Below are 115,343 nucleotides of genomic sequence, written 5' to 3' on the forward strand. Positions count from 1 at the left end.
GGGACGGGACTGTCCTGGACGCTCTGCGTGATCAGCTCTGCGAAGCGCAAACCGACCAGGGCGCTGCACGCCTTCATGGACCTGCTCCCACGGCACATCCATCACGAGCGCGCCTTCTGACAGGAGATCGATCGACGATGGCGACGGAAACGGTCAGCCGTCGCATGCGAGGACCAGCCGGAGCACTACGCCACGGTCATGACGGCCTCGGACAAGGGGCGGAGTACTGGCAGAGACCGTTGATCGAGTGATCTGTATTCACCTGTGCGGGAAGAGCGGCGGTCACCTTGAGCGGTCGCCGGCGGCATAGCGGCTCCAAGGGCTTCCGACTGCCGCATTCTGGCGTGTCGTCGACAGCTTCCTGTGCCGCTCGAATGTCGGGTCACGTCATCTGAGCTGCGGTTGAGCGGCGTGATGGTCTTCGTTGGTCGTCAAGGTCGTCGTTCACGTGCGCGGCAGGCCGTGTCGCGGCATCCGGGGCGTCGGTTCCGGGATCGGCGTTCGCGGCCGAGTGGTGACGATCCGCAACCCTCCACCTTGAAGAACTCTCGGAAGGCGGAGGTGAAAGGCGCGCCTCATCAGCAGGCCCCCAGTTCAGAGCACGTGGGGGCACGTCAGGGTTGCGCTCAGTTCTGCAGCGGCATGAGGTGGTCGGCGAACTCGTCGAGCCAGCGCTCGACCGAGGACACAGGCGTGGCGGGCCGTACGACGAACTTGGTGATCCCGGCCTCGACGAAGCGCCCGATCAGATCACGGGCGGCGGCCCAGCCGACCGGGACGATCTCGGCGGGGTCGGCGCCCGGGTTGCGCCTGGCGATGGCGTCGATCGCGGTGGCAGGGATCTCGGTCGCGGCCACCGCGAGGCTGGTGCCGTAGTGGTCGGCCTCGATCTCGCGGCCCGCCTCGGCCGCGTGCGCCGCGATCGCCATACGGCCGGCGGCGGCCTGGTCAGGAGTGAGGAAGCTGGCCAGCCAGCCGTCGGCGAGCCGACCGGCGCGGCGCAGGGCGCGCTCCCCGCTGCCGCCGACCCAGATGTCGAGCGGCCTGGCCGGCAGCGGGCCGACCCCGGCGTTCTCCACCGCGAAGAACTCGCCGTGGAAGGTCACCTTCTCCTGCCGCAGGAGCAACCTGAGCAGCTCGAGCGACTCGTCGAACACCGCACCGCGCGGCCCGGGAACGGGGAACGCCTCCCGCTCGGCGGGCCTGGCCGGGGTCAGCCCGAAGGCCGGCAGCACGCGCTTGGGGGCGAGCGCAGCCAGCGAGGCGAGTTGCTTGGCCACCCGCACCGGGTGACGGCCCGGCAGGATCGCCACCCCCGTGCCGGCCTTCAGCCTGCGGGTGGCGGCCAGCGTGTAGGCCATGCCGACGATGGGCTCGACGGACGGCCCGTGGACGATCTCCGACAACCACAGCGAATCGATCCCGAGAGCCTCGGCCCGCTCCGCGAGTCCGGCCAAGCGGCCAGGGTGGTCTCCAGGTGGCGGAGCTATCCCGATCCGTACCTTCATCGGGCCATTATCGGCCGGACCGGCGCGGGCCTGCTGATGCGGGGGCTGGGAAGCGGGAATCAGAACCGCCGCGGCGTCCTGAGATCGGCGCTGCTCCCGGCGCTGTCCACGTGCTTTGTCCCACGTGGCGGTGCAGGGGGTCACAGTTGGAATCCTCGACGGCCTCGATCCGAACGGGCAGCTCGCGCTGCGGGGTTTTTGAGTTGCGTCCAGGGTGGAGCAAAACGCACTGAGATGGCACGAACCATCATCCAGTGGCACAGTGCGACACTTAAAGATCTTGCTTCTGATCTGGCGGTGCAGGTTCGAATCCTGCAGGGCGCGCAATCGAGACCAGCTAAAACCTCGTCTGAGCTGGTCTTTTGCTTGGGTGCGGCTCTCGCGTGATGTGCAGCAGTAGGCCGCCGAGAGCCCCTGTCTGTCGGTGGTCACGGGATATACGCGGGATGAAAGGGGCCACGTTTTCGTACGTCGAGGCCAGGTTTCTGGACGTCTGCGGGATGAACCCGACGTGAGCCGAAGAGCCCCGGAGCGATCCGAGACCCATGGCTGGCGATGGACTCCCATGTTCTACGGTTCCTGATCTGCCTTCGCGTCGGGCCACCCTGGTGCGGCATCGACGATTTTGCGTGCCTGCTCTCGAAGCTCGTCGTCGGTCGGCGGAGTCCCACGTAGGACTTCCCAGCCGTCGATGAGGAGGATCAGTTCCCAAATCTCGTGGGGGGTGGTCCATCTATCGCTGAGCTCCATGATCAGGAAGTCGGCGCCCTTGCCTATGGGTAGCGTGCCCTCCGCTATCCCCTGCACCACGTCCTGAGCGACCGCCCACGGCTCGCGCTGGAGGTCGATGGACGGGAAGCCGCTCTCCGCCAGCACCTGGCGGACCAGCGGCTCAACTTCCTTCATAGGTCCGATGGACAACGCGTAACCCGCAAGCTCCCACACCGCCGGCGTATCCAGACCGGCCTCGATGAGCTCACAGGCCAGCCATCCAGCATCCGCCGCCCTCCCCGGGAGCCGACCCCAGAGGAGATCACCTCTGAGGTCGGCCAGACGATCTTTGAGCTCAGCCGGGAGATCCACCGGGCCAGTATCCCCGGATCGATCAGTCACGAGCCAGCGCACCCTCTATCTGCTGGTTGGCCACATTGCGTTGTCCGTCAATGCACTTGGCGTAGATCCGGAGCATGACGTCCGGTCCGTGGCCGGCCCGTTGCGCCGTTTCGGGTGCGTGGACGCCAGCCTCCAGCGACAGGGAGACGGCGGCGTGCCGCAGGTCGTACGGTCGGCCCGCGAGGGGAGAGGCGACCTGATCGGGAGTGAGGGCGTAGGTTCGGGCCTCTTTCCAGATCTTGGCGTAGGCCGAGCCGGAGATCACGCCGTCCGTCCTGGTCCGGAAGAGCCGTCCGTCCTTGGCCGTGCCGTGCGTGTCGAGGTGCGCCCGGAGGATGGCCACCAGTTCGGGCGGGATCGGCACCGGCCGCGTGGTCTTCGCGTTCCGATGCTTCAGTGCGTTCGTCGTGGGCCTTGCCGGAGTCGGTGAATCGCTTGTTGCTCTGGGGTGCGGTCTTCTCCAGAGTGAGCAGGCCCCAGCCGGATGCGGGAAGGTCGACTGTGGCGAAGTACTGCATGTCAGAGACGGCCACCCGGCGCAGGTTCTGCACGAACCGATCCACCAGTTTGGAGAAGTGAAGCGCATCGCGGGCACGAGTTGCCGGTTGACGGTCAGCGTGCTGCCGTCGAGATTCATCTGAACCTCGTTCCCCGCTCGCTGCAGGTCGCCCAGCAGGCGGGCCACCGCCTTGAGGTTGTCCAGGGGGACGTGTGCGGCGGCTGCCTGGCCGGAGCGGGCGATCAGTTCGACCACGTTCACCAGCGGGTCCTGCCAGCTGAGCTTGCGCCTTTGCAACGCCTGCGCAAGCGGTGCTCACGTGGCTGCTCTTCGGCTTCACCGAGTGGTCGCCGCCGCGACGACCGCTCGGTGAGCGCGCGAATGGCCTGAGGCTGGGCAAGGGTAAGCGGAGACGGTTCTGCTCTGCGCGAAGCCGGCAGAGCTCGAACGCGCCATCGATCTATGGTGAGGCATGGCCTCATCCATGCCGTCGCGTCCAGCGATCAATCGGACCGCCCCCGAGCCGTCTCCGGCTCGCGAGCCGCTGTGGCGGCAGGTGCTCGGTGAGTGCTTGAGAGGGCTTCGCCATGAGCGGGGCGAGAAGTTGAGCGAGACGGCAAGCCGCGCCGGAGTCTCGCCGCAATATCTCTCCGAGATCGAACGAGGCGTCAAGGAGCCATCGAGCGAAATGATCGCCGCGGTCGCCGGAGCGCTGGATGTGACCCTGGTCGATCTGACCCTCGCCGTTGCCGAGAGTTTGCGGCCTGCTCAGCAGAGCGCGTCGAGAGGTGTCACCTGCTCGGCGGCGTATGCTCTGGCCGCGTAGCGCGGCTCGCCGGGGTTGTCCACGGGCCTATGAACGCTCCTCGATGATCTGATCGAGGAGCCCGTACTCCAAGGCCGCAGTAGCGGTGAACACGCGATCGTGATCGGTGTCGGCGCGCAGGGTCTCGACCGACTGGCCGGTGTGCCGTGAAAGTATGCGCTCGATGTCCGCCCGGACACGTACGACCTCGTCGGCCTGCAAGATGAGATCGGGGATCGTTCCGCGCCCCTGGGCTGCCGGCTGGTGCAGGATGATCCGTGCGTGGGGGAGAGCGGCACGTTTGCCTTCGGCGCCCGCGGCGAGAAGTACGGCACCCACCGCGACGGCCTGTCCCACACAGGTCGTCGAAACCCGCGGGCGGATATGGCGCATGGTGTCGTAGATCGCGAGCATCGCGCTCGGGTCTCCGCCTTCGCAGTTGATATAGAACTGGATCTCCGCCTCGGGGTTGTCTGATTCCAGAAAAATCAGCTGCGCGATGAGAGCATTCGCGACGCCCGCGTCGATTGCGGTGCCCAGGTAGACGATCCGCTCGGTGAGCAGGTGCGAGTAGACATCCATGATCCGCTCGCCACGAGGGTTCGAGGCGATGACGTTCGGGATCGTATATGTGGTCACTGGCCGACTCCTTGGGTGATGCCGAATCCGAGCCGCGGGCGGTTTTGTGGCGCGATTTCGTCGAAGTTCTGCACGATGGCGTCGATGAAGCCGTAGTCCAGTGCTTCCTGTGCCGTGTACCAACGATCGTGCAGAGAATCCTCGAATATGCGCTCGACAGGCTGACCTGTGTCCTCGGCAATCAGACCGAGCACTGTGTCGCGCGTATGCCGGAGGTCGCCGGCCTGCAGTTCGATGTCGACCGCGGTGCCACCGATTCCCGCTGAGCCTTGGTGCATCAGGACTCGTGAGTGCGGTAGAGCGCGGCGCTTCCCACGGGCCCCCGACGACAGCAAGAACTGCCCGGCACTGTAAGCGATACCCAGGACGAGGGTCGATACGTCACAGGGAATGAGGCGCATGATGTCGCGGATCGCAAGCATCGACGGGACCGAGCCACCTGGGGAATGGATCCACAAGGCGATATCGGACGACGCATCCTCCGTGGCGAGCGCCATCAGCTGGGTGGCCAGCAGTGTCCCGTTGTCGTCGTCGAGAGGGCCGTCGAGAACGAGAACACGCTGCTCAAAGAGTTCGCGTCTCATTCGTGGGTTGAACAGCGGAAGTTTCGATTCTTCGCTCATGCGTCCATCTTGTGAGGCGATCCGGACCGGCGTCGACACGATCTGCCTGGGGCAGATCTGCTCTGAGCAGCGAGAGCTCCTGCGCAGGGACAGCGCGATTACCGGCCGGTTCGGGGAGCGCGGTCCGGCTGCCGGGCCGGCTTCGATATTCGTATGGGTATGGGTACGCATGGCCAGAACGGCTTACGGCTCCACCTGTCGAGCCGAACTTGTGGATCGTCTGGGCACTGATGTCCGTGCGCAGATCACGCACCTGACCGAGCGCGGCCTCGGCGGCGTCTTGGGGGAGGCGAACCCGCCGCGGCGCAGCGGCCCGCGCCGCTTGCCGTCCGCGGTGGGCGGGAGTTGCTTCGCGCAGGGGTCAGCGTTGCATGTCGATGATGAGCTTCCCACGGACTCCGCCGGTCTCGAGTCGTCGGTGGGCCTCTGCGACGTCGTCGATCGGGTAGACGGTGTCGATCACAGGGCGGATGCTGCCGGCCTCGGCGGAGGCGGTGAGCTCGGCGATCCGCGCGGGGGAGGGGTTGTTGCTGAAGAGTTTCACGCGCCGGGGGGAGAGGGCGGCTCGCAGCCCCGTGGTGATCATCGAGGTCAGGATGTGGTTCTGGTCGAAGGCGAGGGCGACCATGCGGCCACGCCGGCTGAGCCGGGCCTGGTAGGCGCCGAGGTCGGTGCCCACGACGTCGAGGATCACATCGTAATGACCGAGGTCCTGCGGCCGGGTCGTGCGGTAGTCCAGGGCCGCGTCGGCGCCGAGTTCGGTGACCCAGCCGAGATTGCGGGTGCCGGCGAGCGCGGTGACGTGGGCGCCGAGCGCCTTGCCCAGTTGCACGGCGATGTTGCCGACGCCGCCTGTGGCGCCGCGGACCAGGAGCCGTTCACCGCCGGCCAGCCGAGCCTTGTCGGTCAGGGCGGTCAGGGCGGTGGTGCCCGACGAGGGCAGGGCGGCGGCGTCGAGCAGGCTCAGGTTCTCGGGTGCTCGGGCGAGTCGCTGTTCGGGGACGGCCACGTAGTCGGCGATGGCGCCGAAGGTGAAGTGCGGCATCAGCCCCCACACCTCCTGCCCCGTGCTCCAGGCGTGTACGCCGGGGCCCAGGGCCGCGATGCGGCCGGTGAAGTCGCCTCCCAGGCCGCGGGGGAATCGGGCTCGGGCGATGCCGCGGAGTCTGCCTGTGCGGAAGGCGAGTTCTCCGGCGTCAACGCTCGCGGCGCGGACCTCGACGAGTACTTCTCCCGGCCCGGGCTCCGGCGTGGGCACGTCGTTGACGTGCAGCACCTCGGGAGGGCCGAAACGGGTGTATTGGACGGCGCGCATGATCTCTCCCAGTCGCTCCGAGCGTAAGTGGGCTGGCGGCCCACTTAGGGTTCGGCTACTCTAACCGGAGCGCCAGCCCACTTGTCAAAGCCTGGAGGAGGCCATGCCCCACACCGCCCGGCGACGGCCCTTGCGTGCGGACGCCCAGCGCAACTACGACCGCATCGTCAGCGCGGCCCGGGACGTCTTCGCGCGTGACGGCGCCGGCGCGGCCCTGAAGGAGATCGCCCGCCAGGCCGGGACGGGATCGGCGACGCTGCACCGACTGTTCCCCTCCCGTCGAGCTCTGCTCGAAGCCGTCTTCCACGATCGTGTCGAGGAGTTGTGCGCCATGGCGGCGCAACGGGCCGAGGAGAGCGAGCCGGGCCCCGCGCTCCTGGCCTGGCTGAGGGACCTCAACACCTACGCGGGCACCAGCCGCGGCCTGGCCGCCTCGCTGCTGCACGACGGCCGGGATGCCGACCTGCTGGAACAGAACGAGGGCTGTCAGGCGATGATCACCGACGCGGCGCGTGAACTCCTGCGACGGGCACAACAGGCAGGCGCCGTACGTCCCGGGCTCCGCGCCGAGGATCTGCTCGCGCTCGTCAACGCCATCTCGCTGGCCACCGAGCGCGACGACGACACCGAGCGGGCGGACCGGCTGCTGGACATCGCGATCAAGGGCATCCGAGGCCAGGCCGCATGACAGATCAGCTGGATCCGTACATGATCGGCATGGCCCTGCCGGGGCGCGCTCGCGGTGCCGCACCGATCACGGCCGGCCGGAGCGCAAGGGGATGTCAGTGCCGCCCGGCACTGTGACGTCGATGAACGTGCGCGTGCGCGAAGCCGTCCTCGACGCTGAGCTGCCGGAAGAGCTGAAGAAGGATGCCCTGCACTCAGCCATCGGACACGTCCGCCCGACGGGTTCGAGGCCATCCACTACGCTCAGCACCACGAATCCGCACGACACGACTCGGCCGTCTGCTGTCAGCCGGAGGCGCGGACGATCAAGGCGGGCTCGAAGATGACGGACCTGGGCGTACGGCCCGGCTCGTCGATGTGGTCGAGGAGGAGGCGAGCCATCTCGGCGGCCATGTCCTCGACCGGGTGCCGGATGGTCGTGAGCGGTGGGCGGCAGGCGGTCGCGGCGCTGCTGTCGTCGAAGCCGATCACCGCCACGTCATCGGGGACGGAGCGTCCGTGGTGGCGCAACGCGTGCAGCGCGCCTTGGGCCATCAGGTCGTTGGCGACGAACACGCCGTCGAGGTCGGGTCGCTCGGCCAGGAGCCGTTCCATGGCCCTTTCGCCGCTGTCGTAAGTGAATCCGCCCTCGCTGTAGGGGACGTAGGCGTGTCCGTGCCTGGCCATCGCGTCCTGGAATCCCGCCAGGCGTGCCTGGGCGGCGGGCACGTCGAGCGGACCGCAGACGCTGGCGACGCGGCGGCGCCCCAACTCCACGAGCCGGTCGGCGGCCAGGGCGGCGCCGGCCCGGTGGTCGAGGTCGACGTAGCTGATCGGGACACTGCCCGCCGGCCGGGCGAACAGCACCGCGGGCACCTCCGCCTCTACCAGCTCCACCGGCAGCGGGTCGGCCGCGTGCGTGGAAACCAGCAGCGCGCCGTCGGCATCGCCCTGCCGCAGGTACGACACGACCTCCGCGCGGCTCTGCGCGGTGTCGGCGAACATCAGCACCGGGTGGATGCCACGCGGCCGCAGAAAGCTGATGATCCCGGCGACGACGCGGCCGAAGAACGGGTCGGTGAGGATGGGGCTGGGTGACGGGTCATCGTCGCCCCCCGCCCCGGACAGCACCAGGGCGACCGCGCCGGTGCGCCTGGTGACGAGGGAACGGGCGGCGCGGTTGGGGACGTAGCCGATGGTGTCGATCGCCTGCAGCACCGTCGCCTGGATGACAGGGTCGACGTTGCGGATGCCGTTGATCACCCGGGAGACGGTGGCGCGGGAGACACCGGCGACCCGTGCCACGTCTTCCAGGGTAGGAGAGCCCCCTTGTTTCACCCGCTCTTTATAACATGCGATTGGAGAGCGCTCTCCTTGCTGTGTGAGACCGTTATGACAGCCTCCAGCGGGAGATCGGCGGCCGAGCGCCCGGCGAGCACCGACACTTCGCCCTCGGCTGTACGCCAGGCGCCCGCCCAGTGCTGGAAGGCCCTGGCCGGCACCTCCACCACCGCCTCCACCTGCTCGCCGGGCACGGCCGTCACGGCGGCGAACCCCGCCAGCCACCGAACCGGCCGCTCGTGATCCTGCGGCCTGGCCAGGTACACCTGGACCACCTCGCGGCCCGCCCGCCGGCCGGTGTTGCGCAGCGTGACGCACACCCGCGCCGGCCAGCCGGGCGCGACCCGCTCCGGTGCGCACAACCCCTCGTACGCCCAGGTCGTGTAGCCCAGCCCGTGCCCGAACCAGTACGCGGGCGAGTCCTGCTCCCGCAGCCAGCCCCGGTACCCGATGTGCGGGCCTTCGGCGTACTCGAGCACGCCCCGCTCCGGCACAGTCGGAGCCAGGGCCCGGTCCGCCCAGGTGGTGGGCAGCCGCCCGCCCGGCTCGGCCCGGCCGAGCAGCACGTCCGCCAGGCCGTTGCCGCCCTCCTCGCCGGGGAACCAGCTGACCAGGACGGCCGCCGCCTCCTCCCGCCACGGCATCGCCACGGGACCGCCGGAGTTGACCACCACGACAGTCGCCGGGTTGGCCGCGGCGACGGCCCGCACCAGCTCGTCCTGGCCCTCGGGCAGCGCGAGCGTCTCCCGGTCGACGCCTTCGCTCTCGGCCTGCTCGGTGGTGCCCACCACGACGACGGCCACATCGCACGAGCCGGCCAGCTCGACCGCGGCGGCCAGCTCTGCCGCCGCGCCCGCGGGAGCCGGGGCGGCGGCCAGCACGCAGGCCCGCCCGCCGCCGGGGACGAGCTCGCGGCGCATGACGATCTCGACCTGGCGGCCCGCTTCGAAGGTGACGCGTCCCGTGCGGTACGGCGGAGCCAGGTGCACGGTGGCGGGGTCGTCGGTGTGCCGGGGGACCGTCTCGTCGATCACGACGCGGCCGTCCACGGTCAGCTCCAAGCGGCCCCATCCGGCGGCGGCCACGTCCCAGGGGCCCGCGCGGTCCGGCCGTACGAGGGCTCTGACCTCGACGGCGGCGGCCCGGTGGATCGGTCCTTCCGGTTCGGGAAGTCGGCCGGTGAGGCGATGCTCGGCGTGGATCTCGGCGCCCGCGGCGTCGAGGAGGCGGACCAGGAGCCCGGGCTCGCCGGTGCGCGGATTCCGGGCGATGGCGACGTCGAGGGGGGCGGGCAAACCGCCAAGGGCGACGCCGGTGGCATGGTGCACCTCGGCGTGACCGTTCAGCGCGGTGCGGAGGCCGGCGAGCGGAGTGACGAGGGATTCAGGGTAGACGCCCGCGCTCCCGCCGCCCTGGATGCGGGGCCTGGCGGCGTTCGGTCCGATGACGGCGACGCGGGTCAGCCGGACCGGGTCGAGGGGGAGGAGGTCGCCCTCGTTGCGCAGCAGTACGGTCGAAGCGGCGACCGTACGGCGCAGGAGAGCGCGATCCGGACGCTCGGCGCGATCCAGATGCTCGGCGCGATCCGGACGCTCACCGACGCTCCCGGTGGTGGGGCCGCCGGCGGAAGGGCTCAGGGCGGAGGGGGCGGTGAGGTTTCCGGCGGTGGGGTCGGCGGGGGAGGAGGCGGTGAGGTTTCCGGCGGTGGGGTCGGCGGGGGAGGAGGCGGTGAGGTCACCGGCGGTGGGGTCGGCGGGGGAGCCGGGCAGTGCGCCGACGCGGGCGGCCAGCCGCAGCAGGCGGCGCGCCTTGTCGTCGATCGCCGCCTCCGGCACCTCGCCGGCGCGGACGGCCGCCACCAGCGCCTCGCCCCACGGCCCGTCTGGGCCCGGCATGACCAGGTCCTGGGCGGCACGCGCGGAGGCGACGGCGGACCGCACCGCTCCCCAGTCCGACACCACCACCCCGTCGAACCCCCACTCACCCTTCAGCGGCTCGGCCAGCAGGTCGTTCTCGGACATGGTGACGCCGTTGACCCCGTTGTACGCCGACATCACCACCCAGACCCCCGCCTGGACGGCTGCTTCGAAGGGCGCCAGGTACACCTCGCGCAGGGTGCGCTCGTCGACGCGGGCATCGAGGGTGAGCCGGTCGGTCTCGGAGTCGTTGGCCACATAGTGCTTGGCCGTGGCCGCGACCCCGCGCGACTGGATGCCGCGGATCACCGCCGCGCCGATGCGACCGGTCAGCAGCGGGTCCTCGGAGTAGCACTCGAAGTGTCGTCCGGCCAGGGGGGAACGGTGCAGGTTCAGGGTGGGGGCCAGGACGACGTGCACCCCCTTGCGCCGCGCCTCGACGGCCAGCAGTTCGCCCATGGACTGGGCCAGGCTCTCGTCCCAGGTGGCCGCGAGCGCGGTGGCGGAGGGGAGCGACAGGGAGGTCCGGCGCTCGTCCCATCCTTCCCCGCGTACGCCTGCGGGGCCGTCGGAGGTCACCATGGGTTCCAGCCCGATGGCGGGCTCGGCGGGCGTGCGCCACACGGTCGCTCCGGTGAGCAGCCGCACCTTGCTCTCCAGGTCCAGCTTGTCCACCAGGCGGTCGAGGTCGTCCGGGATCACACGCGTGTCCTTTCAGGAGGGAGAGCGCTCTACCGCGCCGAGGGCGGAGAGCTGGGTCGTACGGGTGCGTTCGATGGCGGCGGCCAGCGCCTTGATGCCGGGATCGGCGCCCGAGACCTGTTCCGAGCGGGTCACGGACCGCGACTGGCGTAGGTGGGCGCGGAGATGGCCGGTGAAGAGCGTGTCGAAGGCCGGGCCTTCGGCGGTGCGCAGGCGAGCGAGTTCGGCGGCGGTGATCATCCCGGGCATGTCGTGCCCGGCGTGCGGGTTGGTGGCGGGCAGTCCGGTGGCGGGCAGATCGGTGGTGTGGAGGGCGGTGGGCGGTCCGGTGGTGTGGAGGGCGGTGGTGTGGAGGGCTGCGCGCAGGCGGGCGAGTTCGGCGACGTGCGCGGCGCGCAGCCGAGCGGCCAGCTGGCCCACGGCAGGTGCGTGGCTCCGGGAGGCGCCGAGGTCGAGCAGCGGCAGGACTCGCTCGTCCATCGGGATCATGAGCTGCAGCCAGGCGACATCGGTGGGGTTGACGCTCGCGCTCGTGACGGGGTGCGTGATCTGTGGGTCGTCCGCTTGTGTGGACGCCGGTATGGGGTGCGTGATCTGTGGGTCGTCCGCTTGCGTGGGTGCCGGTACGGGGTGCGCGATCCGCGATCCGCCCGCTTGCGTGGACGCCGGTACGTGGTGCGCGTGCCGTGCCGCGGAGCCGCCGCGGGCCAGGCAGCCGCCCATCAGCACCGCCGCCAGCGCGAGCAGCACCAGCGCCGCCGGCGCGGTCCGAGCCGACGACGTGCGCTTGTCAGCCGCGCGTGGTGCTGTCGACGTGCGCTTGTCAGCCGCGCGTGGTGCTGTCGACGTGCGCTTGTCAGCCGCGCGTGGTGCTGTCGACGTGCGCTTGTCAGCCGCGCGTGGTGCTGTCGACGTGCGCTTGTCAGCCGCGCGTGGTGCCGTCGACAAGCGCTCGTCGGCCGCGCGTGGTGCCGACGACGTACGCTTGTCGGCCGCGCCCGGTGCCGTTGACAAGCGTTCCCCGGCCGCGCGTGGTGCCGTCGGCGTGCGCTTGTCGGCCGTGCGCGGTGCCGTCCGCCCGTCCCGGTGGCCGGGGCGGGCGGACGGGCCGGGTGTTCCCGCAGAGGACATCAAGGAAGTTCGAAGTCCTCGGTGAGCGCCGCTCCCCGGTGCGGCTTGTAGAGGTCGTAGCCGCGCGGATTGCACTGCAGTCCGCCGTTGATGCAGTGGGTGACCAGCGCGTCGAGGATGCGCGGGTCGTCCCAGGCGTTGAAGAAGTCGTAGTGCCAGGTGTAGCCGCGCCCGCTGGCCAGGCGCGCCTGTGACAGGTCGCCGCTCGCCGGGAATGCGATCTTGAATTCCAGCATGGGCACCGCGACCGGGTGGCTCGACGGGCAGTAGCCGCCGACGGGGTAGGCCATGTGGCTCTTGTGGTCGGCGCTGTCGAGGTTGACCCCGTTCCAGCAGCTGGGAGCCTGGAAGCGTACGTTGACCTGGCTGCCGGGCACGCAGTACTGCGGGATGTCCCAGCTCTTGGACAGGTCGCCGCACTCGAAGCCCTCGACCGCGCCCGGGTGGGTGCGGAACTCCTCCTGGGTGGAGGTCGGGCTGCCGACGACGAAGCGCAGGCCCTGCGGGAAGGGCTGCACCCGCCAGTACTCCAGAATGCCGGACTTGTAGTAGATCACCTGGTTGCCTACGGGCTCGATGAGCTGGTTGCCCTTGTAGAAGCTGGGGAACCAGTAGGCGGACTTGTCGTGGTGGTTGGTGCAGGAGGTGTTGCCGCCCAGCAGCGAGGAGGACGTGCTGTGGGCGTTGGTGGTGGTGTTGCCGACGAAGGTGTGCATGTGCGACGCACCCGGCAGTCCGGGGTAGACGATCGGGTCGTCGGGCCGGTTGGCGGTCAGCGAGCAGTTGGCCTGGAACTCGTGGTGGGTGACCTCGTCGGTGAAGGTCGGCTTGGGCCGGGGCGTGGTTCCGGCGCCGCCGGTGCCGTGCACCTCGAACTCCAGCAGGGAGTAGCCGTAGCCGGTGGCGCGGGCGGTGCCGTACATGCGTACGTAGCGGCCGGTGCCGCTGACGCTCCAGGTGTCGGTGCCGCCGTCGCCGCCGGTCACGGTCTTCAGGTCGGTCCACGAGTTGCCGTCGGGGGAGGACTGGACCTTGTAGTCGCGCGCGTAGGCGGCCTCCCATGACAGCACGACCTTGCTGATGGTGGCCGGGGCGCCCAGATCCACCTGGATCCACTGCGGGTCGGTCCAGGCGCTCGACCAGCGGGTGGTGAGGTCGCCGTCGAAGGCGGCGCCGGCCGCGTACGCGCCGCCCTCCGACGATGACGCCGAGGCGGCCCTGCCCAGGGACAGCACCGTGTCGGCGGCGGCGGGCAGCACGAAGGCCAGGCTGGTGGCCGCCACCGCGGAGACGACGGCGGCGGCTGACGCGAGGGCGGTCTTTCTTCGGAGCACGGACATGGTCTCTCCTCGGGGGCGGGGGGTGGGAGAGCGCTCTCCTGAGAGAGTGAACGCCGGACCGACGGCTTGTCAAGGCGGCGAGAAACCGCACTTCTCGATTACGTGGCGGTGACCTGCGCATTTCGGCCCAGCAACGTTTTGGGCCTTGACGGGGGTTGCGCCAGGATGCAGTGTCACGGCACGGAGAGCGCTCTCCTCCTTCTCTCGGCACCGCCCACCCCTAGGAGAGAGTGAACGTGTTTCCCGTCCGACATCCCGGCCGGTTCCGGTTCGGCCTGGTCGTCGCCCTGGTGGCGGGCCTGGCCGGCCTCGGCCCCGCCCCGGCGGCCCCCGCATTTGCCCTTGCCGCCCCCGTATCCGCCCTGGCCGTACCGGCCCCCGCGGCCGCGCCGGCCCGCACGGCGGCATCGGCCCCCGCGGCCGGCACAGCAGCACCGGCTCGCACAGCGCTCGCGGCGGCACCGGCCGTAGCGGCACCCGCGGCGGCACCGGCACGCACGGCATCGGCCCCCGCGGCCGGCACGGCAGCACCGGCCCTCGCGGCTGCACCGGCCGTAGCGGCGCCCGCGGCCGCCCTGGCCCCATCGGCCGCCGTCGCCATGGCCGAGGTCCTGCTGTCGCAGGGCAAGGCCGCCACCGCGTCCTCCGCCGAAGGCGGCGACACCGCCGCCGCGATGGCGGTGGACGGCAACGCCGGCACCCGCTGGTCAAGCGCCTTCAGCGACGCCCAATGGCTCCAGGTGGACCTGGGCGCCCCGGCCGTACTGAGCAGGATCGTCCTCACCTGGGAAGCCGCCTACGGCCGGGGCTACAAGCTGCAGGGTTCCGCCGACGGCAGCTCCTGGACCGACCTGAAGACCATCACCGACGGCGACGGCGGCACCGACGCGCACACCGTGACGGGCACCGCCCGCTACGTCCGGATGCTCGGCACCCAGCGCGGCACCGGCTACGGTTACTCCCTCTGGGAGTTCCAGGTGTACGGCGAAGGCGGTCAGACCTCCGGCTGTGGCACCGCCAACGCCGCCCAGGGCAAGCCCGCCACCGCCTCCTCGACCGAGGGCGCCGCCTACGCGGCCGGCGCCGCCGTGGACGGCGACAACGGCACCCGCTGGTCCAGCGCGGCATCCGACCCGCAGTGGATCCAGGTCGACCTCGGCTCCAGCCAGAACATCTGCAAGGTCACTCTCCTCTGGGAGGCCGCCTACGGCACCGCCTACAAGATCCAGTCCTCGCCCGACGGTTCAGCGTGGACCGACCTGAAGACCGTGACCGGCGGCGACGGCGGCACCGACGCCCTCGACGTGTCCGGCACCGGCCGCTATGTCCGCATGCTCGGCACTCAGCGCGGCACCGGCTACGGCTACTCCCTCTGGGAACTGCAGATCAACACCGGCGACCAGCCCGAGGAGCCCGGCGACTGGACCGAGGTGTGGCGCGAGGACTTCACCGGCCCAGCCGGCACCTCGCCGTCGGCCGCCAACTGGATCAGGCGCACCGGCACCTCCTATCCCGGCGGCGCCGCGAACTGGGGGACCGGCGAGGTCGAGACGATGAGCGACTCCACCGCCAACGTCAGCCTCGACGGCGACGGCCACCTCAGCATCAAGGCCGTCAAGGACCGCGACGGCAACTGGACCTCCGGCCGCGTCGAGACGCAGCGCACCGACTTCGAGGCCAGGCCCGGCGAGATGGTCCGCTTCAGCGCCCGGCTGAAGCTGCCCGACGTCGCGAAGGCCCTTGGCTACTGGCCAGGCTTCCGCGCCACCGGCGCCGCCTACCGCGGCGACTACACCAACTGGCCGGGCGTCGGCGAGACCGACATCATGACGGCCGTCAACGGGGCCGACGAGTTCTCCAACACGCTGCACTGCGGCACCGCGCCCGACGGCGTCTGCAACGAGTACAACGGGCGTACCAGCGGCTTCGCCACCTGTGGTGGCTGCGCGACCGGCTACCACGAGTTCTCGCAGGTGATCGACCGCACCAAGAGCGACGAGGAGATCCGCTTCTACCTCGACGGCAGGCAGACCTGGGTCGTACGGCAGAGCCAGGTCGGCGTCGCCGCCTGGCGGGCGGCCGTTCATCACGGCTTCTACCTCCGCCTGGACCTGGCCATCGGCGGCTCGCTGCCGAACGCCGTCGCCGGAGTCACCACACCGTCGCCGGAGACCGTCTCGGGCGGCGTGCTGAGCGCCGACTGGGTGTCGGTCGCCCGCCGGTCGGGCGCCACGCCGGCCCCGATGACCGACGGACCGGTCCCCGCCGGGCCGAGCGTCGTCCGACTGACCGGCGGCAACGGCAACTGGCAACTGTCGGTCAACGGCCAGCCGTACCTGATCAAGGGCGTGACCTACGGCCCGCCGCAGGCCGCGGCCGACGGGTACATGCGGGACCTGAAGGCGATGGGCGTCAACACCATCCGCACCTGGGGGGTGGACGACGCCGCCACGCCTTCTCTGCTCGACGCCGCGGCCCGGAACGGGATCAAGGTGATCGTCGGGCACTGGCTGAACCAGGGCGCCGACTACGTCAACGACACGGCCTACAAGACCACCGTGAAGAACGAGATCGTGGCCCGGGTCAACGCGCTGAAGAACCGCCAGGGCGTGCTGATGTGGGACGTCGGCAACGAGGTCATCCTCACCATGCAGGATCACGGGCTGCCGGCCGACGTGGTGGAGCAGCGGCGGGTGGCGTACGCGAAGTTCGTCAACGAGATCGCCGTGGCCGTCCATGCCGCGGACCCCGACCACCCGGTCACCTCGACCGACGCCTACACCCACGCCTGGACCTACTACAAGGCCCACTCGCCCGCGCTCGACCTGCTCGCCGTCAACTCCTACGGCGCCATTCACACCGTGAAGAACGACTGGATCGCCGGCGGATACGACAAGCCGTACATCGTCACGGAGGCTGGGCCGGACGGCGAGTGGGAGGTCCCGAACGACGTCAACGGCGTCCCTGACGAGCCGACCGATCTGGAGAAGGGCCAGATGTACACGGCCGGCTGGAACGCCATCAGCGGCCACACCGGGGTGGCGCTCGGCGCGACCATGTTCCACTACGGCCTGGAGAACGACTTCGGCGGCGTCTGGCTGAACATCACCCCGGGCGGCTGGCGCCGTCACGGCTTCCACGCCCTCCAGCAGGCCTACACCGGCCGGCCGACCGGTAACACCCCGCCGCGCATCACCTCGATGACGGTCGGTTCGCAGACCGCGGTCCCCGCCGGCGGCACGTTCACCGTCGACACCCAGACCACCGATCCCGACGGGGACCTGATCCGCTACCACGTGATGGTCAGCGACAAGCACATCACCGGCAACCGCGGCTTCCGGCACGCCCGCTTCACCCAGACCGCCCCTGGCAGGCTCACCGTGACCGCGCCCGAGCAGCTCGGCGTCTGGAAGGTCTACGTCTACGCCTTCGACGGTCACGGCAACGCCGGCATCGAGCAGCGTTCGTTCCGGGTGGTGCCGCCGGTCGTCGACGGCACCAACGTGGCGCGCGGCAAGCCGACCACGGCATCGTCGTACCAGGCGACCGGCGACGGCGGCCCGTTCACCCCGGATCGGGCCACCGACGGCAGCTTCGGCTCGCGGTGGGCCAGTGAGTGGGCCGATCCGCAATGGATCCGGGTCGACCTCGGCGCGCTCACCCCGATCAAGCACGTCCAGCTCGGCTGGGAGGGCGCCTACGCCAAGGCGTACCAGCTCCAGACCTCCGTCAACGGCACCGACTGGACCACCGTGCACGCCACCACCACCGGGGACGGCGGGTTCGACGGCATCGACCTGAACACCTCCGCCCGGTACGTCCGGCTCAACCTGACCGAACGCGGCACGACCTACGGCTACTCCCTCTGGGAGTTCGGCGTCTACCGCTAGCGAACCCCTCCACCTGAAAGCGGATGCCATGCACCTCAGACCGACAAAGGCCGCGATCGCGGTCCTGGCCGGCCTCCTCGCCGTGCCCCTGATCACCGCCCCCGCGTACGCCGACGACCCCCTGCTCTCCCAGGGCAGGACCGCGACCGCCTCCTCCGTCGAGCACAACGGCACCGCACCGGCCCTGGCGGTGGACGGCGACGACGCCACCCGCTGGTCCAGCGTCGCCGGCGCCGACCCGCAATGGCTCAGCGTGGACCTGGGCGCCTCGGCCCACATCAGCAAGGTCGTGCTGAACTGGGAGGCGGCCTACGCCACCGGCTACCGGATCCAGACCTCGCAGGACGGGACGAACTGGACCGACCTGAAGACCGTGACCGGCGGCGACGGCGGCGTCGACTCGCTGGACGTGACGGGCGACGGCCGCTACGTCCGGATGCTCGGCACCGCTCGCGCCACCGGCTACGGCTACTCGCTGTGGGAGTTCAAGGTCTACGGCACGACCGGCGGCGGCAGCGGCGGCGCGTGCGGCGCGGCCAACGCCGCCCTGAACAGGCCCGCCACCGCGTCCTCGACGGAGAACGCCGGCACCCCGGCCAAGAACGCCTTCGACGGCGACACCGCGACCCGCTGGTCCAGCGCCGCCGCGGACCCGCAGTGGCTGCGGGTCGATCTCGGTTCTGTGCGGGAGATCTGCGAGGTCGGCCTGAACTGGGAGGCCGCCTACGGCAGGGACTTCACGATCCAGGCCTCCGCCGACGGCACGAACTGGACCACACTGAAGACGGTGACCGGCGGCACCGGAGGCGCCGCTTCGTACCAGGTGACCGGCTCCGGCCGGTACGTACGCGTCCACGGGACGACCCGAGGCACCGGCTACGGCTACTCGCTGTGGGAGGTCGCCGTGCGCGTCAAGGGCGACGGCGGAGGGGAGGACCTGCCCGGCGGCGGCGACCTGGGCCCGAACGTGAAGGTCTTCGACCCGTCCATGCCGGCGGCCACGATCCAGGCGCAGATCGACCAGATCTACAAGCAGCAGGAGGCCGCGCAGTTCGGCCTCGGCCGCTACGCGCTGATGTTCAGGCCCGGCAGCTACGACGTCAACGTCAACACGGGTTTCTACACCTCGATCCATGGCCTGGGCCGTAACCCCGACGACGTCACCGTCAAGGGCGTGAGCGTCGACGCGGGCTGGTTCAACGGCAACGCCACCCAGAACTTCTGGCGCTCCACCGAGAACCTGTCCGTCGCCCCCTACGACGGGACCAACAGGTGGGCGGTCTCCCAGGCGGCGCCGTTCCGGCGGATGCACATCAAGGGCGCGCTCAACCTGGCGCCGTCCGGGTACGGGTGGGCGTCCGGCGGTTACATCGCCGACAGCAAGATCGACGGCCAGGTCGGGCCGTACTCCCAGCAGCAGTGGTACACCCGCGACAGCACCATCGGCGGCTGGACCAACAGCGTGTGGAACATGACCTTCTCCGGCGTCCAGGGAGCGCCCGCGGGCAGCTTCCCGGAGCCGCGCTACACGACCCTGGACACCACCCCGGTCAGCCGGGAGAAGCCGTACCTCTACCTGGACGGCGACGGCTACCGGGTGTTCGTGCCGGGCAAGCGCACCGACGCGCGCGGCATCAGCTGGGCGAACGCCCCCACCCCGGGCACGTCCGTCCCGCTCGCCGCCTTCTACGTCGCGAAGCCCGGCGTCACGGCCGCGACCCTGAACCGGGCGCTCGCCCAAGGTCTGCACCTGCTGTTCACGCCCGGCATCTACCAGCTCGACCAGACGATCGAGGTGAACCGGGCGAACACCATCGTCATGGGCCTCGGCCTGGCGACGCTGGTCCCCCAAGGCGGGATCACCGCGATGAGGGTCGCGGACGTGGACGGGGTGAAGCTCGCCGGCTTCCTCATCGACGCCGGTCCGGTCAACTCGCCGACCCTGATCGAGATCGGCAGGCAGGGCGCGCACACCGACCACTCCGCCAACCCCGTCTCGCTGCAGGACGTGTTCGTCCGCGTCGGCGGCCAGTTCGCCGGGAAGGCGACCGCCGGCCTGGTGGTGCACAGCGATGACACGATCATCGACCACACCTGGATCTGGCGCGCCGACCACGGCGACGGCGTCGGCTGGAACGTCAACACCGCCGACTACGGCCTGCGGGTCCACGGCGACGACGTGCTGGCCACGGGCCTGTTCGTCGAGCACTTCCAGAAGTACAACGTGCAGTGGTCCGGCGAGCGCGGCCGGACGATCTTCTTCCAGAACGAGCTGGCCTACGACCCGCCGAACCAGGCCGCGTTCATGAACGGCTCCGTCAAGGGCTGGGCCGCGTACAAGGTCGACGACTCGGTCAACGTCCACGAGGGCTGGGGCATGGGCAGCTACTGCGTCTTCACCAGCGATCCGACGATCGAGGTGGACCACGGCTTCGAGGCTCCCGTGAAGCCCGGGGTGCGCTTCCACAGCCTCCTGGTGGTCTCCCTCGGCGGGAAGGGCCGCTACAACCACGTGATCAACGACACCGGCGCCCCGGCGTTCGGCACCGACACCATCCCGTCCACGGTCGTCTCCTACCCCTGACGGCAGGCCCGGCCGGTGCGGGGAACCGCACCGGCCGGGGGCTCAGACCTGCACGCCCGCCACCGCGCGCCACCCTGTCCGCTCGGGCACCAGGTCGGCCTCGGCCACGGGGGAGTCCCGGCGTCCGCCGCGGGCGAAGAACTCGGCCAGCGGCAGCGTCGCGGCGCCGACCGTGACGGCGTCGGGTCCGAGCCGTCCCGGCTCGATCACGACCTGCCCGGCGGGGTGGCGCAGCGCGTAGGCGGTCGCGTGGCGTCGTACGGCGTCCAGCAGGTACGGGGCGAGCTGCAGCCCGGCCCAGCCGCCGAGCAGGATGCGCTCGGGGTTGTAGAGGTTGATCAGGTTGGCCAGGCCGGCGCCCAGGTACTCGGCGGTCTCGTCGAGGACCGCCACCGCCACGGGGTCGGGGGCGGCGCCGTCCTGGGGGAAGGCGGCGGCGATCATCGCGGTGACCGCCGACTCCTCGTCGGCGTCAGGGGGGAGCGCCCCGCCGGCCTCGCGCCAGCGCTGGATCAGCGCCTCGGCCCCGGCGTACGCCTCCAGGCAGCCCCGCGAGCCGCAGCGGCAGCGCCGGCCGCGGACCTGGACCACGGTGTGTCCCCATTCGGCCGCGCTGCTGTGGGTCCCTTCCATGATCGTGCCGCCGGTGACGACGCACGCGCCCACTCCCGACCCGAACAGGACGATGGCCGCGTCGCTCGCGCCCCGCCCGCCGCCGAACCACATCTCGGCCCGGCCGAGCGTCTTGGCGCCGTTCTCGATGAAGAGCCGGGCCCCGGGCGGAAGGGCGACCGACGTACGCAGCAGGGACTCCAGGGGGACCCCGTCCCAGCCGATGGTCTGCCCGTGCACCACCGCGCCGTCGCCGGAGCCGCGCTCCACGATGCCGGGCACGCCGACGCCGGCGCCGAGAAGCAGGTCGTCGGGAACGTCCGCGCGGGCGACGACGGCGGCCACTCCGTCGGCGATGTGCCGGACGACCGACGCCACGTCGTGGCCTCTGCCCTCCAAGGGACGCTCGTAGCGGGCGAGCTCGGTGAGGCCGAGGTCGAACAGCTCGACCCGCACCCGCGTCTCCCCGACGTCGACGCCGATCAGGCAGGCGCAGCCCGGACGGACGCGCAGCAGGTGGCGGGGGCGCCCGCCGTCGGAGTCGACCGTGCCGGCATCCTCCACCAGCCCCTCGCCCGCCAGCTCGGCCACGATGGTGCTGATCGAACCCGAGCTCAACCCGGTGGCCGTGCCCAGCGCCTGACGGCTCATGGGGCCGTTGAAATACAACTGTTGCAGGACCGCCCCACGACTGTTTCTTCGCAGGTCGCGGACGGTCTGCCTACTGAGCTTGGCCATGCGGCTCCTCTCCTGGGTGCAATCTACCGTTTCGCGTCCCTTGACGGCCGCATCTCTCAGGTATTAACTCAAGCCCTGAATTAAGGTCTGAAGGAAACTCTCCGCAGGAGATCGTCCCGAACGGCACCCCCCATCCCAGGACTCCCTCGAAGGGACGACCCGTCATGCAGAAAACACGAGTCGCAGCAGCCGTCCTCGCTCTCGGCACCCTCGCCGCCTGCGGCACCGGGAGCACCGGCGCCGGCGAGGCCGGCAAGGGAACGCCGAAGACACTGACCTACTGGGCGTCCAACCAGGGCCCCAGCATCGAGGCGGACAAGGAGATCCTCACGCCCGAGCTGAAGAAGTTCGAGCAGCAGACCGGGATCAAGGTCGAGCTGGAGGTCGTCCCCTGGGCCGACCTGCTCAACCGCATCCTGGCCGCCACCACGTCCGGCCGAGGCCCCGACGTGCTCAACATCGGCAACACCTGGTCCACCTCCCTGCAGGCCACCGGCGCCCTGCTGCCCTGGGACGCGGCCGCCTTCGGCAAGATCGGCGGCAAGGACCGCTTCGTGGACTCCGCCCTCGCCTCCGCCGGCGCGGAGGGACAGGACCCGGCCGCGGTCCCGCTGTACTCCATGGCGTACGCGCTCTACTACCACAAGAAGGCGTTCGCGGACGCGGGCATCGACAAGCCCCCGGCCACCTGGGACGAGCTGGTCGCCGCCGGCAAGAAGCTCTCCACCGGCGGCAAGTGGGGCCTCGGAGTCGAGGGCTCGAACCTGTCGAACAACATCCACCAGGTCTTCGTCCTCGCCAAGCAGCACGGCGCCGACTTCTTCGACGCCTCGGGCAAGCCGACCTTCACCTCCGACGGCGCCGTCGCCGCCGTGAAGCAGTACGTCGACTTCATGGCCACCGACAAGATCGTCGCCCCGGGCAACGCGGAATACGCCCAGAACCAGTCACTGCAGGACTTCGCCAAGGGCAACACCGCCATGATCCTCTGGCAGACCGCCGCCACCACCCTGAAGTCCCACGGCATGAAGCCGGAGGAGTGGGGCGTCGCCCCGGTCCCCGTCCCCTCCGGCGCCCCCGGCACCGGCCAGAACATCAACTCCATGGTCGCCGGCATCAACCTGGCCGTCTTCAAGAACAGCGACAACCTCGACGGCGCCCTGCAGTTCGTGAAGTTCATGACCGGCGACGAGGAGCAGAAGATCCTCAACAAGACCTACGGCTCCATCCCGCCGGTCAAGGCCGCCCAGCAGGACGCGGCCTTCAACACCCCCGACCTCGCCGTCCTGCGCGACACGCTCGCCACCAGCGCCGCCCCGCTCCCGCGAGTTCCCGAGGAGTCGCAGTTCGAGACCGCGGTCGGCACCGCCGTCAAGGAACTGTTCGCCGACGCGGCCCAAGGGCGTCAGATCACCACCGAGCTGGTCAAGGAGCGCCTCACCAAGGCTCAGCAGCAGATGCCGACGCGGTGAGCGGTCGCGACATGGCCACCGTCACCCAGGATCCGGCCCTGCCGGGCCGCCGCACCGAGCGGCCCGGCAGTGCAGGCCGGACGCCCCGCAGGAAACCGCGCCTGCGCCGGGCGAGCCTGCCGTACCTGCTGCTGCTCCCCGCCGCGCTGCTGGAGCTCCTCGTGCACCTGGTGCCGATGCTCACCGGCATCCTGGCGAGCTTCAAGGAGCTCACCCAGTTCTACATCCGGGACTGGAGCGCCGCGCCCTGGCGCGGGCTGGAGAACTACCGCGTCTCGGTCGACCTCGACGCCCCCGTGGGCCAGGACCTGCTGAACTCCTTCTTCGTCACCTGCGTCTTCAGCGTCCTGGCGGTCGGCACGTGCTGGCTCGTCGGGACCGCCGCCGCGATCTTCATGCAGGAGAACTTCCGCGGCCGCGGCCTGCTGCGGGCCGTCTTCCTCACCCCGTACGCGCTGCCCGTCTACGCGGCGGCCATCACCTGGACGTTCATGTTCCAGCGGGACAACGGCATGGTCAACCACGTCCTCGTCGACCAGCTCGGCCTGATCGACGAGCGCCCCTTCTGGCTGCTCGGTGACAACAGCTTCGTCGCGCTCGCCGTCGTGGCCGTCTGGAAGACCTGGCCGTTCGCGTTCCTCATCGTCATGGCGGCCCTGCAGAACATCCCCAAGGAGCTGTACGAGGCCGCCGCGATCGACGGAGCCGGCGTCTGGCAGCAGATCCGCAAGATCACCATGCCGTCCCTGCACCCGATCAACCGGGTCCTCGTCCTGGTGCTGTTCCTGTGGACGTTCAACGACTTCAACACGCCGTACATCCTGTTCGGTGACTCCGCGCCGGCGCCCGCGAACCTGATCTCCATCCACATCTACCAGTCCTCGTTCGTCACCTGGAACTTCGGCACCGGATCGGCCATGTCGGTCCTGCTGCTCCTGTTCCTCCTCGTGGTGACGGCGGGGTACCTCCTGGTCACCTCGCGCGGAAGGAAGACCGCCGATGTCTAGCGCGCCGACCGCGCCTCCGCGGTCCTTCCTGTGGGCACGGGCCGTGTTCCTGACCCTGCTGTCCGGGTTCGTGCTCGTGCCGGTGTTCGTCATGGTCAGCAGCTCGCTCAAGCCGCTGCAGGACGTCTCGGGCCGCTTCCGCTGGCTGCCCAGCGGCCTGACGGTCAGGCCGTACTTCGACATCTGGGACACGGTCCCGCTCGCCCGCTACTTCGCGAACTCCGTCGTCGTGGCGGGGGTGGCGACCGTCCTCTCGGTGATCATCGCCATCTTCGCGGCGTACGCCGTCAGCCGCTACGAGTTCCCCGGCAAGCGGGTCTTCACCGTCACCGTGCTGTCCACCCAGATGTTCCCGGGCATCCTGTTCCTGCTGCCGCTGTTCCTGATCTACGTCAACATCGGCAACGCGACCGGAATCGCCCTGTACGGCTCGCGCGGCGGCCTCATCCTCACCTACCTGACCTTCTCCCTGCCGTTCTCGATCTGGATGCTGATCGGATACTTCGCCTCGATCCCGCGGGCCCTCGACGAGGCCGCGGCCGTCGACGGCTGCGGGCCCGTCGCCGCGCTGTTCCGCATCGTCATCCCCGCCGCGATCCCCGGGATCGTCGCCGTCGCCGTCTACGCCTTCATGACCGCCTGGGGAGAGGTGCTGTTCGCCTCGATCATGACCGACGACACCACCCGTACGCTCTCCGTCGGCCTGCAGGGCTACGCCACGCAGAACGACGTCTACTGGAACCAGGTCATGGCCGCGTCGCTGACCGTCAGCGTGCCGGTCGTCGCCGGGTTCCTGCTCCTGCAGCGCTACCTCGTCGCCGGCCTCACCGCCGGAGCCGTCAAGTGACGCCCGCGCCGCCTCTCGAAAGGACCTCTGTGACCCACCCCATCGACCTCGCCGCCCTGCCCCGGGACTTCGCCTGGGGCGTGGCCACCTCGGCCTACCAGATCGAGGGAGCCGTGGCGGAGGACGGCCGATCCCCGTCGATCTGGGACACCTTCTCCCACACCCCCGGCACGATCGACAACGGCGACACCGGCGACGTCGCCTGCGACCACTATCACCGCTGGCCCGAGGACCTCGCCCTGATGAAGGAGCTCGGCGTCACCTCCTACCGGTTCTCGCTCGCCTGGCCGCGGATCGTCCCCGGCGGCGACGGCGCCGTCAACCGGCGGGGCCTCGACTTCTACTCCCGCCTCGTCGACGCCCTGCTGGACGCCGGCATCACCCCGAACGCCACCCTCTACCACTGGGACCTGCCGCAGACCCTCCAGGACCGCGGCGGCTGGCCCGCCCGCGAGACCGCCGAGCACTTCGCCGCCTACGCGGCGGTCGTCGCGGACGCGCTCGGCGACCGGGTGCGGCAGTGGGCCACGCTCAACGAGCCGCTCTGCTCGGCCTGGATCGGCCACCTCGAAGGCAGGATGGCTCCCGGCGTCACCGACATCACCGCCGCCGTCCGCGCCTCCTACCACCTGTTGCTGGGCCACGGCCTCGCCACCCAGGCGGTGCGCGCCGCCGCGCCCGGCGCGGAGATCGGCATCGTCAACAACCTCTCCACCGTCGAACCCGCCACCGGCTCCGACGCCGACCTGGCCGCCGCCCGCCGCATGGACGGCCACACCAACCGCTGGTGGCTCGACCCCGTACACGGCCGCGGCTTTCCCGCCGACCTGCGCGAGACGTACGGCGTCGACCTCCCCGAACGTCCGGGTGACCTGGCCACGATCGCGCAGCCGCTGGACTGGTTGGGCCTGAACTACTACTTCCCCATGTCGATCGCCGACGATCCCGACGGCCCGCCCCCCTTCGCCCGCCAGGTCCCGAGGCCGGACGCGCCCCGCACCGGCATGGACTGGGAGATCGACGCCGGTGGCCTGGAGAGTCTGATCATGCGCCTGACCACCGAGTACGGGGCGCGCCGGATCCTCGTCACCGAGAACGGCTCCGCCTACCCCGACACCGTCGGCCCCGCCGGCGTCGCCGACCCGGAACGCGTCCGCTACCTGGAGGAGCACCTGGCCGCCTGCGCCCGCGCCGTCCGCCGGGGCGCCCCGCTCGCCGGTTACTACGTCTGGTCGCTGCTGGACAACTTCGAATGGGCCTACGGCTACGACAAGCGCTTCGGCCTCGTCCACGTCGACTACACCACCCAGCGCCGTACGGTCAAGAGCAGCGGCCGCCGCTACGCGGAGGTCATCCGCGACCACCGCCACGCCCTCGCCGCTCAGCCGGCGGATGCCTCCGTCGTGTAGAGGCGGTAGGTGGTGAGGACGTTGAGTCTGTGCAGGTTGCGGCACAGGTGGAGCATCGCGTCCTGGGCCTGGGGTGGTCCGAGGACGGAGGCGAGCGCCGGGTCAAGGCGGTCGGCCCACGGATCCGTGCAGGCCGCGGTGGTCTCCTCCAAGGTGCGGCCCTGCTGTGTCGCGGCGTGGACCTCCTCGTGGAGCCGCTCAAGGTAGGAGATCAGGGTGTCGATCGCCGCGTGGCCGTCCCCGGCGGGGCCGTGGCCGGGCACGATGGTCCGGAGGTCGGGCAGCGCCGCCTTCATGGCGCGCAGGGTGGCGGCGTACGGCGCGGGGCCGCCCTGCAGCAGCATGTGGGCGATGCCGGCGTGACACAGGAGGTTGCCGGTCCACGCCGTCCCGATGTCGGGCACGTGGACCACGGTGTCGCCCGGGCCGTTGCCGGGTCCGAAGTGCCACAGCTGAACCGTCCGGCCGCCCAGGTCGACCTCGGCGAAGGAGTCGAAGACCAGGTCGGGGAGCCGCCAGGTGGTCACCGCGTCGAAGAGGGCCTCGTCGCCGTACATGTTTCCCGACCTGACCTGCTTCTCGTAGCCGAGGTCGGTCATGTTGTCCCGGTTGGCGCGCGAGGAGATGATGACGGTCTCGGCGGGGAAGGCCAGGTTCCCGAAGGTGTGGTCGCCGTGGTAGGTCGTGTTGACCAGGTAGCGCAGCGGCCGGTCGGTCAGCTCGGCGGCCAGCGACTGGATGGTGCGCGAGACGTCAGGGGTGATGCCGGCGTCGACCACCAGCGCGGCGTCTCGTCCGGCGATGAGCCCGTTATTGTCCTTCGGGGCCGGGACGGCCATCAGCGCGTGGACGCCGTCGGCGAGCTGCCGCGGGACGAGCTTCAGGCCGACCGGCGACAAGTTGGGCCCGTTGTAGGCGGCGGGCCGCTCGGCGATCTCTCGCTCCGGGATGTGGTGCGTCGTCACAGCAGCGTCCCCAGTCGTTCGAAGAGTTGCGGCACCTGCTTGCCGAGCTGGGTGCGCACCAGATGCTCGGCCATCTTCGGCACCCCGTTCAGCTCCAGCCGGAACTCCACCCGGCAGCCGCCCTCGGTCTCGCGGACGCGGTACGTCTGGCTCACCCCCGGCTTGGCCTGCGGCGGGGTGCGCAGCGTGAGCGATTCGCCCGGCACGTAGTCGGCGACTGTCAGACCGATCTCGGTCCGGCGGCCCATCACCTTGCGGACCTGCTCGACGTGGGCACCCTCGCGCAGCGGACCGTTCATCCGCGACTCCAGGACGTCGGCCTGCCATTCGGGGAAGCGCGCGGGGTCGGACAGGACGGCGAAGACGGCGTCGGCGGGACGCGCGTACGACGCGGTGTGGTCGACGGTGATCACACTCGGCTCCTCAGCAGCTGGGCGGTCAGCGGGTTCAGCTCGACGGGTTCGTCCTCGCCGATGACGACGGTGCCGCCCAGGTTGGTCAGGCGGTCGCCGATGACGGCGTTGGGTTCGAAGGCGAAGGTCATGCCCGGGGCGAGGGGCAGCTCACCGCCCATCGTGGGCACCTCGAACAGCCGCCCGTAGCGGGCGGCCTCGGGCAGGCGGCGCAGCCCGGCGCCGAACCCGCACACCGGGCCCATGGGGTTGAGCGTGTGCACCAGCGGGTGCACGTTCCAGGCGCCGGCCTCCTCCAGCGGCGCGCGCATCGCCTCGACCAGGTCGCCGAAGGTGTTGCCAGGGCGGGCGGCGGCCAGCCCGGCCTCGTACGCGGCGCGGGCGACCTTGGCGCCCAGCTCGATGTCGGGGTGGACCTCGCCGACGGCGATGGCCACCTGGTGCTGGGTCTCCTTCATGCCGAACCGGCAGAACACCTCCGCCATGACCACGTCGCCGTCCTCGATGACGCGCGGGGCCTGCGGCCGGTAGGACCACGCCGGCGGCCCCCAGGAGACGAAGCCGGGCCCGGAGGAGAGCAGCATGTCAGGAGCCGCCAGCCCGCGGCGGAACGCGGCCGCCATGCCCGCCGCGTACACGTCGGCCTCACTGGCGCCGGGCCGGGCCGCCTCGACCATCGCCTCGGCCATGGCGTCGCCGGTGGCGGCGGAGTGGCGGACGACGGCCAGCTCCTCCTCCGACTGGCAGATGGTGGCGAACAGGTAGCTGAGCCCGACCGGCTTGAACTCCACGTCCGGCAGCTCGGCGAGCACCTGGTTCCACAGCCCGTGCGGCATGATCGGGTTGATGTGGAAGGGCGGGTAGGGATCCAGGCCGAGCACACCGACGGCCGCGCTCTCCAGGCGGTGCTCGCGCAGGACCTCCACCACCCCGGCGGCGTGCTTGGCCACGCGGATGCGCTCGGGCGGCATCCACAACTCCTCACCGCGACGCAGCGCCTGGATGTGGTCGGCGATGGGCAGGGTCGACCAGGTCAGCTCGATCGGGTCGGCGTCGCGGCAGAAGATGACGATCGCGCCGGGGCGGTCGTTGGTGAAGTAGACATCCGGCGCGAAGGGGGCGAGGTCCGCGCACTCGTGCTCGCCGTAGGCGATGAGTGCCTGTACGCCCTCGGCTTCCATGATCTCCCGTGCGAGCGCCCAGCGGCGGTCGCGCTCGGCAAGGGAGTAGGTGGGAACGTTCATGCGGGAAACGCTAGGGACGGCCGCCCTGCCGCCGCTTCCGTCATCCTGCTGGAGCCGCCGGGGCTCGCTTAGGTCATCAGGCCCAGTGCGGCCAGTTCACCGCGCGAGGAGACGCCCAGCTTGGGAAAGGCCTTGTACAGGTGGTAGGCGACTGTGCGCGGGCTCAGGAACAACTGCGCGCCGATCTCCCGGTTCGACGCCCCGGTGACGGCCAGCCGTACCACTTGGAGCTCCTGCGGGGTGAGCGCGGCCAGCAGGTCGCCGGCCTTCGCGCGGCGGGCCGGCGAGGCGCCGGTGGCGCGCAGTTCGGCGGCCGCGCGGGCGGACCACGGGGCGGCGTCCAACCGGTCGAACGCCTCCATCGCGGCCTCAAGCTGGATGCGGGCCTCGGTGCGCCGCTGGTGGCGGCGCAACCACTCGCCGTACACCAGGCGGGTCCTGGCCTGGTCGAAAGGCTGCTCGTGCTGCCCGTGCACGGCGAGCGCGCGCTCGTAGAGGCCCTCGGCCCGCTCGTCGGACGCCAGCAGCGCGCGGGCCCGATGCAGTACGGCGAGCGGACCGGGTTGCCCGACACCCTCGGCCCATGCCGCGTAGCGGCGCAGGACCTCGTCGGCGCGTCGCGGCGTGCCCGCCCTGACGGCCGCCTCGACGTAGTCCGGCCAGGCATACCCCCAGATGAACGCATGCCGCGAGGTGCCTTCCGTCGCCCTGTCCAGCCGGTCGAGCACCGCGTTGTGGCGGCCGAGGCCGAGGTCGAGGATCACGCGCCCGTACTCGGCCCACGTGCCGGCCGGCAGCCAGGACCTGTTGTCGGCGTGGCGCAGGGCTTCGGCGGTGCACGCCGCCCACTCCTCTTCCATGCCCGCGACCCCGTACAGCCAGGCTTGGACGCCTTCCAGATAGCCCCGCCAGAACGGCTGGCCGGCGTCGGCGGCCAGGCTCAGGCCCTCGGCCACCGTGGCGCGCGCGGACCGGTGACGCCCGTCGGTCAGCTGGGCGATGGTGAGGAGCGTCATGGCTTGAGGAAGGCGGCCCAGACGACCTTGCGCCCGGCACTCCTCGACCAGAGCGGCCGCGCCGGCGAGCATCTCTTCGCGTTCCGCGCGGACGAACGCGTGGAAGGTGATGACCATGCGGACCTCGAACGGCACGGCCACCAGCTCGCTCAAGCCGATGGGGAAGGCTGGAACGGGTGTGGTGTCCCCTTCCAGCATCGTGCGGAAGCCGCGGTTGATCGCGTGCACCGCGCCCGCGAGCCCGTCGCCGTCCGGTGTCAGCTCCTCGGTGCGGCGGGCCAGGGCGAGCTGATCGGGGTGGGGCGCGCTGGTCCAGGCGTAGAAGCCGGCCAGGCCGAGCAGCGAGAGCATCGTGGCGGGATCCGCCCTCTCGGCGCCTTCCTGCAGCAGCCGGACGGCCTCAAGCGGCCGGTCGGCCTCGAACGCGAGCTGTGCTCGCACCCGGGTGAGCTCGGCCAGGACCGACTTGTCCAGAGCGGACGAGCCCGCCTGCCGCTGCGCCGCGGCGACCAGCTCGGCGGCGCGCCGGCTCAGCCCCGCCTCGGCGGCGGCCCCGGCGGCGGCCGTCCATCGGCGTACGGCGTCGGCCGGGTCGGCGGACAGCTCGGCTGCCCGCGCGTACGCCGCCGACACCGTGGCCTGGCCGCCGCGCTGCAGAGCGCGCAGCGCCAGGCTCTCCAGCTCTCCGGCCACCCCCTCGTCCGGTTGCAGGGTCACCGCGGCCAGGTGCCAGGCGCGCCGGTCGTCGTCGACGGCTTCGGCCAGCGCCCGGTGCGCGGCCATCCGGGCGGCGATGTCGCAGGCCAGCAGCACCGCCGTACGTACCAGCGGATGACGGAAGACGACACAGGACGTGCTCACCTGGACCAGCCCCGCGCGCTCGGCCTCGGCGAAGTCGGTCACCGAGGCGTCGAGCCGGTCGAGCGCGCCGGTGAGGGCCTTGAGCTCGCCGCGATCGTCCAGGGCCGCGGCGAGCAGGCAGAAGCGGGTGGCGGCGGGGAGCTCGGCGATCCGGTTGCGGAAGCCCGCGAGCACCTTGTCCGTCACCGTCACCGGAGCGAGGGAGAAGGCCAGCGGGGTGAAGGCGCCCGCCCGTTGTTCGGGGCCGAGCATGCGGGGCAGCTCGATCAGGGCGAGCGGGTTGCCCTGCGCCTCGGTGACGAGCTGGTCGCGGGCGGCCAGCGGCAGGTCGGCCGCCTGCTCGGCCAGCAGTTGAGCCGCCGCGTCCGCGTCGAGCTTGCCCAGCCACAGCTCGGGCAGGCCGCCGCCGGGGAACGTGCCGCCGTCCTCCCGCGCCGCGAACAGAACGACGACGGGCTCGGCGTGCAGGCGGCGCGCGGCGAACACCAGCGCGTCGGCCGACTCGCTGTCCAGCCACTGCGCGTCGTCGACCAGGCATACCAGCGGCTCCTCCTTCGACAGCTCCACGAGGAGGCTGAGCGTCGCCAGGCCGACGAGGAAGCGGTCGCCCTGGGTCGCCTCGCCGAGGCCGAGCGCGCCCAGCAAGGCGTCCGCCTGCTGCGGGGGCAGCGCGGTGACGCCGTCGAGCACGGGGCGCAACAGCAGGTGCAGGGCGGCGAAGGGTAACTCGGCCTCCGACTCGACCCCGGTGACGCGCAGGACGCGACCGGACGTCCGCCTGGCGGCGTACTCCAGATGGGCCGTCTTGCCGATGCCTGCCTCGCCGCGCACCACCAGAGCACCGCCTGGCCCGTCGAGCAGCTGATCGATCCGGGCCAGTTCCGTCTGACGGCCGTGCAGCATGAGGATCCTCAGTAGTAGAGGGGCGCATCCACTCGATCGCCCAGAGGTGCACGACCTTCGCTGCGTCCAATCCGATCATATGGGCTTTCAGCGGATAATCCCGGTTATCTGGAGGGAGCGCCGAACCAGCGCGGCAGCACGCCGGCCAGCTCCGCCTGGTCCTCGCCGGCCCACGCCACGTGGCCGTCGGGGCGGAGCAGTACGGCGGGGACGTCCAGCTCGGCGCCGGGGTCGACGACGTGGTCCACGCGCTTCACCCAGCCCTCGGCCGAGAGCCGGCCGGTCCGGTCGAGCAGGAGGCCGCGGCCGGAGCGCGTCAGTTCGTAGAGGCGGCCGCGCTTCAGCCGGACGTCCCGCAACCGCCGCCCCACCAGCTCGGAGCCACCGCCGAGGTCGTAGCGGACACCGATGGCGGTGACCTGCTCGATGAGGTACGCGGTCACCTCGTCGAACTGCATCAGCCGTGCCAGCAGCCGCCCCACCGACCGGGGTCCCGGCTCGGCGGACATCAGGTGCATGCGCACCCGCGTGTCGTCCAGCACGGCGGCGGCCACCGGGCGGCGTTCGGCTTCGTAGGTGTCCAGCAGCCCGCCAGGCGCCCAGCCCGCGACCTCGGCGGCCAGTTTCCACCCGAGGTTGAACGCGTCCTGGATGCCGAGGTTGAGCCCTTGCCCGCCGGCCGGCGGATGGATGTGGGCCGCGTCGCCCGCCAGGAGCACCCGGCCGTCGCGGTAGCGTTCGGCCAGCCGGGTGGCGTCGCCGAAACGGGACAGCCAGCGCGGCGCCCGCACGCCGAAGTCCGTGCCCGCGACCGCCCTGAGCCCCTGCCGGAACTCCTCCAGCGTCGGCGGCACGGCACGGTCCTCGGCGACGCTCAGGGCGGGCACGATCACCCGGTACATCCCGTCGCCCAGCGGCAGCAGGCCGAAGCGCGGCTGGGTCTCGCGGATCCGCGCGACAGTGGCGGCGATCGTCCCGGGATCCTCGTCCGCCTCCATCTCGCCGAGCAGGGTGTCCAGTCTGCTCGGCTCGCCGGGAAAGCCGACGCCGAGCAGCTTGCGCACCGTGCTGCGCCCGCCGTCGCAGCCCGCGAGGTAGCGCGAGCGCAGCCGCGTGCCGTCGCCCAGTTCGGCGGTCACGCCGTGCTCGTCCTGGCTGAGGCCGGTCAGCTCGGCGCCGCGCCTGATCTCCGCGCCCAGCGCGGCGGCGTGCTCGGCCAGCAGGCGCTCGGTGACGGTCTGCGGGATGGCGAGGAGGTAGCCGTGCGCGGTGTCCAGCCCGGCGGGCGCGGGCCGATCGGCCCCGGCGAGGGAAGCGCGCAGCGGATGCCGCCGGCCGTGCGCGAGGAAGCGCTCCAGCAGGCCGCGCTGGTCCATCACCTCGATGCTGCGCACGTGCAGGCCCTGAGCCTTGGCGTACGGGGCCGGCTCGGCGTCCTTCTCCAGCACGAGCACCTGCGCGCCGTGCAGCCGCAACTCGGCCGCCAGCATCAGGCCGGTGGGCCCGCCACCGGCGATGATCACGTCGAACATATGCCGCCCCCCTGCGTTGTACGACTTCCGGTCCGGAAGTCTGGGGCATGACCCGGGCCTTGCCGCAAGCCCCGGGGGGCGCTATAGCTTGGAAGTGGCAGGGGGCGGCGTTCCTGCTTTCCAAGTGGACAGCCCTCCGGCGCGTTTTCTCAGGTCGGGATCCTTGTCCGACGCCGGCCTGAACATCGACCGGGTGACCGAGCATGCTCGGTGACAGGCGCCGCGGAATCATCTTGCCGTCCCGGGTGACTGGAGTTCGCGTACGTCGAGGCAAAGCCTCGCAGAGCAATGACCTGGGCGGATGTAGTCATCGGCAGGTGCGGCACCCAGCACGACCACGGCGGTCGACCGCCTGCTTGAACCACTCCACGAGGTCATCCCCGACCATCCGCCACTTCTTCAGGATTGACTTATATAAGTCGAGACTGAAATTATTGGGCCGCGCACGCGTTCGACGTGTTCGACGGCGCTCTAGGCACCTCAGGGAGGTCGGCATCTGGCTGGATCGTTTCCGCCAGTTCTGGAGCCAGCGCCTGGACGCGCTGGGCACCGAACTCGCACGCGCGCGGCGCGAGCGCCGCCACCCGCTTGACGAGACGCCGTCCCCGAAGGGACGCCCCGGCTCGAATGAAGAGGAAGAAGAAGAGTGATCGACATCGTCGACCGAATCACCGCCCCCCCACGGGCACGAAAGGAGTAGACCGATGAGGAAGAACCTCACCGCCACAGCGGCCGACGGCACGACACGGAGGCTGCTGACATGCGGCGTCGTCGCCGGCCCCCTCTACATCATCGCGGTCCTGCTGCAGATACTCACCAGGGACGGGTTCGACATCAGCCGCTACCCGGCCAGCATGCTGAGCAACGGCGACCAAGGGTGGATGCAGATCGCCAACTTCGCGGTCAGCGGCCTGCTGTTCGTGGCCGGAGCGGCCGGCCTGCACCGGGCTCGTGGTCCGGTGGGCTGGGACAGCACTTGGGGGCCGCGACTGGTCGGCGTCTTCGGCGCCGGGATGATCGCCGCTGCCTGCTTCTCCGCCGACCCTGCCGACGGCTTCCCGCCGGGGACGCCCGTCGGCCCGCCCACGAGCATGAGCACGCAGGGGATGCTGCACCTCCTCGTCTCCGGGGTCGCCTTTCTCGCGCTGATCGCCGCGTGTCTCGCGTTCGGCCGGCGGTTCGCGGCGGCCGGCCGTCGCGGCTGGGCCGCTCTCAGCATGGTGACCGGTGCGCTCTTCGTGGCGGCCTGGGTCTCGATCTTCGTCGTGCAGGGCTCCAGGGTGGCCAATGTCGCCTTCGCCCTCGCCATCGCGCTCGTCATGGCATGGGTGTCGCTCCTGGCGGAGTACCGGCTGGCTTCGATCCGGCGGGGCGGCATCGCCCTGACCGTGGTCTGAGTGGGCAGCCGGCCATTCGGAACCTCACGCTCGATCAACGCCGGCTGTGACACCTGCTCCCGCGCCTCCTTGCGTACCTGTCAATAACGTCGTCCATGTCGCGGCTTCTGACAGCCATCCTGCTGGCGCTCTCCCTGGCCGGCGTCTCCGCTCCTGCCTCCGTCGCCACAGCCGCGGCGGCCGAACCCAGCGGCGCCGGCACCTGCGAGAAACCCGGCCGGTACACGATCGAGGCGGACAACCGCGGCGACCAGATCCGCACCTCCACCGCACCGCTCGAACTCACTCTCATCATCGAACCACCTGCCGTGGACGTCGCCGCGCTCCCGCCGGCCGCCACCCCCAACGAGAGCGTCGAGCCGCTGGTGGAGGCGTCCGAGCCGACACGCGTGGTGGGCAGCGGCTCCTACGGCGACGGCCCCGTGCTCACCGACGGCCGCTACACCGACACCATGATCCCCGGTGAGGAGGCGTGCTTCCGGGTGCCGCTCACCTACGGGCAGCGGCTGACGTATCGGATCGAGGTGCCGGCGTTGGCGCAGGCACCGTGGACGTGCAAGGGGAGCCCGCGGGTGCGCCGACGTACGCCGACACGATCGGCCTGGGCTCGCCGGGCCGGCGCCGGTCCGAGAGCGCTGCCGCTGCTTCTGGCCCTGTCCACGGCCGCGCTCGGCGTCGCCACCGCCACGGCGATCTGGCTGGTACGGCGTACCCGCCGCCGCCCCGGAAACGACGTCTGAAATCATCACCCACCGGCACCGGACGCAGGCTCGCTGTCGCCGCCGGTGCCGCCGGCGTTCGATGCCGTTTTTCCCCGCCGAGGACGTGCGGGTCATCCTCACCCACGCTGCGTGGCCCAGGGCGAACACGATCCGCGAGCTGACTGGCGAACTCCCAGGTCAAGGACCCCCGACCTGATTTCGAGCGTCACAGGCCGGGGGCCGCGAGGGGGCGGCGATGTACCGCAGCGTGCTGGCCGGGCGCCGCATGCTGGTGGTGCTCGGCAACGCCGCCGCCGAGCCACAGGTGGAGCTGCTGCTGCCGGGCGGCCACGCGTGCGCGGTTCTGGTGACCAGCCGCAGGAAGCTGCCGGGGCTGGTGGGCTCGCACTTCACGGCATCGGAGGCGCTGCCCCTTGGCAGTGCCTCCGATGGCGCGAACCTACGCGGCGGTCAGGTCCCGCCAGGCCTTCACCTCCTCGGGAGTCAGCGCGCGGGCGAGTACGGCGGCCCGGTCGACGCCGCCGGTCAGCCGCTGCCCGCCGCCCTGGTCGGCGCCGAAGCGGAGCGGACGGGCGGTGCAGCCGGTGATGCCGTCGGAGGTGGCCTGGCCGGTCGCCTTGCGCTCGCCGTCCACGTACACGGTGATCGCGCCGGTGGACTCCAGGGTGACCACCAGGTCGATCCAGCGGCCGGTAGGCAGGGTCGTGTTCAGGCCGACGTTCGCGCCCGCGCCGATGAAGCGCAGCGTGTTGCCTGGGGTGACATCGATGAGGACGCCGTCGGTGCCGGGGTCGCCGGATGGCTGTGAGTCGAACAGCCGGCGGTAGCCGCTGCCGCCGATCTTGACCTCCGCCGCGAACGTCGCCTCCCGGACCAGCCCGAGCGAGGTCGCGCCGGTCGTCAGGTACGTGTTGCCGTCCAGCACCAGCCCGCTGCCGCTGGGCGCGGTCGTGTCATAGGCCGGGGCGCCGCCGGTGACGACGGCGTCGCGGCGATTGCCGGAGGAATCGTTGACCGTGCCGCCCTCCTTCGGATCCCAGGCGACCAGGACCGAGCCGGCCGGGGGCGGGGCACAGGGTTCCAGGGCTAGCACGGCACTGGCCGCGCCCGACCAGGAGTCGCCGGTGACAGTGGCGGCCAGCACGGCCTGCCGGGCGCCTTCGGCCGGTCCCGGAGTGATGGTGAAGGTCGCGGTGCGGGTCTTTCCCGGCGCCGTGCCGGGCAGGTGGCGGGTGGCCGGTACGACGGTCCAGCCCCGCGGGACGGTGAGCGTCACGTCGGCGGCCGGCACCGCACGGCGGCGGGTCGCGGTGATCGTGACCTTCGCCTCGAACGGCGTGCCCGGCGTGGCGGTGCCGGGTACGCGTAGGGCGACGGCGGCTTCGTTCTGGATCGTGTACGTCCTGCCCGCGCCGGCGTTCCAGCTCAGGGTGTCGCCGTCGCGGTGGGCGCCGATCTCGTGGCCCCGCTCGTCGTAGACGCGGTAGCGCCCGGCGATGAACGGCGACTTGACCTTGATCGGGCCGGAGTTGCCCGGGTGCAGGGTGACGGTGTCGGGCGCGCCGTCCTTCCAGGCGGCGTCCACGGTGACGCCGCCACGGGCGCGCAGGCCGCTCACCGAACCGTTCTTCCAGGCCGAGGGCAGGGCGGGCAGCACGTGCACCACGTCGTGCTGGCTCTGCACCAGCATCTCAGCCATGCCGGAGGTGGCGCCGAAGTTGCCGTCGATCTGGAACGGCGGGTGGGTGTCCCACAGGTTGTCCAGCGTGGACGCCTTCAACTGCTCGCTGAGCATCTTGTGGGCGTGGTCGCCGTCCAGCAGCCGAGCCCAGAAGTTGATCTTCCATGCCTTGGACCAGCCGGTCCCGCCGTCGCCGCGCGCGGTCAGCGAGACCTTCGCCGCCTCGGCCTCGGGGCTGCCGGTGGTGATCTGGTTGCCGGGGTGCAGGGCGTACAGGTGAGAGACGTGCCGGTGGGTGTCGGTCGCGGAGTCCCAGTCGGTCTTCCACTCCTGGAGCTGTCCCCAGGAGCCGACGCGCAGTCCGGGGTCCAGCTTGGCCAGTGCGCCGCTCACCTCCGCCTGGAAGTCCTCGTCCACGCCCAGCTTCCTGGCCGCGGCGAGGGCGTTGGTGAACACTTCCCGGACGATCTGCTGCGACATCGACGCGCCGGCCGAGAAGTCACCGTGCTCGGGCGAGTAGCTAGGGGAGACCACGAGCTTGCCGTCACGGGGGTCGGTGTGCAGGAAGTCGAGCCAGAACTCGGCGGCCCCCTTGATCACGGGGTAGGCGGTGTCGCGCAGGTACGCCGTGTCGCCGGTGAATCGGTAGCTGTCGTACAGGTGCTGGGTGGTCCAGGCCGCGGCCTCGGGGAACCAGAAGGAACTGGCGTAGTCGTGCACGCCGGTGAAACCGAACGGGTTGGTCTCGTTGTTGACCACCCAGCCGCGCGCGCCGTACATGTCCCGCGCCGTCACCCTGCCGGGCGCCACCATGGCTGAGATGTAGCGGTCGTACGGCTTGGTCGTCTCGTGGAGATTGGTCTGCTCAGCGAGCCAGTAGTTCATCTGGAGGTTGATGTTGACGTGGTAGTCGGCCGACCAGGGCGGGCTGGTGGAGTTGTTCCACACGCCCTGCAGGTTGGCCGGGAGCACGTCGTTCTCCCGGGAGGAGGAGATCAGCAGGTAGCGGCCGTAGGCGAAGAACAGCGTCTCCAACGCCCGGTCGTCGGCCGAGGCGCCGCCGGTGTAGTTCCTGCGCAGCCGGTCGGTGGGGATCGCGGGGGTCGAGCCGCCGAGGTCCAGTTTCACCCGGTCGAACAGTTTGCGGTAGTCGGCGACGTGCGCGGCCTTGAGCTGGTCGTAGCTCTTGGCGGCGGCGGCGTCCACCGCGGCGGTGACCTTGGTGTGCGGGTCATCGCCCCGGTAGGCCGGATAGGTGTCGGCGTAGTCGGTTCCGGCCGACAGCACGAAGACGGCGCTGTCGGCACCGGTGACGGTGATCTTGTCTCCGGCGTCGGTACGGGTGCCGCCCTGCGCGATCACCTGGATCTGGGCCTCGAACGTCATCTTGTTGTCGGCGAGCCGGCCCCGGATGGTGAGCCTGCCGCCGGAGGCCGCGACGGTCTTGTCCTGGCGCGGCGAGGTGTGCCGCAACGTGAAGGACACCTTGCCGCCCTGGTCGGCCGAGATCCGGCCGACGATGACGTTGCCGGGGTTGCTGGCGAAGTACTCGCGCTCGTGGCGCACGCCGCCGGTGGTGTAGCCGACGCGGGCCACGGCCTCGCGCAGACTCAGCTCGCGGCGGTACTCGGCGGGGTCCGCAGGGGCGCCGGCGAAGTCGAGGAACAGGTCGCCGAACGTCTGGTACGCGCCGAAGCCGGTTTTGGACTGGCCCAGCTTGGCAGCCACGGCGTTGGGCGCCATCTTGCCGTCCCGGTCGATCTGCTGCTGGACCTCGGCGATGGCGCCCGGCCGCGGCGTTCTCCAGTTGCCGAAGTCGTAGCCGGAGACGCCGGGGCCGCCGGTCCACAGGCTTTTCTCGTTGAACTGGAGTTGCTCGGTCGCGACGCCGCCGAACACCTTGGCGCCCAGGGGCCCGTTGCCGATGGGGAGCGCCTGAGTCTCCCAGTCGGTCGCGGGCTTGTCGTACCAGAGGGTCAAGTCATCGGGTGTCTGGGCGGCTGCGGCACCGGCCGCTGTGGGGGCGGACAGAGCGCCGACGAGCGTCAGCACGGCCATCAAGGCCGGGCCGAACCGTCGTCGTGGGGGGTGAGGCACGGATTCCTCCGATCACAGGAATTGATCCAAGGAAATATCAGTGAAATGCCCGACTAGCAAGGGTTAACATCCGATGTCTTGGGGTGCTGACGCGGTATCGCCTGGTCATCCCGGCCAAAAGGCCACTTCATGTCGGATGTCTCGGACGATGGCGGCGCCCTGCGTCGCCTACCGACGCGCGATCGAGCCGTCGCCGGACGGCGTCCCCAGACCGGTACGGGAGCAGGCCCGGCACGTCGCCACCACGTTCCACCTGCCCGCCCTCGGGACCCGCGTCCCACGATGCGGTTCGGCCCGGGCGGGCAACGGTGACAGAGGCGCCCGCGACGGTTGAGGGCCGACCTGTCTTCCTGCAGTCTTGGCATGCCGGGCACACATGATCCGGTGCCTGTGCCGCCGCCCGTCAGCGGGAGTTCAGAGCCCGATCGACGCCTGGGGACCGGCGTAGGTGCGCGGCAGGCTCGGCACGTCGGCGGCCGGGTCGAGGTGGTAGGAGTAGAAGCTCGTCGGGTTGAAGGCCGAGCCGCCGGTCTTGCCCTCGGCAGTTGGACGCCGCTGTCGGAGGAGTGGTCCGGTACGTCCACGCACTTGCCGCTGTTGGCGTTGACCAGGCCGTAGGCGCCGTTCTGGGAGACCCGGGTGATGTGACCGCGGCGTTCCAGCCGGTCCAGCACGACATCAGTACGCGGTTCTACGGTGTCGGGGCGGCGGTGGTGATTCGCCTAGTCGGCGGAGCGCAGGAGGATCGCCTCCAGCTCAGGGCCGGCGTCGGCCGCGCAGACGTACGTGAATCGTCCGGTCGCCGGCTCGACGAAGTACAGGCTCGCACGCTTGCCGCATTTTGCGCACCAGGCGTCAGGCCCGCCGCCGAGTTCGGCGAGGCCGACCTTGATCTCTGGGATAACGAAAGCCATGCGGGCAGCGTAGATCGGCATGGTCAGGACTTCCGGGGTGACAGCGCGTCTTGCGGAATCCATGCCCGTAGATTGTCCGACATGGGAGGTGACGATCCGCCCGACGCCCGGCCGCGGGCAGGGCATCGGCGGATCGCGCACCGCGCCCACGCCGTCATCTCTTCGTTCTGGTCCCGCGAGCGTCGCCGGGTTCACACGCCCGTGATGGTCCATTGGTTGTTGGTGCTGTTGTTCGGTGTCCACATGGCCACGGTGGAGCCGGACGTGGCGTTGCCCATGCCGTCGAGGGCCGTGCCGGTGCCGCGGTTGATGATCTGGTAGCGGTCGTTGCCCGTGCTGTTGAGGCGCCACTGCTGGTTGTTGCCGCCGTCCCACGCGGCCTGCCTGGCGTTGGCTCCGTTGGCGGTGTTGCCCCAGCTGTCGGCGACCATGCCGTTGGTACGGTTGACGATGCGGTACCACCCGCCGCCCAGGGCCACGAGCTGCCACTGCAGGTTGGTGCTGCCGTCCCAGTTCCACTGCTTGAGGTTCGCCCCCGAGGCGACGTTGCCGCCGCTGTCCAGCGCCAGGCCGGTGGTCGCGTTCGTGATCCGCACGTACGTCGCCGGCGGGGGGCCGGCGGATCCGGTCATGCGGTACGTACGACCGGCCTGGCCGCTCAGTCTGACGACGTCGTTCTCGGGTTTGGTGACGCTGACGGCATCGCCGGTCGTGGCGTCGACCACCTGGTAGGTCCCGGTGAAGATCCGGCCGCGCACGTTGACCGTGCCGTCGCGGTCGAACCTGACGAGGATCTCGGTGGGCCCGCCCGAGCTCCACGTCGCGTCCACGGTGTAGCCGCCGCGTCCGCGAAGACCCTGCACCTTCCCGCTCGGCCAGGCCGCCGGGAGCGCCGGCAGCACGTGCAGCTCGCCGTTGTGGCTCTGCAGCAGCATCTCGGCGATGCCGGACGTCGCGCCGAAGTTGCCGTCGATCTGGAACGGCGGGTGCAGGTCGAACATGTTGGGCGCGAGCCGGGCCGTCGTCACGAGGGCGCGGATCAGGTCGTGCGCCCGCGTGCCCTCCTCCATCCGCGCCCAGTAGTTGATCTTCCACGCCAGCGACCAGCCCGTGCCGTCGTCGCCGCGCAGTTCGAGGGTCCGCCGCGCGGCCGTGTAAAGCGCGGGTGTGCCGCGCTTGGTGATCTGGTTGCTGGGGTGCAGGCCGTAGAGGTGGGAGATGTGCCGGTGGTTCTGCTCGGTCTCGACCCAGTCGTACAGCCACTCCTGGATGTTGCCGCGTGAGCCCACCCGCATCGGCGGGAGGCGGTCGCGGGCGGCCAGGACCTGCGTACGGAAGCCGGCGTCGGTGCCCAGGAGTTCGCTCGCCCTGGCGCAGCCGTTGAACAGGTCCCGCAGGATCTGGTTGTCCATCGTGGGTCCGGCGCAGATGCTGACGCCCGCATGGTGGGTCAGCTCGGGGGAGTTCGACGGGTTCGTGACGAGGTATTTGAGGGTCGGTTCCTCCACGAGGGTCTCCAGGAAGAACTGCGCGGCCCCCTTCATGGCCGGGTAGTACTGCCGGAGGAAGTCGAGGTCGCCGGTGAAGAGATAGTGGTCCCAGATCATGGTGGCCAGCCACGCGCCGCCGGTCTGCCACATTCCCCAGGTCGCGCCGTCGACGACCGAGCTGCCCCGCCAGCCGTCGGTGTTGTGGTGGGTCACCCAGCCACCGGCGTTGTACTGCACCCGGGCCGTGCGGGCGCCGCTGACCGTGAGATCGTTGACCATCCTGAACACCGGCTCGTAGCACTCCGACAGGTTGGTCGTGTCGGCCGGCCAGTAGTTCATGGGCAGGTTGGCGTTGAGGGTGTACTTCGAGTCCCAGGACGGGGTCAGCGAGTCGTTCCAGATGCCCTGCAGGTTGGCGGGCTGGGTGCCGGGCCGCGAGGAAGAGATCAGCAGGTAGCGGCCGTACTGGAACAGCAACGCCGAGAACTGCGGGTCGTTGCCGCCGGCGTGCTGCGCGATCCGCACGTCGGTCGGCTGGTCGGCCGCCGCGGTACGGCCGAGGTCGAGCGTCGTGCGCCCGAACAGCCGCTGGTAGTCGGCGACGTGCCGGCCGCGCAGGTCGTCGTAGGTCCGGGTGACGGCGGCGTCGAGATGGCGCCGGGCGATGCCCTGATAGTCGCCGCCGACATCCTTGTAATTCACGTAGCCGGAGCCGATGGAGATCAGCACCGTCACGCTGTTGGCGGACCTCACCTGCAGGGTGCCGCCCGAGCTGCTGACACTGCCGCCTTCGGCGACGGCCCGGGCCAGCGCCAGGAACCTGACCTTGCCGGCCAGGCCCCTCTGGTCGCCGGAGACGCCGTCGAGCGCCACCGTCGTGCCGTCCGGGCTGGACCGCGTCGTCCGCTGCGGGCTGCCGAACGTCGCGGAGAACGTGATCGAGCCGGGCTTGTCGGCGGTCAGGCGGAGTGCGATCACCTGATCCGGCGCGCTCGCCAGCACCTCGCGCCGGTACCGTACGCCGTTTTGCAGGTACGTCACCGTCGTGGTGGCCGTGCTCAGGTCCAGGACCCGGTTGTACTCCGAGACCCCGGAGGCGCTGCCGAAGGTCAGTCGCAGATCGCCCACGGGCTGGTAGGCCAGCTGAGCCGAAGGGTTGCCCAGCATGTTCTGGTCGACGAGGGTCTGGGCCTGGCTCCACTGGTTCTGGAAGACCAGCTGCCGGATCTGCCCCAGCGCCGCCGCGCCCCTCGTGTTGCTCTGGTCGTACGGCCCGCCGGCCCAGATGGTGTCCTCGTTGAGCTGCAGCCGCTCGGTGTCGACGTTGCCGAACACCATGGCGCCGAGGCGGCCGTTCCCGATCGGAAGCGCGCGCAGCCACTCCGTTCCGGCGCTCTCGTCGTACCACAGGGCCAGATCGTTCGCGGCCCGCACCTCCGCGGGCGCCACCGACGCGGCCCGGGCCACGGCCGTCCACTGCAGGGGCAACAGCGCGGCACCGGCTCCCGCCGCGCCGAATCTCAGCACTTGTCTTCGCGATACATCGGCCATTTCGGTTCTCCAAGCCCGTGGGGGTGGACGTGCCTGCGTGCTCGTGGTCAGCGGTCCCGGCCTCTCAGGCGCGGGCCCACTTCTGGTTGGTGCCGCCGTGGCAGGCCCAGATCTGCACCTTGGTGCCGTTGGCGGTGCCGGACGCGGACACGTCCAGGCACTTGTTCGCGCCGACCGCGGTGATGGTGCCGTCGGTGTTGAGGCGCCATTTCTGGTTGTTCTGGCCGTTGCAGTCCCAGATGATCACGCTGGTGCCGTCGGCGGTTCCGGCGCCGTTCACGTCGAGGCACTTGCCGCCGTAGACCCGCAGCTCACCCGAGCTGGTGGAGGTCCACTGCTGGTTGGACTGGCCGTTGCAGTCCCAGATCTGCGTCTGCGCGCCGTTTGCCTGCGAGGCTCCGTTGACGTCCAGGCACCGGCCCGACGCCGCGCCCTTGAGCGCGCCTGACGTCGGCGGAGTGACCGTGACGGTCGGTGTCGGGTTCGGGTCGCTGCCTCCGAACTGCGTGAAGAAGTTCCACACCACCGGCCGGGTCCAGGAGTTCTCGCCGGGCTCGAAGTCGCCGGGCTTCCCGTCCACGGGACCGGGGGTGTGGCCGGCGTCGAACGCCGCCCAGGCGACCGGATAGCCCGCCCGGCATCCCGAGTAGTAGGTGACGACATGCGTCAGGCTGCCCTGCGCCGGCTCCGGCGGGTTCTGTGCGGTGCAGCCGTTGTTCCTGACGAACCTGTCACGCAGCGACCGGCCCGCGGAGATGTTGAGCACCGGATCCCTGAGACCGTGCAGTCCGATGTACGCGATGGGCTCGTTGCCGCCGCTGCACCCGCTGAGCTGGCCGCCGGAGTAGACCGCCACGGCGCGGAAGACCGTCGCCCTGGCGCACGCGAGCGCGTAGCTCATGCCGCCGCCGTAGCTGAAGCCCATGGCGAAGCGTTGGGAGGTGTCCACGCAGAGGTCCGCCTCGATGCGCCGGATCATGTCGTCGACGAAGGTGATGTCCTCGCCGCCCGAGTTGGCCCAGCCGTTGTTGAAGCCCTGAGGCGCGACGAAGATGGCGGTGTTGTTCGACAACGCCCTGAGCCCGTAATAGGACCAGGGGTATCCGCTGGTTCCGCCGCCGTCGACGTCGTTGGCGGTGCCGCCATTCCAGTGGAATCCGAAAATAAGCCTGTAGGGCGTGTTGTTATTGTAGTTGTCCGGAATTCTCAGGATGAAGTTACGGTTTTTCCCGCTGGTCGTTATCGACTGCGAACCGCTTCTCAGCGTCGGGGTCCTGCCGCATCCCGCGGTGCCCGCGAGGGCGCTCTCTTGCGCGGGGCGCTGGGACGCGCTGTCGCCCAGGGCCGCGTGCACCGTGGCCAGGGCGACGAGCAGGACGGCGGACGCGACAGCGGTGAAGAGGTGCCTGAGCCTCGACATCACGCGAATTCCTTTGCCGTTCTCGGGGGTGAAAAACGCAAAAGGGGAAGCAATTTCCACCGCCTTTGTTAGCGCTAACCTAACGCCGCCGTAAGAGGCTCTCCTTTCTTTCCTGTGGCTGGAGGCGATGGTGCAGCGGAGCAAATATGACCGTGACAAGACCTGTCAAGACCCGGCCTGCTCGACGTCGAGGGCCTGCGCGCGAGGCGCCCCCGTCGCTGCGGCGTCTGACCAGGAGAAGCGGCCGCGGCCAACGCTGACGGGCCGCGGTGAAACTTTCACCGCCCTCGACCGCGTCGGTTCCGAGGGCGCGGACGGGCGCTAACGCCGCAGCCGTACGGGATCGGCCGGGCCGCTGCGGCGCACGATCCAGGCCTCGGTGATGTGGTTGAACATCGCCTCGGCGGCGCCCGCGGGATCGTGGGCGGCGATGCGTTCGTAGATGCGGCGGTGGCCGAGGTTCGACGCCACGCAGAGCGCCCGCTCGGTCCGGCCCAGGTAGCGGGCGGTGCTGACGACCTGGCTTTCCAGCGCGCGTACGACGCCACGGGCGATGCGGTTCCCCGACGCCTGCATGATCGTGTCGTGGAAGGCGCGGTCGCTGTCGGCGTACGTCATCGGGTCGTCCACGAGCTCGTCCATCCGGTCCACCAGCGCCCGCAGCTGCTCCACGGTGTCCGGCCCGGCCACGCGGGCGGCGACGTTGGCCATGTCGGACTCCAGCACGCGCCGGGTGACGACGAGGTCGTCGAGAATCGCCAGGCTGTCTTCCGCGGCGATGGTCGCGGCGAGCACGAGCTCGTCGAGCATGTCCCACATCGCCGGCGGGGTCACCATGGTGCCGGCGCCCTGGCGGACCTGCACCAGCCCCTTCTCCTGGAGGATCTTCACGGCTTCCCGCACGACCGTGCGGCTCACGGAGAAGGCTTCGCAGAGCGCGGGTTCGGGGGGCAGTGAGGTCCCCGGCGGGTGCACCCCGCGGACGATGCGCTCCACCAGCTCGGCGGTCACCGCTCTGGCGAGGCTGGCAGGACGTCGTACCCAGGCCGGTGACGCCGGGACGCCGCCAGGCGCTTCCTGCGATGCCGTCATTGATCCCTCCGGTGGCCTGGCATGTGGCGACGCCACCGCGCCAGTATACGTCAGTCCCTATTGACGTTATACGTCATACGAATTATGTTTGCGCCTGGTCCAGCGGTCCTCTCGGGAAGCGGGCAGCGATGAAGCAGCGAGCATTGTGGTCGGCCTTATTGGTCATGGCGGTGGTCTCAGCCGGTTGCGGGAGCGCGGCCCGGACCCCGTCACCCTCCGGGGACTCGACGCAGAAGCAGCAGAAGCTCTTGGTCTGGGACTGGAAGTCCGGTGAACCGGCCGCGGCCGGCTACATCGAGAAGGCCAAGGCCGACTTCGCCAAGCGGCATCCAGGGGTCACCGTCGAGTTCGTCGCCCAGCCGTTCGACCAGTACTACACCCTGCTCGGCACGGCGATCCAGGCCGGCAAGGGGCCCGACGTCATGCTGTTCAACGGGGGAGGACAGATCCGCGACCGGGTCGACGCGCTCCTTCCGCTGGACTCGTACGTGGCCGAGGACAAGAGCCGGCTGGCGGGCTGGGACGCCTTCAGCAAGGACGGCAAGATCTACGCCGCGCCGGTGACCCTGCAGGGGCACCCGATCTACTACAACAAGACCCTCTACGAGAAGGCCGGCCTCGACCCGGCTGACCCGCCCAAGACCTGGGACGCGTTCGTCAACGGCTGCGCCGCCGTCAAGAAGGCGACCGGGGCCACCTGCTTCGCGCTCGGCAACAAGGAAGGCGCCGGAATCCAGTTCTTCCTGTCGGGCCTCGGGTCCGGCGTCCTGACGCCTCAGGAGTACGACGACTGGATCGCCGGGAAGCGCGACTGGACCTCTCCGAACGTGCGGCGGATCTTCGAGCTGTGGAAGGAGGCCGGCGACAAGGGGCTGAACAACGAAGGCGCCAACTCCACCGCGATGTTCACCGACATCTTCAGGGTCTTCGAGACCGGCAAGGCCGCGCACATCATCGGGCTGATGTCGGACGTCGGGCACTGGAAGGATTTCGGCGAGTTCCTGCCGCCCGACAAGATCGGCGTCATGCCGGCCCCCGTCGTCACCAGCGGAGCCACCCCGAGCCTTCCGTACGACGGCGGCATCGGCTACGCGGTCGCCAAGTGGACGAAGGACCCCGCGCTGGCCGCCGATCTGGTGCGCTCCCTGACCTCGACCGACGCCCTGACGGCGTTCTACTCGAAGGCCGGCGCGATCGCGTCCGACACGACGATCGACTTCGCGCAGGCCGGCCCGGCCGTCGCCGCGATCGCCTCCGAGATCAAGACCGGCAGGCCCGCACTGCACGTGGCGCTGTCCTCCAAGACCCTGGATCTGATGGGACGACTGTCCCAGCAGCTCCTGAGCGGTTCGACCACCGTGGACAAGGTCGTGGAGCAGCTGGCCGCCTCCGACCGGGCGGGCTGACCGCGTGCCGATCGGAAGCCCGTCGCCGTTGGTCCGCCCGGCCGGCTCCGGGCGGGCCGGCGCGGCGGCCGTCACGCACCAGGGACGCCGCCGGGACGCCCGTCGGTGGCGCGCGGAGCGGCTCGCCCCCTACGTCCTGGTGGCCCCGGCCGTACTGATCATCGTGGTGCTGCGGCTGTGGCCGCTGGTCCTCGGGGTCAACTTCTCCTTCACCGGCGACGGCGAGCTCAACGGAACGCCTGTCGGCCTGAGCAACTACCTGGAGCTGGCCGCCGACCCGTTGTTCCGCACCTCGCTGCGCAACGTCGGGCTGCTGGTGCTGCTGCTTCCCGTGGCGGTGGCGATCCCGGGTCTGCTCGCGACCTTCATCTATCTGCGCGTGCCGGGTCACCGGGTCTACCGCAGCGTCTACTTCTTCCCGGCCGTGCTCTCGCCGGTGATCGTCGGGGCGATCTTCAACCTCATGCTCGGGTACGACGGCCCGCTGAACGCCTTGCTCGGGACGGTCGGCGTCGGCCCCGTCGACTGGCTCGGCGATCCGGGCCTCGCCATGTTCACGGTCGTCGGCGTGCACATATGGGCGACGTTCGGGATGGCCCTGGTGGTGTTCCTCGCCGGATTCAGCACCCTGGACGCCTCGCTGCTGGACGCCGCCCGCGTGGACGGCGCGTCGCTCCGCCAGACGATCTGGCACGTGATCATCCCGAGCCTGACCCGCACCATTCAGTTCGTCTTCGTGACCACGATGATCGGGATGCTGACGTCCATGTTCGGCCTGCTCTTCGTCATGACCAGCGGAGGTCCGGAGGGATCGACCTACCTGCCGGAGTTCTACATCTGGCACCAGCAGGGACAAATGAACCAGCCGGCGCTCGCCTCGGCCGCCTCGACGGTTCTCTTCGTCGTCATGCTCGTGGTGGGGCTCCTGCAGATCACGCTGCTCCGCCGCGCGGGGAGGCAGGACTGATGGCCGGCAGGCGTCTGGCCAGGTGGGTGGCCGCCGTCCCCATGGCCCTCCTCGCGCTGGCGACGATCTATCCACTCGTGTTCACCGCCAACGTCGCGATGAAGACCCGCCGCGACTACGTCCTCGACCGGTTCTCCCCGGCGAGCTCCCTGAGCTGGGACAACCTCGCCGCGGCGTGGGCCGGCGCCGGAATGGCGCGCTACTTCGTCAACTCGTTCATCGTCGTGGCGTTCGCCGTGGCCCTGCTGCTGCTGTTCGGGTCGATGGCGGGTTTCGCGCTGAGCCGGCTGCGGTTCCGCGGCTCTTCGGTGATCTTCCTGGGCTGTCTCGCGGGACTGTTCGTCCCGTTCCAGGTGATCATGGTGCCGCTGACCAGGATCATGGCCGACGGCGGGCTCATCGACACCTATCCGGGACTGATCCTGGCCTACGTCGCGCAGTTCCTGCCCTTCACCGTCTTCCTGATGACCAGCCACTACAGGACCATTCCCGCGGAGATCGTCGACGCGGCCAGGATCGACGGGAACACGGTGTACGGGGTGTACCGGCGGATCATGCTTCCGCTGGGCGTTCCCGCCCTGCTGTCGGTCGGCATTCTCGACGCCTTGTTCTGCTGGAACGACGTGCTGATCTCCCTGCTCATGATGCCGTCGCCCGAGCATCGCACTCTCATGATCGGGGTCAACGCGCTGCGCGGACAGTATTCCGACGACGTCCCCGCCTTCGCCTCGGGAGTCCTGATCGCCGCCGTACCCGTACTGATGATCTATCTGTTCCTCCAGCGCCAGATCGCCGACGGCGTCACGGCCGGTTCCACGAAGGGCTGACATGCGGATCACGGGGTATCGGACCACGACGACGGTCCAGGAATGGGGCCGTCCCGTCGGCGACGCCAACGGTGTCTTCGCCGACGGCGTCGTCCCGGTGCCGCTCGTCATGGTGGAGACCGACGAGGGGATCACCGGCATCGGCCTCGGGCCGCACGTGGAGATCGACGCCGTGTTCGCCGCGATCGAGGGCGAGGACCCGCGCGGCGTGACGGCGCTCTACGACCGCATGCTGCGGCAGACCTTCAAGGCCGGCCACGCCGGCGCGGTGTTCGGCACGATCGGCGCGCTCGACACCGCCCTGTGGGACATCAAGGCCCAGGCGGCCGGTGAGCCGCTCTGGCGGCTGCTGGGCGGACGCGACCGGCGGGTGCCCGCCTACGCCTCGGGCATCGACATCGGCCTGACCGACGACGAGCTCGTCTCGGTCTACCAGGTCTACGCCCAGCACGGTCTGCGCGCGGCCAAGCTCAAGGGCGGCCTCGACATCGAACGCGACCGGCACCGCCTGACCCTGGTACGGGACGTCCTGACCGAGGCCGGGCACGGATCGCGGCCGGGCCTGATGCTCGACGTGAACGAGGCATGGACCCGCAAGCAGGCGGTCCGGCACGTCTGCGAGCTCGAACGCAGCCTCGATCTCACGTGGATCGAAGAGCCGGTCCGGCGGTGGGACGCCGAAGGTCTGGCCGTGGTCGGCCGCGGGATCCGCGCCTCCGTCGCCACGGGGGAGAACCTCACCGGACTCGAGCAGTTCCGCCCGCTGCTGGCCGCGGGGGCCGTCGACATCGTCCAGACGGCCGTGGTCTGGGGGGTGACCCACTTCCTCCGGGTGTCCGCGCTGGCGCATGCCCATGACCTGCCGGTCAGCCCGATCGGGAACATGCCGGTCGCGCTGCTGCACGCCGCGACGTCGGTGCCGAACCACCTGGCCAGCGAGTTGCAGGACCTGCACCCGCCGCTCGGACTGTCGCTCGACCTGCACATCGAGGACGGCGCGTTCATCCTCGGGGACGCGCCGGGCCTCGGCATCACGATCGACGAGTACGCGATCAACGCCTCCACCCGCCGGCCGGACGCGAGGGCCGAGCAGGGCCCCCACATCCGGCCGGAGCACGCCGGGCGACGGCTGCTGGCGGTCGCGGACGGCGTCGATCAGACCTGGCGTCAGGCGACTCAGCGGTAGCCGGCGGCGACGATGTCGGCCTGGACGGCGTTCTCGGTGGCGTCGGTGGGATAGCCGGCCACCATGGCTCCTTCGTAGAAGGTTCCGGCGCTGAGGTTGGCGCCGCCGTCGGGCTTGCAGCAGTCGCCGCCGCTGCCCAGGATGATGGCCCCTTGCTTCTTCATCGGGCTGTATCCGTTGGGGAGCGGCCCGTCGTACAGGGTGTAGAGGCTGCCGGACTGCGCGTTGCTGCCCTTGATGGCGAACCGGCTGGTGCCGTTGTTCTTCAGCGTGGCGGTGACGAACTTGTGCGGGAAGGTCCGCTGGTTGGGGTTCCAGGACTGGCTGCCGCCGGGGTAGAGCCCCCATTCGAGGTCGGCCTGGACCCAGGGGCCGCCTCCCTGGCAGCCGCCGAACCAGCACTGGACGCTGAAGTTGATGGCGTCCATGGCGCCGGCGGCGTCGGCCTTCCTGGTCGTCTCGCTGTTGCCGTAGTCGAAGCAGCAGCCGCCGTTGACGTGGGTGCCGCTGGTGACCATGTACATGCCCTCGGGCGCGCTGCCGGTGGGCACGCCGGTCAGGTGGCCGTCCCGCCAGTAGCTGTTGCCGGGATTGATGTAGAGCGAGTACGCCTTGCCGCCGCCGACGGTGAGCGACTCGCTGGTCGCGACCGCGGGCCTGCTCTGCGGGGAGCCGGGGACCATGCTGGAGCCCTGGTACCACAGGTCGTTGCCCCGCCCGGACTGGTCGTACACGACGGTCACGACGCACGTGGTACCGGCGCAGAACGAGTCCTGGGCCGCGGCGTCGGCGACGCCGCCCGCGGTCAGCACGCCGATGTTCCTGGTCGTGCTGTCGGAGGAGCGCCTGACCTGGTAGAGGTTGCCGTTGTACGAGCCGTAGAGCGCCCGGGTCGTGCTGTGCGCGGCCACGCACGGCGTGCCGCCGGAGGCGTAGATGTCGCACGGGCGCCCGCCGGGCGGCGGCGGGGTGGGCCCGGCTCCGGTGGTCCACTTCTGGTTGGCGCCGCCGTGGCAGGCCCAGATCTGCACCTTGGTGCCGTTGGCGGTGCCGGACGCGGACACGTCCAGGCACTTGTTGGCGCCGATCGCGGTGATGGTGCCGTCGGTGTTGAGGCGCCATTTCTGGTTGTTCTGGCCGTTGCAGTCCCAGATGATCACGGCGGTGCCGTCGGCCGTGCCGGCGCCGTTCACGTCGAGGCACTTGCCGCCGTAGACCCGCAGCTCACCCGAGCCGGTGGAGGTCCACTGCTGGTTGGACTGGCCGTTGCAGTCCCAGATCTGCACCTGCGCGCCGTTGGCCTGTGAGGCTCCGTTGACGTCCAGGCACCGGCCCGACCCCGCGCCCACCAGCGGCGTGGTCGCCGCCGAGGCCGGCGTCGACCAGGTCAGGGTCGTGGCCAGGAGGGTCGCCAGCGCCGCCACCACAGCCGCGAGGACGGCCGCCCGGGAGCCCGATAAGGGAACGGTTGAAGGCCGCATGTCGTACTCCTTGGAGACAGGGCGAGACGGAGACAGCCGCGGTGTCCGGCGAAGCACATATGACGGGCGGACCGGCTGTCAAGACTCCCTCCTGTCCGGCGGCCTGCCGGAAGCACGCTCATCGGTGACGCCGGTGGCCTGGCTCCATGAAACGTTCATTCGTGGGACGAGAAGAGGCGCTGCTGGATCTCTCTGCGGTAGTCGTCGAGGGTGTTGTCGATGTGCGTGGCCGCGGCCTGGGCGGCCGCTTCCGGGTCGCCGGCGTGGATGGCCTGGTAGATGGCGTCGTGCTCCTCGACGGCCTTGGCGGCGTGCCCGCCCACCGAGCCGCTCAGCCCGATGAGGTTGGACTGCGCCTGCAGCCTGCGGGCCTCCCGCACCGCCACCTGGAGGAACATGTTGTGCGAGGCCGTGGCGATGGCGTTGTGGAAGCTGTTGTCGCCCTTGTTGAACAGGTCTTCCTGCCCGGTCTCGAAGCCGTGGCGGCACACACCGGCCGCCTCCTCGATGGCCCTCAGCTCCGCGGGCGTGGCGCGGCGGGCGGCCAGTCTGCTGGTCTCCATCTCCTGTGCCCGGCGGAACTCGAAGAGCATGTAGACGTGGTCGAGGTCGGTCGGGAGGAAGAAGGAGGCCCAGCGCCCGGTGCCGAACATCCCCTCGCCGTCGGCGACGTACAGGCCGCGGCCCTTCTGGGCGCGTACCCGGCCGAGCGCGGAGAGGATCTTCACCGCCTCGCGCACCACCGTGCGGCTGGTGCCCAGTTGCCGGGCCAGCTCGTTCTCGGTCGGCATGCGGTCGCCCGGACGCAGGCCGAGCCGGACGATCAGTTCGAGTACCTGCTCGGCCGCCACCTCGTAACCCGGCCGGTATGCGCTCTCGTGGGGGGTGTCGGTCACTGTGCTTCCTCCTCGCCGTACCTACAAAGTATGGCTGATGAGGTCGCCCTCCCAGGCTCGGAGGCGGGACCGATGAGTAGGACTCATCTGAACGGTTCATGCGAGGGCGATCGGCGCCGACGTGCGCAGTGCGAGAGTTCTCGCTGGTGGATAGCCCAAATCGGCTAACCGCAGCCGACTGCTCAATGTGCAAAGGGTGAAATAAGCGGGCTTAAGGTCTTGACGGGTCTCAAGACTCACAACGTAATGGGAGGCGAAGGCCCTCGGAAGGGCGTCACCTGCCTGAGCAGGGCGTGACCCGGCCACACCCGCACCCCCCGAAGGAACCACACTGTGCAGTCATCTTCGCCCGTCACGGCGCTGAGACCGTTCCTGATCGGCATCGTCGCGGCGCTGGCCGCGGCGTTCACCCTCGTCGCCCCCGCCACCCCGGCCCTCGCGGCCACCACGACCCTCTACGCGTCACCCACCGGCGCCGGCACCGCCTGCACGTCCGCCCAGCCGTGCTCGGTCTCCGCGGCGCAGACGGCGGTACGTTCGCTGAACGGCGCCATGTCCGGGGACATCGTCGTCGAACTGGCCGACGGGGTGTACCGGCTCTCCGCGCCGCTCCGGCTGACCGCCGCCGATTCGGGGAACAACGGCTACACCGTCACCTGGCGGGCCGCGGCGGGCGCCCACCCCGTCATCAGCGGAGCCAGGGCGGTCACCGGATGGACCGTGGCCGACTCGGGGAAGAACATCTGGCGTGCCAATGTCGGCACCGGGATCGACACCCGGCAGCTGTACGTCAACGGCGCCCTCGCCACGCGGGCACGCACGACCGTGAACCGGTCCGACTTCACCGCCACCACCACCGGGCTGAGGTTCGGCAACAGCGCCCTGAGCTACCTGAACAACCTCGCCGACCAGAACCGGGTCGAGATGGAGAGCGTCGGCTCGTTCACGGACCGCTACGTGACGGTGCAGAGCATCAGCGGGAACTTCATCACGATGCAGCAGCCCGGCTGGAACAACAACACCTTCGGGTACGACACCTTCACCCAGCCGCACCGGGCGGGCCCGCTGTACCTCGAGAACGCCTACGAGTTCCTGGACGCGCCGGGGGAGTGGTACATCAACCCCCGCACCGGCGTCCTCTATTACATCCCGGCCGCCGGGCAGAACATGAGCAGCGTCAACGTCGAGCTGCCGCTTCTCCAGTCCCTGGTGAACGTCGGAGGCACCTACGACGCGCCCGCGCACCACATCACCTTCAGCGGGATCACGTTCACCGGCACGACCTGGCTCGGACCCAGCGGCAACCAGGGCTACGCGGACCAGCAGACCGGCGCCTACATCGCGGGCACCTGGAACTGGCCCGCCGACAGGCTGACCTCCTGCCAGGAGGGCTGCCAGCAGTTCGAGGCCGCCCGGCCGCACTGGCAGCAGATGCCGGCGGCCGTGCAGGTGTCCGCGGCCAACAACGTCACCTTCACCGACTCCCGGTTCGTCAACCTCGGCCAGACCGCCGTGGGCATCGGCAACGACGCCAACGCGCACGCCAGCGGCGTCGGCCTGGGCGCCGCCGACATCACGGTCACCCGATCCGAGATCGCCCAGAGCTCGGCCGGCGGCGTCGTGGTCGGCGGCGTGCGCGCCGACGCGCACCACCCCAGCGACCAGCGGATGGTCAACCGGAACATCACCATCAGCAACAACCGCATCCACGACCTCGGCCTGGACTACCGGGGCATCGTCTCGGTCCTGACCACCTATGTCACCAACACCGACGTGTCGCACAACGAGGTCTACAACCTGCCCTACACCGGCATGTCGATCGGGTACGGCTGGGGCGCCAACGAGCCGGGCGGCAGCAACCAGTACGCCAACCGCGGCCTGTACAACTACCAGCCGCGCTACACCACCCCCACCACCGCGTCCGGCAACAAGCTCGTCGGCAACTACGTGCACGACGTCATGCAGCAGATGACCGACGGCGGCTGCATCTACACGCTGTCGTGGAACCCGAACGCGGTGATCAGCGGCAACCACTGCCTGCGCACCAACGGCTGGTTCGGGATCTACTTCGACGAGGGCTCCAAGTACTACACCGTCACCGGCAACGTGCTCTCGAACACCGGGACCTGGGCCACCGCCAACTACTGGGGCGGCGAGAACATGGGGAACTTCACCGTCACCGGCAACTGGTCCACCAACGGCAGCACCAACGTGACCAACGGCGACCGCGGCAACGTGGTGAACAACAACGTCACCGTCGCCAACGGCGCCTGGCCCGCGGGAGCCCAGGCCGTGATGGCGTCCGCCGGCCCCGGGGGCCAGCCGTCGGGGAACACGGGGGCGTTCAAGGGCGCGGGGTCGGGCCGGTGCCTGGACGTCAACGGAGCCTCGCAGGCCAACGGCGCGCAGGTGCTGATCTGGGACTGCAACGGGCAGTCCAACCAGCAGTGGACGTCGACCGCCGCGACTGAGCTGCGGGTCTACGGCAACAAGTGCCTCGACGTGAACGGGGCCGGCACGGCCGACGGCACCAGCGTGATCATCTGGGACTGCAACGGCCAGAACAACCAGAAATGGCGCCTCAACACCGACGGCACCATCACCGCGATCGGCGCGAACAAGTGCCTGGACGTGTCCGGGAACGGCACCGCCAACGGCACCAGGGTGCAGATCTGGACCTGCACCGGCGGCACCAACCAGAAGTGGGCCCGTGCCTAGATCCGACAGTGGAGGAACAGTCATGTCCCGACGTCCATGGCTCACTTTGTTGACCACGGTGGCGCTGGTCACTTCCGGAACACTCGCGCTCGACGCCCCTCCTGCCAACGCCCTCGTCATCCCGGCCTCCGACTATCAGCAGGTGTCTCTCGCGTCGGGGGGCGCCGAGCTGGGCGAGGCCATGTCGCTGGCCGTGATGCCGAACCGTTCGGTGGTGCACACCGCGCGCGACGGCACGGTACGCGTCACCGATGTCAACGGCACCACGAAGGTGGCCGGCAAGCTCGACGTCTACAGTCACGACGAGGAGGGCCTGCAGGGTGTGGCGGTGGACCCCGGCTTCGCGTCCAACCGGTACTTATGGCTCTACTACTCGCCGCGCCTGAGCACCCCGAACGGTGACGCGCCGAGCACCGGCACGCAGGCGCAGTTCGACCAGTGGAAGGGCGAGCTGCACCTGTCGCGGTTCACCCTCAAGTCGGACGACACCCTCGACCTTGCCAGCGAGAAGGTGGTCCTGCGGGTCCAGAACGACCGCGGCCAGTGCTGTCACGTGGGCGGGGACATCGACTTCGACGCCGCCGGCAACCTCTACCTGACCACCGGCGACGACACCAATCCCTTCGAGTCGAGCGGCTACTCCCCGCTGGACGAGCGGACCGACCGCAACCCGCAGTTCGACGCCCAGCGCTCGGCCGGCAACACCAACGACCTGCGCGGCAAGCTCCTGCGCATCAAGCCGCAGCCCGACGGCACCTACACGATCCCCAGCGGCAACCTGTTCCCGCCGGGGACGGCGAAGACCCGGCCGGAGATCTACGCGATGGGCTTCCGCAACCCGTTCCGGATGAGCGTGGACAAGGCGACCGGCATCGTCTACCTCGGCGACTACGGGCCGGACGCCGGGGTGACCAACTCGAGCAGAGGGCCGAGCGGGCAGGTGGAGTTCAACCGCATCACCGGTCCCGGCAACTACGGATGGCCGTACTGCACGGGCACGAACACCACCAGCGAGACCTACAACGAATGGAACTTCGCCACCAACAGCACCGGTCCGAAGTACAACTGCGCGGGCGGCCCGACCAACAACTCCTTCCGTAACACCGGCCTGACCACGCTGCCCGCGGCGAAGCCGGCGTGGATCCGGTACGCGGGCGACGCCGGCAGCCCGCCGGAGTTCGGCTCCGGGTCGGAGTCGCCGATGGGCGGCCCGGTCTACCGTTACGACGCCGGCCTGAACTCGGCCGTCAAGTTCCCCCAGGTGCTCGACGGGCGCTTCTTCGCCGGCGAGTACGGCCGCCGCTGGATCAAGGCGATCGAGGTCAAGTCGGACGGCGGCTACGGGGAGATCTCGGCGTTCCCCTGGTCGGGGACGCAGGTGATGGACATGGCCTTCGGCCCTGACGGGGCCCTGTACGTCCTCGACTACGGCACCGGGAGCAACAACCAGGCGCTGTACCGGATCGAGTACATCGGCAGCGCCAACCGCAATCCGATCGCCAGGGCGTCCGCCGACAGGACGTCGGGGCCCGCCCCGCTGACGGTGGCCTTCTCCTCGGCGGGCAGCTCCGACCCGGAGGGCGGCGCGCTGACGTACTCGTGGAACTTCGGCGACGGCACCACCTCCACGGCCGCGAACCCGAGCAAGACCTACACCACCAATGGCGCCTACGCGGTGACGCTCACGGTCCGGGACCCGCAGGGTCTCACCGGCACGGCGAGCGTGATCGTGAACGTCGGCAACACCGCGCCGACGGTCACCCTCACCGCCCCTGCCGACGGTCAGCTGTTCTCCTTCGGCGACACCGTGCCCTTCCAGGTCACCGTCAGCGACCCGGAGGACGGCACGATCGACTGCGCCGGGGTCACGGTCTCCTACCTCCTCGGCCACGACAGCCACCGCCACAAGATCACCTCGCAGACCGGCTGCTCGGGCTCCATCGCGGTGCCCTTGGACGGCGAGCATGACGCCGCGGCCAACATCTACGGCGTTTTCGAGGCCTCCTACACCGACAGGGGCGGCCTGACCTCCACCAGCGACCGTACGCTCCAGCCGCGGCACCGGCAGGCCGAGCACTTCGGCGCCCAGCAGGGCGTCCAGACGGCCGACCACGCCACCGCGGAAGGCGGCAAGACGGTGGGCTTCACCGACGACGGCGACTGGATCTCCTTCCAGCCGTACCACCTGGGCAACGCGACGAGGATCACCGCCCGGGTGTCCTCGGCCGGCGCGGGCGGCCGGATCGAGGTGCGGGCCGGCTCGGCGACGGGCACGCTGCTGGGAACGGTGAACGTGGCGAGCACCGGCAGCTGGGACACCTTCGCCGACGTCTCGGCGAACCTCAGCGGCGCCCCGGCCGGCACGACGACGCTCTATCTGGTCTTCCGCGGCCCGACCGGACAGGGCTACCTGTTCGACGTGGACGCCTTCACTCTCGACACCGGCACCCCGTCGGGGAGCACGACCGCGTTCAAGGGGGTGGCGTCGGGGCGGTGCCTGGACGTCAACGGAGCCTCGCAGGCCAACGGCGCGCAGGCGCAGATCTGGGACTGCAACGGGCAGTCCAACCAGCAGTGGACGTCGACCGCCGCGACTGAGCTGCGGGTCTACGGCAACAAGTGCCTCGACGTGAACGGGGCCGGGACGGCCGACGGCACCGCCGTGATCATCTGGGACTGCAACGGCCAGAACAACCAGAAATGGCGCCTCAACACCGACGGCACCATCACCGCGGTCGGCGCGAACAAGTGCCTGGACGTCAACGGCACCGCCAACGGCACCAAGATGCGCATCTGGACCTGCACCGGAGGAACCAACCAGCGCTGGACCCGCGTCTGAAAGGACTTCCATGCCGAGCGACAGAAAGACATCCGTGCTGCGACGTCTCGCAGTGACGGCGGCGGCGATCACCGTCGCCTCGACGGTGATCCCGGCCGTGCCCGCCCAGGCCGCCGCCTTCAAGGTGCTGGTGTTCTCGAAGACGGCCGGGTTCCGGCACGACTCGATCCCCAGCGGGATCCAGGCCATCCGCGAGCTGGGGACCGCCAACGACTTCGCCGTCGACGCCACCGAGGACTCGGGCGCCTTCACCACGGCCAACCTGGCCCAGTACAAGGCGGTGGTGTTCCTCAGCACCACCGGTGACGTGCTGAACGACAACCAGCAGGCCGCCTTCCAGACGTACGTGGACGGCGGGGGCGGCTACGTCGGGGTGCACGCGGCCGCCGACACCGAGTACAACTGGCCCTACTACGGGCAGCTGATGGGGGCCTGGTTCAACAGCCATCCGGCGATCCAGCAGGCCACCGTACGCACCGAGGACCGGGCGCACGCCGCGACCGCTCACCTGGGGGCGACCTGGTCACGTACCGACGAGTGGTACAACTACCGCACCAACCCCCGCCCCAACGTCCGGGTGCTGCAGAGCCTGGACGAGGGCAGCTACAGCGGCGGCGGCATGGGCGACCACCCGATCACCTGGTGCCACCCGCAGTCCTCCGGCCGGGCGTTCTACACCGGCCTGGGGCACACCCAGGAGTCGTACGCCGATCCGAACTTCCGCGCGCTGCTGCTCGGCGGGATCAGGTACACGGCCAAGGCCACCAACGCCGACTGCCGTCCGGAGACCGGCTACACGACCTTGTACAACGGCTCGACGACGGGCTGGTCGCAGGCCGGGCCGGGATCGTTCGCCAACAGCGACGCCACGCTGACCTCCCAGGGCGGCATGGGCATGCTGTGGTACAACGCCAAGGAGTTCCGCTCCTACTCCGTCAAGCTCGACTGGAAGCTGACCGGCGACTCCAACTCCGGCGTCATCGTCGGGTTCCCGGCCACCAGCGACCCCCAAGCGGCGCTCGACACCGGATATGAGGTGCAGATCGACGCGACCGACACCCCGGACAAGACGACCGGGGCGATCTACGGGTTCAAGGCGGCCGACACCGCCGCCCGCGACGCCGCGCTCAACCCGCCGGGGCAGTGGAACACCTATGAGCTGCTGGTGGAGGGCGAGCGGCTGCAGGTGTTCCTGAACGGCACCAGGATCAACGACTTCACCAACACCGATCCGGTCCGCTCGCTCCAGCAGGGCTACCTCGGCATCCAGAACCACGGGTCCGGCGACGTGGTGTCGTTCCGCAACATCCGCGTCAAGGAGCTGACCGGCACGCCGAACGGTACAAGCGCGCTCAAAGGCGTGGGGTCGGGCCGGTGCCTGGACGTCAGCGGAGCTTCCCAGGCCAACGGCGCGCAGGCGCAGATCTGGGACTGCAACGGGCAGAACAACCAGCGGTGGACGTCGACCGCCGCGAGTGAGCTGCGGGTCTACGGCAACAAGTGCCTCGACGTGAACGGGGCCGGGACTGCGGACGGCACCGCGGTGATCATCTGGGACTGCAACGGGCAGAACAACCAGAAGTGGCGGCTCAACGCCGACGGCACCATCACGGCGGTGGGGGCCAACAAGTGCCTGGACGTCAACGGCACCGCCAACGGCACCAGGGCCCGCATCTGGACCTGCACCGGAGGGAGCAACCAGCGCTGGACCCGGGTCTGAGCCCACGGCCTTCGCGCGGCCCCCGGCCGGGGGCCGCGCGAACCACGGTCAGCGGCTCCGCCGGGCCAGGCCGGCCAGGAGATCCCTGACCTCGCTCGCCTCGTAGGAGTCACGGTCGAAGGGGCCGATGATCAGCGGCCCGTCGTCGGGGAGGTCGGGCAGCCGGCCGTGACTGCCCCGCACCGGTGCCGGGTCGAGCGGCACCACCCGCATCGCGTAGCGGAAGCCCAGCTTCTTCCTCGCCAGCGCCGCCGCCGCACGGAGCTTGACGAACGGATCGCCCGGGTCCATGAACAGCTCGGCCGGGTCGTAGCCGGGTTTGCGGTGGATGTCCACGAGCCTGGCGAAGTCCGGGGCGCGGTCGTCGGAGAGCCAGTAGTAATAGGTGAACCAGGCGTCGGGCTCCGCCACCGCGACGAGCTCGCCCGCGCGTTCGTGGTCGAGCCCGTACTTCGCCTTCCCCGCCTGGTCCAGCACCTCGTCCACGCCCGCGAGCTCGGCGACGACGGCGCGGGCGCGGTCGAGGTCGGCGGGGTCGCGCACGTACACGTGGGCCACCTGGTGGTCGGCCACCGCGAAGGCCCGGGACGTCCACGGATCGAGGTACTCCATCCCGGCCTGGGTGTAGACCTCCAGGAGACCCGCGGCGCGCAGCGCCCGGTTGATGTCCACCGGGCGGGACGCCGGAGTGATGCCGTACTCCGAGAGCACGACCACCTCGGCCTCCTCGGCCAGGAGCGGGGCCAGAGCGGCGTCGACGGCGCGGGCCGCCGCGACCGCCTCGGGACCGGCGGGGCCGTACCGCTGGAGGTCGTAGTCGAGGTGAGGCACGTAGACCAGCAGCAGATCCGGCCGTTCGCGGGCCAGGATGCGGCGGGCGGCGGCGACGATCCATGCGGAGGAGGCGATCCCCGCGTTGGGCCCCCAGTAACTGAACAGGGGGAACGGCCCCAGCGCGGCCTCGAGGTCGTCGTGGAGCGAGGGCGGGCGGGTGTAGCAGTCGGGCGACTTGCGGCCGTCGGCGTGGTAGATCGGACGCGGGGTGACGAGCAGGTCGGTCGCGGCGCCCATCGCGTACCACCAGCAGACGTTGGCGGTGCGCAGGCCGGGCACGGCGCTCCACAGCTGGTCGCCCTGGATGAGCGCGTTGTGCTGACGCCACAGCAGCACCTCGCCGAGGTCGCGAAAGTACCACCCGTTGCCGACGATGCCGTGGTCGCGGGGCATCCTGCCGGTCAGCAGGGTGGCCTGCATCGAACAGGTGACGGCCGGGAGCACGGGCCGCAGCGTGGCCGCCGCGCCCGCGTTCGCCACGTTCGGCATGTGCGCGAGCAGGCGCGGGGTGAGCCCGACGACATTGATCACGATCAGCGGCGCCATCACGTCTCCTTCAGCCCGAGGGCGGCGAGCTGCCCCCGCATCCAGTCGAGCTCGGCCGCGATGCCTTCGGCGAGGTCGGCAGGGGCGCCGGGAAGCACGTTCCAGGTGTAGGTCTCCACCTCGACGTGGCGGGTCAGCGGCCGTTCCCCGCCGAGGATCACGTTCAGCAGGTCCCGCAGGTAGGGGGCGCTGGTGGCGAGAGGAGGGGGCGGCGCGTCGTGCAGCGGGACGTGGAAGTGCACGCGCCAGCTCTCGTCCGCGGGCAGGCCGCCGGCAAGGGCCTCGCCCAGGTCGTCGGCGTATCCGGTGGCGGAGCGCGTCTGGTGGAGGAAACGGGCCTCGTCGAACGCGGCCAGCGCCCGCTGCGCCCCCGGCGGGGCCACCAGGGCGCACGACGCCTGGAGCTTCACGACGGGCAGCCCGGTGCGGGCGCCGGCGCCGGGCTCCTCGAAGCCCACGGCCATGTGGCAGGCGTCCAGGCAGAGGCCGAGGTGGTCGTGATCCACGTCGCCCAGCAGGGCGGCGGCCTGGGGCGTCGTCTCGACGACGCAGCCGGGCTCCGGCTCGAAGCCCAGCCGGATCACCTTGCCGGTACGGCCGGCCAGCGCGCGCAGCCCCTGGGCGGCCGCGTCGACATTGGCCATGACCGCGGCCGCCTTGTCTCCCGTCCACCCGGTGCGCCAGGCGAGGGGCAGGGTCGAGATCGTGCCCTCGGTGACGTCGTCAGGCAGCAGCACGGCGAGGATCTCGGCGAGTCCGAGCGTGTGGCGCAGCCGCTCCGCGTCGGCCCAGTCAGGGGTGTAGACGCGGTACTTCACGATCTCGTCCTGGAAGCCGCGGTAGGGGAACCCGTTGAGGGTCACGACCTCCAGCCCGAGCGCGGTCAGCCGCTCGCGCAGCCCGGCGAGCTCCCCGGGCCGGGCGAGGAGGTCCGCGGCGGCGTGCCGGGACAGCCACAGCCCGAGCCCGAGCCGCTCGACGCCGAGCAGCCGCCTGACCCGCGCGGCGACGCCGGACAGCTGACGGTGGATGCCGGGGAGATCCTCGGCGGCGTGGACGTTGGTGCAGTAGGACAGGTGCACCGTCGAGCCGTCCGGATGGCGTAACCGCACGGTCAGCCTCGCTTGATCGTGTTGCCGGCGTGGTCGGGCCCGACGTGCGGGTCCGGATCGAGGTCGAGGCGGCCGCTCTGCCCGTAGAAGGCGACCGGATTGCGCCACAGCACCCGATCCACCTCGTCCTCGCCGAAGCCGGTCGCGAGCATGACGTCGGCCACCTCGCGCGTCTTGAGCGGGTCGCTCCGGCCCCAGTCGGCGGCCGAGTTCACCAGCACCCTGTCCGTGCCGTACTCCTTGAGCAGGGCCACCATCCGGTCCGGGTCCATCTTGGTGTCGGGGTAGATCGAGAACCCCATCCAGCAGCCCGAGTCCGCCACCATGCCGACGGTCACCTCGTTGAGGTGGTCGATGAGCACCCGTTCGGGGGGTGTCCCGGAGTCCCGGACCACGTGGAGGGTGCGGCGGACGCCCGCCGCCTTGTCCCGGTGCGGAGTGTGCACGAGCACCGGGAGATCGGCCTCCCGCGCGAGGGCGAGCTGCGCCTCGAAGGCCCGTTCCTCCTCCGCCGTCATCGAGTCGTAGCCGACCTCGCCGACCGCGACGACGGAGTCCTTCAGCAGGTATCGCGGCAACTCGGCCAGCACCCCCGCGCACCGCGGATCGTTCGCCTCCTTCGGGTTGAGCGCGAGCGCGCAGTGGTGGTGGATGCCGTACTGCGCGGCGCGGTACGGCTCCCAGCCGAGCAGCGCGTCGAAGTAGTCGAGGAAACTGCCCACGTTGGTACGGGGCTGCCCCAGCCAGAAGGCGGGTTCGACGACGGCCCGGACCCCCGCGGCGTGCATGCGCTGATAGTCGTCGGTGGTCCGGGAGGTCATGTGGATGTGGGGGTCGAAGATGCGCATTCAGATCCTCTCCTGGACGTCGTCCGGGACGGGCCGGCCGGCCGCCCGCAGCTCCGCCGCGTAGTCCGACAGCATCCGGGCCAGCTCGGCGTCGAAGCGGCGATCCAGCTCGGCGACCGCCGCCAGGGGGATCGACATGAAGACGCACTTGAGCACCCCATGACGGAAGGAGTGGTCGTCCAGCCACGCCGCGCCGTATGGCCCGAGGGCCGCGGCGACCAGCCGGGCGTCATTGGTACGCAGCGCGTCCTCCACCAGCCCGACCGCCGTCCCTTCCGCGTCGAGCTCGTGCAGGACGGTCAGGATCGCCAGCCGTTCGCCGCTGTCGCCGGCCTCGTACAGGCTGCGGATCGTCGCGTGGTCGCCGTGCAGCGCGCCGAGCAGCGCGCGCCGCGCACCTGGGCCGCCCCGCCGTCCGGCCTGCGGGAAGAGCCGGTGGATCGCGTGGGGGTCAGCCTCGACCTGCCGGACGGCCTGTGCCAGCCACTCCTGTGCCGGCTCCTTCATGTGCCCTCCTCAGGAACTCGATCGAGCGGCGGGCGACCTGCGGGGCCGCGTGGCTGTGCCGGGCCAGCTCCACGGCCACCAGGCCCGAGTAGCCGCGCAGCGCGGCGAGCACCGGTGGGAAGTCGATCTCGCCCTCGCCGAACTCCAGGTGCTCGTGGACTCCCCGGCGCATGTCCTCGATCTGCACGTGCACGGTGTACGGCAGCGCCCGGCGCACGCAGGTGACGAGGTCGTCCGGCTCCACGCAGTGGGAGTGGCCGATGTCGAGGGTGAGACCGAACCGGGCATGGGCGCCGAGCATCGCCCGCAGCCGCTCGAAGCCGTCCAGGCCGGCGACGAGCATCTCGGGTTCGGGTTCGAATCCCAGCGTGACGCCGACCCGGTCGGCCTCGTCGAGCAGCCGTGCGCACTGGCGGGCCAGCCGCGTGTACGCCTCCGCCTCCGTGATGCCGTCGGGCCGGACCCCGCTCCACAGGTGCACCACGGGAGCGCCCAGATCGGCGGCGACTCGCATCGCGGTGGTCAGGAACTCCACTCTGCGTCCGGCGTCGTCGCTGATCAGGGTCGGATGGTGTTCGCGCAGGGGATCGAGGGTGTAACGCCCGCCCGTCTCCACGACGACGTCGAGGCCGAGGCGTGCGAGGAGCCCGGCGATCCGTGACACCTCCGCGGCCAGGCCGGGGGAGTGGGGGTCGAGATGGCCGTGGTCGAGCGTGATCGCCGCACCGGCGTACCCCAGGTCGGCCAGAACCGTGAGCGCCTCGGGAAGCCGGTGGTCGGCGAAGCCGTTGGTGCAGTAGGCCCACTTCATGAGGTCGCCATCCGGTTTGAGAGCCACTTTCCCAAGGGCAGCGAGCACAGCAGCGCGCCCGCCGTCGCGAACCGCCCGCCGCCGGCGATCGCCGCCGCCTGGAGCGGGATCAGGCCGAGGATGCCGAGGCGGACGGCCTGCCGTACGTGCTCGGGCTCGGGACGGGTCCGCAACCCGGCCTGGACCGGGAGGGTGAAGGCGAGATAGCCGGCGATGAGGACGCCCGCTCCGGCCCGGGCGGCGGCCCGGTCATGCGCGCAGGCGGCGGCCCGGTCGCGCACGCAGGCGGCCGTCCGGTCATGCGCGCAGGAAGCGGCCCGGTCACGCGCGCAGGCGGCGGCCGCGAGCCCGGCCGCCGCGGCGCTCGCCACGAGCGCGCGCTCGGCGGTGCCGCGTGCCGCCCCCGTGACCTCGGCCCGGCCCAGGACGCTGATCCCGTAGGTGTGCGCGCCTATCGCCAGGGCCGCGGGCACGGCGGCCCCGGCCTGCTCGCCCGCGCCGAGAAGCACGTCGAGCACGCGGCAGGCCGCCATCGACGCCGGTCCCGCCGCCGTGCGTTTGAGACCCAGGTCGTAGGCCCACACCGCGCCGGCCAGCAGTCCGGCGACGGTGAGACCGCGCCGGCCGCCGGCGAGGGCGGCGCTGGCGAGGCCCGCGCCGGTCAGGGCGGCCGCGAGCCCGAGCGCGGCGCCGGGGCGGACCCGGCCCGACGGGATCGGGCGCTCGGGACGTTCGGCGGCGTCCGTCTCACGGTCGGCCCAGTCGTTGAGCGCCATCCCCGACCAGTACATGAGCACGGACGCCAGGGCCAGGCCGGGCGCCGGACGCCGCCCCGCGGCGGCGGCCCCCGCCATGGTGTCCCCCGGCACCGACAGCGCGGCCGGTGCGCGGACCAGTTCGAGCAGCGCCCTCATGACAGCTCCTCGGCGAAGGCGCGCAGACGGGCGTACGGCACACGCTGCCGGGCGGCGAGTTCCGCCGGGGCGACCCCCGCTCTGCCCAGTTGCTCGGCGCGCTTGCGTAAGGAGGTCTCGGTGATGTCATGGCCGCCGAAGACCAGGCCGCCCGGCGGAGCCAGGTCACCGGGAAAGCCGGGGGCTTCGCTCACGCATCCTTGCGAGGTCGCGGCCCCCGCCCTGACGGCCGAGGCGCCCACGATGGCAGTGGTCGCCACGGATCCTCGCGCCCCGATCAGCCACACACCGAGCTTGTTCATGAAAGCTCCATCGTGTCGGGACCACCTCCGCATGCGGTAGGCATCCGGCAGGTAAGTCTCCGTGATGGTAAGAGCTATTTTCGCCGATGGTCAACTATAAGTAGGCCCATTTTCCATCGTTCCGCCGCTTATGGGCATCGATCCCTGGTCCACTTATGTCGTATTGGTCACGGCTTTTGCTTGACCATCGATATAAGCCCGCTTAGCATCCCGCAGTGTGCGGCCCTCAGGCCGCCCTCACGGCGCGACAGGCGGGGAGGTGGGCGGGATGCTGAGCATGCGCGGCATCGGCAAGGGCTTCCTTGGCGTGCGGGTGCTGTCCGGAGTAGACCTGGACGTGGCGGCCGGCGAGGTCCACGCCGTCGTCGGCGAGAACGGCGCCGGCAAGTCCACCCTCATGAAGATCATCTGCGGGGTGCACGCGCCTGACGAGGGCACGATCGAGATCGACGGCCGGCGCGTCTCCTTCGGCCATCCGGTCGACGCGCAGCGCTCCGGCATCGCGATCATCTACCAGGAGTTCAACCTGCTGCCCGAGCGCTCCGTCGCCGAGAACGTCTTCCTCGGGCGCGAGCCCGTCAGACGCGGCCTGGTCGACCGGGCGGCGATGGAGCAGGCGACCGCGCGGCTCCTCGACGAGCTCGGCGAGGACCCCTTCGGCCCCCGTGACGCCGTCAAGCGCCTGTCGGTGGCCCAGCAGCAGATCGTCGAGATCGTCAAGGCGTTGTCGGTGAGCGCCCGGCTCGTGGTCATGGACGAGCCCAGCGCGGCGCTCGCCGAGCACGAGGTCGAGCTGCTCCACCGGCTGATCGGGCGGTTGAGGGAACGCGGCGTCGCCGTCGTGTACATCTCCCACCGATTACGCGAGGTGTTCGACCTCGCCGACCGGGTCACGGTGCTCAAGGACGGCTCGCGCGTCGCCACACTCCCGATCGGCGAGGTGACCCCCGACGAGCTGATCCGCCTGATGGTGGGCCGCGACCTCGGCACCTACTTCCCGCCCCGCTCGAACGGCGCCGGCGAGGTACGGCTCAGCCTGCGCGGAGCGGGCAACCACAAGCTCCGCGACATCGATCTGGAGCTGCGGGCAGGGGAGATCGTCGGCATCGCGGGCCTGCAGGGGTCCGGCAGAACAGAGCTCGCCAAAGCCATCTTCGGCGCGGAACCCTTCACCACGGGAGAGATGACCCCCTCGCGCCCCCGCTCGGTCCGCGAAGGCGTGGCCATGGGCATCGGACTGGTGACCGAGGACCGCAAGGTCGAAGGGCTCGCCCTGCGCCAGTCCGTACGCGACAACGCCCTGCTCGCCGCCCGCGCGGCGGGCGTCCGCGAGGGCCGCGACGGCCTCCGCGCCCTGCTCGAACGGGTACGCCTCTCGCCTCCGCGTCAGGAACAGGAGGTCCGCTACCTGTCCGGAGGCAACCAGCAGAAGGTCGTGCTCGCCAAATGGATGACCATGGCGCCGCGCGTGCTGCTGTTCGACGAACCGACCCGGGGCGTCGACGTCGGGGCCAAGGCCGCCATCCACGACCTGATGCGCGAACTCGCGAACGACGGCATGGCCATCATGATGATCTCTTCGGAGCTGCCCGAGCTCATCGGCATGAGCGATCGCGTCGTCGTCCTGCGCGACGGCCGCGTCGCGGGCACGCTGCCGGCCGGGGCCTCCGAGGAGGCCGTCATGCGCCTGGCCGCCGGAGAGGTGGCCTGAGATGAACGTGCCCGTGCGCGCCCGCCGTCCCGCCCGCTCGGGCGCGGCGCACGGCGGCCTGGCGGCGCGGCTGCGCGAACCCACGCAGGTGGTGTTCCTCGCGCTGCTCGGCCTGGTCGCGGTCGGCTGCGTCCTCGTCGCGCTCGACGGCGGTCAGTTCCTCACCTTGGAGAGCGTCGTCGGGATCCAGCAGCGTTCGGCGGCCCTCGGCATCGTGGCGATCGGGCAGACGCTGGTGATCCTGGCCGGGTCGCTCGACCTGTCGGTGGCGTACCTGATCAGCCTGGCCTCACTGGTCGCGGCGGAGACCATGGCGGGCCGGGACGGGAACATCCTGCCGGCGGTCGCCGCGGTGCTGGCCGTCAGCACGCTGGTGGGGCTGGCCAACGGGCTGATCATCACCAGGCTCCGGGTCCACGCCTTCATCGCCACGCTCGGCGTCGCCCTCATCGTCAAAGGCGTCGTGGACCACCTGTACGACGGCCCTGCGGGCAAGGTGCCCGAGTCGTTCCAGCTCCTCGGCTACTCCCGGATCGGGCCGATCCCCGTCTCCGCCATGCTCTGGGCGGGCGTGGCCGTCGCGGCCTGGTTCCTGCTGAGCAGGACCCGGCTGGGCTACCGGATCTACGCGGTGGGCGGGAGCGAGGAGGTCGCCCGGCTGTCCGGGATCCGCACGGGCCGGGTCGTCGTGATCACCCACGTGCTCTGCTCCGTCTGCGCCGGCATCGCGGGCCTGCTGCTGGCCGCCAGGCTCGGGGCGGGGGCGCCCACGGTGGGCACCGACGGCGGCTACGACCTGGAGTCCATCGCCGCGGTCGTGCTCGGCGGGACCGCGCTGGCCGGAGGCAAGGGCGGCGTCGCGGGAACCGTGGGCGGGGTCCTGCTGCTGGCCGTCCTGGACACCATCTTCAACCAGCTCGAGGTCAACTCCTTCGTCAAGGACGTGGTCCGCGGCGTGGTCATCGTCATCGCGGTGGCCGTCTACGCGCGGCGTGGAACAAGGCGGCCGGCATGAAACGGGCACTCCCCATCGTCGTGGTCCTCGTGGCGCTGCTGGCCGCGATCGCGGTCGCCAACCCCTTCTTCCTGGAGCCCGCCGGGTTCCTGGGGTTCCTCAAACGGGCCGCGCCGCTGGTGATCCTCGCCGCGGGACAGTATTTCGTCATCGTCTCCGGCGAGTTCGACCTGTCGGTCGGCTCGCTGGTGACGGCCGAAGTGGTGATCGCCGCGCGGCTCATCGACGGCGACGAGTCCGCCACGTGGCCGGTCCTCGCCCTGCTGATCGTCGTCGGGCTGCTCGCCGGGCTGGTCAACGGCGTGGTCACCACCAAGCTGCGGGTGCCGTCGTTCATCGTGACGCTCGGCATGCTGCTCGTTCTCAGCGGGGCGGTCTTCCTCTGGACCGGCGGCGCGCCGCGTGGCGCGCTGTCGGAGGGCTTCCGGGTGTTCGGCCGCGGCGGCCTCGGGCCGCTGCCGTGGTCGGTGCTGATCCTGCTGGCCGTGGGCGCGGCGGCGATCTGGCTCATGCGTACGGATTTCGGCAGGACCCTCATCGCCGTCGGCGACAACGAGCGGGCCGCGGCGCTGTCCGGGGTCCGGGTCGACCGGGCCAAGATCTTCGCCTTCATGCTCTCCGGTCTGGCCGCCGCCGTCGCGGCCGTCCTGCTCGGCGGTTTCGCCGGGGTGTCGGCACAGGCGGGCCAGGGACTCGAGTTCTCGGCAATCACCGCGGTCGTCCTCGGCGGCGTGGCGCTCGGCGGCGGGCGCGGCTCGGTGCCGGCCGCCCTGGCCGGCGCCTTCACGCTGGAGGCGCTGTTCACCCTGCTCAACCTGTACGGAATTTCGGGGGCGCTGGAGTTCACCGTGCAGGGCGTCATCATCATCGCCGCGGTCGCGGCGGGAGCCGTCCGGCTTCCCTGGAAGTTCACCCCCCGAAGAGGAGACGCACATGCCGCGTCATAAGGCCGCGATCGCGGTGTTGTCCGCGCTCGTTCTCGCCGGCTGCACCACCGACAAACCGGCGTCCACGACCCAGTCCGCGGCGCCCGCCACGAGCGCTCAGGGCTCGGGCACGGGCGAGCAGTCCAAGTTCTTCGTGCAGGCGGACTTCGACGCCCAGCTGGCCATGCGCTCCGAGACCCCGCAGGGCCCCTCCGGCAAGCCGTGGGAGCAGGCCATCGCCCCGCAGATGACCGACACCGCCAAGTACAAGAAGGACGGGCCGTACCACCTGTGCTTCTCCAACGCCGCGGTCAACAACCCCTGGCGGCAGGTCGGGTGGAAGACGATGCAGGCAGAGGTCGGCCTGCACAAGGAGATCGGGAAGTTCACGGCGCTCGACGCCGAGGGCAAGGACGACAAGCAGATCTCCGACATCGCCGAGCTGCAGGCCAAGGGGTGCGACGCGCTGATCGTCTCGCCGAACACCACGGCCACGCTCACTCCCGCCGTGACGGCCGCCTGCGGGAAGGTGCCCGTCATCGTGTTCGACCGGGGGGTGGAGACGGACTGCCCGGTGACGTTCATCAAGCCGATCGGCGGCTACGCCTTCGGCGCCGATGCCGCCGAGTTCCTGGTCGAGAAGGTGCCGGCGGGCGGGAAGGTGCTGGCGCTGCGCATCCTGCCCGGCGTGGACGTGCTGGAGACCCGCTGGTCGGCGGCGAAGGTGGTCTTCGACAGGAGCCGGCTCCAGGTGGTGGGGGTGGAGTTCACCGACGGCGACGCCGCCAAGACCAAGAGCATCGTCAGTGACTACCTCCAGCGGTACGGCAAGATCGACGGCGTCTGGATGGACTCGGGCGCCACGGCGGTGGCGGCGATCGAGGCGTTCGAGGACGCGGGCGTGCCGGTGCCGCCGATCAACGGCGAGGACCAGCAGGACTTCCTGCAGAAGTGGAAGGACGCGGGCCTCACCGCCGTGGCCCCCACGTACCCGACCTATCAGTGGCGCACCCCGATCATCGCCGCGCTGAAGATCCTCAAGGGCGAGGAGGTGCCCAAGCTCTGGAACCTGCCGCAGCCCAAGGTCACCGGCGAGAACCTGTCGACCTACATCAAGCCCAACATGCCGCCGCTGCACTACGCGCTGTGCGGTTGTGAGGACCTGCCCGGATTCCCGGAGACCTGGGGCGGGAAGAAGAGCTGACCCGATCCCGCACCGGCGACGAAGAGGGACGCCATGTTCTCCATCGGAGTGAACACCTGGGTCTGGGTCTCCCCGCTGACCGACGCCGAGCTGACGCGGCTCGCCCCCCGCATCGCCGGGTGGGGCTTCGACGTCGTCGAGCTGCCCGTCGAGCGGCCCGGCGACTGGGACCCGGGCCGGGCCGCGGCGGTGCTGGCCGAGCACGGGCTGGCCGCGTCCGTGGTGCTGGTCATGCCGCCGGGGCGCGAGCTCGTGACAGCCTCCCCGCGGACCGTCCGCGACACCCAGGACTATCTGCGGCACTGCGTCGACGTGGCGGTGACCGTCGGCTCGCCGGTGATCGGGGGGCCGGCGTACGCCTCGGTCGGCCGCACCTGGCGGCTGTCGCCGGACGAGCGCCGCAGCGTCTACGCGGAGCTGCGGGAGAACCTGCGGCCCGTCCTGGACCACGCGGGCGAGCGCGGGGTGAAGCTCGCGGTCGAGCCGCTCAACCGGTATGAGACCAGCCTCGTCAACACGGTCGAGCAGGCCCTCGACGCGCTGCCCGAGGACTGCCACCTGGCGCTCGACACCTACCACATGAACATCGAGGAGAAGGACCCCGCCGAGGCGGTGCGGGTCGCGGCGGACCGGATCGCGCACGTGCAGGTGTGCGGCACCGATCGCGGCACGCCGGGGGCCGACCGCTTCGACTGGCCCGGCTTCACCGGGGCGCTGCGCGACGTCGGCTACCAAGGGCCGCTGGTCATCGAGTCGTTCACCGCCCACAACCAGACCATCGCCACGGCGGCCTCCGTCTGGCGGCCCCTCGCGCGAAGCCAGGACGGGCTCGCCGTGGACGGCCTCGCCTACCTGCGCACCCTCTGATCGAGGCTTGAAAGTTTCATACTTATCTCAATGCTTCTTCTTGTCTCGCTGGCTACCGGTGGGGGCGGCGTGGATTCGGCAATGTCGCCTTCACCTGGAGATATCTGGTGAACGAAGCGAGTTCTCGGCTCAGTGGAAGCGGAAAGGCGGTCGTCAATTCGCTCGATAAGCATGCTTGACGCCCGTATTTAGTCCGACCTATTTTCGTGGCGACTCGATTTGGGTGGGCCACTCCCAGGAGATCCTTCATGCGAACATCACGCCTGCTCCCCGCCCTCGCCGCGGTCCTGTTAGGGCTGTGGCTGTCCGCGGTGCCGCTGGTGGCGCACGCGGCCGCTCCGCAGTTCAAGGTGCTGCTGTTCACCAAGACCGCGAGCGGCGCCTACCGGCACGACTCCATCCCCGCCGGCATCGCGATGTTCCAGCAGCTGGCGGCCGACAACAACTTCCAGCTCGACCAGAGCGAGGACTCCGCCGTCTTCACGACCGCGACCCTGAACACCTACGACGCGGTGATCATGTTGCAGACCAGCGGCATGGTCTGGGACAACGACGCCCAGCGTCAGGCATTCCAGGCGTACGTGCGCAGCGGCCACGGCGTCGTCGCGATCCACAACGCCACCGACATGAACATCGAGACGCAGTTCCCCTGGTGGGACCAGGTAGCCCTGGCCGGCGCGCACATGACCGCGCACTCGTCGATCCTCCAGGGCACCGCCAAGGTGGCCGACAAGGTTCACCCCTCCACGAAGGGGCTGCCGGATCGCTGGGTGCGCACCGAGGAGTGGTACAACTTCGACAAGAACATGCGCGGCTCGGTGCACGTGCTGGTGACCGCGGACGAGACCACCTATGACGCGGGGCCGAACAAGATGGGCGCCGACCACCCGATCTCCTGGTGCCACAACCCGGAGGGCGGCCGGTTGTGGGCCACCGCGATGGGCCACCAGGCGTCCTCCTACTCGGAGTCGTCGTTCAAGCAGCACCTGCTGGGCGGGGTGCAGTGGGCGGCGGGCGCGGCCCCGGGCGACTGCGGCGGCACCGTCGCGGGCCGGTTCCAGAAGGTCACCCTCGACGCCGCGCCGGACCAGCCGATGGAGCTGGACGTGGCCGGTGACGGCAGGGTCTTCTACATCTCGCGCTCGGGCAAGGTGAACCTGATCCCCGCGGGCGGCGGGGGCACGCGCGTCATCGCCACCCTGTCGGTGTACGACGGCGGCGAGGACGGCGGCGTCGGGCTGGCGCTGGACCCGAACTTCGCCACCAACGGCTGGATCTACGTCAACTATTCGCCGTCCAACGGCGGTGAGGTGAACCGGGTGTCGAGGTTCACCTTCAACGGCACCAGCCTCGACCTGGCGAGCGAGAAGAAGATCATCGAGGTCCCGGCCTACCGCAACGTCGACGAGCCCGGCCACACCGGCGGCTACCTCGCGTTCGGGCCGGGCGGGAACCTGTACATCGGCCCGGGTGACGACACCAACCCCAACGGGTCCAGCGGCTACGCCCCGATCGACGAGCGGCCGGGCCGGGAGCACTACGACGCCCAGCGGTCCGCGGCCAACACCAACGACCTGCGCGGCAAGATCCTGCGCATCCACCCCGAGGCCGACGGCACCTACACCATCCCGTCCGGCAACCTGTTCGCGCCCGGCACCGCCAAGACGCGGCCGGAGATCTACGCGATGGGCTTCCGCAACGCGTTCCGCTTCTCGGTCGACAAGGTGACGGGCTGGATCTCCGTGGGCGACTACGGCCCCGACGCCGGCGCCGCGAACCCCAACCGCGGTCCCGAGGGCACCGTCGAGTGGAACCTGATCAAGCAGCCGGGCTTCTACGGCTGGCCGTACTGCGTCGGCAACAACATCCCGTTCAACGACTACAACTTCGCCACCAACACCTCCGGCGCGAAGTTCAACTGCTCGGCGCCCGTCAACGACTCGCCCAACAACACCGGCCTGACCAATCTGCCCGCGGCCAAGCCCGCGACCATCTGGTACAACTACCACGCCTCGGCCGAGTTCCCCGAGATCAACTGCTGCGGCGGTGCCGCCCCGATGGGCGGCCCCTTCTACCGCTACGACGCCGCCGGCGGCTCCGACCGCAAGTTCCCCGAGTATTTCGACGGCACGCCGTTCCTCTACGAGTGGAGCCGCAACTTCGTCAAGGAGCTCCGGCTGGACTCCTCGGGCAACCTCCTGAAGATCAACCCCTTCGCGGCGCAGCTCGCCCCGCACGCGCCGATCGACATGAAGTTCGGTCCGGACGGCGCGCTGTACATGGCCGACTGGGGCAACGGCTTCGGCCACGCGAACACCGATGACAGCATCTACCGGATCGACTACGTGGCGGGAAACCGCGCGCCCCTGGCCAAGGCGAGCGCCAACCCCGACTCGGGCGCGGCGCCGCTGACGGTGGCGTTCTCCTCGGCCGGCTCGTCCGACCCCGACGGCGACGCGATCACCTACGCGTGGGACTTCGGCGACGGCGGGACCTCCACCAGCGCCAACCCGTCCCACACCTACAGCGCCAACGGGACCTACACCGCCAAGCTGACCGTACGGGACTCCGGTGGGAAGACGGGCAGCGTCACGTTGTCCATCGCCGTCGGCAACACCCGTCCCAAGGTCGTCTTCTCGGCTCCGCCCGACGGCGGGTTCATCGACTTCGGCGACCAGGTGGCGTACACGGTGAGCGTCACCGACCCCGAGGACGGCGCCGTCGACTGCACCAAGGTCAACGTGATCACGGCGCTCGGCCATGACCAGCACGCCCACGACACCGGCCAGTACACCGGTTGCACCGGCACGGTCACGACCACCGCGTCCGGCCACGACGAGGCCGCCAACGTCTACTACGCCCTGTCCGCCGACTACACCGACAAGGGCGGCCTGAAGGGCAGCGCCGGCGTCACCCTGCAGCCCAAGCACAAGCAGGCCGAGCACTTCACCGGCTCGTCCGGGATCCGGATCGTCGACGAGACGGGTGCCGAGGGCGGCAGGCGCATCGGCGACATCTCCAACAACGACTGGATCTCCTTCAGCCCGGTCAACCTCTCCGGGATCGACACGGTGTCCTTCCGCCTCTCGGCGCCGTCCAGCACCGGGGCGTCCATCGAACTGCGCGCCGACTCGCCGACGGGGACCCTGATCGCCTCCAGTCCCGTCGCGGCGACCGGAGGGTGGAACACCTACGTGTCCCAGCCCGCGGTGCGGGTCACCGACCTCGGAGGCACCCACACCGTCTACGTCGTGTTCAAGGCGCCGTCCGCGAACGCGTTCGACGTGGACTCGTTCACCCTCAACGGCAAGGGCGTCGGGCAGGGTGACGGCTCGTCCTCGGGCAGCGCGCTGCGGGGTGTGGCATCGAACCGGTGCCTCAACGGCGCTTCGCAGACGAACGGCACACAGGTGCAGATCTGGGACTGCAACGGGCAGCCCGGCCAGCAGTGGACGGCGACCGCCGCGGGTGAGCTGCGGGTGTACGGCACCAAGTGCCTCGACGTGAACGGGGGCGGGACGGCGGACGGCACCGCCGTGATCATCTGGGACTGCAACGGCCAGAACAACCAGAAGTGGCGGCTCAACACCGACGGCACGATCACGGCGGTGGGAGCGAACAAGTGCCTGGACGTGTCCGGCGCCGCCACCGCCAACGGCACCAGGGTGCAGATCTGGCCGTGCAACGGCCAGAACAACCAGAAGTGGACTCGCGTCTGAACGCCCTGTGACGTCCGGACCCTGGAGCCGCCCTTCTGCGGCGGCTCCAGGGTCCGGACGACCGTGTCAGCCGCGCGGGCCGTCCCCGAGCAGGAGCGGCAGCGTGCTCCACCCGTGGGCGATGAACGACGGAACGTGCCTCAGCTCGCCCTCGCCCACGGCCAGGGACAGATCGGGGAAGCGGTCGAACAGGGCGGGCAGCGCGGTGAGCGCCTCCTGCCTGGCCAGCGGGGCGCCGATGCAGCGGTGCACGCCGATGCCGAAGGCGAGGTGCTCGTCCTGGGGCCGCGTGGCGTCGAAGCTGCCGGCGTCCTGACCGTGCTGAGCGGGGTCGTGGTTCGCCGACAGATAGGTGGTGAGGATGGCGTCGCCCGCCGCGATCCGCGCGCCGCCGATCTCGATGTCCTCGATGGCGAAGCGCAGGGGCAGGTTCGCGATGGAGGGCGCCCAGCGCAGGGTCTCCTCCACCACCGCCTCCCACGAGATCTCTCCGGCCAGCACCCGCCGGAGCTGCTCGGGATGGGTGAGCAGGGCGTGCACCGCGTTGCCGATCAGGTTGACCGTGGTCTCGTGCCCGGCGGCGATGAGCAGCAGCAGCGTGTCACGCAGCTCGTCGTCGGTGAGCCGGTCGCCCTGGTCGCGGGCCTGGATGAGCTCCGTGGTCAGGTCGTCGCCGGGATGTTCGCGCTTGTACGCGACCAGCGCGGGCAGCACGGTCATGATCCGCTGGAAGTTGGCCGCCGCCGCCTCCGGCGTGGCCGTGGTGTCCATGACCGCTTCCATGATCTGCGCCATCTCGGCCCGCATGTGGTCGGGCACGCCGAACAGCTCGCAGATCACCCGCATCGGCAGCGGATGCGCGTACGCCGCGCGCAGATCGACCGGCTCCCCGGCCGGCGCCGCCGCCATGTCGTCGAGCAGTTCGCCGATGACGCGCTCGATGGTCGGCTGCAGGGCCTTGCTGCGGCGCGCGGTGAAGCTCGGCGCGATGAGCTTGCGCAGCCGCCGGTGGTCCGCGCCGTACGTGCTCAGCATGTTCCGCACGCCGAGCCACGTGGCGATCCACATCCACTCGGGCCGGGAGCCGACCTCCTCCCACAGCCGCCAGTGGCGTTTGTCCTTGCTGACCAGCGGGTTGAGTATGAGCTCCTTGAGCAGCTCGTGCCCGTTGACCGCCCAGGCCGGGATGCCTCCGGGAAGCTCTACGAGGACCAGGGGGCCGAGGTCGCGTAGTCGGCGGGTCTCGCCTGGGAGGTCTGCTCCGAAGGGGTCGAGGACGACGGGTGGTGCGCTGACCAAGGGGATTCTCCTGGTTGGTCTGGACGGATGGGGGTGAAGCGGACGGGCAGGCCGGCCAGCGACCGGATGAAGGGCCCCGGCCGCCATTCCAGCTCCTCGCGCGGCACGGTCAGTTCGAGGTCGCTCAGGTGGGAGGTCAGCCGCTCGATGGCGGTCATCGCGATGAGCGTCGCCGGGTCCGCCGCCGGGCAGCGGTGCGCGCCCGCGCCGAAGCCCAGATAGGCGCCGCCGTCGGAGCGCAGCTCGTCCGGGACGTGCGTGGGCTCGGTGTTGGCCGCCGCGTAGGAGACCAGGACCAGCTCGGCGGGCTGGATCCAGGTGCCGTGGAAGTCCACCGCCCGCGTCGTGAAGTACGGGCCGTAGTTGGCCATCGGGGGCTCGGCGCGCAGCGCCTCCAGCAGCGCGTCGTACGTGCTCAGCGCGCCGTTGGACAGCGAGTTGTAGTAGCGGTCGTCGCTGACCATCCGCGAGATCGTGTTCGAGATGAGGCTGGCCATCGGGTCGAAGCCGGCGGCCAGGGTGACCACGAGCGCCTCCAGCACCTCCTGCCGGCTCAGCCCGACGGGATGGTCGATGAACCACGAGGTGAGGTCGTCGCCGCGGTCGGCGTACTTGGCCTCGATGAGCTCGGTGATGTAGCGGTAGTAGGCTTCGGTGCCGCGCGCCCCGGCCTCGCCGTCGGCCTCCATCATGTCGTACAGGGCCGAGATCAGGGCGGCGCTGTCGGCGTCCGGACGCCCCAGGAGCAGGTTGAAGACCCGCAGCGGGATCGGCCTGGCGAACTCGGTGGCCAGGTCGGCCGACCCGGTCGCGGCGAAGCGGCGGATGAGCGAGTCGGAGACCTCGATCACCATGTCGCGCAGCTTGTGCGGCTGGATCATGCCGTAGCAGTCGGTCATCACCTTGCGGTAGCGGGCGTGATCGGCGCCGTCCGAGTACAGGACGTTGGTGCGGTGGGCGAGCATGCCGAGCGCGGCCGCGGCCCCGGGCGTGTCTGGCAGCCTGACCTGCCACGGGCGCGAGTCCTTGCTCCAGACGCCGCCGGCGTTGGTGAGCACGTCCACCGCGGCCTGGTATCCGATCACCAGGTGGGCCTGGACGCCAGGGGCGATCTCCACGGGCGCGACGGGGCCGTGGCGCTCGCGCAGTCTCGCGTAGACCGCCTGCGGGTCCCGGGTCCACTCGGGGCCGTACAGCTTGCCCGCGTCGGGCAGATAACGCAGGGTCATGACACCATCAGTTCCTTGATGTGCTCCACCAGAGCGATCAGCGAGGCGCGGGCGGAGGCGGGGTCGCGGGCGTCGCACACCAGCAGCGGGGTGCGCGGGTCCAGGTCCAGCGCCTGCCGCAACGCCTCGGCCGGGTATTCGGGCGAGTCGGGGAAGTGGTTGACCGCGACCGCGTACCTGATGCCGGCGTTCTCCACCAGATCCAGCACGGCGAAGCTGTCGTCGATGCGCCGCGTGTCGGCCAGCACGAGCACGCCCAGCGCGCCGCGCGCCAGCTCCTCCCACAGGACCTGGAAGCGCGTCTGGCCAGGAGCCCCGAACAGGTACAGCACCACGCCGGGCAGCGTGAGCCGGCCGAAGTCGATGGCGGTCGTGGTCGTGGTCTTCTCGTTGACGCCGGTGAGGTCGTCGACCAGCGTGCCCGCCTGGGTCAGGACCTCCTCGGTGTTGAGGGGCTTGATCTCCGACAGGGCGCCGACCATGGTCGTCTTGCCCACGCCGAACGGCCCGGCGATGATCAGTTTGACCGGGATGTGGTCGACGCTGATCCGGCTTTCAGAGAGCGCGGAGGCCACTCAGAACCAACTCCAAGATTTCTAGGTCAGGACCGTCCGCGCGGGGCGGATCCCGGGTGAGCAGCGTGCCGGAGGCCGCCAGCCCCGCCACCAGCAGCCGCACCACGCAGTACGGCAGGTCCAGGTGCGCCGCGCACTCGTAGACGGACAGCGGACCCTCCCTCAGGAGGTTCACCAGGTGGACGCCCGGAGGGTCCAGCGCGTCGGCGGCCACCTCGGGAGCGACGTGGACGAGGGTCGTCCGCTCGACGTTGATCTGTTCGGGCACGGCCAGCTTGGCGGCGGCCATGAAGTCGGGGACGACACGCCGGCGCTGTCGTCCGGAGGTCATGCGGGGATTTCCGGTGTCCTGGCCGCGCTGGCGTCGTTGAGCGCCTTGATGAGCTTCTGCACCTGGAGCTGCACCTCGTAGGCGAGAGACCCGACGTTGACGGCACCGGTGGCGGCCACGACGATGGCGGCGCGGTCTCCTGCCGGGGCGATGTAGTAGTAGCCGTTGCCCGCGGAGATGACGATGTCCACCACCTCGCCGTCGGCGCCGTTGCTGAGCCCCTCGCACAGGGCGCGGGCCGCTCCCAGCACCGAGCTCGTCATCGCGGCCGTTCGCTCTCCCGCCTCGACGCTCACGTCGGCGGAACCGCCGAGGATGAGCCCGTCGCGGCTCAGCACCACGCCGCTGGCGACACCGGGCAGCGCCAGGAGCGGCGACAGAACCCAGGACACGTCGAGCGTCAGCGGCCGGCGGCTCGGGCGGGGAGTGGCGGCGGGGGTGTGGTCCATGGAGCGGTCAGTTCCCTTCGGTCGCGTCGTCCTGGTGAGACGGCATTGCTTCGCGGCGGCCCGCTTCGGCGCCCGTCTGGAAGTCACCCCACCGCTTCTGGGCCTCCTCCGGGGTGGTGAGCGGGCCGGCGGCGGCGCTGGACGGAGCGCGCCGCGGCGACTGACGGCGGCGCTGCGGCAACCCGGGAAGACCTTCGGCCCCGGCAGGGCCGGCAGCCGGGCCGGCCGGGACATCGGCCAGTGCGGTCGCGCGCGCGGGCATCGCCGCAACCGACGCGTGCGCCGGTTGCGGCGCCGTCTCGGGCTCCGGCGCACGGCGCTGGTACGGCGGCGCCGCCGCCACGACGGCCCTGACCGGCTCGGGCGCGAGCACGGAGGGGCGGGTGCCCTCGGGCATCTCCACCAGCAGGGCCGCGGGTACGCTCACCACGGCCTGGACGCCGCCGTAGGCGCTCTTCTTCACCGTCACCTGCATGCCGTACTGGGCGACCTGCCGCCCGATGGCCGCCCATCCGGTGTGGGGCGGGCTGCCCAGGTCGACCAGCCGCACGGCGTGCCGGCCGCTCAGCAGCCGGCTGGCCCGCGCGTACTGCTCCTCGTTGAGCCCCACCCCGGCGTCGTCGATGACGATGGCCGCGCCCGTGTTGGTCTCGTGCACGGCGATGGTCACCTTGAGCGTGCCGTGGGAGTGATGGACGGCGTTGGCCAGCAGCTCAGAGGTGACGAACAGGATCGGCTCCGCGGCCCTGGCGGCCACGCCGACGCGGCGGCGCAGGTGGTTGGCCGGCCCCTCGATGCGCTGATCGAAGTTCTCGACCCGCGCGATGGCTCCCACCACGAGGTCCACGAGGTAGGTGTCATCGCGGGACAGGCCCGTCGTGGCGCCGCAGGCGATGCCGGTGGCCTGGGCGCGGCGCACGATGAGCTCGTTGAACATGTCGAGCCCCAGCACCTCGCGCAGCAGCTGGGTGTGCTCGTCGCCGCTGTAGCGCCGCTGCACGGCGGCCAGCAGGTCCTGGGCGCGCAGCGCCTGGGTCTGCACGCGGGCCATCGCGCCCCGGACGACCGCCTGGGCCGCCTCGTCGATGCGGACCGCCTCCTCGCGTACGGCGTTGGAGATCGCGTCGAGCAGGGCGTGGTGCTGGCGGTCGACGTCGGTGCCGGCCAGCGCCGGATTCTGCAGCCCCGGGACGGTCACGTGCGAGGCGCGCAGGTGGGAGACCAGTGCCGGGATGCGGGTGGACAGCAGGTGCTCGGTCTCGACGCGCGTCAGGTCCTGCTGGGCGCGCAGCTCGCGGGCCTCCTCGGCGGCCTCTCTGGCCTGATGCTCGGCCTGCCGCATCCGCTGTTCCCGCTGCGCGTTCTCGCGGGACAGGTGTTCGTACGCGTCCCGGGTCTCGGTCAGCTGCGCACGGGTTCGGACGAGCTCACGGCGTACGCGGTGGCGGTAGATCAGCACGCTTGCGAGGGCGACGGCGACGACGCCTGCCACTATCGCGACGCTGGCAAAATCTGGCGGCATGACAGTCCTGAGCTAGGGGGAAAGAGCGAATCGGCGCCGTTCGATCACCCAGTATTCCGAGGACGTCTAGATAGTCAAACCATCAGGAAAGCCCCGAAAAGCAGCCTAAAGCATGAGTAAAGGGCATTAATCGGTCATATTCCTCGCGATTCAATCACACCCAGTGATCAACCCGCGACGAGAGGGGCTGATTGTGGCTCTGAACTGCGGAAACGTCTGACCGCGCACAGGGGATCGTGCGGGCCGAATCTGGGTCTTCCTGGCTCCTTCTTGATCACCCTCATGCTCGATCGTCATCCGCCGGTCACGCAAAGTAGTTGTCATGATGTGTTCGCCTACGTTCAGGAAAGAGTCTTGGGCTCGATTTGCGCGGGCGATAGAGTCGGCCCCGGAGCGCAGCCGTGCCGGGGTCGAGGAGGGGGATGTCCATCACGCCCTTACCCCTGCCGCAGCCTCCCGCGAAGGCGCCGGAGTTCGGGCGGGACGCGCTGATCGTGTGCGAGAGCCTGGTGCGGATCTACCAGTCCGGGTCGGTCGAGGTGCAGGCGCTGCAAGGGCTTGACCTGGTCGTGGACGGCGGGGAGATGGTGGCCGTCGTCGGAGCGTCCGGGTCGGGAAAGTCGACGCTGCTGTCCATCCTGGCCGGGGTCGACGCCCCCACCGCCGGGCGGGTGCGGGTCGATCGGTGGAACCTGCTGGACATGTCGCGGGCCGATCGGGTCCGGTACCGGCGGCACACCGTCGGACTCGTACGCCAGCAGACCGCCGCCAACCTCATCCCGTACCTGACCGCGCGGCAGATGGTCGACCTGCCGATGACCGCGGCCCGCGCTCCCGGCCGGGTACGCCGCAAGCGCGCCGCCGAGCTGCTGGACCTGCTCGGCGTCGCCGAGTGCGCCGAGCGGCGGCCCGCGCAGCTGTCCGGCGGGCAGCAGATGCGGGTGGCCATCGCGGTGGCCCTCGCCAACGAGCCCAGGGTGCTGCTGGCCGACGAGCCGACCGGGGAGCTGGACAGCGCCACGTCGGCCGCGGTGTTCGGGCTGTTGCGGGACGTCAACCAGCGGCTGGGCGTAACCGTCGTCGTCGTGACCCACGATCCCTCGGTCAGCGGGCAGGTGGAGCGGACGGTGGCGATCCGCGACGGGCGCACGAGCAGCGAGGTGCTGCGGCGTACCGCCACCGGGGACGACGGCGCCCAGCAGGTGATCGCCGAGGAGTACGCGGTGATGGACAGGGCCGGGCGGGTTCAGGTGCCGCGCGACTACCGGGAGGCGCTGGCGCTGACGCGACGGGTCCGGCTGGTGCTGGAGGCCGATCACGTCGCGATCCGTCCCGACGGAGGCGGGCCCGCGTGAACGGCGGCCCCCTGGTGAGCGTGCGCGGCGTCCATCGCCGGTACGGCAGCGGGGCGACCGCCGTGCACGCGTTGCGGGACGTGACGTTCGAGCTCGCGGCCGGCACCATGACCGCCCTCGTCGGGCGGTCCGGCTCCGGCAAGACCACGCTGCTCAACATCATCGGCGGCCTGGACCGCCCGGACTCCGGCACGGTCCTCGTCGACGGGACGGACGTCACCGCCCTCGACGAGGACGGCCTGTCCCTGCTGCGGCGGGAGAAGGTCTCGTACGTCTTCCAGACCTTCGGCCTGATCCCCGTGCTGTCGGCCGCGGAGAACGTGGGCGCCCCGCTGCGGCTGGCCCGCGTACCGCCGGTGGAGCGTGAGCGGCGGGTCGCGCTGCTGCTGGAACTGGTCGGGCTGGCCGCCCACGCCGAGCAGCTGCCCGCCGAGCTGTCCGGCGGGCAGCAGCAGCGGGTGGCGATCGCCCGGGCGCTGGCCGCCTCGCCCCGGCTGCTGATCGCGGACGAGCCGACCGGGCAGCTGGACGCCGAGACCGGGCTGTCGGTGATGGCGCTGCTGCGCGGGGTGGTGGAGTCCGAGGGGGTGACGGCGTTGGTCTCCACGCACGATCCGACGATGCTCGCGCTGGCGGACCGGGTGATCCGCATCAATGACGGGCATCTCGCCGAGCACTCCGCGAGCCGGGGCGATTCGTGATCGGTGAGGGTCGTCCGTGCTGAGGCTGGTCGCCCGGCGGGCCCGTGCCCAATGGCCGTTGCTGGCGGCGCTCCTGGCCGTCGCCGTGGTCGGCCCCACGCTGCTGGGCACCTGCGCCCTCCTGCTCACCCGTACCGCCGAGCGGGCGCTGGAGACCGCCGCCTCCCGCGCCACCCCCGAACAGATCGACGTCACCGCCTACGCCGTCACCATCCGCGGCGAGCACGCGAGATCCGTCGCCGACGACACCCGCGCCGTGCTGACCTCGGCCCTCGCCCCGTTCGCGACGACGACGGCCGCGCGCGCGTCGTCCGCGATGCGGTCGCTGCCCGGCTCCGGTGTCCCGGCTGTGGCGTACCTGTCGGGGGTGGAGGACCTGCCGGCCCGCACCCAGCTGGCCGCCGGACGCCTGCCGCGGGCGGGCGCCGCGCCGGCGGAGGCGGTCGTCCTGGAGAGCACCGCGCGGCAGCTCGGCCTGACCGCCGGCAGCCGGGTCCGCCTCGGCAGAGAGCTGGCCGACGATCCCGACCAGGAGGCCGAGGTGCGCGTGGTCGGGGTCGTACGCCCGCTGCCGGGCGCGGGCTGGGAGCGTGACCCCCTCGCCGCCGCCGGCTACGACCCGGCCTACCGCGACGGCCGCTCCGCCCAGCCGGTCCACGCGTACGGGCCGTTCCTCGTCGACCTCGCCGACCTGCTCGGCGGCGGCTCCACCCTCGACCGGCTGGAGATCGTGGCCCGCCCCGACCTGTCCGCGCCGGCCGTCCGCGACCTCGACACCGTCACCCAGGCCGTGCTCGGCGCGGACCGCCGCCTGGGGCGGACGCTCGGCGACCGGGTACGCATCCAGCGCGTCGCCTCCCGGCTGCCCGCGACCCTGCTGTCCGCCCACGAGCAGCAGCGGGTCACCACGGCCGCCGTGCTCGCCGTCGCCGCCATCGGACTCGTCCTGACCGCGACCGCCCTCGCCCTCGCCGGCCGGCTCAGCGCCGGTGTGCGCGGCGACGAGACCGCCCTGCTGTCCGCGCTGGGCTTCGGCCGCGGCCAACTCGCCGGCGCCGCGCTCGTCGAGGCCGGCGCGCTCGCCGTGCTCGCCGCCGCGGTCGCGATCCCGGCCTCGTCCGCCCTGCACGCCGGGCTGACCCGGCTGCCGCCCATGGCCGGGGCCGGGCTCGCCACGCCTTTCTCCGTGCACGCCGTACAGGTGCTGTCCGTCGCCGGCGGCGCGCTGGCGCTGGCGGCGGTGCTCGTCGTGCCCGCGCTGCGGACCCCCTCGGGAGGTGTGCGCGGGCGGCGGGAACTGCTCGCCCGCTCCGGCGCGGACCTGCTGCTCGTGGCGTTCGCCGCCGTCGGCTGGTGGCAGTTGCGCGACCAGCCGGCCGGTTCGGGCTCTGCCGTCGACGCCGTACGGGTGCTCGCTCCCGCGCTGCTGCTCATCGCCGGATCCGCCGTGGCGTTGCGCCTGGTGTGGCCCGCGTTGCGTCTGGTGGAACGGCTGGCCGGACGGGCTCGCGGGCTGATGGTCGCGCTGGCCGCGTTCGAGGCCGCCCGCAGGCCACAGGCGGTCGCGGCGGGGCTGCTGATCGGGCTGGGGTGCGCGGCGGCCACGTACGGGGCCGGGTTCGACGCCACGTGGCAGCGCTCCCAGCAGGACCAGGCCGATCTGTCCGTCGGCACCGATCTCGCGCTCACCCTCACCGCCCCGCCCGCCGCCGGGCAGGGCAGCGTGGTCGGCGCGGCCAGTGGGGGAGAGGTGAGCCCGGCCACCGATCGCGGCATCGCGGTCGGGCAGTGGCTCGGCGGCGCCGGTGACCCGCCCCGGCTGATCGCGATGGACACCACGCGCGCCGAGGCGCTGCTGCGCGGGCGGCTGGACGACGGCCGCACCTGGAGCGACGTGGGCGCCCTGCTCGCGCCGCAGGCGCGGGCCGCCGGTGTTCCCGTCCCGGCCGGGGCAGCGCTCTCCCTGACCGGGAAGGCGACCGGTCCGACGCCGCTCACCGTGACGCCCCGGCTGCTGCTGCAGGACGCGACCGGGCTGCGTACCCCGTGCACGGGCGCGCCCGTCCCGCTCGACGGCGCGGCGCATCCGCTGCCGGACTGCGCGACGGCCGAAGGGCTCCAGCTGGTCGCGGTGTCCCTTCCGTTCGCGATCGCGACGGGGAACGTGGGCACCGGCTACTCCGACGCCCTGGCGGAAGCCCCCGAGGGGGACAGCCGCGTCGCCGTCACGCTCACCGTCGCGGGAACAGGCTCCGGGGCGTCGCCCTGGACCGCCACCTCAGCCGGGCCGGCCCCCGGGCAGCTCGGCAGTCCGGCCGTCGCCCTGACCAGCACCTCCACGGGCACCGAGCTGCGGATGACCACGACCGTCGCGCTGAAGGGCCCCCCGGAGGCCGCCAGGAACCTCATCGCCACCGCCTTCCCGGCCCCGGGACCGGTGCCCGTGGCCGTCTCCGCCCGCTTCGCCGACGAGGTGGGCGCCCGGCGCGGCTCCCGGCTCGACCTCACCGTCGGCCTCACCCCCGTACAGGTCGACGTGGCCGAGGTGCTGCCGGCCGTGCCGTCCGCTCCGGGCGCGGCGGCCATCCTGGCCGACTTCGACGCCCTGTCCCGTGCCCTCGCCGTCAGCGGCGACTTCGACGTGCCCGTGGACGCGTGGTGGGTCGGCCGTCCCGTCAGAGGTGACGCGGCCGGTCTCCGCCTCGGCGACGTCACCACGCGCGCCTCCGAGGCCGCCCGGCTCACCGGCGGCCCGCTGCGGGCCGGGCTGCCGGCCGTGCTCCGGCTGCTCGTGCCGGCGGCGGTGCTGCTGATGATCGCCGGGATCGTCCTGCACGTGACGTTCGACCTGCGGGCCCGTGCGGTCGAGATCGCGCGGCTGCGGGGGCTCGGGATGACCCGGCGCGAGATCCGTGCCGTGCTGCTCGGCCAGCACGTCGGCATCCTGGTGCCGCTGCTCGCGGTGGGGGCCGTCGTCGGCGCGCTGGCCACCCGCGTCGTCGCGCCGCTGCTCGTCCGCTCCGACACCGGCGCCGCGCCCGTTCCCGAGGTCCTGCCCGTCTGGCCGTGGGCCGCCGAGGCCGTCCTGCTCACCGGGCTGCTGGCCGGGTGCGCGCTGGCGGTGAGCGCGGTCGTCGTCGTCCAGGCCCGGCTCGCCGACGCCGCGCATCTGCGGGTGGCGTCGTGAGGGTCCCGGGACCGCACTGGCCCAGCGTCGCCGGCCGCGCCCGCGTCGACGCCGGGCCGTTGCTCCTGGCCGCGGTCGTGGTGGCGGTGATCACGTTGCTGGCCGGCGCCGTACCGCCGCTGTTGTCGGCGACCGCCGACGCGGCCGTACGGGACGCGGTGCGCAGGGACGGCGGCGACCTCCAGGTCCACTCCCGCATGGAAGGCGACGACGGGCCGGACGGCAGCCGGGTCCGGCACCCCCGCCTCGCCGAGGACGTCGACGACTTCCGTACCAGGGCGACGGACGAGCTCGGCCCCGGCCTGCGCGCCGTCCTGCGTCCACCCGTCGCCACCGTCACCAGCCCCACCCTCAAGATCACCGATGGCAGCGTGCTGCGGACGTTCCAGCTCGCCTACGTGGCCCGCGACGGCGGGCCCGACGTGACCTGGATCGCGGGCGGCCCACCCCGGCCCACCGCCTCCGAGACGGCGGCGGTTCCCTACGGCGCGCCGCCGTGGCCGGTGCAGGTGGGCCTGTCGGAGGCGGACGCCGCCGCTCTCCAGCTCCGTCCCGGCGCCCACATCCCGCTGGCCGACGACCAGGGGAACGTCAAGAAGGTCCAGGTCAGCGGCGTCTTCCGGCCTCGGGACAGCGCCGATCCCGCCTGGCGGCTCCTCCCCCCGCTGCTCCGTCCCGTCGCCGGCGCGGACGGCACCGGATCCACCCGGCTCGCCGGGCTGCTGTCCCGCGAGTCGCTGCCCGACGCGCGGCTCGCCTTCGGGCCGGACGAGTTGCGGCGTACCGTCTCGTTCACGCCCGACCCGGCCCGGCTCACCTGGGACCTGGTCCCGTCGGTCGCCGCGAAGGTGGTCGCGCTCAAGGCGTCCTCCGGCTCCTCCGGCGCCCGGGACGGCTCACTGAAGTGGGAGACCCGGCTCGACGGGGTGTTGCGGAAGGTGAGCGCCCAGGTCGAGGCCGCGTTCGCGCAGGCGTCCGTCCTGCTCGTCACCCTGCTCGCCGTCGCGGTCCTGGTCCTGCTGCTCGCCGCCGACCTGCTGGTACGCCGCCGCGCCTCCGCCCTGACGGCCGCCCGGCAGAGGGGGATGTCGCTCCCGGTGATCGGCGGCGAGCTGCTGCTCGAATCCGCCGCGCTGGCGCTGCTGGCCGCCGCGGCCGGGCTCGGCCTGGCCCGGGCCGTCGCGCCGGGGGTGTCCTGGGAGTGGACGCTCCCCGTGGTCGTCACCGCCGTCGTCGCGGGGCCGGCGTTCGGCACGCTCGCCGCCGCCCGCGCCACCCGGGATCGCCGCGTCCCTGCCGACCGGAGTGCGCGGCGGTGGGTGCGTGACACCGTACGACTGCGGCGGGCCGCGCTTGAGCTGGGGGTGCTGGCGGTCGCGGCCGGCGCCCTCGTCGCGCTGTACCAGCGTGGGATCGGCGGCGGGGTGCTGCCCGCGAGCGCGCCCGCCCTCTGCGCGCTCGCGGGCGCGCTCGTGCCGGTGCGGGCGCTGCCCCTCGCGATGCGCCTCGTGCTCAGGCGGCTGCTGCGGTCGAGCCGGCCGCTGGCGGTGTTCGGGGCCGCGCGGGCGGCGGTGGCCTCGGCCCGGGTGCTGCCGCTGCTGGTGCTCGTGACCTCCGTGGCCTTGGCGTCGTACGCGCTCGTCTTCGCCGCCACTGTCGGCCGTGGGATCGTGGAGGGGCCGCTGGCCTCGGGACTGCTGCGCTTGGCGTGGGTCTCGGCCGTGACCCTGCCGGTCCTGGGCCTGCTGGGACTCGCTCTCGGCACGGCGGCCGGCGCGCCGGAGCGATGGCAGACCCTCACCCGGCTGCGCACCCTCGGGCTGCGGCCCCGGGAGGCCCGCTGGGTCGCCGCGGGAGAACTGCTGCCGCCGGTGCTGGTCGCCGCCGTGGGCGGTCCGCTGCTCGGGGTGCTGCTCGCCCGCCTGACGTTCGGCTCGCTCGCCCTGCGCGTGCTCACCGGCGCCGATCCGGCCCCGGCGGTGCCGTGGTGGGCGCTCGGCCTGGTGGCGGTCGTGTTCCTGGCGGCGGTCGCCGTCGTGGTGCCCGTCGAATCGGCGCTGCGCCGGCGGCGACGGCTGAGCGAGGTGCTCCGCGCGGGCGACAGCTGAGCCGGCCGGGAGGGCGGGTTTCCCGCGACAGGATCGGACTCCTGCCCCCTGGCCCGCAGCGCGCCGTGGTCCAGGAGCTGCGGACGGGGAGGCCGAGGCTTCCGTTCCTTTAGGCATCTATCGGTTCAAGTGGTTTGCAAGTGGCACAATGCAGACTCTTCTCATCAAGCACGCTGCCGTCCGCTCGGACGGTACGAAGGGAAAGACATCCATGCTGCTAGGCAAGAAGCTCACTGCGATGGCCGCTTGCGTCTTCATGGCGAGCGGGGTGCTGGCTACGGCGTTTCCCGGAGCCGCCAGTGCCGCTACATCGGCTACTGCGGGCGCAAGTCACGCACGTTACTATTACGGTGCCATCGCCGTGGCCCCGAGCGGCCGTAACGGCAGGTCCTGGAACTATGCGAGTGCGGCTGCCGCCAAACGGCGGGCGCTGAAAGAGTGCGGCCGCTCCAGCTGCAAAGTCCTTGTCACCTTCGTCAACGGGTGTGGCGCTGTCGCCTACAACGCCAGGCGAAACGTCTATTGGGGCGGCAGGGGGAGCACGCCTGCCAAGGCGAAGAGGAACGCCGTGGCCAATGCGGGCGGCGGCCGCTGGGTCGTTTATCAGTGCACCGACCGATGACGCCGGCACGGCAGACATCTTCCGGAAAACGGGGTCTGGCGCGAATCCCGTGTGAAGGGCTGGGCACAGCCGGCGAGCAGGACGCGTTCACGCAGTAGGTCAGGGTCGGCTCGCTCGTACATCTGCCGCCATAAGGCATGGCCGAGGTCACCGGCCTCGGCGGCACTGGCGCGGTCTGCGTCACGCCACCATCGGGCCGGGGGAAGGGTGCCGTGAGGTGTGGATCTCGCGGGGCTTCGTCCCGGCCCGAAGACGGCACTCGGGTGCTGCGGTGTCACGCGTGCGATGTCGGGGTGGTGGCTCGGGCCGGGCCTGATCGGGCTCGGCCGACGCCTGACGCGCGCTACTCGCTGCTCGCGCGTTCTCCGGTGTCGAGCACGTCGGCCAGGCGGTCATGGGTGAACTGGTAGTACGGGCCCGTCCGGCGAAGCAGCCGCCGCGTGTGCAGCTCCTCCAGGAACAGCACCGTCCGCCACGGGAGCTTCCTGCTCCCTGCCAACCAGAGCTGCCCGACCACGACGGCAGGCCACACCGTGTGCAGGGACGCCAGCACCACGCCCAGGGTGAGGCCGAACAGGATGCCCTGCCAGGGTTGCACGCTGAAGCCCCCGCTCTGCCCCTCGACGACCTTGATCAGGCTGTCGCCGGGGCCGCGCAGCACCATGATCCCGGCCGTGGCCACCAGGGCGACCGCGGCCACGCAGCCCAGCGCCGCCCACCGGTCGCCGCGCCGGATCGTCCTGGCCGAGGCGGCAGGCTCGCTGGGCAGCGACTGGGCGAGCCAGTTGATGGTGCCGACGACCAGCGCGATCGGCACGCCGAGCACGAGACCGAAGACGATCACTATTTGCGTCCCGTACGCCGCGCCGCGCCAGATGCCGGTCAGCCCCGCCATGACGCCGATCAGCACCACGGGTGGGATCGCCTTCAGCAGGTACGGCAGCGGCGACCTGAGAATCCCCCGGATCCGCGGGGCGAGCCTGCACGGGACGGGCGGCGCGGACAGGTCCACGGCCATCATCCGCCCGGCCATCGTGGCGATGCCGACGCCCGTGGCCATCGAGACGAAGATGGGCGGGAAGCCGCCGCCGTACTTGAACTCGGCGCCGAGCCGGCCGGCCACCTCACAAGCCAGCGCCGACCCGCAGGCCACCAGCGCCACAGCAGCCGTCCCGACGACCCGCCCGGGGACGCCCAGGCCACGGCCCCGTGGGAGGGGAAGGCGCAGGGGATGCCGGCGGATCAGCAGGGGACGGCAGGCGAGCGCCAGCGTGAAGGCCGTGCCGAGCTCGACCGCGTCCCCCGCCGCCTGCGCCGGGGACAGGTGGAACAGACCGATTCCCCAGACTCCCGCCGTGGCCGTGAGCCCGGCGATCACGACCGAGCGCGCGTCCGGTGTGACGCCTCTGAGCAGCCCCATGACCACTCCGGCCGCCAGCCCGATGGCCAGCCCGCGGGTCAGCCCGAGCGGCATGACGAGCGCGAGCTGATAGGCGGGCAACAGCACCAGCGCGGTGGCGAACATCGGCACGGCGGGCGGGATCGCGGTGTGCACCTCCCACCACGCCATGCGCCGGTCCTTGCGCCCGCGCAGCACGGCGGCCAGATTGCGCAGCCAACGGCGGGCTCCGGGCGTGTCCAGCCGTAACCGGAGGCCGGGGTTGAGTGCCGTACTGGTGGCCATGGCGACCTGCTCGTTCAGCAGGAATTCCTCGGCGGAGGTGCGTCCATGCTCGTCCACGAGGGTGACGAGCCGCCCCGGATCGCGCCCTGACCCGGGGTCGTCGCACACCTGCCGTGCCAGGCCCAGGAACAGCGGCGTGGACAGCAGCGCGGTCAGGTCGTCGTCCTGTCGCCGGTTGATCCGGTCCAGCACCGGACGCCACCTGCCATCGGCGGCGGGTTTGCCCACCAGCTGTCGCAGGTGCTTGTGCAGCAGACCCGGCTTCGGAGGCGCGAGCGTACGGACGGTGTACCCCGCCGGCAGGATGGACGGATCGATCGTGCCGCTCCTGGCGAACAGGATGAGGGGGCGGGTGTGCAGGGCACTCCGCTCCAGTTGTCCCACCGCCTCCTTCGCGTGCGCGGCCAGGGCGTCGAAGTCGTCGATGATGACCACGGTGGTCGCTTCATGGCCGAGCACGTCGTAGAGGTTGCCCTTGTGCTCGTACCCCGGGCCGAGCACGGAGGAGACCTCCTTGTCGAACCAGTCGGCGAACGAGTCGCGTACCGGGTCCCACGAGGAGCCGTCCAACAGCAGCGGCACGTAACCCTCGGACAGCAGGCCCAGAGCCATCATCAGCGCCAACGTCGACTTGCCGCTGGACGGGGGACCGTAGATGATCATCCGGCCCGGGGTGGCGCCGGTGACGAGACCGGCGGCATGCCTCTGGAACTCGCCCGCCGCCCACACGGGGCCACCGGAGTCGCGCCGGGCGTCCCTGCCGTTGCGGTCGAGCAGGCGCACGGGCAGGAGCTCGGGACGCAGCAGGCCCCGTAGCTGGGCGTCGCGGTGCAGCACGCTCTTCATCTCGGTACGAAGACGTTCGCGCAGGTCGGCCGGGGTCACGGTTTTCTGCTGCGGGTTGACGACAAGGCCCAGCAGGGTGAGGAACAAGCTGGCGATGCCGGCCAGGCCGTTCGCCATGTCGATCTTGTCCAGGGCCACCGCGACGGCTATGGCGACGGCCGCGGTCGCGAACACGAAGATCTTGGCCCAGCGGCGGGCTTTCGCGCCCAACGTACGGACCTCGCTCTCTCTCTCACGGAGCATCAGGCCGGAAGGAAGGAGGCAGCAGGTGTCGCTGTTGAGCAAGCCGATGACCCGGCGGTCGCCTGGGCTCGTGCCTACGTCGGGCGCCGCGTCGGTGGGCGGCGCCTGACGGACTGAGTGCGGTCTTGCACCTTCATCATGCCTCCGGCATCGCCTCGCCGCGCGCGCCCTGCCGGGGCACTCGTGGCTACATCGGGAAGCGGCCGCGGCGGATGCGCCAACTGCGGCCGGCCTTCAGGTGGTCGATGATCGCGCGCTGGAGCGCGGTGCGGCGCGGCAGCTGGTCGAGCGGCGTCGTCAGGGTGCGGAAGACGAACCGCAGCACCTCGACGTCGGCGTCCTGCCCTTCCGGCTCCTGGTAGGGCTCCAGCTCGAACCGCCGCTGGAACCGGACGATGTTGGAGTCTTCAGGCAGGTACTCCAGCAGTTGCGGGTCGAGCAGCCACGAGCCGCAGGCGAACTCCGTGTAGCGCTCGTCGGGGAAGTGGCGCGGGAAGAAGGCGCGGGCCTCGTCGAGCGACGCCTCGACCGCCTCCGGGGTCAGCGGCCCCGTCTCGGGGATGTGCAGGTCGATGGTGGCGCCGCCGCGGTGGTGCTGCAGCCGGCCCAGCTCGTAGATGGCGCCGCGCGCGTGCAGGGTCAGCCAGCTCTGCATGACCGGCCAGCCCTCGCCGCCCATGCGCCGGTCCACCGCGAGGTTGCGGCCCAGGTCCGCGAGCGTCGCCCACGACACGGACTCGTCGATGCCGTGGCCACGGTGGTACTTCATGACGACGTCGACCAGGGCCAGGTACGCGTACACGTAGAGGTGCCGCCAGGCGGGGCCCCGTTCGCGCGGCAGCGCCGGGCCGGGCGGCAGCCAGCCGTGGCCGCCGAGATCGGCGCTGACCAGGGCGATCGAGCGGTCGAGCAGCCAGCGCAGCTCCGGTGTCCACAGAGGGGAGCCGGGGTCGGGCCAGCCCTCCATGATCTCGGCGGCGTCGTCCGGGGGGACCGCGAGCCGGTTCAGGAGCGCGGGCGCGTCGGCCTTGGCGGGTAACGGAGCCGATGGCCGGTCGCCGGCGAGCCGGTGCACACGCTCGACGTCCTCGACGGGCACCCCGAGCCGGGCGGCGGTTTCGTCAAGATCCACGCGGCTGATCCTACGGGCCGATGGGGTCGCCCTTCCAGGTTGCGTGGGATGCGCATCGCCGGCCGATTGCGCCCCACCTGTTCCTCAATAGAAAAAGGTTTTGCGAGCGCCATTGGGCGGCTGGTGATTGCCGCAGGGGCGACGGCAGGACAAGGGCTGGCGAAAGGATGTCATAGTACTTTAGAATCCACGCTATGGGCGGATACCGGGAAAAACGCACCGCGGTCGATTGTCGGCCGCTCCTGGCGCCCGCGGCGCCGTAGTCCCGGCTGGACGAAGGTGCAGCTCAGCGCCTTCGAATGTCGCCTGACCTGATAGTCCGACAGTGGATTCCAGCGACTCCGGGAAGAGGTGCTGGGTTTCTTATTTGGCTCGGACCAGAAAGGACCGCCGTGCGGACGACGATCCTGATCACCTCCCATGTTCTGAAAGACCCCTCTGGGCAATGGACTGCTCCCGGACTGGAACTCTTCGAGTTTCCGCCGATCCTTCCCGGCGGCCCGGAATGGTTCACCAAACCTGTGCTCATCGCCCTGCTGAGCTCGGCCGTCGCCATCGCCCTGTGCTGGGCCGCGTTCGCCAACCCGAAGATCGTCCCGCGCGGCCGGCAGAGCCTCGGCGAGTACGCGTACGTGTTCGTACGCGAACAGATCGCCAAGCCCAACCTCGGCAAGGACGCCGACCGCTGGATGGGCTTCCTCTTCACGGTCTTCCTGACGGTGCTCGTCTGGAACCTGATGGGCATCATCCCGTTCATCCAGTTCCCCCTCGCCGCGCACATCGCCTTCCCTCTCGTGCTGGCGCTCACCGTGTACGGCATCAAGGTCTACCTCGGCGTCCGCCACCACGGCGTGCGTGGCTACCTCAGGGGCATCGTGCACCTGCCCGGCCTGCCCGGCTGGGCGTACGTGCTCTACGCCCCCCTGATCCTGGCCGAAGTGTTCGTCACGTCGCTGTTCACCCACTTCATGCGGCTGTTCGCCAACATGTTCGCCGGGCACGTCCTCGTGGCCTTCTTCAGCTCGGTGGGCTTCTGGTTCCTGTTCGAGCGGCTGACCCCGCTGGGCGCGGGCCTCGGCGTCCTCGGCGTGCTGATGACGATCGTGATGACGGCTTTCGAGATGTTCATCCAGTTCCTGCAGGCGTTCCTGTTCGCCATGCTGGCCGGGATGTTCATCGCCAGCGGGCTGCGCGGAGAGCACTGACGGGCATTCGTGAACGCTGCGTGCAGGTCGCTGAACGCGAGCATGATTCACGTAACGTATACCAAAACGACCGCTTGTCCCATCTGACACATCACAAGAGGGGGGAGATAGGGGGGGCGTTAGGGGTCGTGGCGTGATCTACCCACATATACTGCCGTCATGTTGTCCGACAGATCCCCTCTTCAGCCAGTCTGTTAGGAATCATGTCAGCAACAATGTGCAGCCTGTCAGGGTGGCGTCGGAAGGGGAGGACGATCCTCGGGGGTGACGGGGGACTCGTGACTACGTATAGTGACATCGCCAATTGCCGGTGAACCGGATGCTCCGGCAAATATCGCGTTCTATGCCCTTCTTCCAGCATGTGGTGGAAGAAGAGGATTGCGGGGGCACGCACGTGCGGGAGAGAGACGGGCGCGCCGACGACAGGACCGTGGCGTCGGCGGCATGCCTCGTAGCCGAGACGAAGCTCATGGCGGCAGTGCTTGAGCCGCCGCAAGGGCGGGAGGCCCGCCCCGGCCGTCAAGCACCGTCCGCGACGGTCAGGCCACGCACCAGAATCATGCATCCCGACGTCGAAATCCGGACGGCCGAATATTCACCTGTCCTCCGCGTGTCACCCTGCCCCGCAATCCCTTCTCTCGGGCCGAGAAGGCCGAGGGAACGCTGAAATTCGGTTGAAAAAGAAAGTAACTCATCGAGAACGACGACTAGGGTGGCTGGCTGGAGGCATGGGCCATGCAGCTCATCGAACGTGCAGAGGCACTGGCAAACTTCCGTGACCTTATGGAGAAGGCGGTGGGCGGGACCGGGGGAGTCATGGTGATGACCGGTTTCGGCGCCATGGGTAAGAGTGCGTTACTGCAGGCCTGCGCCAATGAGGCCGGTGCGGCCGGGTTCCTTCTGATGAAAAGTGCCGGGTCGCGTGCGGAACGAATGTTTCCTTTGGGGACCCTGGGACAGCTGTTCCGTTCTGCCGAGTTACCCCCGGAGCTGGCCGACGAGGTGGAGCAGACGCTCGCTCCGGAGCCGATCAACGGGATCTCCGGGGTGCCCGACCCGGTGATGCTCGGCAAGAACCTCACGAACGTCGCGGCGCGGCTGTGCGGGGTCCTCGTGGAGCTCACCAAACGACAGCCGATCCTGCTGTCCGTCGACGACGTGCACAACGCGGACGGCCCGAGCCTGCAGGCCCTGCTCTACATCCAGCGGCGCATGGCGAACGCGCCGCTGCTGCTGGCCGTGACCTCGCTGGCGCAGCGCCGGGCGGTGGACTCCCTGTTCAGCGCCGAGCTCACCGGGCGGCCCAACTGCGTGCAGACGCGGGTCGCCGGATTGTCGCCGGCGGGGGTGGAGGAGCTGCTCCGCGACACGGTGGGCGCCGAGCCCGCGGTCCGGCTGGCCCCGGAGTACCACCGGCTGAGCGGCGGGAACCCCCTCCTCCTGCACGCCATGGTCCAGGACTACTGGGACGTGGCGCAGGGCGGCTGGTCGCCGGAGGGCTCCCAGCCGGGCGTCGGCCGCCATCTCCACCAGGCGGTCCTGTCCTGCCTGCACCGATGGGACCCGCGGATCCTGGACGCGGCCCGCGGCGTCGCCCTGCTCGGGCGCTCGGCCAGCACCGGCTCGGTGGCGCAGCTGCTCGGCGTGAAGCCCGCCTACGTGCTCCCCGCTCTGGAGGCCCTGGACGGGGCGGGGCTGCTGCGGGGCTGCCAGTTCCGGCACCCGACGATGCGCAAGGCCGTACTCCGGGATCTGAGCCCGGACCGGCAGTCCGTCATGTACATGCGGGCGGCGCGGATCATGTACCAGCTCGGCGCCGAGCCGGGGGACATCGCCGACCACCTGCTGGCCTCCAGCCCGGCCGCGCCGGCCGAGGCGGAGCCGTGGATGGTGGCGGTGCTGCGCGAGGCCGCCCAGGTGGCGCTCGTGCAGGACGACCAGGACCGGGCGATCAGCTGCCTGGAGCTGGCCAGGCTCATCAGCGACGACGAAGGCGCGAAGGCGGCGATGCTGACCGAGCTGGCCCAGGCGAACTGGGCCCATCGGCCCGCCGGGGCGCTGCGCTTCCTCGCCCCGCTGGAGGACGCGTACGGGCGCGGCCAGCTCGCCACCGCCGACGCCCGCGCCCTCAGCCGCTATCTGCTGTGGCACGGGTGGACCCGCCGGGCGGCCGTCGTCTACGACTGGACGGCGCCCCCGTGCGACACCCCGTCCAGGGAGCACTCCCGGCTCTGCTTCACCCGGGAGTGGGTACGGCTGATCTTCCCGACCATGTTCGTCGAGGGCGAGACCGACGGGCCGGCGGGCGAGGCCGGCCCGGCCGGCCGGGAGTTCTCGCTGAGCAACCTGCTGCTGGGCAAGGCCGAGGAGGACATCGTCGGCGCCGCCCAGGAGCTGCTGGAGAGCTGCAACCTGGCCGAGGCGGAGCCGGAGGCCGTCTTCGTCGCGCTGCTCGCCCTCAGCCACACGGGCCGTTACCAGGAGGCGGTGCGGTGGTGCGAGTCGCTCGGCACGGAGGGGGCGGCGCGCGGGCTTCCCCGGTGGACGGCCGCCCTCGCCGCGATCCGGTCGTGGCTGGCGGTCCAGCACGGCGAGCTGGGCGAGGCCCGGCGGTACGCGCGGCAGGCCCTGGGCGCGATGTCGCGCACGAGCTGGGGGGTGGTCCTCGGGTTGCCGCTGATGGTGCTGCTGCGGGCCGCCGTCGCCATGGGGGACCTGGACGAGGCGGGGGAGATCATCAAGCGGGGTGTTCCCGCCGACATGGCGCGGACCACGTTGTGGCCGCTCTTCCTGCAGGCCAGAGGCGACTACTACCTCGCCACGAACCGCCCGCGGGCGGCGTTGAGCGACTTCCACGAGTGCGGTGAGCTGCTGCGCGAATGGGACCTCGACATTCCCGCGCTCGCGGACTGGCGGTGCGCGATCGCCCGTACGTACCTGCAGATCGGCGCGGTCGAGGAGGCGCGGCAGAAGATCACGGAGCAGTTGTCCATACCCGGCGGCACGCACCCGCGGGTGCACGGCCGGGCGTTGCGGCTGCTGGCGTCGGTCACCGAGCTGCGGCAGCGACCGGCGAGGCTGCAGGAGGCCATGACCCTGCTGCAACGCTCGGGCGACCTGCTGGAGCTCGGCTGGGCGTACGCGGATCTGAGCTACGCCTACCAGGAGCTCGGCGACATCACCCGGGCGCGGCTGATGGCCAGGCGGGCCAAGCAGATCGCCAAGGCGTGCGAGGCCGGCCCGCTGTCCGCGCGGCTGCAGCCGCGCGAGGAGGACGGCGGCGGGGACCTGGGCGAGTCGGCGGCGCTCAGCGACGCCGAGCGCCGCGTCGCCGCGCTGGCCGCGTTCGGCTACACCAACAGGGAGATCAGTGAGCGCCTGTTCATCACGGTCAGCACGGTCGAGCAGCACCTCACCCGGGTCTACCGCAAGCTCAACGTGAAGCGGCGCGCCGACCTGCCGACCGAGCTGTCCCTGGGCACGGGGCTGGGCGAGACGGACGTGTCCCGCATGACGGGCCGCGGCACGGGTCAGCCGAGGCGGGCGGTCGGCGGAATGGAGCGCTGATCACACGCTCATCCAGGACTTCGAGGAGTGGCCGGCGTCGCTCAGCAGCGTGTCGAACGCCAGCGGCTGCGGCTCCGGCAGAAGGGTGACCAGCAGGCTGATCTTCCTGATCATGTCCGGTGAGTATTCGCGCACCGGGGTGATCTCTGCCTCGGCCAGGTCCCAGGGGCCGAGGAGCTCTTCCGCGCGCTGCGCGGCCAGCACCGGGTCCAGCCCGTACCAGAGGATGACCGAGGTCAGCAGGTCGCGGCCGGTCCAGTGGTCCGGGATATCGGTGTTGTCGACGAGGGTGGATGGCGCAGTGACCGACGAAAGGAGCATTTGGAACACAGGAGTCCCCCAAATATCAACTCAACTGTTGTTCGCCATGGATGCGGTGCCGATTGCCTCGTGTACGGGGTGCGGATCGCTCCCGCGCCGATGGATCGGGGGCTGGCGGAGCAGCACCCGCAGCCCGTCGGTCAGGTCGGTCACGGACACCAGTCCGGGATTGATCAGCCATTGCGCCATCAGCCCTTGGAGCAGGGTGAGGTAGAGCCGGCCCACCGCGCGTGCGGACTCCTCGTCGAGCGATTCGTCCGCGCCGAGCAGCTTGGCCAGTCCTTCGGGGGCGGCGGCTGACGCGAGCGCGATGCCGAGCCTCTCCCGCAGGTCCGGCGCGTGCTCGGCGATGGTGAGCGCCTCGAAGTTGGCGGCCAGCAGCGGGCGGTTGTGCTGGAAGCTGTCGACGATCTGCTGCCAGGTCCTCTCGAAGCCCGTCAGCGGGTCGGCCGCGTCGTTGTGGACGGTGATCTGCCACAGGTCGGTCCAGTCCTGGACCATCTCGATGAGGGCTTCGCGAAGGAGTGCCTCCTTGGAGCCGAAGTGGTAGCCGATGGAGGCGAGGTTGGCCCCTGAGGCGGCGCTGATGTGCCGGGCGGTGGTGTGTGCGTAACCCCGCTCCACGATGCATCGCTTCGCGCCCTCAAGGAGCTGCTCTCGATGTCCCATGATGTCGATCATAGCACGGTTTATTCATACGTCCGTTCTGTACGCTTGTATGATTCTGGGCATGACGCAGATGAATCCCCCCATCGCGGGCCGTCGCGAATGGCTCGGTCTCGTCGTACTCACCCTTCCCGTGATCTTGCTGTCCAACTCGATCACCATCTTGTTCCTCGCGGTTCCCTGGATCACCGAAGGGCTCAGGCCCGGTGCGTCCGAACTGCTGTGGATCATGGACATCTACACGTTCGTGCTGGCTGGGCTGCTGATACCGATGGGCGCGCTGGGCGACAGGATCGGCCGGCGGCGGGTGCTGCTGGGCGGCGCGGTGCTCTTCGGCATCGGCTCGGCCGCCGCGGCGTACGCCTCCTCGCCCGAGCTGCTGATCGCCGCGCGGGCGCTGCTGGGCGTCGGCGCCGCCACGCTCATGCCGTCCACGCTGGCGCTCATCCGGACGCTGTTCCAGGACCCCGCGCAACGCAAGATGGCGGTGGGCATCTGGACCGCCGGCTCGTCGGGAGGCGTGGTGCTGGGGCCGCCGCTGGGCGGCTTCCTGCTGGAGTACTTCTGGTGGGGCTCGGTCTTCCTGCTCAACGTGCCGTTCATGCTGCTGCTGCTGGTCGCCGGGCCGATGCTGCTGCCGGAGTCCAAGGATCCCAGCAAGAAGGGCCGCTTCGACCTGCTCGGCGTGGTGCTGTCGCTGGCCGCGATGCTGCCGCTGATCTACGGGCTGAAGCAGCTGGCCCTGGAGGGGCCGTCGGTCCCGTCGATCGTCACGCTCCTCGCGGGCATCGCCTTCGGCGTGGCGCTGATGTACCAGCAGCGCCGGCGGGCCGACCCGATGATCGACATCGACCTCTTCAGGCGGCCGGTCTTCGCGACCGCGGTGGGAGGGTACGCGCTGGTCATGTTCGCCCTCACCGGCGGCACCTTCCTCGCCTCGCCGTACCTGCAGCAGGTGCTGATGCTGAGCCCGCTGCCCGCGGCGCTGTGGCAGATGCCCGCCGGGGTCGGGGTGATCGTCGCCGCGGTGGTCGCCGGCTACCTCGCGCAGCGGGCCAGGCCCGGTCTGATCTTCGCGGCCGGCCCCCTGCTCATGGCCGTCGGCCTGCTGGTCATGTCGCAGGTCCAGGTGGACTCCGGGCTGGCGGTGCTGGTGCCGGGGATGATCCTGGTGGGCGCGGGCACCGGGATCGTGGCCACGGTGGCGGTGGACATCGTGCTCGGCAGCGTGCCGCAGGAACGGTCGGCGCGGGCCTCGGCGCTCTCGGAGACCAGTCTGGAGCTGGGGACCGCGATGGGCATCGCGCTCATGGGGCTGATCAGCACCGTCGTCTACAGCCGTACGCTGCTGGACACGATGCCGCAGGGGGTGCCGGAGACGGAGAGCGCGGCGGCGTCCGAAACCCTGTCGGCGGCGCTCGCGGTCGCCGCCGACCTGCCCGGGCAGGTCGGCGCCCAGCTCGCCGACGCGGCCCGCTCCGCGTTCACCCTCGGCATGCAGGTGCCGCTCTACCTGACCGCGGCGCTCATGCTGGCGCTCGCCGCCGTCGCGCTGTTCGCGCTGCGCCGCGCCGACATCAAGCACGCGGACGAGGAGCCGTCCGAAGCGCACTGAGGCGCAGGTACGCGGGCTGCTCCGCCGGACGCCCCGGCCCCATACGTGGTTCGCCGGGCCGGGGCGAGGTCCATTAGGGGTTGATCTAGGGGGAATGTCCGCCTCTACCGTGGCGATCGTCCATACGATCGCCGGCTAGGTGGAGGCACCATGCCCGAAGGCGCCAACCCGGCAGCCGACTACGACTTGGGACTGCGCCTGCTCAACGCCCGCGCCATGCAGCGGGTCCTGGGCAGCATGGGCGACCCTTACGCCCTGGTCCTGCGCGGCGCCGACGATCCCTACCCGCTCTACGCGGCGATCCGCGAGCGCGGCCCGATCCACCGCAGCACGACAGGCAGCTGGGTGACCGCGGACCCCGGGGTGATCGCCGAGGTCCTGGCGGATCCACGGTGGCGGATGTCCGGCCCGGACGGCTCGCCGGCCGCCGAGCAGCCGCTGCCCTTCTACGGGTACGGCACGCCCGGCGCCGAGGCCGACGAGCACACGCGGCTGCGCCCCCACTGGCAGCCCCTGGTCGACCCGGAGGCGCTGGCCGCCCACCGCAAGACCGTCGAGCGGGAGTGCCTGGCCCGCCTCGACCGCATCGCCGGCGCCGACCTCATGGCCGGCTACGCCTGGCCGGTGGCGACCGCCGCCACCGGCGCGCTGCTCGGGGTTCCCGCCGAGGCGCTGCCGCGGTACGCGGAGCTCTGCGCGGACGCGGAGGCGCTGCAGGACTCCCTGCTCGCCGCCCAGCCGCTGGCCCTGGTCCGCCGGATCGAGGACGCCGTGGCCGGGCTCGACGAGCTGTTCGGCGCGGCAGGGGCGGAAGGTTCCGACCGGGCCGTGCGGGTGCTGCTGTCCGTCGCCGCCGTCCCGGCCACCGCGCACCTGGTGGGCAACGCGGTCCACGCGCTGCTGGCCGAGCCCGGAGGATGGGCGGCACTGAGCCGCGATCCCGACCTGGCTGAGGCGGCCGTCGCGGAGACGCTGCGCTACGACCCGCCGGTGCAGGCGGAGATCCGGGTGGCCGCCGCCCCGGTCGAACTGGCCGGGACGGAACTCCCGGCGGGCGGTCACCTGGTGATGATCACCGCGGCCGCCGGCCGGGACGAGACCCGGCACCCGGAGCCCGGCCGCTTCCGCCTCGACCGGCGGGCCGAGCCGGAGCCGCTCACCTTCGCCGGCGGGCTCCACCACCTCCCGGTCGCCCCGGCGGCGCGTACGCAGGCCGAGGTGGCGCTGCGGATTCTCGCCGAGGCGCGGCCGAACCTGCGGCCGTCCGGCCCGCCGGTGTACCGGCGGCGCGCTCCCGTGGTGCGCGGCCCCGTCGAGCTGCCCGTGCTCGGGCTTGGAGAGTCCTGATGCGTGTCCTGCTGACCTCGTTCGCCCTCGCCTCGCACTACAACTGCCTGGTGCCGCTCGGCTGGGCGCTGGCCGCCGCCGGACACGAGGTCCGGGTGGCCAGCCAGCCCTCGCTGACCGACGCGATCACCGCCTCCGGGCTGACCGCGGTCCCGGTCGGCACCGATCCTGAGCTGGAGGAGGTGCGGGAGCGGCCGGCCGCGGCGATGGGCCCGCCCCAGGTGCACGAGGACCGCGACGAGCCGGTCACCTGGGAGCAGGCTCTGGACTTCGACCTGGTGATCGCGCCGCTGCTGCTGGCCGCCACCAACAACACCGAGATGGTGGACGAGCTGGTCGCCTTCGCCCGGAGCTGGCAGCCCGACCTGGTGATCTGGGAGCCGTTCACGCTGGCCGGCGCGATCGCGGCCGAGGCGTGCGGGGCGGTGCACGTCCGGGCGCTGTGGGGCCTCGACGTGCTGGGCAGCGCCCGCCGTGCCCTCCTGGACCTGCGGGCCCGGCAGCCGAAGGCGCACTGGGAGGACCCGGTGGCCGAGTGGCTGACGCTGACCCTGGCGCGCTTCTCCCGCCCGTACACCGAGGAGGTGACCACCGGGCGGCTCACGATCGACACCACGATGCCGGCCAGCCTGCGGCTGCCGGTCGGGGTGCCGGTGGTGGGCATGCGGACGCTGCCGTACAACGGCCGCTCGGTGATGCCGGACTGGCTGGCCGAGCCGCCCACCCGCCCGCGCATCTGCTTCACCCTGGGCGGGACCGGCGGCGACTTCCTGCACGACTGGGCGCTCGGCCCGGCCGAGCTGGTGAGCGCGGTGGCCGAGCTGGACGTCGAGGTGGTGGCCACGCTCGACGCCGGGCAGCGCGCCCGCCTGGGCGAGGTGCCGGACAACGTACGCATCGTCGACTTCGTACCGATGAACCTGCTGATGCCGACCTGCGCGGCCGTGGTGCACCACGGAGGGGCCGGCACGTTCAGCGCCGCGCTGCTCAACGGGGTGCCCCAGCTGATGGTCGCGAACACCTGGGACACCCCGGTGAAGGCCAAGCGGCTGGCCGACCAGGGCGCCGGCATCTACATCCCGCCGCCGAAGCTCGACGCCGACGGCTTCAGGGACGCGGTGGCGTCGCTGGTGCACGACCCCGGCCCGAGGGCCGCCGCCGACCGGCTGCGTAAGGAGATGCTCGCGGAGCCCACCCCGGCGGAGCTCGTACCCCGGCTGGAGCGCCTGGTCGCGGAGCACCGCGGTGCCTGAGCCGAGCCGGCGGCCGACCGCGAAGGGCACCGTGCCGTTCGGGGAGTACCGCACCTGGTACCGGGTGAGCGGCGACCTGTCCGGCGGGCGCCCGCCCCTGGTGGTGCTGCACGGCGGGCCCGGCAGCACGCACGACTACCTGGTGCCGCTGTGCGACCTGAGCGACGCCGGCCACCCGGTGATCCTCTACGACCAGCTCGGCAACGGCGGCTCCACCCACCTGCCGGACAAGGGCGCGGACTTCTGGACCGTGCAGCTGTTCCTCGACGAGCTGGACAACCTGCTCACGCGGCTCGGCGTGGCCGGCGACTACCTGCTCTACGGCCACTCCTGGGGCGGCATGCTCGGCGCCACACACGCCGCGGCCCGCCCGCCCGGCTTGCGCGGGCTGGTCATCGCGAACTCGCCGGCCTCCATGACCACCTGGCGCGCGGAGATGGTACGGCTGCGCGCCACGCTCCCGCCCGAGGTGCAGGAGACGCTGGCCCGGCACGAGGCCGCGGGCACCACCGGCACCCGCGCCTACTTCGACGCCATGCGCGTCTTCTTCGACCGGTACGTGTGCCTGGTGAACCCGTGGCCGCGGGAGTATCAGGCGTCCTTCATGGAGATGCACAACAACCCCACCGTCTACTACACGATGAACGGGCCGACCGAGTTCCACGTCGTCGGCACGCTGCGCGACTGGTCGGTCGAGAAGCTGCTGCCGTCCATCGAGGTGCCGACCCTGATCATCTCCGGGCGGCACGACGAGGCGACCCCCGAGACCGTCCGCCCGTTCGACGACCTCATCCCGGACTCCCGCTGGGAGATCCTCGAGAACTCCAGCCACCTTCCGCACCTGGAGGAACCCGACCGGTTGCGTGAAGTGCTGCTGGCCTACCTCGCCACTGTTGACGGGACCCAACCCGGGACCCGCGCAAGCGACGCCGCGACAGGGAGTTGACATGCCCCGCGTATTACCCGACCTGAACCCGAGCCCCCGTACGGGCCGCCCACGCGCCCTGGTGAGCGGAGTGGCCTCCGACTCGCACACCTGGAACCTGGTCTTCCTGCAGCTGGTCTGCGAGGAGGAGGGCCTGGACGTGGTGAACCTGGGCCCGTGCGTCCCGGACGAGCTGCTGGTCACCGAGTGCGTGGACCAGCGCCCCGACCTCGTCGTGCTCAGCACCGTCAACGGGCACGGCTACCGGGAGGGCCTGCGGGTCCTTCCCAAGCTGCGGGCCCGGCCGGAGCTGGCCGGCGTCCCGATCGTGATGGGCGGCCGCCTCGGGGTGACCGGGCGGCGGGAGGACGACCTCGCCGACGAGCTCACCGCGGCCGGCTGTGACCGGGTCTTCGACCGCGGCGGCCCCGAGGACATCGAGGAGTTCAGGACGCTGGCCGCCGCGGTGGCCTGGAAGGCGGACGACGCCGCGGCGCGGACGCCCGTCCAGTTCGGCTGAGTCCACGGTGGCCGCGGAATTCGGCGGTTTCGTGACCGACACCGCCGCGAGCGGCGAACTGGTGGTGCAGCCCCGGATGGGGTTCGGCGACGTGGCGACCATGCGCGCCGGGTTGCTCGCCACGAAGCGCGCCCGCGCGGCCACCGCCGGCACGATCACCGTGGACAGCTACACCCGGGTGGGCGACCTCGACTCGGCGGCGGCGGCGCTGGCCTCCGGCGCCGCGCTCAACGGTTACCCCCTGGTCAGCCAGGGCGTCGCGGTCAACCGGGAGCTGCTGAGCGGGGTGCGGGACGCCACCTTCCCCGTGCAGGTGCGGCACGGCTCCGCCAACCCCGTCAAGATCTTCGAGGCGCTGCTGGACGCCGGCCTGGACGCCACCGAGGGCGGCCCGGTCTCCTACTGCCTGCCGTACAGCCGGATCCCGCTGAGCCAGGCGGTCGACCACTGGGCCCGCGGCTGCGAGCTGCTGGCCACCCGGGGGCAGGCGGCGGGGAGGGAGCCGCACCTGGAGACCTTCGGCGGCTGCGTGCTGGGCCAGCTCTGCCCTCCCGGTCAGCTCGTCGCGCTCAGCATCCTGGAGGGGATCTTCTTCCAGGCGCACGGCCTGCGTGACATCTCGCTGAGCTACGCCCAGCAGACCAGCCCGGAGCAGGACGTCGAGGCGGTGCTCGCGCTGCGCGCGCTGGCCGAGGAGTTCCTGCCCGGCGTGCGCTGGCACGTGGTCGTCTACGCGTACATGGGGGTCTACCCGGAGACCCCGCGCGGCGCCGCGTCGCTGCTGACCGCCGCCGCCGAGCTGGCCGTGCGCACCGGGGCGGAGCGGCTCATCGTCAAGACCGAGGCGGAGTCCCGGCGCATCCCCACGATCGAGGAGAACGTGGCCGCGCTGGAGCTGGCCGGCACGGCCGCGCGCGCCGCGCGGCCGGTCGCGCCGCCGCCGAGCCGTACCGACTCGCAGGTGTACGCCGAGGCGCGGCGGCTCGTCGAGGCCACGCTGGAGCTGCACCAGGACGTGGGCAGGGCGCTGCTGCGCGCGTTCAAGCGGGGTTACCTGGACATCCCCTACTGCGTGCACCCCGACAACAGGGGTGCGGCGCGCAGCCACATCGACGACGACGGCGCGCTGCGCTGGGCGGACGTCGGGGCGCTGCCGCTCGACGGGCTGGTGGCGCGGCGCCGCTCCCGCCCCGTCGGCTCGGCCGAACTGCTGGACGCGCTGCACTACATCCAGCGCAGGCACGACGGCCAGGCGTACGCGGATGGTGGGGGCGGGCCGGATCACGATGAGGGGTACTAGGGGTGGGGCCGGCCGGTCGGCCGCGGTTAGCGTGCCCTGGTGGACAACGCATCGAGTCACGAGATCGCGATGGTTTTTCCAGGAATGGGACCGACCGGGTTCGCCGACATCGAGCGGTTCGCCACCGAGGTCCCGGTGGCGTGGCGGCTGTTCGCCGAGGCCGACGAAGCGCTCGGCTACCAGGTGCTGGACCGGTTCCGCCAGACGGAGGGCGACTACTCCGAGTACGCCCAGGTGGCCTTCCTGGTCACCTGCCTGGCCCTGGCCGAGTGGGCGGAGCAGGAGGCGCTGCCCGCCCGCCCGGGACTGTGCACCGGGCCGAGCTTCGGGGGCAAGGCGGCCGCCGCCTACGTGGGCTCGCTGAGCTTCGCCGACGCGGTGTGGATGACCGCCCGGCTGGCCCGGTGCGTGGCGGACTACTTCAGCCGGGAGCACCGGAGCCTCGTCACCCACTCGTTCGTCCGGGTGAAACCCGAGGTGGCGGAGGAGCTGCTCGGCGAGCTGACCGCGCGCGACCGCGTCGCTGACGTGGCCTGCCGCGTGGACAGGGACTTCTTCATGGTCACGCTGTCGGCGGACGACCTGCCGGGCCTGGAGAAGGGGATCCGCGCCGCAGGCGGCCTGTCGCTCTACACGATGCGGCCGCCGATGCACAGCCCGGCCTTCGCCGGGCTGCGGCGACGAGCGGAGAAGGAGGTCCTGGACGAGCTGGAGTTCGCCGAGCCGCGGCTGCCGGTGGTCTCCGACCACGACGGGTCGCTGCTGACCACCGCGGAGCAGGTGCGGAACCTGCTCCTGGACGGCTTCGTCCGCCAGATGCACTGGCCGGGAACGGTCGAGGCGCTGCGCGCCAGGGGAGTGCGGACGGTCTGCGTGGCCGGGCCCGACGCCCTGTTCAGCCGGGTGCCGGCCACCGCGCGGAACTTCGAGGTGGTGCCGGTCGGTCCGAAGCGGCCGCTGCTCGTCGCCGCGGCTCGCGGTGCCGAGCCCCGCTCGTCGCGCGGCGCTGAGTCCGGTGCGGAGCGTGGCTCGGCGGCGGGGTGACCCGGCGGCCTCAGGAGCCTGAACGGGCCGCGCTGAGCGCCGCCCACAAAGCCCCGGGGGTGGTGAAGGTGTCCAGGACGAGTGCCTCCTCGTCGAACTGTACGGCGTAGTCGGCTTCCAGCGTGCTCAACAGTTCCACCGCGCCCATGGAATCCAATCCGAATTCCCGGAGGTTGGTGTCCGCGGTGAGTTCGTCGCCGGAAGACAGCAAGGGGAGGCGGTGCCGCAGCAGCGCCTCAAACTGTTTGTCCCACATGGCCTGCATTATGCCTCAATAACTCGCGCTGAGGAAAAGAAAATGGGCGAAGAAATTCACCGGAACCTCCACGGGCGATTTCTGGGCGGCCTCGCCGCCGCGCCGCGCGGAGCGGCGCTGCGGCTCGGCGAGCGCGCGGTCACCTTCGAGGAGCTGCACGAGCTCGCCCTCGTCTGGGCCGGGTCGCTGCTCCACGGCGGCGTCACGGGCCGCGTAGGGGTGCTCGCGGAGAAGGGGACCACCTCCTACGCAGGGGTGCTCGCGGCGCTGTACGCCGGGGCGACGGTGGTGCCGCTGCACGTCGACTTCCCGCCCGACCGGACGGCGCGGATGATGGCAGCGGCCGGCGTCACCGCGCTGATCGCCGACGGCCGCGGCGCCGCCCTGCTGCCCGAGCTGCGGGAACGCGGCTATTACGGGGCCGCGCTGCTGCCCGAGGGCGGCGGCGAAGGGGGGATCCCGGTGTCGGCCGCGTACGCGCCGGCCGAACCGGTCGCGGTGCCGCCCGACGCCCCCGCCTACATCCTGTTCACCTCCGGCTCGACCGGCCGGCCCAAGGGCGTCGTGCTCACCCACGGCAACCTGCACCACTACTTCGGCGTGCTGGACGGACGCTACGACTTCAGCCCCGACGACGCCTTCTCGCAGACCTTCGACCTCACCTTCGACTGCGCGATCTTCGACCTGTTCTGCGCCTGGGGCGCGGGCGCCCCCGCGGTGCCGGTGCCCCCGCGCGGCCACGCCGACCTGCCCGCCTTCCTGGAGCGTCACCGGGTGACCGTGTGGTTCTCCACGCCCAGCGGCATCAGCCTGGCCCGCCGGCTCGGCTCCCTGCGCCCGGACACGCTGCCCGGCCTGCGGTGGAGCTTCTTCGCCGGAGAGGCGCTGCGCTGCCAGGACGTCGAGGACTGGACCCGGGCGGCGCCGTACGCGACGGTCGAGAACCTGTACGGGCCGACCGAACTGACCGTCACGATCACGGGCCACCGCTGGTCGCCGGAGGGCTCCCCGAAGCTCGCGGTCAACGGCGTCGTGCCGATCGGCGCCGTGCACCCCGGACACCAGGTCCTGCTCGTCACCGAGGACGGCCGGCCGACCGAGGACGAGGAAGGGGAGCTGTGCGTCACCGGACCGCAGCTCACCCCCGGCTACCTCGACCCGGAGGACGGCGCGGGCCGCTTCCTGGAGCACGAGGGGCACACCTGGTACCGCACCGGCGACCGGGTGCGGCGGCTCCCCGGGGACGAGCTGTGCTACCTCGGCCGCCGGGACGCCCAGGTGCAGGTGCAGGGCTGGCGGGTGGAGCTGGCGGAGATCGAGCACGCGCTGCTGGCCGCCGGCGACGGGGTGGCCGAGGCGGCCGCGGTGGGGGTGGACGGCGCGGCCGGCACGGAGCTGGTGGTGTTCTACACCGGCGAGCCGCGCCCGCCGGTCGAGCTGGCCAACCGGCTGCGCCGCACGCTGCCGCACGGCATGGTGCCCAAGCGCTATCACCACCTCGACGAACTCCCGCTGAACGCCAACCGCAAGGTGGACAGAAAGGCGCTCACCGAGCGCGCAGGCGAACTGCTACACGCCGACAACAATTGGTCTTAGGGGGCGGCTAGGGGTTAGTCGGACTCCCAACACTTACGTAGTTTGGTGGCGCAACCGAAAGGGTGAGAACCATCAAGCCCGGTGAGCTCAACGCTCCTGATAATCCTAGGTTGGTAATGGACAACGAAGAGAAACTTGTCAATTACCTGAAAAGGGCGACGGCGGATCTGCGGGAGTCCAGGCGGCGGTTGCAGGCCGCCGAGGACCGCCTGCGGGAGCTGGGCGCAGGCCCGGACGGCGGCGTGCCGATCGCGATCGTCGGCATGGCCTGCCGCTACCCGGGCGGGGTGACCGCGCCCGAGGACCTGTGGCGGTTGCTCACCGACGAGGTGGACGCGGTCACGCCCATGCCCGCCGCCGACCGCGGCTGGGACGTCGACGCGATCTACGACCCGGAGCGCGGCAAACCGGGCAAGACCTACACCCGCGAGGGCGGCTTCCTCCGCGACGTGGCCGACTTCGAGCCGGAGTTCTTCGGCATCGGCCCCAACGAGGCCACCGCCATGGACCCGCAGCAGCGGCTCCTGCTGGAGACCACCTGGGAGGCGGTGGAGCGCGCCGGGATCGACCCGACGGCGCTGCGCGGCAGCCGTACCGGGGTGTTCGTCGGCGTCATGTACGGCGACTACGGCTCGCGCAGCGACCGGATACCCCGCGGCGTGCAGGGCTTCATCGCGCACGGCAGCCACCACAGCGTGGCGTCCGGGCGGATCTCCTACCTGTACGGCTTCGAGGGGCCCGCGGTCACCGTGGACACCGCGTGCTCGTCGTCGCTGGTGGCGCTGCACCTGGCGGCGCAGGCGCTGCGCGGCGGCGAGTGCGAGCTGGCGCTGGCCGGCGGCGCCACCGTGCTGTCCACCACCGAGCTGTTCGTCGACTCCGCCCGGCAGGGCGTGCTCTCCCCGGACGGCCGCTGCAAGTCGTTCGCCGACGCCGCCGACGGGGTCGGCTGGGGCGAAGGCGTCGGCCTGCTGCTGCTGGAACGGCTCTCCGACGCGCGGCGGCACGGGCACCCCGTACTGGCCGTGATCCGCGGCTCCGCCGTGAACCAGGACGGCGCCAGCAGCGGCCTGACCGCGCCGAACGGCCCCTCCCAGGAGCGGGTCATCGGCGCCGCGCTGTCCGCGGCGGGCCTGACGCCCGCTGACGTGGACGTCGTGGAAGGGCACGGATCGGGGACCGGGCTGGGCGACCCCATCGAGGCCCAGGCGTTGCTGGCGACCTATGGGCAGGGCCGCGACCGGCCGCTGCTGCTGGGGTCGGTGAAGTCGAACATCGGCCACGCCCAGGCGGCGTCCGGCGCCGCCGGCGTCATCAAGATGGTGCTCGCGATGCGGCACGGCACGCTCCCCAAGACGCTGCACGTGGACGCGCCGAGCCAGGAAGTGGACTGGTCCGCCGGCTCCGTGGAGCTGCTGACCGAGGCCCGGCCGTGGACCCGCGACGGCCGTCCGCGCCGCGCCGGGGTCTCCGCGTTCGGGGTCAGCGGCACCAACGCCCACGTCATCCTCGAAGAGGCGCCGGACGAGGCCGCCCCGGCGGAGCCCGCTGACCGCACGCCTGCCGTGCTGCCGGTGGTCGTGTCGGCCAAGTCCGAGGCGGCGCTCCGCGCACAGGCCGACCGGCTGGCCGCTTTCCTCGCCGAGCCCGGCGCCGGCGCCGACCTGGCGGACGTGGCGGCGGCGCTGACCCGGCGGGCGGCGCTGCCGCATCGCGCCGCGCTGGCGGCCGACGACCGGGACGCTCTGCTCGCCGCGCTGCGCGGCCTGGCCGCGGGCGAGCCGCCGTCCGGCGTGACCGTCGAGACGGCTCGGGCCGGGCGGCTGGGCCTGGTGTTCTCCGGACAGGGCGCGCAACGGCTCGGCATGGGCCGCGGCCTGTACGCGCGCTTTAGCGTGTTCGCGCGGGCCTTCGACGAGGCGGCCGAGCTCCTGACGGCCGAGCTGGGCACGTTCTCCGGCGGGTCGCCCGGGCTCGGGCTGCGTGAGGTGCTGGCGCCCGCGTCCCAGGACGAGGAGACGGCCGCCGCCCTGAACCAGACGGTGTTCGCGCAGGCGGGGCTGTTCGCCTTTGAGACGGCGTTGTACCGGTTGCTGGAGTCGTTCGGGGTCCGGCCTGATTTCGTGGCCGGGCATTCGCTGGGTGAGATCAGCGCGGCGCATGTGGCCGGGGTGCTGGATCTGGCGGACGCGTGCCGGTTGGTGGCGGCTCGTGGCCGGTTGATGCAGGCGTTGCCGGCTGGTGGCGCGATGGCGGCGATCGGCTGTGGCGAGGACGAGATCGTCCCGGTGCTGCACGGCGACGTCTCGGTGGCGGCGGTGAACGCGCCCGGTGCGGTGGTGGTCTCGGGTGCGGCCGATCAGGTCGCCGAGGTCGTGGAGTGGGCGCGGGAGCGCGGGTACCGGACGCGGCCGTTGCGGGTGTCGCACGCGTTCCATTCGCCGTTGATGGAGCCGATGCTGGCCGAGTTCGAGCAGGTCGTGGCGGGGTTGACGCTGCGGCGGCCGGAGCTGGCGCTGGTGTCGAACGTCTCGGGTGAGCTGGCCGGTGACGAAGTCACCGAGCCTGGCTACTGGGTGGAGCATGTGCGGCGGCCGGTGCGGTTCGCCGACGGCGTCCAGGTGATGCGGCAGCGCGGGGTCACCCACTTCCTGGAGGTCGGCCCCGACGCGCAGCTCGCCCCCATGGTCGAGGAGATCCTCGCCGACGGCGGCCGAACGGCCCCGGTGGTGCCGCTGCTGCGCCGCGACCGCGACGAGGTGGCCCACTTCGGCGCCGCGCTCGGCGCGGCCTGGGCCGGTGGCGTGGGCGTGGACTGGGCCCCCTGGTTCGCCGACCGGGAGACCCCGCCCCGGCCCGTCACCCTGCCCACGTACGCGTTCCAGCGGCGCCGGTTCTGGCTGGAGGCGCACCGGTCGGGGGACGTGTCGGCGGCCGGTCAGTCGCCTGTCGAGCACCCGCTGCTCGCCGCCGCGGTGACCCACCCGGACGGCGCCGTCACCCTCACCGGGCAGCTGTCCCCCCGTACCCAGCGCTGGCTGGCCGACCACACGATGAACGGCACCGTGATCTTCCCCGGGACCGGCTTCGTGGAGCTGGCGATCCGCGCCGGCGACGAGGTGGACTGCGGCCGGCTGGACGACCTCGTCCTGGAGACCCCGCTGGTCGTCCCCACCGACACCGGGGACGGCGTGGCCGTACAGGTCGCCGTAGGGGCCCCGGACGATGAGGGCCGCCGCACCGTGGAGATCCACTCGACGGCCGGCGAAGGCTGGGTCCGGCACGCCCAGGGCACGCTGGCCCCCGCCACGGCCGACGGCGCGACCCTCACCGCGTGGCCGCCCCCGGACGCGCGGCCCGTGGACGTCGACGGGCTCGACGACCGGCTGGCCGAGCGCGGCTACGAGTACGGCCCGGCGTTCCGCGCGCTGCGCGCCGCCTGGCGACGCGGCGACGAGCTCTACGCCGAGGTGGCGCTGCCGGAGGGGGTGGAGTCCGCCGGATACGGCGCGCACCCCGCCCTGCTGGACGCCGCGCTGCGGGTGGGCCTGCTGCCCGAGATGGACGCGGAGACGCCCGAGGGGCGGCCGGTGGTCCCGTTCGCCTGGCGCGGGGTCGAGCTGCACGCCACCGGCGCCGCCGCGGCCCGGGTACGGCTGCACCCCGACGACAGCGCCGGCGCGGGAGCCGTACGGCTGGACTTGGCCGACGCGACGGGCAGCCCGCTGGCCACGGTGACCTCGCTCGAATCCCGCCCGCTCGCCGCCGACCTCCCGGCCGGCGTCGGGACGGCGACGCGCCCGCTCTACCAGGTGGAGTGGCGGCCGCTGGCCGCGCCCGAGGGCACGCCCGCGCGGGACGCCGTCGCCGCGGCCGAGGTGCACGTGGCCGCCTGCGACGACACCGTGGCGGCCACGCCCGAGCGGGTACGCCACGCCGTGGCGGCCACGCTGGAGCGCGTACGCAGCTGGCTGGCCGCCGAGCCCTCCGCCGAGGACACCCTGGTGATCGCGACCAGGGGCGCGGTCGCCCTCGACGGCGCGGCGCCGGACGTGGCGCAGGCGGCGGTGTGGGGGCTGGCCAGGGCCGCCAGGGAAGAGAGCCAGGGACGGATCGTCCTGGTCGACCTGGACCCCGAGCTGGACCCGGACCGCGCCGCGATCGACGAGGCCGCCGCGGCCGCGCTGCACGCCGGAGAGCCCGAGGCTGCGGTCCGCGCCGGCCGGTTCTGGGCGCCCCGGCTGACCCGCCTCGACGCGGGGACCGGCGGCGCGGCCTGGCCGGCCGAGGGCACCACGCTGATCACCGGCGGCACCGGCGGCCTGGGCGCACTGCTGGCCCGGCACCTCGTCACCGAGCACGGGGTGCGGCACCTGGTGCTGACCAGCCGCCGCGGCCTCGACGCGCCCGGCGCGGCCCAGCTGCGCGAGGAGCTGACCGGGCTGGGCGCCGAGGTGACCGTGGCCGCCTGCGACGTGGCCGACCGCGCCGCGCTCGCCGCGCTCCTGGACGAGGTTCCCTCGCTCGCCGCCGTGGTGCACGCGGCCGGAGTGCTGGCCGACGGCACCGTCCCCGCGCTCCACGACGAGCGGCTGACGCGGGTGCTGCGGCCCAAGGTGGACGCCGCCTGGCACCTCCACGAGCTGACCCGCGACCACGACCTGCGGGCGTTCGTGCTGTTCTCCTCGACGACCGGGCTGATGGACTCCGCCGGGCAGGGCAACTACGCGGCGGCCAACGCCGCGCTGGACGCGCTCGCCGTACGGCGGGCCGCCGACGGGCTCCCGGCGATCTCGATGATTTGGGGGGCGTGGGAGACGGAACGCGGCATGGCCGGCCGGTTGGACGGCCGTCAGACCGCCCGTCTGGCCGCCTCCGGGATGCGACCGCTCACCGCCGCGGAGGGGCTGGCCCTGTTCGACGCGGCGCTGACCGCGGGGCACCCAGCGCCCGTGGCCTGCCGGCTGGACCTCGCCGCGCTGCGCGGCCGGGACACCGAGCCGCCCGCGCTGCTGCGCGCGCTCGCCGGCCGCCGGCCCGCCCGTGCCGCCGCGGCCGCGCCCGGCTCGCTCGCCGACCGGCTGGACCGGATGTCCCCGGCGGAGCGGCGCGAGCTGCTGCTGGGCGTGGTCCGCGCCGAGGCCGCCGGCGTGCTGGGGTACGACACGGCCGAGTCGGTGCCGGTGGACCGGGCCTTCCAGGAGCTGGGCTTCGACTCGCTGTCCGGGGTGGAGCTGCGCAACAGGCTGGGCCGGCGGGTCGGCGTGGCGCTGTCGGCGACGCTGGTCTTCGACCACCCGACGGTGACCGCCCTGGCGGCCTTCCTGGCCGACCGGTCCGGGGAGAAGCCGGAACCGGCGCCGGTGGCGGCACCCGCCGTCACGGCCGATCCCATCGCGATCGTGGGGCTCGCCTGCCGGTATCCGGGCGGCGTGGAGTCCCCGGAAGACCTCTGGCGGCTGCTGACCGAGGGCGGGGACGCCGTGGGCGAGTTCCCCGCCGACCGCGGCTGGGACCTCGGCTCGTTGTTCCACCCGGACCCGGCGCACGAGGGGACCTCGTACGCGAGGGAGGCCGCCTTCCTGTACGGCGCCGCCGACTTCGACCCGGACTTCTTCGGGATCAGCCCGCGCGAGGCGGCGGAGATGGACCCGCAGGAACGGCAGTTCCTTGAGGTGTCCTGGACCGCGCTGGAGCGGGCCGGGATCGACCCGACGTCGCTGCGGGAGACCAGCGCCGGGGTGTTCGCCGGCGTGATGTACCACGACTACGTGCCGGCCGGCGCCGGCGGCGCGACGGTCTCCGGGCGGGTCTCCTACACCCTCGGCCTGCGCGGCCCCGCGCTCTCCGTGGACACCGCCTGCTCGTCCTCGCTGGTGGCGCTGCACCTGGCCGCCGACGCGCTGCGGCGCGGCGAGTGCGACCTGGCGCTGGCGGGCGGGGTGACGGTGATGGCCACCCCGGGCGCGTTCGTGGAGTTCTCGCGGCAGCGGGGCCTGGCCGCGAACGGCCGCTGCAAGGCGTTCGCGGAGGCGGCTGATGGTGTCGGCTGGGGCGAAGGCGTCGGTGTGCTGGTGGTGGAGCGGCTGTCGGACGCCCGCCGTAATGGGCACCAGGTGCTGGCGGTGCTGGCCGGTAGCGCGGTCAATCAGGATGGGGCGTCGAACGGGCTGACCGCGCCGAACGGTCCTTCTCAGGAGCGGGTGATCGCTCAGGCGCTGGCTTCGGCGGGGATCGGTCCCGCGCAGGTGGACGTGGTCGAAGGACACGGCACCGGCACCGCGCTGGGCGACCCGATCGAGGCCCAGGCGCTGCTGGCCGCCTATGGCCAGGACCGGCAGTCGCCGTTGTGGCTGGGGTCGGTGAAGTCCAACCTGGGCCACACCCAGGCGGCGGCCGGAGTCGCCGGCATCATCAAGATGATCTTGGCGATGCGGCACGGCGTGCTGCCCAAGACGCTGCACGTGGACGCGCCGTCGTCCAAGGTGGACTGGTCGGGCGGGGCGGTGGAACTGCTCACCGAACCTCAGCCCTGGCCGCGCGCCGCGGACCGGCCACGCCGGGCGGGAGTGTCGTCGTTCGGCATCTCCGGCACCAACGCCCACGTGATCCTGGAAGAACCACCCGCTGAGGAGCCGTCGCCGGCGAGCGTGCCGGACACGCTCCCGCTGCTTCCGGTGCTGCTGTCGGCCAAGAGCGAGGCCGCGCTGCGGACGCAGGCCGACCGGCTGGCCGGTTTCATGGATGAGCACGACGACGCCGAGCTGCTGGACGTGGCCGCCGAGCTGACCCGGAGGGCCGGCCTGCCGCGGCGCGCGGCCGTACTGGGCGAGTCCCGGGACGCCACGGTGGCGGGGCTGCGCGCGCTGGCCGCCGGTGAGCAGGCCGCGGAGCTCGTCCGCGGTCTCGTGCACGACGGCGCCGACCAGCCGGTGTTCGTCTTCCCCGGGCAGGGCGGTCAGTGGCCCGGCATGGCGGTCGAGCTGCTGGAGTCCTCGCCCGCGTTCGCCGAGGCGCTGGAGCGCTGCGCCGCGGAGGTCGAGGCGCTGGTGGACTGGCGGGTGCGCGAGGCGCTGGGCGACGCCCGCATGCTCGACCGGGTCGACGTGGTCCAGCCGGTGCTCTGGGCCGTCATGGTGGCGCTGGCGGAGACCTGGCGCGCGGCCGGCGTCGAGCCGGCCGCGGTGGTCGGCCACTCGCAGGGAGAGATCGCCGCCGCCTGCGTGGCCGGGGCGCTGTCGCTGGCCGACGGGGCGCGGGTGGTGGTGACGCGCGCCCGCGCGGTCGCCGAGCGCCTGTCCGGCCAGAACGGCGGCATGATGTCGGTGGCGCTGCCCGCCGAACGGGTGACCGAGCTGCTCGCCGAGTACGGCGACGCCGTGTCGGTGGCCGTGGTGAACGGGCCCGGCTCGGTGGCGCTGGCCGGCGACGGCGCGGCGCTGGACGCGCTGGAGGCCCGGCTGCGGGCGGAGGGCGTCCGCGTCAAGCGGCTGGCCGTGGACTACGCCTCGCACGGCGCGCAGGTGGAAGTGCTGCGCGAACCGCTGCTGCGCGACCTGGCCGGGCTGCGCCCGCAGACCGCCCGGGTGCCCTTCTACTCGACGGTGGTCGCGGCCGAGCTGGACACCGCCGGG

The 115,343-nt window shown here is 71.3% G+C and carries 81 protein-coding genes and 1 pseudogene (2 of these 82 running past the window's edge); 40 read left to right on the top strand and 42 right to left on the bottom strand.

Annotation, left to right across the window (positions count from 1 at the left end):
- Positions 1–120 carry the 3' portion of a LysR family transcriptional regulator gene (locus tag ABD292_RS09810; protein WP_344206753.1) on the top strand. The gene continues 774 nt to the left of window position 1, outside the view, so the window shows 120 of its 894 coding nt (coding positions 775–894); its start codon lies off the left edge, out of view; its stop codon occupies positions 118–120.
- 506 nt (positions 121–626) lie between these two features.
- Here the strand turns inward: ABD292_RS09810 and ABD292_RS48910 are convergent.
- The 3 genes and pseudogenes from ABD292_RS48910 to ABD292_RS09825 form a co-directional block, all read right to left on the bottom strand.
- Positions 627–2,075: a TIGR03854 family LLM class F420-dependent oxidoreductase gene (locus ABD292_RS48910; protein WP_425565044.1), complete on the bottom strand. Its 1,449-nt coding sequence runs from the start codon at positions 2,073–2,075 to the stop codon at positions 627–629.
- A gap of 3 nt (positions 2,076–2,078) precedes the next feature.
- Positions 2,079–2,591 (bottom strand): hypothetical protein, encoded by a 513-nt coding sequence (locus tag ABD292_RS09820; RefSeq protein ID WP_344206755.1) that lies wholly within the window; start codon positions 2,589–2,591, stop codon positions 2,079–2,081.
- A gap of 22 nt (positions 2,592–2,613) precedes the next feature.
- Positions 2,614–3,214, bottom strand: a pseudogene (locus ABD292_RS09825) (tyrosine-type recombinase/integrase); the annotation flags it as partial.
- A 378-nt stretch (positions 3,215–3,592) separates the two neighbouring features.
- Here ABD292_RS09825 and ABD292_RS09830 point away from each other — a divergent pair.
- A complete protein-coding gene (locus ABD292_RS09830; protein WP_344206756.1) occupies positions 3,593–3,946 on the top strand; it encodes a helix-turn-helix domain-containing protein in 354 nt (117 codons plus the stop codon).
- Between the two features lie 27 nt (positions 3,947–3,973).
- On the opposite strand, the gene ABD292_RS09835 is transcribed toward ABD292_RS09830, so the two are convergent.
- From ABD292_RS09835 to ABD292_RS09845, 3 genes are all read right to left on the bottom strand, one after another.
- Positions 3,974–4,564, bottom strand: coding sequence for a ClpP family protease (locus tag ABD292_RS09835; protein ID WP_344206757.1), 591 nt, complete (start codon positions 4,562–4,564; stop codon positions 3,974–3,976).
- The gene (locus ABD292_RS09840; protein ID WP_344206758.1) at positions 4,561–5,187 is read right to left on the bottom strand and encodes a ClpP family protease; all 627 of its coding nucleotides are present in this window, start codon (positions 5,185–5,187) and stop codon (positions 4,561–4,563) included. Before ABD292_RS09840 ends, ABD292_RS09835 begins: the two co-directional genes overlap by 4 nt.
- A 361-nt stretch (positions 5,188–5,548) precedes the next feature.
- Positions 5,549–6,502 (bottom strand): NAD(P)-dependent alcohol dehydrogenase, encoded by a 954-nt coding sequence (locus ABD292_RS09845; protein WP_344206759.1) that lies wholly within the window; start codon positions 6,500–6,502, stop codon positions 5,549–5,551.
- A 103-nt stretch (positions 6,503–6,605) separates the two neighbouring features.
- Here ABD292_RS09845 and ABD292_RS09850 point away from each other — a divergent pair, with 103 nt between their 5' ends.
- A complete protein-coding gene (locus tag ABD292_RS09850) occupies positions 6,606–7,190 on the top strand; it encodes a TetR/AcrR family transcriptional regulator (protein ID WP_344206760.1) in 585 nt (194 codons plus the stop codon).
- Positions 7,191–7,474: 284 nt separating this feature from the next.
- On the opposite strand, the gene ABD292_RS09855 is transcribed toward ABD292_RS09850, so the two are convergent.
- From ABD292_RS09855 to ABD292_RS09870, 4 genes are all read right to left on the bottom strand, one after another.
- Complete coding sequence (locus ABD292_RS09855; protein WP_344206761.1) at positions 7,475–8,473, bottom strand: LacI family DNA-binding transcriptional regulator; 999 nt, start codon at positions 8,471–8,473, stop codon at positions 7,475–7,477.
- 29 nt (positions 8,474–8,502) lie between these two features.
- Positions 8,503–11,127: a glycoside hydrolase family 3 C-terminal domain-containing protein gene (locus tag ABD292_RS09860; RefSeq protein WP_344206762.1), complete on the bottom strand. Its 2,625-nt coding sequence runs from the start codon at positions 11,125–11,127 to the stop codon at positions 8,503–8,505.
- Between the two features lie 12 nt (positions 11,128–11,139).
- The gene (locus ABD292_RS09865; protein ID WP_344206763.1) at positions 11,140–11,877 is read right to left on the bottom strand and encodes a DUF305 domain-containing protein; all 738 of its coding nucleotides are present in this window, start codon (positions 11,875–11,877) and stop codon (positions 11,140–11,142) included.
- A gap of 380 nt (positions 11,878–12,257) precedes the next feature.
- Positions 12,258–13,598, bottom strand: coding sequence for a DUF1996 domain-containing protein (locus ABD292_RS09870; protein ID WP_344206764.1), 1,341 nt, complete (start codon positions 13,596–13,598; stop codon positions 12,258–12,260).
- A 236-nt stretch (positions 13,599–13,834) separates the two neighbouring features.
- Here ABD292_RS09870 and ABD292_RS09875 point away from each other — a divergent pair, with 236 nt between their 5' ends.
- Entirely contained in the window at positions 13,835–17,488 is a 3,654-nt protein-coding gene (locus ABD292_RS09875) for a discoidin domain-containing protein (protein WP_344206765.1), read from the top strand.
- Positions 17,489–17,516: 28 nt separating this feature from the next.
- Positions 17,517–20,072 carry a discoidin domain-containing protein gene (locus tag ABD292_RS09880; protein WP_344206766.1) on the top strand — a complete coding sequence of 852 codons (2,556 nt, stop codon included), beginning with the start codon at positions 17,517–17,519 and terminating at the stop codon, positions 20,070–20,072.
- A 42-nt stretch (positions 20,073–20,114) separates the two neighbouring features.
- On the opposite strand, the gene ABD292_RS09885 is transcribed toward ABD292_RS09880, so the two are convergent.
- The gene (locus ABD292_RS09885) at positions 20,115–21,422 is read right to left on the bottom strand and encodes an ROK family transcriptional regulator (RefSeq protein WP_344206767.1); all 1,308 of its coding nucleotides are present in this window, start codon (positions 21,420–21,422) and stop codon (positions 20,115–20,117) included.
- A 164-nt stretch (positions 21,423–21,586) separates the two neighbouring features.
- On the opposite strand from ABD292_RS09885, the gene ABD292_RS09890 reads away from it, so the two are divergent.
- Genes ABD292_RS09890 through ABD292_RS09905 form a run of 4 tightly spaced genes read left to right on the top strand, consistent with a single transcriptional unit; the run spans position 21,587 to position 26,157 of the window.
- Positions 21,587–22,894, top strand: coding sequence for an ABC transporter substrate-binding protein (locus tag ABD292_RS09890; protein ID WP_344206768.1), 1,308 nt, complete (start codon positions 21,587–21,589; stop codon positions 22,892–22,894).
- Positions 22,891–23,901, top strand: coding sequence for a carbohydrate ABC transporter permease (locus ABD292_RS09895; protein ID WP_344206769.1), 1,011 nt, complete (start codon positions 22,891–22,893; stop codon positions 23,899–23,901). Before ABD292_RS09890 ends, ABD292_RS09895 begins: the two co-directional genes overlap by 4 nt.
- Complete coding sequence (locus ABD292_RS09900) at positions 23,894–24,748, top strand: carbohydrate ABC transporter permease (protein WP_344206770.1); 855 nt, start codon at positions 23,894–23,896, stop codon at positions 24,746–24,748. Before ABD292_RS09895 ends, ABD292_RS09900 begins: the two co-directional genes overlap by 8 nt.
- A gap of 29 nt (positions 24,749–24,777) precedes the next feature.
- A complete protein-coding gene (locus ABD292_RS09905) occupies positions 24,778–26,157 on the top strand; it encodes a GH1 family beta-glucosidase (RefSeq protein WP_344206771.1) in 1,380 nt (459 codons plus the stop codon).
- On the opposite strand, the gene ABD292_RS09910 is transcribed toward ABD292_RS09905, so the two are convergent.
- The 5 genes from ABD292_RS09910 to rox form a co-directional block, all read right to left on the bottom strand.
- On the bottom strand, positions 26,130–27,122 hold the full coding sequence (locus ABD292_RS09910; RefSeq protein WP_344206772.1) for an MBL fold metallo-hydrolase: 993 nt from the start codon (positions 27,120–27,122) through the stop codon (positions 26,130–26,132). The genes ABD292_RS09905 and ABD292_RS09910 overlap by 28 nt on opposite strands.
- Complete coding sequence (locus ABD292_RS09915) at positions 27,119–27,535, bottom strand: SRPBCC family protein (RefSeq protein WP_344206773.1); 417 nt, start codon at positions 27,533–27,535, stop codon at positions 27,119–27,121. Before ABD292_RS09915 ends, ABD292_RS09910 begins: the two co-directional genes overlap by 4 nt.
- Positions 27,532–28,779 carry a M24 family metallopeptidase gene (locus ABD292_RS09920; protein ID WP_344206774.1) on the bottom strand — a complete coding sequence of 416 codons (1,248 nt, stop codon included), beginning with the start codon at positions 28,777–28,779 and terminating at the stop codon, positions 27,532–27,534. The genes ABD292_RS09915 and ABD292_RS09920 overlap by 4 nt, the downstream gene beginning before the upstream one ends.
- Before the next feature lie 68 nt (positions 28,780–28,847).
- On the bottom strand, positions 28,848–31,559 hold the full coding sequence (locus tag ABD292_RS09925) for an AAA family ATPase (RefSeq protein ID WP_344206775.1): 2,712 nt from the start codon (positions 31,557–31,559) through the stop codon (positions 28,848–28,850).
- Between the two features lie 104 nt (positions 31,560–31,663).
- Positions 31,664–33,091 carry a rifampin monooxygenase gene (rox, locus tag ABD292_RS09930; protein ID WP_344206776.1) on the bottom strand — a complete coding sequence of 476 codons (1,428 nt, stop codon included), beginning with the start codon at positions 33,089–33,091 and terminating at the stop codon, positions 31,664–31,666.
- Positions 33,092–33,795: 704 nt separating this feature from the next.
- On the opposite strand from rox, the gene ABD292_RS09935 reads away from it, so the two are divergent.
- On the top strand, positions 33,796–34,488 hold the full coding sequence (locus tag ABD292_RS09935) for a DUF998 domain-containing protein (protein ID WP_344206778.1): 693 nt from the start codon (positions 33,796–33,798) through the stop codon (positions 34,486–34,488).
- 95 nt (positions 34,489–34,583) lie between these two features.
- Positions 34,584–35,228 carry a hypothetical protein gene (locus ABD292_RS09940; protein ID WP_344206779.1) on the top strand — a complete coding sequence of 215 codons (645 nt, stop codon included), beginning with the start codon at positions 34,584–34,586 and terminating at the stop codon, positions 35,226–35,228.
- 421 nt (positions 35,229–35,649) lie between these two features.
- Here the strand turns inward: ABD292_RS09940 and ABD292_RS09945 are convergent, their stop codons facing one another.
- The 6 genes from ABD292_RS09945 to ABD292_RS09970 all read right to left on the bottom strand — a co-directional run bounded on the left by ABD292_RS09945 (position 35,650) and on the right by ABD292_RS09970 (position 45,374).
- The gene (locus ABD292_RS09945; protein WP_344206780.1) at positions 35,650–38,871 is read right to left on the bottom strand and encodes a glycosyl hydrolase family 95 catalytic domain-containing protein; all 3,222 of its coding nucleotides are present in this window, start codon (positions 38,869–38,871) and stop codon (positions 35,650–35,652) included.
- A gap of 531 nt (positions 38,872–39,402) precedes the next feature.
- A complete protein-coding gene (locus ABD292_RS09950; RefSeq protein ID WP_344206781.1) occupies positions 39,403–39,576 on the bottom strand; it encodes a hypothetical protein in 174 nt (57 codons plus the stop codon).
- A 134-nt stretch (positions 39,577–39,710) separates the two neighbouring features.
- Positions 39,711–40,145, bottom strand: coding sequence for a hypothetical protein (locus ABD292_RS09955; RefSeq protein ID WP_344206782.1), 435 nt, complete (start codon positions 40,143–40,145; stop codon positions 39,711–39,713).
- Complete coding sequence (locus tag ABD292_RS09960) at positions 40,094–42,919, bottom strand: glycosyl hydrolase family 95 catalytic domain-containing protein (protein ID WP_344206783.1); 2,826 nt, start codon at positions 42,917–42,919, stop codon at positions 40,094–40,096. Before ABD292_RS09960 ends, ABD292_RS09955 begins: the two co-directional genes overlap by 52 nt.
- Before the next feature lie 88 nt (positions 42,920–43,007).
- Positions 43,008–44,363, bottom strand: a complete 1,356-nt coding sequence (locus tag ABD292_RS09965) for a lectin (RefSeq protein ID WP_344206784.1) — start codon at positions 44,361–44,363, stop codon at positions 43,008–43,010.
- A 321-nt stretch (positions 44,364–44,684) separates the two neighbouring features.
- Positions 44,685–45,374 carry a FadR/GntR family transcriptional regulator gene (locus ABD292_RS09970; RefSeq protein ID WP_344206785.1) on the bottom strand — a complete coding sequence of 230 codons (690 nt, stop codon included), beginning with the start codon at positions 45,372–45,374 and terminating at the stop codon, positions 44,685–44,687.
- Between the two features lie 329 nt (positions 45,375–45,703).
- Between ABD292_RS09970 and ABD292_RS09975 the strand changes: the two genes are divergently transcribed.
- The 4 genes from ABD292_RS09975 to ABD292_RS09990 are packed head-to-tail and all read left to right on the top strand — an operon-like array spanning position 45,704 to position 49,841.
- Positions 45,704–46,861, top strand: a complete 1,158-nt coding sequence (locus tag ABD292_RS09975) for an ABC transporter substrate-binding protein (RefSeq protein WP_344206786.1) — start codon at positions 45,704–45,706, stop codon at positions 46,859–46,861.
- 4 nt (positions 46,862–46,865) lie between these two features.
- Positions 46,866–47,828 carry a carbohydrate ABC transporter permease gene (locus ABD292_RS09980; RefSeq protein ID WP_344206787.1) on the top strand — a complete coding sequence of 321 codons (963 nt, stop codon included), beginning with the start codon at positions 46,866–46,868 and terminating at the stop codon, positions 47,826–47,828.
- Positions 47,828–48,655 (top strand): carbohydrate ABC transporter permease, encoded by an 828-nt coding sequence (locus ABD292_RS09985; RefSeq protein WP_344206789.1) that lies wholly within the window; start codon positions 47,828–47,830, stop codon positions 48,653–48,655. Before ABD292_RS09980 ends, ABD292_RS09985 begins: the two co-directional genes overlap by 1 nt.
- A gap of 1 nt (position 48,656) precedes the next feature.
- Entirely contained in the window at positions 48,657–49,841 is a 1,185-nt protein-coding gene (locus tag ABD292_RS09990) for a mandelate racemase/muconate lactonizing enzyme family protein (RefSeq protein WP_344206790.1), read from the top strand.
- Here the strand turns inward: ABD292_RS09990 and ABD292_RS09995 are convergent.
- Both ABD292_RS09995 and ABD292_RS10000 read right to left on the bottom strand, forming a co-directional pair.
- On the bottom strand, positions 49,832–51,322 hold the full coding sequence (locus ABD292_RS09995; RefSeq protein WP_344206791.1) for an arabinofuranosidase catalytic domain-containing protein: 1,491 nt from the start codon (positions 51,320–51,322) through the stop codon (positions 49,832–49,834). The two genes, ABD292_RS09990 and ABD292_RS09995, sit on opposite strands and share 10 nt — an antisense overlap.
- 155 nt (positions 51,323–51,477) lie before the next feature.
- A complete protein-coding gene (locus tag ABD292_RS10000) occupies positions 51,478–52,218 on the bottom strand; it encodes a FadR/GntR family transcriptional regulator (RefSeq protein ID WP_344206792.1) in 741 nt (246 codons plus the stop codon).
- Positions 52,219–52,551: 333 nt separating this feature from the next.
- On the opposite strand from ABD292_RS10000, the gene ABD292_RS10005 reads away from it, so the two are divergent.
- The 3 genes from ABD292_RS10005 to ABD292_RS10015 are packed head-to-tail and all read left to right on the top strand — an operon-like array spanning position 52,552 to position 59,495.
- Complete coding sequence (locus tag ABD292_RS10005) at positions 52,552–54,936, top strand: RICIN domain-containing protein (RefSeq protein WP_344206793.1); 2,385 nt, start codon at positions 52,552–52,554, stop codon at positions 54,934–54,936.
- A gap of 22 nt (positions 54,937–54,958) precedes the next feature.
- Positions 54,959–57,775 carry a PQQ-dependent sugar dehydrogenase gene (locus tag ABD292_RS10010; RefSeq protein ID WP_344206794.1) on the top strand — a complete coding sequence of 939 codons (2,817 nt, stop codon included), beginning with the start codon at positions 54,959–54,961 and terminating at the stop codon, positions 57,773–57,775.
- Positions 57,776–57,809: 34 nt separating this feature from the next.
- Positions 57,810–59,495 carry a ThuA domain-containing protein gene (locus tag ABD292_RS10015; protein WP_344206795.1) on the top strand — a complete coding sequence of 562 codons (1,686 nt, stop codon included), beginning with the start codon at positions 57,810–57,812 and terminating at the stop codon, positions 59,493–59,495.
- Positions 59,496–59,543: 48 nt separating this feature from the next.
- Here the strand turns inward: ABD292_RS10015 and ABD292_RS10020 are convergent, their stop codons facing one another.
- The 7 genes from ABD292_RS10020 to ABD292_RS10050 are packed head-to-tail and all read right to left on the bottom strand — an operon-like array spanning position 59,544 to position 65,369.
- Positions 59,544–60,875 carry an alkaline phosphatase family protein gene (locus tag ABD292_RS10020; protein ID WP_344206796.1) on the bottom strand — a complete coding sequence of 444 codons (1,332 nt, stop codon included), beginning with the start codon at positions 60,873–60,875 and terminating at the stop codon, positions 59,544–59,546.
- Positions 60,875–61,987: a metabolite traffic protein EboE gene (eboE, locus tag ABD292_RS10025; protein ID WP_344206798.1), complete on the bottom strand. Its 1,113-nt coding sequence runs from the start codon at positions 61,985–61,987 to the stop codon at positions 60,875–60,877. Before eboE ends, ABD292_RS10020 begins: the two co-directional genes overlap by 1 nt.
- 2 nt (positions 61,988–61,989) lie before the next feature.
- Positions 61,990–62,835, bottom strand: a complete 846-nt coding sequence (locus tag ABD292_RS10030) for a TatD family hydrolase (protein WP_344206799.1) — start codon at positions 62,833–62,835, stop codon at positions 61,990–61,992.
- A complete protein-coding gene (locus tag ABD292_RS10035; protein ID WP_344206800.1) occupies positions 62,836–63,342 on the bottom strand; it encodes an EboA domain-containing protein in 507 nt (168 codons plus the stop codon).
- Positions 63,287–64,153 carry a sugar phosphate isomerase/epimerase family protein gene (locus ABD292_RS10040; RefSeq protein ID WP_344206802.1) on the bottom strand — a complete coding sequence of 289 codons (867 nt, stop codon included), beginning with the start codon at positions 64,151–64,153 and terminating at the stop codon, positions 63,287–63,289. The genes ABD292_RS10035 and ABD292_RS10040 overlap by 56 nt, the downstream gene beginning before the upstream one ends.
- Positions 64,150–65,067 (bottom strand): SCO3242 family prenyltransferase, encoded by a 918-nt coding sequence (locus ABD292_RS10045; protein ID WP_344206803.1) that lies wholly within the window; start codon positions 65,065–65,067, stop codon positions 64,150–64,152. Before ABD292_RS10045 ends, ABD292_RS10040 begins: the two co-directional genes overlap by 4 nt.
- Positions 65,064–65,369, bottom strand: a complete 306-nt coding sequence (locus tag ABD292_RS10050; RefSeq protein WP_344206804.1) for an inositol-3-phosphate synthase — start codon at positions 65,367–65,369, stop codon at positions 65,064–65,066. Before ABD292_RS10050 ends, ABD292_RS10045 begins: the two co-directional genes overlap by 4 nt.
- A gap of 268 nt (positions 65,370–65,637) precedes the next feature.
- Here ABD292_RS10050 and ABD292_RS10055 point away from each other — a divergent pair, with 268 nt between their 5' ends.
- From ABD292_RS10055 to ABD292_RS10080, 6 genes are all read left to right on the top strand, one after another.
- On the top strand, positions 65,638–67,080 hold the full coding sequence (locus ABD292_RS10055; RefSeq protein WP_344206805.1) for a sugar ABC transporter ATP-binding protein: 1,443 nt from the start codon (positions 65,638–65,640) through the stop codon (positions 67,078–67,080).
- 1 nt (position 67,081) lies between these two features.
- Entirely contained in the window at positions 67,082–68,095 is a 1,014-nt protein-coding gene (locus ABD292_RS10060; RefSeq protein ID WP_344206806.1) for an ABC transporter permease, read from the top strand.
- The gene (locus ABD292_RS10065; protein WP_344206807.1) at positions 68,092–69,042 is read left to right on the top strand and encodes an ABC transporter permease; all 951 of its coding nucleotides are present in this window, start codon (positions 68,092–68,094) and stop codon (positions 69,040–69,042) included. Before ABD292_RS10060 ends, ABD292_RS10065 begins: the two co-directional genes overlap by 4 nt.
- A complete protein-coding gene (locus ABD292_RS10070; protein WP_344206808.1) occupies positions 69,029–70,225 on the top strand; it encodes an ABC transporter substrate-binding protein in 1,197 nt (398 codons plus the stop codon). The genes ABD292_RS10065 and ABD292_RS10070 overlap by 14 nt, the downstream gene beginning before the upstream one ends.
- 33 nt (positions 70,226–70,258) lie before the next feature.
- Positions 70,259–71,092, top strand: a complete 834-nt coding sequence (locus tag ABD292_RS10075) for a sugar phosphate isomerase/epimerase family protein (protein ID WP_344206809.1) — start codon at positions 70,259–70,261, stop codon at positions 71,090–71,092.
- Between the two features lie 248 nt (positions 71,093–71,340).
- Positions 71,341–74,811: a ThuA domain-containing protein gene (locus ABD292_RS10080; RefSeq protein ID WP_344206810.1), complete on the top strand. Its 3,471-nt coding sequence runs from the start codon at positions 71,341–71,343 to the stop codon at positions 74,809–74,811.
- Positions 74,812–74,877: 66 nt separating this feature from the next.
- Here the strand turns inward: ABD292_RS10080 and ABD292_RS10085 are convergent, their stop codons facing one another.
- Genes ABD292_RS10085 through ABD292_RS10110 form a run of 6 tightly spaced genes read right to left on the bottom strand, consistent with a single transcriptional unit; the run spans position 74,878 to position 80,186 of the window.
- Entirely contained in the window at positions 74,878–76,110 is a 1,233-nt protein-coding gene (locus tag ABD292_RS10085) for a cytochrome P450 family protein (RefSeq protein ID WP_344206811.1), read from the bottom strand.
- Complete coding sequence (locus ABD292_RS10090; RefSeq protein WP_344206812.1) at positions 76,014–77,339, bottom strand: cytochrome P450 family protein; 1,326 nt, start codon at positions 77,337–77,339, stop codon at positions 76,014–76,016. Before ABD292_RS10090 ends, ABD292_RS10085 begins: the two co-directional genes overlap by 97 nt.
- Positions 77,336–77,914 (bottom strand): GTP-binding protein, encoded by a 579-nt coding sequence (locus tag ABD292_RS10095; protein WP_344206813.1) that lies wholly within the window; start codon positions 77,912–77,914, stop codon positions 77,336–77,338. The genes ABD292_RS10090 and ABD292_RS10095 overlap by 4 nt, the downstream gene beginning before the upstream one ends.
- Positions 77,895–78,245, bottom strand: coding sequence for a DUF742 domain-containing protein (locus ABD292_RS10100; RefSeq protein WP_344206814.1), 351 nt, complete (start codon positions 78,243–78,245; stop codon positions 77,895–77,897). Before ABD292_RS10100 ends, ABD292_RS10095 begins: the two co-directional genes overlap by 20 nt.
- Positions 78,242–78,694 carry a roadblock/LC7 domain-containing protein gene (locus tag ABD292_RS10105; protein WP_329591430.1) on the bottom strand — a complete coding sequence of 151 codons (453 nt, stop codon included), beginning with the start codon at positions 78,692–78,694 and terminating at the stop codon, positions 78,242–78,244. The genes ABD292_RS10100 and ABD292_RS10105 overlap by 4 nt, the downstream gene beginning before the upstream one ends.
- Positions 78,695–78,701: 7 nt before the next feature.
- A complete protein-coding gene (locus ABD292_RS10110; protein ID WP_344206815.1) occupies positions 78,702–80,186 on the bottom strand; it encodes an ATP-binding protein in 1,485 nt (494 codons plus the stop codon).
- A gap of 452 nt (positions 80,187–80,638) precedes the next feature.
- Here ABD292_RS10110 and ABD292_RS10115 point away from each other — a divergent pair, with 452 nt between their 5' ends.
- The 5 genes from ABD292_RS10115 to ABD292_RS48915 all read left to right on the top strand — a co-directional run bounded on the left by ABD292_RS10115 (position 80,639) and on the right by ABD292_RS48915 (position 88,189).
- Positions 80,639–81,571, top strand: a complete 933-nt coding sequence (locus ABD292_RS10115) for an ABC transporter ATP-binding protein (protein WP_344206816.1) — start codon at positions 80,639–80,641, stop codon at positions 81,569–81,571.
- Positions 81,568–82,272, top strand: a complete 705-nt coding sequence (locus tag ABD292_RS10120) for an ABC transporter ATP-binding protein (RefSeq protein ID WP_344206817.1) — start codon at positions 81,568–81,570, stop codon at positions 82,270–82,272. The genes ABD292_RS10115 and ABD292_RS10120 overlap by 4 nt, the downstream gene beginning before the upstream one ends.
- A gap of 16 nt (positions 82,273–82,288) precedes the next feature.
- On the top strand, positions 82,289–85,459 hold the full coding sequence (locus ABD292_RS10125; protein WP_344206818.1) for an FtsX-like permease family protein: 3,171 nt from the start codon (positions 82,289–82,291) through the stop codon (positions 85,457–85,459).
- Positions 85,456–87,567 carry an FtsX-like permease family protein gene (locus ABD292_RS10130; protein ID WP_344206819.1) on the top strand — a complete coding sequence of 704 codons (2,112 nt, stop codon included), beginning with the start codon at positions 85,456–85,458 and terminating at the stop codon, positions 87,565–87,567. Before ABD292_RS10125 ends, ABD292_RS10130 begins: the two co-directional genes overlap by 4 nt.
- A 256-nt stretch (positions 87,568–87,823) precedes the next feature.
- Entirely contained in the window at positions 87,824–88,189 is a 366-nt protein-coding gene (locus ABD292_RS48915; protein WP_425565064.1) for a DUF4189 domain-containing protein, read from the top strand.
- Positions 88,190–88,532: 343 nt separating this feature from the next.
- Here the strand turns inward: ABD292_RS48915 and ABD292_RS10135 are convergent, their stop codons facing one another.
- Positions 88,533–90,962, bottom strand: a complete 2,430-nt coding sequence (locus ABD292_RS10135) for a hypothetical protein (protein ID WP_344206820.1) — start codon at positions 90,960–90,962, stop codon at positions 88,533–88,535.
- A 187-nt stretch (positions 90,963–91,149) separates the two neighbouring features.
- Positions 91,150–92,094, bottom strand: a complete 945-nt coding sequence (locus ABD292_RS10140; RefSeq protein WP_344206821.1) for an acyltransferase domain-containing protein — start codon at positions 92,092–92,094, stop codon at positions 91,150–91,152.
- Between the two features lie 521 nt (positions 92,095–92,615).
- On the opposite strand from ABD292_RS10140, the gene ABD292_RS10145 reads away from it, so the two are divergent.
- Positions 92,616–93,299, top strand: a complete 684-nt coding sequence (locus ABD292_RS10145) for a F0F1 ATP synthase subunit A (protein WP_344206822.1) — start codon at positions 92,616–92,618, stop codon at positions 93,297–93,299.
- 735 nt (positions 93,300–94,034) lie between these two features.
- Positions 94,035–96,866 (top strand): ATP-binding protein, encoded by a 2,832-nt coding sequence (locus ABD292_RS10150; protein ID WP_344206823.1) that lies wholly within the window; start codon positions 94,035–94,037, stop codon positions 96,864–96,866.
- Here the strand turns inward: ABD292_RS10150 and ABD292_RS10155 are convergent, their stop codons facing one another.
- Both ABD292_RS10155 and ABD292_RS10160 read right to left on the bottom strand, forming a co-directional pair.
- Positions 96,867–97,187, bottom strand: coding sequence for a P-loop NTPase family protein (locus tag ABD292_RS10155; RefSeq protein ID WP_344206824.1), 321 nt, complete (start codon positions 97,185–97,187; stop codon positions 96,867–96,869).
- Between the two features lie 30 nt (positions 97,188–97,217).
- Entirely contained in the window at positions 97,218–97,856 is a 639-nt protein-coding gene (locus ABD292_RS10160; RefSeq protein ID WP_344206825.1) for a TetR/AcrR family transcriptional regulator, read from the bottom strand.
- A 61-nt stretch (positions 97,857–97,917) separates the two neighbouring features.
- Between ABD292_RS10160 and ABD292_RS10165 the strand changes: the two genes are divergently transcribed.
- The 7 genes from ABD292_RS10165 (at position 97,918) to ABD292_RS10195 (ending at position 105,857) form a co-directional block, all read left to right on the top strand.
- The gene (locus tag ABD292_RS10165; RefSeq protein WP_344206826.1) at positions 97,918–99,468 is read left to right on the top strand and encodes an MFS transporter; all 1,551 of its coding nucleotides are present in this window, start codon (positions 97,918–97,920) and stop codon (positions 99,466–99,468) included.
- 150 nt (positions 99,469–99,618) lie between these two features.
- The gene (locus tag ABD292_RS10170; RefSeq protein WP_344206827.1) at positions 99,619–100,815 is read left to right on the top strand and encodes a cytochrome P450 family protein; all 1,197 of its coding nucleotides are present in this window, start codon (positions 99,619–99,621) and stop codon (positions 100,813–100,815) included.
- Complete coding sequence (locus tag ABD292_RS10175) at positions 100,815–102,068, top strand: activator-dependent family glycosyltransferase (RefSeq protein WP_344206828.1); 1,254 nt, start codon at positions 100,815–100,817, stop codon at positions 102,066–102,068. The genes ABD292_RS10170 and ABD292_RS10175 overlap by 1 nt, the downstream gene beginning before the upstream one ends.
- Positions 102,061–103,014 (top strand): proline iminopeptidase-family hydrolase, encoded by a 954-nt coding sequence (locus ABD292_RS10180; RefSeq protein ID WP_344206829.1) that lies wholly within the window; start codon positions 102,061–102,063, stop codon positions 103,012–103,014. The genes ABD292_RS10175 and ABD292_RS10180 overlap by 8 nt, the downstream gene beginning before the upstream one ends.
- Before the next feature lies 1 nt (position 103,015).
- Positions 103,016–103,513, top strand: a complete 498-nt coding sequence (locus tag ABD292_RS10185; RefSeq protein ID WP_344206830.1) for a cobalamin B12-binding domain-containing protein — start codon at positions 103,016–103,018, stop codon at positions 103,511–103,513.
- Positions 103,514–103,520: 7 nt separating this feature from the next.
- Positions 103,521–104,813 (top strand): methylaspartate mutase, encoded by a 1,293-nt coding sequence (locus tag ABD292_RS10190; protein ID WP_344206831.1) that lies wholly within the window; start codon positions 103,521–103,523, stop codon positions 104,811–104,813.
- 84 nt (positions 104,814–104,897) lie between these two features.
- Positions 104,898–105,857, top strand: a complete 960-nt coding sequence (locus ABD292_RS10195; RefSeq protein ID WP_344206832.1) for an ACP S-malonyltransferase — start codon at positions 104,898–104,900, stop codon at positions 105,855–105,857.
- Positions 105,858–105,867: 10 nt separating this feature from the next.
- On the opposite strand, the gene ABD292_RS10200 is transcribed toward ABD292_RS10195, so the two are convergent.
- Positions 105,868–106,113 carry an acyl carrier protein gene (locus ABD292_RS10200; protein ID WP_344206833.1) on the bottom strand — a complete coding sequence of 82 codons (246 nt, stop codon included), beginning with the start codon at positions 106,111–106,113 and terminating at the stop codon, positions 105,868–105,870.
- A gap of 42 nt (positions 106,114–106,155) precedes the next feature.
- On the opposite strand from ABD292_RS10200, the gene ABD292_RS10205 reads away from it, so the two are divergent.
- Both ABD292_RS10205 and ABD292_RS10210 read left to right on the top strand, forming a co-directional pair.
- The gene (locus ABD292_RS10205) at positions 106,156–107,709 is read left to right on the top strand and encodes an AMP-binding protein (RefSeq protein ID WP_344206834.1); all 1,554 of its coding nucleotides are present in this window, start codon (positions 106,156–106,158) and stop codon (positions 107,707–107,709) included.
- Positions 107,710–107,825: 116 nt separating this feature from the next.
- A protein-coding gene (locus ABD292_RS10210) for an SDR family NAD(P)-dependent oxidoreductase (protein ID WP_344206835.1) crosses the window boundary here: on the top strand, positions 107,826–115,343 show its 5' portion. Its footprint extends 4,203 nt past the window's final position; the window shows 7,518 of its 11,721 coding nt (coding positions 1–7,518); its start codon is at positions 107,826–107,828; the stop codon falls past the right edge of the window.

The sequence above is a fragment of the Nonomuraea bangladeshensis genome, from assembly GCF_039529455.1.
GTDB lineage: Bacteria > Actinomycetota > Actinomycetes > Streptosporangiales > Streptosporangiaceae > Nonomuraea > Nonomuraea bangladeshensis.

What these genes read in the sequence shown, in the direction of transcription:
- ABD292_RS48910 (WP_425565044.1), bottom strand. Translation starts at nt 2,075, where the DNA reads ATGGGAGTCCATCGCCAGCCATGGGTCTCGGATCGCTCCGGGGCTCTT.
- ABD292_RS09830 (WP_344206756.1), top strand. Translation starts at nt 3,593, where the DNA reads ATGGCCTCATCCATGCCGTCGCGTCCAGCGATCAATCGGACCGCCCCC.
- ABD292_RS09840 (WP_344206758.1), bottom strand. Translation starts at nt 5,187, where the DNA reads ATGAGCGAAGAATCGAAACTTCCGCTGTTCAACCCACGAATGAGACGC.
- ABD292_RS09845 (WP_344206759.1), bottom strand. Translation starts at nt 6,502, where the DNA reads ATGCGCGCCGTCCAATACACCCGTTTCGGCCCTCCCGAGGTGCTGCAC.
- ABD292_RS09850 (WP_344206760.1), top strand. Translation starts at nt 6,606, where the DNA reads ATGCCCCACACCGCCCGGCGACGGCCCTTGCGTGCGGACGCCCAGCGC.
- ABD292_RS09870 (WP_344206764.1), bottom strand. Translation starts at nt 13,598, where the DNA reads ATGTCCGTGCTCCGAAGAAAGACCGCCCTCGCGTCAGCCGCCGCCGTC.
- ABD292_RS09880 (WP_344206766.1), top strand. Translation starts at nt 17,517, where the DNA reads ATGCACCTCAGACCGACAAAGGCCGCGATCGCGGTCCTGGCCGGCCTC.
- ABD292_RS09885 (WP_344206767.1), bottom strand. Translation starts at nt 21,422, where the DNA reads ATGGCCAAGCTCAGTAGGCAGACCGTCCGCGACCTGCGAAGAAACAGT.
- ABD292_RS09890 (WP_344206768.1), top strand. Translation starts at nt 21,587, where the DNA reads ATGCAGAAAACACGAGTCGCAGCAGCCGTCCTCGCTCTCGGCACCCTC.
- ABD292_RS09900 (WP_344206770.1), top strand. Translation starts at nt 23,894, where the DNA reads ATGTCTAGCGCGCCGACCGCGCCTCCGCGGTCCTTCCTGTGGGCACGG.
- ABD292_RS09920 (WP_344206774.1), bottom strand. Translation starts at nt 28,779, where the DNA reads ATGAACGTTCCCACCTACTCCCTTGCCGAGCGCGACCGCCGCTGGGCG.
- ABD292_RS09925 (WP_344206775.1), bottom strand. Translation starts at nt 31,559, where the DNA reads ATGCTGCACGGCCGTCAGACGGAACTGGCCCGGATCGATCAGCTGCTC.
- rox (WP_344206776.1), bottom strand. Translation starts at nt 33,091, where the DNA reads ATGTTCGACGTGATCATCGCCGGTGGCGGGCCCACCGGCCTGATGCTG.
- ABD292_RS09935 (WP_344206778.1), top strand. Translation starts at nt 33,796, where the DNA reads ATGAGGAAGAACCTCACCGCCACAGCGGCCGACGGCACGACACGGAGG.
- ABD292_RS09940 (WP_344206779.1), top strand. Translation starts at nt 34,584, where the DNA reads ATGTCGCGGCTTCTGACAGCCATCCTGCTGGCGCTCTCCCTGGCCGGC.
- ABD292_RS09965 (WP_344206784.1), bottom strand. Translation starts at nt 44,363, where the DNA reads ATGTCGAGGCTCAGGCACCTCTTCACCGCTGTCGCGTCCGCCGTCCTG.
- ABD292_RS09985 (WP_344206789.1), top strand. Translation starts at nt 47,828, where the DNA reads ATGGCCGGCAGGCGTCTGGCCAGGTGGGTGGCCGCCGTCCCCATGGCC.
- ABD292_RS09990 (WP_344206790.1), top strand. Translation starts at nt 48,657, where the DNA reads ATGCGGATCACGGGGTATCGGACCACGACGACGGTCCAGGAATGGGGC.
- ABD292_RS09995 (WP_344206791.1), bottom strand. Translation starts at nt 51,322, where the DNA reads ATGCGGCCTTCAACCGTTCCCTTATCGGGCTCCCGGGCGGCCGTCCTC.
- ABD292_RS10010 (WP_344206794.1), top strand. Translation starts at nt 54,959, where the DNA reads ATGTCCCGACGTCCATGGCTCACTTTGTTGACCACGGTGGCGCTGGTC.
- ABD292_RS10020 (WP_344206796.1), bottom strand. Translation starts at nt 60,875, where the DNA reads ATGGCGCCGCTGATCGTGATCAATGTCGTCGGGCTCACCCCGCGCCTG.
- ABD292_RS10030 (WP_344206799.1), bottom strand. Translation starts at nt 62,835, where the DNA reads ATGCGCATCTTCGACCCCCACATCCACATGACCTCCCGGACCACCGAC.
- ABD292_RS10035 (WP_344206800.1), bottom strand. Translation starts at nt 63,342, where the DNA reads ATGAAGGAGCCGGCACAGGAGTGGCTGGCACAGGCCGTCCGGCAGGTC.
- ABD292_RS10040 (WP_344206802.1), bottom strand. Translation starts at nt 64,153, where the DNA reads ATGAAGTGGGCCTACTGCACCAACGGCTTCGCCGACCACCGGCTTCCC.
- ABD292_RS10045 (WP_344206803.1), bottom strand. Translation starts at nt 65,067, where the DNA reads ATGAGGGCGCTGCTCGAACTGGTCCGCGCACCGGCCGCGCTGTCGGTG.
- ABD292_RS10050 (WP_344206804.1), bottom strand. Translation starts at nt 65,369, where the DNA reads ATGAACAAGCTCGGTGTGTGGCTGATCGGGGCGCGAGGATCCGTGGCG.
- ABD292_RS10055 (WP_344206805.1), top strand. Translation starts at nt 65,638, where the DNA reads ATGCTGAGCATGCGCGGCATCGGCAAGGGCTTCCTTGGCGTGCGGGTG.
- ABD292_RS10060 (WP_344206806.1), top strand. Translation starts at nt 67,082, where the DNA reads ATGAACGTGCCCGTGCGCGCCCGCCGTCCCGCCCGCTCGGGCGCGGCG.
- ABD292_RS10065 (WP_344206807.1), top strand. Translation starts at nt 68,092, where the DNA reads ATGAAACGGGCACTCCCCATCGTCGTGGTCCTCGTGGCGCTGCTGGCC.
- ABD292_RS10070 (WP_344206808.1), top strand. Translation starts at nt 69,029, where the DNA reads ATGCCGCGTCATAAGGCCGCGATCGCGGTGTTGTCCGCGCTCGTTCTC.
- ABD292_RS10075 (WP_344206809.1), top strand. Translation starts at nt 70,259, where the DNA reads ATGTTCTCCATCGGAGTGAACACCTGGGTCTGGGTCTCCCCGCTGACC.
- ABD292_RS10080 (WP_344206810.1), top strand. Translation starts at nt 71,341, where the DNA reads ATGCGAACATCACGCCTGCTCCCCGCCCTCGCCGCGGTCCTGTTAGGG.
- ABD292_RS10090 (WP_344206812.1), bottom strand. Translation starts at nt 77,339, where the DNA reads ATGACCCTGCGTTATCTGCCCGACGCGGGCAAGCTGTACGGCCCCGAG.
- ABD292_RS10100 (WP_344206814.1), bottom strand. Translation starts at nt 78,245, where the DNA reads ATGACCTCCGGACGACAGCGCCGGCGTGTCGTCCCCGACTTCATGGCC.
- ABD292_RS10105 (WP_329591430.1), bottom strand. Translation starts at nt 78,694, where the DNA reads ATGGACCACACCCCCGCCGCCACTCCCCGCCCGAGCCGCCGGCCGCTG.
- ABD292_RS10115 (WP_344206816.1), top strand. Translation starts at nt 80,639, where the DNA reads ATGTCCATCACGCCCTTACCCCTGCCGCAGCCTCCCGCGAAGGCGCCG.
- ABD292_RS48915 (WP_425565064.1), top strand. Translation starts at nt 87,824, where the DNA reads ATGGCGAGCGGGGTGCTGGCTACGGCGTTTCCCGGAGCCGCCAGTGCC.
- ABD292_RS10135 (WP_344206820.1), bottom strand. Translation starts at nt 90,962, where the DNA reads ATGCTCCGTGAGAGAGAGAGCGAGGTCCGTACGTTGGGCGCGAAAGCC.
- ABD292_RS10150 (WP_344206823.1), top strand. Translation starts at nt 94,035, where the DNA reads ATGCAGCTCATCGAACGTGCAGAGGCACTGGCAAACTTCCGTGACCTT.
- ABD292_RS10155 (WP_344206824.1), bottom strand. Translation starts at nt 97,187, where the DNA reads ATGCTCCTTTCGTCGGTCACTGCGCCATCCACCCTCGTCGACAACACC.
- ABD292_RS10160 (WP_344206825.1), bottom strand. Translation starts at nt 97,856, where the DNA reads ATGGGACATCGAGAGCAGCTCCTTGAGGGCGCGAAGCGATGCATCGTG.
- ABD292_RS10165 (WP_344206826.1), top strand. Translation starts at nt 97,918, where the DNA reads ATGACGCAGATGAATCCCCCCATCGCGGGCCGTCGCGAATGGCTCGGT.
- ABD292_RS10170 (WP_344206827.1), top strand. Translation starts at nt 99,619, where the DNA reads ATGCCCGAAGGCGCCAACCCGGCAGCCGACTACGACTTGGGACTGCGC.
- ABD292_RS10175 (WP_344206828.1), top strand. Translation starts at nt 100,815, where the DNA reads ATGCGTGTCCTGCTGACCTCGTTCGCCCTCGCCTCGCACTACAACTGC.
- ABD292_RS10185 (WP_344206830.1), top strand. Translation starts at nt 103,016, where the DNA reads ATGCCCCGCGTATTACCCGACCTGAACCCGAGCCCCCGTACGGGCCGC.
- ABD292_RS10195 (WP_344206832.1), top strand. Translation starts at nt 104,898, where the DNA reads ATGGGACCGACCGGGTTCGCCGACATCGAGCGGTTCGCCACCGAGGTC.
- ABD292_RS10200 (WP_344206833.1), bottom strand. Translation starts at nt 106,113, where the DNA reads ATGTGGGACAAACAGTTTGAGGCGCTGCTGCGGCACCGCCTCCCCTTG.
- ABD292_RS10205 (WP_344206834.1), top strand. Translation starts at nt 106,156, where the DNA reads ATGGGCGAAGAAATTCACCGGAACCTCCACGGGCGATTTCTGGGCGGC.